This window comes from Mumia sp. zg.B53, from assembly GCF_019550935.1.
Taxonomy (GTDB): domain Bacteria; phylum Actinomycetota; class Actinomycetes; order Propionibacteriales; family Nocardioidaceae; genus Mumia.
Genome location: NZ_JAHWCK010000002.1, coordinates 110,324 through 225,666, shown reverse-complemented (window position 1 = coordinate 225,666; position 115,343 = coordinate 110,324). Strand labels below are relative to the sequence as shown.

At 70.6% G+C, this 115,343-nt stretch carries 100 protein-coding genes, 2 tRNA genes and 1 pseudogene (2 of these 103 running past the window's edge); 38 read left to right on the top strand and 65 right to left on the bottom strand.

Going from position 1 to position 115,343, the window contains the following annotated elements; translation table 11 throughout:
- Positions 1-597: the 5' portion of an FMN-dependent NADH-azoreductase gene (locus KV102_RS12155; protein ID WP_220346443.1), read on the bottom strand. The gene continues 90 nt to the left of window position 1, outside the view; only the first 597 of its 687 coding nucleotides appear in the window; it begins with the start codon at positions 595-597; its stop codon lies off the left edge, out of view.
- A gap of 159 nt (positions 598-756) precedes the next feature.
- Between KV102_RS12155 and KV102_RS12150 the strand changes: the two genes are divergently transcribed.
- Together KV102_RS12150 and KV102_RS12145 are read left to right on the top strand one after the other, a co-directional pair.
- Positions 757-2,628 (top strand): FAD-binding protein, encoded by a 1,872-nt coding sequence (locus tag KV102_RS12150; protein ID WP_308290319.1) that lies wholly within the window; start codon positions 757-759, stop codon positions 2,626-2,628.
- Positions 2,629-2,641: 13 nt separating this feature from the next.
- Positions 2,642-3,559, top strand: a complete 918-nt coding sequence (locus KV102_RS12145) for an LLM class flavin-dependent oxidoreductase (RefSeq protein WP_220346442.1) — start codon at positions 2,642-2,644, stop codon at positions 3,557-3,559.
- On the opposite strand, the gene KV102_RS12140 is transcribed toward KV102_RS12145, so the two are convergent.
- The 4 genes from KV102_RS12140 to KV102_RS12125 form a co-directional block, all read right to left on the bottom strand.
- Positions 3,546-4,910, bottom strand: a complete 1,365-nt coding sequence (locus tag KV102_RS12140; protein WP_220346441.1) for an NAD(P)/FAD-dependent oxidoreductase — start codon at positions 4,908-4,910, stop codon at positions 3,546-3,548. The genes KV102_RS12145 and KV102_RS12140 overlap by 14 nt on opposite strands.
- Entirely contained in the window at positions 4,907-5,074 is a 168-nt protein-coding gene (locus KV102_RS12135) for a hypothetical protein (RefSeq protein WP_220343977.1), read from the bottom strand. The genes KV102_RS12140 and KV102_RS12135 overlap by 4 nt, the downstream gene beginning before the upstream one ends.
- A 13-nt stretch (positions 5,075-5,087) precedes the next feature.
- A complete protein-coding gene (locus tag KV102_RS12130; protein ID WP_301022474.1) occupies positions 5,088-5,585 on the bottom strand; it encodes a VOC family protein in 498 nt (165 codons plus the stop codon).
- 146 nt (positions 5,586-5,731) lie between these two features.
- Positions 5,732-6,565 carry a nuclear transport factor 2 family protein gene (locus KV102_RS12125; RefSeq protein WP_220346440.1) on the bottom strand — a complete coding sequence of 278 codons (834 nt, stop codon included), beginning with the start codon at positions 6,563-6,565 and terminating at the stop codon, positions 5,732-5,734.
- A 198-nt stretch (positions 6,566-6,763) separates the two neighbouring features.
- Here KV102_RS12125 and KV102_RS12120 point away from each other — a divergent pair, with 198 nt between their 5' ends.
- Complete coding sequence (locus tag KV102_RS12120) at positions 6,764-9,559, top strand: LuxR family transcriptional regulator (RefSeq protein ID WP_220346439.1); 2,796 nt, start codon at positions 6,764-6,766, stop codon at positions 9,557-9,559.
- Between the two features lie 51 nt (positions 9,560-9,610).
- Here KV102_RS12120 and KV102_RS12115 read toward each other — a convergent pair whose 3' ends face one another.
- Positions 9,611-10,567, bottom strand: coding sequence for an alpha/beta fold hydrolase (locus tag KV102_RS12115; protein WP_220346438.1), 957 nt, complete (start codon positions 10,565-10,567; stop codon positions 9,611-9,613).
- A gap of 504 nt (positions 10,568-11,071) precedes the next feature.
- Here KV102_RS12115 and KV102_RS12110 point away from each other — a divergent pair.
- Entirely contained in the window at positions 11,072-11,845 is a 774-nt protein-coding gene (locus KV102_RS12110) for an SDR family oxidoreductase (protein ID WP_220346437.1), read from the top strand.
- 4 nt (positions 11,846-11,849) lie between these two features.
- Here KV102_RS12110 and KV102_RS12105 read toward each other — a convergent pair whose 3' ends face one another.
- The 4 genes from KV102_RS12105 to KV102_RS12090 all read right to left on the bottom strand — a co-directional run bounded on the left by KV102_RS12105 (position 11,850) and on the right by KV102_RS12090 (position 15,696).
- On the bottom strand, positions 11,850-12,680 hold the full coding sequence (locus KV102_RS12105) for a DMT family transporter (RefSeq protein WP_220346436.1): 831 nt from the start codon (positions 12,678-12,680) through the stop codon (positions 11,850-11,852).
- A gap of 65 nt (positions 12,681-12,745) precedes the next feature.
- Positions 12,746-14,443: an NAD(P)/FAD-dependent oxidoreductase gene (locus tag KV102_RS12100; protein WP_220346435.1), complete on the bottom strand. Its 1,698-nt coding sequence runs from the start codon at positions 14,441-14,443 to the stop codon at positions 12,746-12,748.
- Positions 14,444-14,524: 81 nt separating this feature from the next.
- Entirely contained in the window at positions 14,525-15,187 is a 663-nt protein-coding gene (locus tag KV102_RS12095; protein ID WP_220346434.1) for a TetR/AcrR family transcriptional regulator, read from the bottom strand.
- A 35-nt stretch (positions 15,188-15,222) separates the two neighbouring features.
- Positions 15,223-15,696, bottom strand: a complete 474-nt coding sequence (locus KV102_RS12090) for a MarR family winged helix-turn-helix transcriptional regulator (RefSeq protein ID WP_220346433.1) — start codon at positions 15,694-15,696, stop codon at positions 15,223-15,225.
- Between the two features lie 130 nt (positions 15,697-15,826).
- Between KV102_RS12090 and KV102_RS12085 the strand changes: the two genes are divergently transcribed.
- Positions 15,827-16,321, top strand: a complete 495-nt coding sequence (locus KV102_RS12085) for an SRPBCC family protein (protein WP_220346432.1) — start codon at positions 15,827-15,829, stop codon at positions 16,319-16,321.
- On the opposite strand, the gene KV102_RS12080 is transcribed toward KV102_RS12085, so the two are convergent.
- From KV102_RS12080 to KV102_RS19190, 6 genes are all read right to left on the bottom strand, one after another.
- The gene (locus KV102_RS12080; RefSeq protein ID WP_220346431.1) at positions 16,271-17,041 is read right to left on the bottom strand and encodes a class I SAM-dependent methyltransferase; all 771 of its coding nucleotides are present in this window, start codon (positions 17,039-17,041) and stop codon (positions 16,271-16,273) included. The genes KV102_RS12085 and KV102_RS12080 overlap by 51 nt on opposite strands.
- 322 nt (positions 17,042-17,363) lie before the next feature.
- The gene (locus KV102_RS12075) at positions 17,364-18,878 is read right to left on the bottom strand and encodes an alkaline phosphatase (RefSeq protein ID WP_220346430.1); all 1,515 of its coding nucleotides are present in this window, start codon (positions 18,876-18,878) and stop codon (positions 17,364-17,366) included.
- 355 nt (positions 18,879-19,233) lie between these two features.
- Entirely contained in the window at positions 19,234-21,756 is a 2,523-nt protein-coding gene (locus KV102_RS12070; protein ID WP_220346429.1) for a polynucleotide kinase-phosphatase, read from the bottom strand.
- Positions 21,749-23,161, bottom strand: a complete 1,413-nt coding sequence (locus tag KV102_RS12065) for a 3' terminal RNA ribose 2'-O-methyltransferase Hen1 (RefSeq protein WP_220346428.1) — start codon at positions 23,159-23,161, stop codon at positions 21,749-21,751. Before KV102_RS12065 ends, KV102_RS12070 begins: the two co-directional genes overlap by 8 nt.
- A 113-nt stretch (positions 23,162-23,274) precedes the next feature.
- A tRNA-Met gene (locus KV102_RS12060) sits at positions 23,275-23,351 on the bottom strand.
- Positions 23,352-23,402: 51 nt separating this feature from the next.
- Positions 23,403-23,552, bottom strand: a complete 150-nt coding sequence (locus KV102_RS19190) for a hypothetical protein (protein WP_255560913.1) — start codon at positions 23,550-23,552, stop codon at positions 23,403-23,405.
- Positions 23,553-23,664: 112 nt separating this feature from the next.
- On the opposite strand from KV102_RS19190, the gene KV102_RS12050 reads away from it, so the two are divergent.
- Positions 23,665-24,240, top strand: a complete 576-nt coding sequence (locus KV102_RS12050; RefSeq protein ID WP_220346628.1) for a hypothetical protein — start codon at positions 23,665-23,667, stop codon at positions 24,238-24,240.
- A gap of 121 nt (positions 24,241-24,361) precedes the next feature.
- Here the strand turns inward: KV102_RS12050 and KV102_RS12045 are convergent.
- A tRNA-Met gene (locus tag KV102_RS12045) sits at positions 24,362-24,435 on the bottom strand.
- Positions 24,436-24,459: 24 nt separating this feature from the next.
- Positions 24,460-25,767, bottom strand: a complete 1,308-nt coding sequence (locus KV102_RS12040) for a chloride channel protein (protein WP_220346426.1) — start codon at positions 25,765-25,767, stop codon at positions 24,460-24,462.
- A gap of 160 nt (positions 25,768-25,927) precedes the next feature.
- Between KV102_RS12040 and KV102_RS12035 the strand changes: the two genes are divergently transcribed.
- Positions 25,928-28,792: an FAD/NAD(P)-binding protein gene (locus KV102_RS12035; RefSeq protein ID WP_220346425.1), complete on the top strand. Its 2,865-nt coding sequence runs from the start codon at positions 25,928-25,930 to the stop codon at positions 28,790-28,792.
- Positions 28,793-28,864: 72 nt separating this feature from the next.
- On the opposite strand, the gene KV102_RS12030 is transcribed toward KV102_RS12035, so the two are convergent.
- Genes KV102_RS12030 through KV102_RS12010 form a run of 5 tightly spaced genes read right to left on the bottom strand, consistent with a single transcriptional unit; the run spans position 28,865 to position 34,184 of the window.
- Positions 28,865-31,804, bottom strand: a complete 2,940-nt coding sequence (locus tag KV102_RS12030) for a UPF0182 family protein (protein ID WP_220346424.1) — start codon at positions 31,802-31,804, stop codon at positions 28,865-28,867.
- A gap of 60 nt (positions 31,805-31,864) precedes the next feature.
- The gene (locus KV102_RS12025) at positions 31,865-32,386 is read right to left on the bottom strand and encodes a PPA1309 family protein (RefSeq protein ID WP_220343939.1); all 522 of its coding nucleotides are present in this window, start codon (positions 32,384-32,386) and stop codon (positions 31,865-31,867) included.
- Positions 32,377-33,426, bottom strand: a complete 1,050-nt coding sequence (locus tag KV102_RS12020; RefSeq protein WP_220346423.1) for a PDZ domain-containing protein — start codon at positions 33,424-33,426, stop codon at positions 32,377-32,379. The genes KV102_RS12025 and KV102_RS12020 overlap by 10 nt, the downstream gene beginning before the upstream one ends.
- Before the next feature lie 10 nt (positions 33,427-33,436).
- Complete coding sequence (locus KV102_RS12015) at positions 33,437-33,700, bottom strand: hypothetical protein (RefSeq protein ID WP_220343961.1); 264 nt, start codon at positions 33,698-33,700, stop codon at positions 33,437-33,439.
- Between the two features lie 58 nt (positions 33,701-33,758).
- Complete coding sequence (locus KV102_RS12010; RefSeq protein WP_220346422.1) at positions 33,759-34,184, bottom strand: molybdenum cofactor biosynthesis protein MoaE; 426 nt, start codon at positions 34,182-34,184, stop codon at positions 33,759-33,761.
- Positions 34,185-34,231: 47 nt separating this feature from the next.
- Between KV102_RS12010 and KV102_RS12005 the strand changes: the two genes are divergently transcribed.
- Complete coding sequence (locus KV102_RS12005; RefSeq protein ID WP_220346421.1) at positions 34,232-35,767, top strand: zinc-dependent metalloprotease; 1,536 nt, start codon at positions 34,232-34,234, stop codon at positions 35,765-35,767.
- Positions 35,764-36,336, top strand: a complete 573-nt coding sequence (locus tag KV102_RS12000; RefSeq protein ID WP_220346420.1) for an NUDIX domain-containing protein — start codon at positions 35,764-35,766, stop codon at positions 36,334-36,336. Before KV102_RS12005 ends, KV102_RS12000 begins: the two co-directional genes overlap by 4 nt.
- Here KV102_RS12000 and KV102_RS11995 read toward each other — a convergent pair.
- Together KV102_RS11995 and KV102_RS11990 are read right to left on the bottom strand one after the other, a co-directional pair.
- The gene (locus KV102_RS11995; protein WP_220346419.1) at positions 36,326-38,227 is read right to left on the bottom strand and encodes a bifunctional UDP-sugar hydrolase/5'-nucleotidase; all 1,902 of its coding nucleotides are present in this window, start codon (positions 38,225-38,227) and stop codon (positions 36,326-36,328) included. The two genes, KV102_RS12000 and KV102_RS11995, sit on opposite strands and share 11 nt — an antisense overlap.
- A gap of 88 nt (positions 38,228-38,315) precedes the next feature.
- Positions 38,316-38,873 carry a M48 family metallopeptidase gene (locus tag KV102_RS11990; protein ID WP_220346418.1) on the bottom strand — a complete coding sequence of 186 codons (558 nt, stop codon included), beginning with the start codon at positions 38,871-38,873 and terminating at the stop codon, positions 38,316-38,318.
- A gap of 432 nt (positions 38,874-39,305) precedes the next feature.
- Between KV102_RS11990 and KV102_RS11985 the strand changes: the two genes are divergently transcribed.
- Positions 39,306-40,265 carry a hypothetical protein gene (locus KV102_RS11985; RefSeq protein ID WP_220346417.1) on the top strand — a complete coding sequence of 320 codons (960 nt, stop codon included), beginning with the start codon at positions 39,306-39,308 and terminating at the stop codon, positions 40,263-40,265.
- Positions 40,262-41,614, top strand: a complete 1,353-nt coding sequence (locus tag KV102_RS11980) for an AarF/ABC1/UbiB kinase family protein (protein ID WP_220346416.1) — start codon at positions 40,262-40,264, stop codon at positions 41,612-41,614. Before KV102_RS11985 ends, KV102_RS11980 begins: the two co-directional genes overlap by 4 nt.
- A gap of 156 nt (positions 41,615-41,770) precedes the next feature.
- Here KV102_RS11980 and KV102_RS11975 read toward each other — a convergent pair whose 3' ends face one another.
- The 3 genes from KV102_RS11975 to KV102_RS11965 form a co-directional block, all read right to left on the bottom strand.
- The gene (locus KV102_RS11975; protein ID WP_220343930.1) at positions 41,771-42,040 is read right to left on the bottom strand and encodes a WhiB family transcriptional regulator; all 270 of its coding nucleotides are present in this window, start codon (positions 42,038-42,040) and stop codon (positions 41,771-41,773) included.
- 122 nt (positions 42,041-42,162) lie between these two features.
- A complete protein-coding gene (locus KV102_RS11970; RefSeq protein ID WP_220343929.1) occupies positions 42,163-42,330 on the bottom strand; it encodes a hypothetical protein in 168 nt (55 codons plus the stop codon).
- Between the two features lie 117 nt (positions 42,331-42,447).
- Positions 42,448-44,505 carry an ATP-dependent DNA helicase UvrD2 gene (locus KV102_RS11965; protein WP_220346415.1) on the bottom strand — a complete coding sequence of 686 codons (2,058 nt, stop codon included), beginning with the start codon at positions 44,503-44,505 and terminating at the stop codon, positions 42,448-42,450.
- A 126-nt stretch (positions 44,506-44,631) separates the two neighbouring features.
- Between KV102_RS11965 and KV102_RS11960 the strand changes: the two genes are divergently transcribed.
- Positions 44,632-44,883, top strand: coding sequence for a mycoredoxin (locus KV102_RS11960; RefSeq protein ID WP_220346414.1), 252 nt, complete (start codon positions 44,632-44,634; stop codon positions 44,881-44,883).
- A gap of 10 nt (positions 44,884-44,893) precedes the next feature.
- On the opposite strand, the gene nudC is transcribed toward KV102_RS11960, so the two are convergent.
- From nudC to moeZ, 6 genes are all read right to left on the bottom strand, one after another.
- Positions 44,894-45,766, bottom strand: a complete 873-nt coding sequence (gene nudC, locus KV102_RS11955; protein WP_308290317.1) for an NAD(+) diphosphatase — start codon at positions 45,764-45,766, stop codon at positions 44,894-44,896.
- A 9-nt stretch (positions 45,767-45,775) separates the two neighbouring features.
- Positions 45,776-49,057: an ATP-dependent DNA helicase gene (locus KV102_RS11950; RefSeq protein ID WP_220346413.1), complete on the bottom strand. Its 3,282-nt coding sequence runs from the start codon at positions 49,055-49,057 to the stop codon at positions 45,776-45,778.
- On the bottom strand, positions 49,054-52,404 hold the full coding sequence (locus tag KV102_RS11945; RefSeq protein WP_220346412.1) for an ATP-dependent DNA helicase: 3,351 nt from the start codon (positions 52,402-52,404) through the stop codon (positions 49,054-49,056). The genes KV102_RS11950 and KV102_RS11945 overlap by 4 nt, the downstream gene beginning before the upstream one ends.
- A gap of 12 nt (positions 52,405-52,416) precedes the next feature.
- On the bottom strand, positions 52,417-52,758 hold the full coding sequence (locus KV102_RS11940) for an MGMT family protein (protein ID WP_220346411.1): 342 nt from the start codon (positions 52,756-52,758) through the stop codon (positions 52,417-52,419).
- A 153-nt stretch (positions 52,759-52,911) separates the two neighbouring features.
- A complete protein-coding gene (locus KV102_RS11935) occupies positions 52,912-53,883 on the bottom strand; it encodes a type IV toxin-antitoxin system AbiEi family antitoxin domain-containing protein (protein WP_220346410.1) in 972 nt (323 codons plus the stop codon).
- Positions 53,884-54,072: 189 nt separating this feature from the next.
- Positions 54,073-55,248, bottom strand: a complete 1,176-nt coding sequence (gene moeZ, locus KV102_RS11930; protein ID WP_220343922.1) for an adenylyltransferase/sulfurtransferase MoeZ — start codon at positions 55,246-55,248, stop codon at positions 54,073-54,075.
- Between the two features lie 248 nt (positions 55,249-55,496).
- Here moeZ and KV102_RS11925 point away from each other — a divergent pair, with 248 nt between their 5' ends.
- Together KV102_RS11925 and KV102_RS11920 are read left to right on the top strand one after the other, a co-directional pair.
- Positions 55,497-56,135 carry a TetR/AcrR family transcriptional regulator gene (locus KV102_RS11925; RefSeq protein ID WP_220343921.1) on the top strand — a complete coding sequence of 213 codons (639 nt, stop codon included), beginning with the start codon at positions 55,497-55,499 and terminating at the stop codon, positions 56,133-56,135.
- 88 nt (positions 56,136-56,223) lie between these two features.
- Positions 56,224-56,472, top strand: coding sequence for a DUF3107 domain-containing protein (locus KV102_RS11920; protein ID WP_301022274.1), 249 nt, complete (start codon positions 56,224-56,226; stop codon positions 56,470-56,472).
- A 49-nt stretch (positions 56,473-56,521) separates the two neighbouring features.
- Here KV102_RS11920 and KV102_RS11915 read toward each other — a convergent pair whose 3' ends face one another.
- Complete coding sequence (locus KV102_RS11915; RefSeq protein WP_220343920.1) at positions 56,522-57,229, bottom strand: ferritin-like fold-containing protein; 708 nt, start codon at positions 57,227-57,229, stop codon at positions 56,522-56,524.
- A 318-nt stretch (positions 57,230-57,547) separates the two neighbouring features.
- On the opposite strand from KV102_RS11915, the gene KV102_RS11910 reads away from it, so the two are divergent.
- Entirely contained in the window at positions 57,548-59,032 is a 1,485-nt protein-coding gene (locus KV102_RS11910) for a DEAD/DEAH box helicase (RefSeq protein WP_220346409.1), read from the top strand.
- Positions 59,033-59,155: 123 nt separating this feature from the next.
- Here KV102_RS11910 and KV102_RS11905 read toward each other — a convergent pair whose 3' ends face one another.
- Positions 59,156-59,953, bottom strand: a complete 798-nt coding sequence (locus KV102_RS11905) for a L,D-transpeptidase (RefSeq protein ID WP_220346408.1) — start codon at positions 59,951-59,953, stop codon at positions 59,156-59,158.
- 127 nt (positions 59,954-60,080) lie between these two features.
- Here KV102_RS11905 and KV102_RS11900 point away from each other — a divergent pair, with 127 nt between their 5' ends.
- Complete coding sequence (locus tag KV102_RS11900) at positions 60,081-60,839, top strand: SDR family oxidoreductase (protein WP_220346407.1); 759 nt, start codon at positions 60,081-60,083, stop codon at positions 60,837-60,839.
- Positions 60,836-61,714 carry an alpha/beta fold hydrolase gene (locus KV102_RS11895; protein ID WP_220343916.1) on the top strand — a complete coding sequence of 293 codons (879 nt, stop codon included), beginning with the start codon at positions 60,836-60,838 and terminating at the stop codon, positions 61,712-61,714. The genes KV102_RS11900 and KV102_RS11895 overlap by 4 nt, the downstream gene beginning before the upstream one ends.
- A 5-nt stretch (positions 61,715-61,719) precedes the next feature.
- On the opposite strand, the gene KV102_RS11890 is transcribed toward KV102_RS11895, so the two are convergent.
- Together KV102_RS11890 and KV102_RS11885 are read right to left on the bottom strand one after the other, a co-directional pair.
- On the bottom strand, positions 61,720-62,826 hold the full coding sequence (locus KV102_RS11890) for a ring-opening amidohydrolase (protein ID WP_220343915.1): 1,107 nt from the start codon (positions 62,824-62,826) through the stop codon (positions 61,720-61,722).
- Positions 62,827-62,878: 52 nt separating this feature from the next.
- On the bottom strand, positions 62,879-63,844 hold the full coding sequence (locus KV102_RS11885; RefSeq protein WP_220346406.1) for a carbamate kinase: 966 nt from the start codon (positions 63,842-63,844) through the stop codon (positions 62,879-62,881).
- A gap of 135 nt (positions 63,845-63,979) precedes the next feature.
- On the opposite strand from KV102_RS11885, the gene KV102_RS11880 reads away from it, so the two are divergent.
- Positions 63,980-64,282 carry a DUF4333 domain-containing protein gene (locus KV102_RS11880; protein WP_220346405.1) on the top strand — a complete coding sequence of 101 codons (303 nt, stop codon included), beginning with the start codon at positions 63,980-63,982 and terminating at the stop codon, positions 64,280-64,282.
- 27 nt (positions 64,283-64,309) lie between these two features.
- Here KV102_RS11880 and KV102_RS11875 read toward each other — a convergent pair whose 3' ends face one another.
- Together KV102_RS11875 and KV102_RS11870 are read right to left on the bottom strand one after the other, a co-directional pair.
- Entirely contained in the window at positions 64,310-66,250 is a 1,941-nt protein-coding gene (locus tag KV102_RS11875; RefSeq protein WP_220346404.1) for a hydantoinase B/oxoprolinase family protein, read from the bottom strand.
- On the bottom strand, positions 66,247-68,370 hold the full coding sequence (locus KV102_RS11870) for a hydantoinase/oxoprolinase family protein (RefSeq protein ID WP_255560911.1): 2,124 nt from the start codon (positions 68,368-68,370) through the stop codon (positions 66,247-66,249). Before KV102_RS11870 ends, KV102_RS11875 begins: the two co-directional genes overlap by 4 nt.
- Before the next feature lie 140 nt (positions 68,371-68,510).
- On the opposite strand from KV102_RS11870, the gene KV102_RS11865 reads away from it, so the two are divergent.
- From KV102_RS11865 to KV102_RS11850, 4 genes are all read left to right on the top strand, one after another.
- Positions 68,511-69,518, top strand: a complete 1,008-nt coding sequence (locus tag KV102_RS11865; RefSeq protein ID WP_308290316.1) for an alpha/beta fold hydrolase — start codon at positions 68,511-68,513, stop codon at positions 69,516-69,518.
- Positions 69,519-69,597: 79 nt separating this feature from the next.
- Positions 69,598-71,142 (top strand): AMP-binding protein, encoded by a 1,545-nt coding sequence (locus KV102_RS11860; protein ID WP_220346403.1) that lies wholly within the window; start codon positions 69,598-69,600, stop codon positions 71,140-71,142.
- On the top strand, positions 71,139-71,786 hold the full coding sequence (locus KV102_RS11855) for a TetR/AcrR family transcriptional regulator (protein ID WP_220346402.1): 648 nt from the start codon (positions 71,139-71,141) through the stop codon (positions 71,784-71,786). Before KV102_RS11860 ends, KV102_RS11855 begins: the two co-directional genes overlap by 4 nt.
- Positions 71,783-72,742, top strand: coding sequence for a phosphotriesterase (locus tag KV102_RS11850; protein WP_220346401.1), 960 nt, complete (start codon positions 71,783-71,785; stop codon positions 72,740-72,742). The genes KV102_RS11855 and KV102_RS11850 overlap by 4 nt, the downstream gene beginning before the upstream one ends.
- Before the next feature lie 96 nt (positions 72,743-72,838).
- Here KV102_RS11850 and KV102_RS11845 read toward each other — a convergent pair whose 3' ends face one another.
- The 7 genes from KV102_RS11845 to KV102_RS11815 all read right to left on the bottom strand — a co-directional run bounded on the left by KV102_RS11845 (position 72,839) and on the right by KV102_RS11815 (position 81,151).
- Complete coding sequence (locus KV102_RS11845) at positions 72,839-73,744, bottom strand: hypothetical protein (RefSeq protein WP_220346400.1); 906 nt, start codon at positions 73,742-73,744, stop codon at positions 72,839-72,841.
- 107 nt (positions 73,745-73,851) lie between these two features.
- Positions 73,852-75,273, bottom strand: a complete 1,422-nt coding sequence (locus KV102_RS11840) for an amidase (protein WP_220346399.1) — start codon at positions 75,271-75,273, stop codon at positions 73,852-73,854.
- Positions 75,270-75,935, bottom strand: coding sequence for a carbon monoxide dehydrogenase subunit G (locus tag KV102_RS11835; protein ID WP_220343906.1), 666 nt, complete (start codon positions 75,933-75,935; stop codon positions 75,270-75,272). The genes KV102_RS11840 and KV102_RS11835 overlap by 4 nt, the downstream gene beginning before the upstream one ends.
- Positions 75,932-78,346: an aerobic carbon-monoxide dehydrogenase large subunit gene (gene cutA / locus KV102_RS11830; protein WP_220346398.1), complete on the bottom strand. Its 2,415-nt coding sequence runs from the start codon at positions 78,344-78,346 to the stop codon at positions 75,932-75,934. The genes KV102_RS11835 and cutA overlap by 4 nt, the downstream gene beginning before the upstream one ends.
- Complete coding sequence (locus tag KV102_RS11825; protein ID WP_220346397.1) at positions 78,343-78,888, bottom strand: (2Fe-2S)-binding protein; 546 nt, start codon at positions 78,886-78,888, stop codon at positions 78,343-78,345. Before KV102_RS11825 ends, cutA begins: the two co-directional genes overlap by 4 nt.
- Complete coding sequence (locus KV102_RS11820; protein ID WP_220346396.1) at positions 78,885-79,769, bottom strand: xanthine dehydrogenase family protein subunit M; 885 nt, start codon at positions 79,767-79,769, stop codon at positions 78,885-78,887. The genes KV102_RS11825 and KV102_RS11820 overlap by 4 nt, the downstream gene beginning before the upstream one ends.
- Positions 79,766-81,151, bottom strand: coding sequence for a uracil-xanthine permease family protein (locus KV102_RS11815; protein WP_220346395.1), 1,386 nt, complete (start codon positions 81,149-81,151; stop codon positions 79,766-79,768). The genes KV102_RS11820 and KV102_RS11815 overlap by 4 nt, the downstream gene beginning before the upstream one ends.
- 197 nt (positions 81,152-81,348) lie before the next feature.
- Here KV102_RS11815 and KV102_RS11810 point away from each other — a divergent pair, with 197 nt between their 5' ends.
- Complete coding sequence (locus tag KV102_RS11810) at positions 81,349-81,816, top strand: TrmO family methyltransferase (RefSeq protein ID WP_220343901.1); 468 nt, start codon at positions 81,349-81,351, stop codon at positions 81,814-81,816.
- 16 nt (positions 81,817-81,832) lie between these two features.
- Here the strand turns inward: KV102_RS11810 and KV102_RS11805 are convergent, their stop codons facing one another.
- On the bottom strand, positions 81,833-83,524 hold the full coding sequence (locus tag KV102_RS11805) for a PucR family transcriptional regulator ligand-binding domain-containing protein (protein WP_220343900.1): 1,692 nt from the start codon (positions 83,522-83,524) through the stop codon (positions 81,833-81,835).
- A gap of 35 nt (positions 83,525-83,559) precedes the next feature.
- On the opposite strand from KV102_RS11805, the gene KV102_RS11800 reads away from it, so the two are divergent.
- From KV102_RS11800 to KV102_RS11785, 4 genes are all read left to right on the top strand, one after another.
- A complete protein-coding gene (locus KV102_RS11800) occupies positions 83,560-84,360 on the top strand; it encodes a DUF2877 domain-containing protein (RefSeq protein ID WP_220346394.1) in 801 nt (266 codons plus the stop codon).
- A 19-nt stretch (positions 84,361-84,379) separates the two neighbouring features.
- Positions 84,380-85,906, top strand: coding sequence for an FdrA family protein (locus KV102_RS11795; protein WP_220346393.1), 1,527 nt, complete (start codon positions 84,380-84,382; stop codon positions 85,904-85,906).
- Positions 85,903-87,300 (top strand): DUF1116 domain-containing protein, encoded by a 1,398-nt coding sequence (locus tag KV102_RS11790; RefSeq protein WP_220346392.1) that lies wholly within the window; start codon positions 85,903-85,905, stop codon positions 87,298-87,300. Before KV102_RS11795 ends, KV102_RS11790 begins: the two co-directional genes overlap by 4 nt.
- A 71-nt stretch (positions 87,301-87,371) precedes the next feature.
- Positions 87,372-88,349 (top strand): sulfotransferase, encoded by a 978-nt coding sequence (locus tag KV102_RS11785; protein ID WP_220346391.1) that lies wholly within the window; start codon positions 87,372-87,374, stop codon positions 88,347-88,349.
- Here KV102_RS11785 and KV102_RS11780 read toward each other — a convergent pair.
- Complete coding sequence (locus KV102_RS11780) at positions 88,334-89,242, bottom strand: hypothetical protein (protein WP_220346390.1); 909 nt, start codon at positions 89,240-89,242, stop codon at positions 88,334-88,336. The genes KV102_RS11785 and KV102_RS11780 overlap by 16 nt on opposite strands.
- Before the next feature lie 99 nt (positions 89,243-89,341).
- The gene (locus KV102_RS11775; protein WP_220343894.1) at positions 89,342-90,184 is read right to left on the bottom strand and encodes a PHP domain-containing protein; all 843 of its coding nucleotides are present in this window, start codon (positions 90,182-90,184) and stop codon (positions 89,342-89,344) included.
- 63 nt (positions 90,185-90,247) lie between these two features.
- Here KV102_RS11775 and KV102_RS11770 point away from each other — a divergent pair, with 63 nt between their 5' ends.
- Positions 90,248-90,910, top strand: coding sequence for a zeta toxin family protein (locus tag KV102_RS11770; RefSeq protein WP_220346389.1), 663 nt, complete (start codon positions 90,248-90,250; stop codon positions 90,908-90,910).
- A gap of 40 nt (positions 90,911-90,950) precedes the next feature.
- On the opposite strand, the gene KV102_RS11765 is transcribed toward KV102_RS11770, so the two are convergent.
- The 8 genes and pseudogenes from KV102_RS11765 to KV102_RS11735 all read right to left on the bottom strand — a co-directional run.
- The gene (locus tag KV102_RS11765; protein ID WP_220346388.1) at positions 90,951-92,555 is read right to left on the bottom strand and encodes a DHA2 family efflux MFS transporter permease subunit; all 1,605 of its coding nucleotides are present in this window, start codon (positions 92,553-92,555) and stop codon (positions 90,951-90,953) included.
- Positions 92,552-93,016 carry a MarR family transcriptional regulator gene (locus KV102_RS11760; RefSeq protein WP_220346387.1) on the bottom strand — a complete coding sequence of 155 codons (465 nt, stop codon included), beginning with the start codon at positions 93,014-93,016 and terminating at the stop codon, positions 92,552-92,554. Before KV102_RS11760 ends, KV102_RS11765 begins: the two co-directional genes overlap by 4 nt.
- A 58-nt stretch (positions 93,017-93,074) precedes the next feature.
- The gene (locus KV102_RS11755) at positions 93,075-93,611 is read right to left on the bottom strand and encodes a MaoC family dehydratase (RefSeq protein WP_220346386.1); all 537 of its coding nucleotides are present in this window, start codon (positions 93,609-93,611) and stop codon (positions 93,075-93,077) included.
- Positions 93,612-93,650: 39 nt separating this feature from the next.
- Positions 93,651-93,782, bottom strand: coding sequence for a hypothetical protein (locus tag KV102_RS19180; RefSeq protein ID WP_255560910.1), 132 nt, complete (start codon positions 93,780-93,782; stop codon positions 93,651-93,653).
- Positions 93,779-94,264, bottom strand: coding sequence for a cation:proton antiporter (locus KV102_RS11750; protein ID WP_220346385.1), 486 nt, complete (start codon positions 94,262-94,264; stop codon positions 93,779-93,781). The genes KV102_RS19180 and KV102_RS11750 overlap by 4 nt, the downstream gene beginning before the upstream one ends.
- Positions 94,265-94,312: 48 nt before the next feature.
- Positions 94,313-94,882, bottom strand: coding sequence for a histidine phosphatase family protein (locus KV102_RS11745; protein ID WP_220346384.1), 570 nt, complete (start codon positions 94,880-94,882; stop codon positions 94,313-94,315).
- A gap of 53 nt (positions 94,883-94,935) precedes the next feature.
- Entirely contained in the window at positions 94,936-95,994 is a 1,059-nt protein-coding gene (locus tag KV102_RS11740) for a DUF2332 domain-containing protein (protein WP_301021478.1), read from the bottom strand.
- A gap of 227 nt (positions 95,995-96,221) precedes the next feature.
- A pseudogene (locus KV102_RS11735) lies at positions 96,222-96,689 on the bottom strand (general stress protein); the annotation flags it as partial.
- A gap of 125 nt (positions 96,690-96,814) precedes the next feature.
- On the opposite strand from KV102_RS11735, the gene KV102_RS11730 reads away from it, so the two are divergent.
- Positions 96,815-98,107, top strand: a complete 1,293-nt coding sequence (locus KV102_RS11730) for an acetate/propionate family kinase (protein WP_255560907.1) — start codon at positions 96,815-96,817, stop codon at positions 98,105-98,107.
- Positions 98,104-100,494, top strand: coding sequence for a phosphoketolase (locus KV102_RS11725; protein ID WP_220346383.1), 2,391 nt, complete (start codon positions 98,104-98,106; stop codon positions 100,492-100,494). The genes KV102_RS11730 and KV102_RS11725 overlap by 4 nt, the downstream gene beginning before the upstream one ends.
- Before the next feature lie 30 nt (positions 100,495-100,524).
- Here the strand turns inward: KV102_RS11725 and KV102_RS11720 are convergent, their stop codons facing one another.
- Positions 100,525-101,394 (bottom strand): excalibur calcium-binding domain-containing protein, encoded by an 870-nt coding sequence (locus KV102_RS11720; protein WP_220346382.1) that lies wholly within the window; start codon positions 101,392-101,394, stop codon positions 100,525-100,527.
- A gap of 340 nt (positions 101,395-101,734) precedes the next feature.
- On the opposite strand from KV102_RS11720, the gene KV102_RS11715 reads away from it, so the two are divergent.
- Complete coding sequence (locus tag KV102_RS11715) at positions 101,735-102,124, top strand: hypothetical protein (protein ID WP_220343884.1); 390 nt, start codon at positions 101,735-101,737, stop codon at positions 102,122-102,124.
- A gap of 10 nt (positions 102,125-102,134) precedes the next feature.
- Here the strand turns inward: KV102_RS11715 and KV102_RS11710 are convergent, their stop codons facing one another.
- From KV102_RS11710 to KV102_RS11695, 4 genes are all read right to left on the bottom strand, one after another.
- The gene (locus KV102_RS11710; protein WP_220346381.1) at positions 102,135-104,264 is read right to left on the bottom strand and encodes an ATP-dependent DNA helicase RecQ; all 2,130 of its coding nucleotides are present in this window, start codon (positions 104,262-104,264) and stop codon (positions 102,135-102,137) included.
- A 101-nt stretch (positions 104,265-104,365) separates the two neighbouring features.
- A complete protein-coding gene (locus tag KV102_RS11705) occupies positions 104,366-105,562 on the bottom strand; it encodes an acyl-CoA dehydrogenase family protein (protein ID WP_220343882.1) in 1,197 nt (398 codons plus the stop codon).
- A gap of 47 nt (positions 105,563-105,609) precedes the next feature.
- Positions 105,610-106,578, bottom strand: a complete 969-nt coding sequence (locus KV102_RS11700; RefSeq protein WP_220343881.1) for a CoA ester lyase — start codon at positions 106,576-106,578, stop codon at positions 105,610-105,612.
- 217 nt (positions 106,579-106,795) lie between these two features.
- Positions 106,796-107,674 (bottom strand): DMT family transporter, encoded by an 879-nt coding sequence (locus tag KV102_RS11695; RefSeq protein WP_220346380.1) that lies wholly within the window; start codon positions 107,672-107,674, stop codon positions 106,796-106,798.
- A gap of 79 nt (positions 107,675-107,753) precedes the next feature.
- On the opposite strand from KV102_RS11695, the gene KV102_RS11690 reads away from it, so the two are divergent.
- The 6 genes from KV102_RS11690 to KV102_RS11665 all read left to right on the top strand — a co-directional run bounded on the left by KV102_RS11690 (position 107,754) and on the right by KV102_RS11665 (position 112,621).
- On the top strand, positions 107,754-108,305 hold the full coding sequence (locus tag KV102_RS11690; protein ID WP_220343879.1) for a hypothetical protein: 552 nt from the start codon (positions 107,754-107,756) through the stop codon (positions 108,303-108,305).
- Positions 108,306-108,417: 112 nt separating this feature from the next.
- Positions 108,418-109,200: a hypothetical protein gene (locus KV102_RS11685; protein WP_220346379.1), complete on the top strand. Its 783-nt coding sequence runs from the start codon at positions 108,418-108,420 to the stop codon at positions 109,198-109,200.
- A gap of 95 nt (positions 109,201-109,295) precedes the next feature.
- Positions 109,296-110,546 (top strand): magnesium transporter MgtE N-terminal domain-containing protein, encoded by a 1,251-nt coding sequence (locus KV102_RS11680; protein ID WP_301021483.1) that lies wholly within the window; start codon positions 109,296-109,298, stop codon positions 110,544-110,546.
- Positions 110,543-111,085, top strand: coding sequence for a DUF1003 domain-containing protein (locus tag KV102_RS11675; RefSeq protein WP_220343877.1), 543 nt, complete (start codon positions 110,543-110,545; stop codon positions 111,083-111,085). Before KV102_RS11680 ends, KV102_RS11675 begins: the two co-directional genes overlap by 4 nt.
- 28 nt (positions 111,086-111,113) lie before the next feature.
- Positions 111,114-112,259: an Mrp/NBP35 family ATP-binding protein gene (locus KV102_RS11670; protein WP_220343876.1), complete on the top strand. Its 1,146-nt coding sequence runs from the start codon at positions 111,114-111,116 to the stop codon at positions 112,257-112,259.
- 32 nt (positions 112,260-112,291) lie between these two features.
- Entirely contained in the window at positions 112,292-112,621 is a 330-nt protein-coding gene (locus tag KV102_RS11665; protein ID WP_220343875.1) for a sec-independent translocase, read from the top strand.
- 39 nt (positions 112,622-112,660) lie between these two features.
- Here the strand turns inward: KV102_RS11665 and KV102_RS11660 are convergent, their stop codons facing one another.
- Both KV102_RS11660 and sigE read right to left on the bottom strand, forming a co-directional pair.
- Positions 112,661-113,947, bottom strand: a complete 1,287-nt coding sequence (locus tag KV102_RS11660; RefSeq protein ID WP_220343874.1) for a zf-HC2 domain-containing protein — start codon at positions 113,945-113,947, stop codon at positions 112,661-112,663.
- Positions 113,947-114,552, bottom strand: coding sequence for an RNA polymerase sigma factor SigE (sigE, locus tag KV102_RS11655; RefSeq protein WP_220343873.1), 606 nt, complete (start codon positions 114,550-114,552; stop codon positions 113,947-113,949). The genes KV102_RS11660 and sigE overlap by 1 nt, the downstream gene beginning before the upstream one ends.
- Positions 114,553-114,795: 243 nt before the next feature.
- Between sigE and KV102_RS11650 the strand changes: the two genes are divergently transcribed.
- On the top strand, positions 114,796-115,343 hold the 5' portion of the coding sequence (locus tag KV102_RS11650) for an O-methyltransferase (RefSeq protein ID WP_255559593.1). The gene runs 61 nt beyond the window's last position; the window shows 548 of its 609 coding nt (coding positions 1-548); it begins with the start codon at positions 114,796-114,798; its stop codon lies off the right edge, out of view.

Here is a 115,343-nt window from a genome sequence, read left to right as displayed (position 1 = left end):
CGACTCGGCCAGCTGGTGCTGCGCCAGCTCTCGGAGCTCTGCCATAGCCGGCGTGACCTCCGCCAGCGTGAGCTCGGTCTCGATCACGTCAAGATCCAGCCCCCACAGGTCTTCGAGCATCCGCCGCATCCAGTCGGTCGCGTGGTCCCAACCGGCGCGGGGCGTGCCGGGACCGTAGCCACCGCCACGCGCGGTCACGAGGAAGGCAGGCCGTTGCTCGAGGGTGCCTGCGCCCGGGGCGAACCTGGGGTCGGTGGACACCAGGTCGAACCACGTCTTGAAGTGCTGGGACACGCCGAAGTTGTACATGGGGACGGCGAAGATGAGCACGTCCGCCGCCACGAGCTCGTCCGCCAGCTCAGCGGCGACGGCGAGCGCCTCGCTCTGCGCCGTTGTCCGCTCGTCCTCGACCGTCCCACCGGCATAGGCGGCGGCCCCCCAGTGTGACGCGGCGATGGGCGCGGTCCCGATGTCGCGGCGTACGACCTCGACCGCAGGGATCTCCTCGACGACGGCGACCTGCAAAGTGTCGGCGACCGCCCGGGTCACCGACCCCTCGATCCGAATACTTGAATCAAGCCTGAACAGCGTGCCCATGGGCGAGCCTCTCTCGAATTCGTCTGCTTTCTAGATCATCATGACACATGATGATCTGAGACCAAGAAGCCGCGGTCGTCGGGGGGAACACGACGGCCACCGCCGGCGTTGTGGCCATCTGTGTCAGAGATGATCTATGACAGCGATGAGTGGGGACACGTGCAGCTAGGCATTCTGCTCGACACGCAGTGGGCGAGCGGAGCCCACGAGTCGGCGACAGCGCTCGCCCAGCGAGCGGAAGCAGGTCGGCTCGATCTCGTCGTCGTGGGTCCAGGCGACGCCGAGGGCATCCGGACGGACACTGCCCTCGACCCGTGGACGACGGCCGTATGGGTCGCGGCTCACACGGGTCGCATCGCCCTTGGCGTCGCCGGGGACCCGTCGGCACCCGACCCTTCGGACCACGCCGCGCGCACGGCGCCGTACCCCGAGGTCGTCGCAAAGGCTCGGCAGACCCTCGAGTCCCTGGCCGGCGTGCGCCTCGTCGCCGACGCCGGCTGGGTCGTCGCCCCCGAAGGGGCTGAGCGTGCCCAGATCCTCGCGCTGGCCGACCACCACGACCTGCCGGTCGTGGTCCCAGTCCGCACCGCGCACGACGTCGAGCGGCTCATCCCCTTTGCGGCGAGCCACGGCGGCAACCCGTCCGGGCGATCCGTGGCGGCACGGTCCAGGCGGCGTCCGGGGATCGACTACGACGGGCTGCCCGAATCGCTGCGTCGGACGGCGATCGAACCGGGTGACGACAGTTTCTCCGCCGTCCGCTCCACCTACCTGCGGTCGGGAGCGCCCGGTCTCGTGCTCCGGCCGCAGACGCCCGACGAGGTCGCCGATGCGGTCGTCTTCGCGCACCGGCACCGCCACCTGCCGCTGGGCGTACGCAGCGGAGGGCACGGCATCAGTGGCCGCTCGACCAACGATGGCGGACTGGTGATCGACGTCGGTGCACTGGACGGCATCGAGGTCGTCGACCCCCGCCGTCGGCGAGTGCGCGTCGGCCCGGGCGCCACCTGGAAGGAGGTCGCCGCAGCTTTGAACTCTCATGGTTGGGCGCTGGGCTCGGGTGACTATGGAGGCGTCGGCGTCGGCGGACTCGCCACCGCGGGTGGCATCGGCCTGTTGTCGCGCCGCCACGGTCTGACCATCGACCACCTCCGCTCGGCCGATCTCGTGCTTGCCGACGGACGTCAGGTGCGCGTCTCCGACCAGGAGCACCCCGACCTCTTCTGGGCGGTGCGAGGCGCAGGCGCCAACGTCGGTATCGCCACGTCGTTCGAGTTCGAGGTCGACGAGGTCGACGACGTGGGGTGGGCCAAGCTCGTGCTGGTCACCGACGACATCGAGCAGGCGCTCCTGACGTACGGCCGGCTCGCTTCGTCGGCTCCCCGCGACACCACGGTGTTCCTTGTCACCGGACGCCCGCGCGACGGGCAGTCGGTCGTCCAGCTGTATGCGCTGGTCGACTCCGGCGACGCCGACGTGATCGTCGAGCGCCTGACACCGTTCGTGGCTCTCGGAGACCTGCTTCGGCAGGAGGTCGTTCTGACCCGGTATGCCGGCGTCATGGCGGAGGCGGAGGACGTCGGGCCCGACGGGCATCACGGATACGGCGAACCTGTGTCGAGGTCCGCGCTCCTGCCCGAGCTGACACCCGCCTTCGCTCGCGACGCCGCACGGCTGCTCCACAGTGGCACGGTCGCGTACTTCCAGCTGCGCGCGATGGGAGGCGCCATCGCTGACGTGCCACCGGACCGCACAGCCTTCGCACACCGTCGCTCGGCGTTCCAGGTGACGGCGATGGGTCGCGCCCACGGGGCTCTGGACCCTGCCTTCGATGCGTTGGCCGTTCACTTCCACGGCCTGTATCTCAGCTTCGACACCGACCTGCGACCCCAGCGTCTCGACGATGCGTTCCCACCACCCGTCCTCGCCCGGCTCCGCGAGACCAAGGCCCTCTACGACCCCGACAATCTCTTCCGGGACAACTTCAACATCGCCCCCACCGTCGACCTGACGGTGTCACACGCGGGCTGACGAAAGGACCACCATGACCGACTACGGGCACGAGCTTCTGTTCGGCACCTTCGTCACGCCGCGCTCGCGCGATCCCCACCATGTGCTCGAGCTGGCGGTCACCGCCGACCGCGCCGGCCTCGACCTGGTGACCTTCCAGGACCACCCGTACCAGCCTGCGCTGCTCGACACCTGGACACTCCTGGCGTACGCCGCCGCCCGCACGCAGCGGGTGCACCTCAGCGGCAACGTGCTCAACCTGCCGCTCCGACCTCCCGCCGTACTCGCCCGGGCCGCCGCCTCGCTCGACATCCTCAGTGGCGGGCGCTTCGAGCTCGGTCTCGGCGCGGGCGCGTTCTGGGAGGGCGTCGCCGCCATGGGCGGGCGTCGCCTCACCGCAGGCCAGGGCGTCGCGGCTCTCCGCGAGGGCATCGAGATCGTCCGCGAGATCTGGGACACCGGGCAGCCGGGCGGCGTGCGCGTGGACGGCGACTACTACCGGAGCGTCGGCGCCAAGCGCGGACCGCAGCCGGCCCACGACATCGCGATCTGGGTCGGCGCCTACAAGCCGAAGATGCTCGCCCTGACCGGCGCGGTGGCCGACGGCTGGCTCCCGACGATCGAGTATCTCGAGAACGGCACCGCGTCGCTTCCGGAGCTCAACGGCCGGATCGACGATGCTGCTGTCGCCGCCGGACGGTCACCGAGCGACGTGAGGCGGCTCCTCAACATCATGAACGTCGGTTTCGACTCCACGGCCGGAGGCATCCTCGGCGGCCCGCCCGCACGCTGGATCGACAACCTCGTCGACCTCGCCCTGACCCACGGGATCACGGCCGTCCTGATCGGCGGGGACGACGTGGCGACGACCGAGCGGTTCGCCGCCGAGGTTGCGCCGGCCGTGCGCGAGACGGTCGCGAGCGAACGCGCTCGTCGGCTCAGCCACCCTTAGGCGCCCCCTCGCGTTCGCCTGAGCGGGCGGCGATCTCGGCCCGCAGGCTCTTCAGCGCCGGGACGTAGATCTCGGAGAAGGTCGGGAACGGTTGGATCGTGTCGGTGAGCACGTCGAGCGGGACGCGTGCTCGGATCGCGAGGGTCGCCTGCTGCAACCACTCCCCGGCGTCCGGCCCGAGGGCGTAGGCACCGGTGAGCCGCTCACCGTCGCTGAGGAGGGTGAGGAATCCGTCGCTCTCGGCGTACGCGCGCGTGTACGTCGCGGTCTTGGCGACGTCGGCGAGCATGACCGTGCTGCTGAACGCGGCCTCGTCGGCGCCGACCGCGGCGGCCTGCGGGTCGGTGTAGACCACGCGCGGGACGGCGTCGTAGCTGGCTTCACGCGACTCGCCCAGGATGTTGGCCGCGACGACCTCGCCCTGGTACTTGCCGACGTGCGTCAGGGGCCAGAGCCCGGTGACGTCACCGATCGCCCACAGGCCGTCGGTCACGCGCAGCCGCCCGTCGACGGGAACCCCGTGGGCGTCGGCCTCCACCCCGACGGTCTCGAGCCCGATCCCGGACAGGCGCGGACGGCGACCGGTCGCGACGAGCAACCGGTCGCCTCGGACCTCACGGCCGTCGTCGAGGCCGAGGACGTAGTCCTCGCCCTCCAGACGCGCGCTCGAGGCCTTCGCCGACAGCACGAGCTCGATGCCCTCGCGACCCAGAGTCCGACCGAGGGCTTCCCCGAGCGGCGCCGCCTCCCGGGCCAGGAGGTGTGGTCCCGTGTCGACGACGACGGCTTCGCCACCGAGTCGACGTACGACCTGGGCCATCTCGACCCCCACCGGGCCTCCGCCGAGGATCAGGAGACGACGGGGGACGACCTTCATCGAGGTGGCCTCGCGGCTGGTCCACACACCGTCGAGCTCGCGCAGACCCGGCACGGGCGGGACGAACGGTTCGGCGCCGTTGGCGAGGACGACGTGGTCCGCGGTGTGGCGGACGCCGTTGACCTCGACGGCACCGGGGCCGGCGAGACGTCCGCTGCCCCGGATCAGGGTGATCGAGCTGTCGGCGAGCCAGCGCTCCTGGCCGGCGTCGGAGTAGTCCGACACCATGAAGTCGCGCCAGGCGAGCGCGGCTTCGACGTCCACCTCCGCCGTCGCGGCCGCGTCACGGGCCCCCTGGACCGCCTCCCCCGGGCGCAGCAACGTCTTCGAGGGGATGCAGGCCCAGTAGGAGCACTCGCCGCCGACCAGCTCGCGCTCGACCACCGCGACCCGCAGGCCTCCTTCGGCGAGTGCACCTGCGCAGTGTTCCCCCGGCGAGCCGCCGCCGAGCACGATGACGTCGAAGTCGCTCACGTCGGCAGCTCCTCGCCCGCAGCCTCGCTGACCATGTACAGCGCGTACCACGCGGGCCAGTCGGCGTCTTCCTCACCGGTCCGCGCCTCGTGCTCGCCGTGGGCGGCGGCGGCGCGGCGTAGGGCGTCGGCCAGCTCGTCGGCCGAGGAGTAGATCGTCGCCATGTCGGGTGTCCTCTCAGCGTCCGGGAAGCCGGGTCTTGATCTCCTGCACGATCCAGCCGTTGCCGTCGGGGTCGGCGAAGGAGAGGAACGACCCGTAGTCGGCGTGCCCGTCGGCCGGGCCAGCGACGCGACCGTCCGTCCCGGCGTGGTGGAAGATCCCGGTCGTGTCGTGGAACACCTCGCTCACGTCGGCGCCGCCCTCTTTCAGCGTCGCGCGTGCGTCGTCGATGTCGTAGACCGCCAGCTGGAGGCCCTCGGCGGATCCGGGAGCCGCCCCGCTCACACCCTCACCGAAGATGATCGAGCACCCCGACCCCGGAGGTGTCAGCTGCACGACGCGATATCCGTCCTCGACCGCGAGATCGGCGTCCAGTCGCCAGCCCAGCCCTTCGTAGAACTGCTTCGCTCGGTCGACGTCCCCGACGGGGATCACGACGACCTCCAGCCTCATCTCCCCCGGTTGGACCGGCGGGCTCCCAGCAGTGGTCCCGGATGACTCGACAGTGCTCACAGCGGCCTCCTCGGCACAAGCTCGAACGGCCAGACGGTGGAACTCGATGACAGTGGCTCGAAGACCTTCCCGAGGTGGCCCCTCCCGTATCGTTCTACGCCACGTCCGATATGTCCATGCCGTGGTACAAACCCGTTCGGACGGTCTCACGAGGGGCGGCCGGCGGCGGGGCGCTCGATGTCGTCGTAGCAGCGCACGGCGGCGATCCGGCCATCGTCGGCACGCTCGAAGACGGCGAGGCCGGCCTGGGGCGGCCACTCTCCGCGCGTGCTCACGTCGTTGTACTCCACCACGCACCGCACGCCGTCATCGGTGGCCTGACAGCACTCGAGCGCCACGCCGTCGCCCGTACCGAGCAGGCGGGAGTAGAACGAGCGCAGCCCGTCCTCGCCGCGATGGACGTCCGGCTCTCCGACCGCCTCACGGAGGTATCCGTCCTCGGCGAACGTCGCCACGACCTCGTCCACGTCTCCGGCTTCCAGCCCGGCGAGGTACCGGCCGACGACACCGTCCGGGCGGACGGCGCCGGGCCCGAGAAGGGGTGCTCTCGGGTGGCGACGCCCGTCGACGACGACCTGGCTGCAGTACGTGCGCAGGTCGAGCGAGTAGCGATCGGTCGCCTCGGCGACGACGGCGACCGGCCACGCGACCGCCGTTCCGGAGATCTCCAGACGGGCGAGGAGCTCCACGGCGGCGCGTGACCCGTCGGCAGTCGACGACACGGTCTCGATGCGTGCATGACGAGCCCGCAACCACTCCTGGTTCGTGGCGACGAACCGGCGGAGCTCGCGGTGGCCAGTCACCTCTCCAGCACGCGGGTCGTGGACGACGATGCGCCCCGGCCAGGCGGCTTCGAGAGCATGCGGGGAGCCGTCGGACAACGCGGAGAGATAGCGCGTCACCGGGTCCTCAGACTCGTACGGGAGCGACTGGCGCCGCGCGAGCTCGGCAGAGCTGACGAAGTCCGGGAACCACGGCATGCCCACACCTTCCTCCAACGATCAGTGCGGCAGAGGCGTGAGCATGCCACGCGAACAGTTCCGGCGCGTCCAAGGATGCATGCCTTGCCGCCACCGGTCCATGATCCCGTTGCCCGTGAGCTCGTCGACGATCAGCGGACGAAGCGGACTCGGTCGACGGAGACTTCTGGCGGGCGGGTCGCGCGCTGGGACGGGTTTATGCTCTGGCAGACGGCGCTGCAGATGCAGGTAGCGTTTCCAGGGGGCGAGATGTCACTGCAACGGGACCCGCGGATTCGGTTGCGTGGTCGCGGGAAAGAGTGTGCGGCGCTCTGCGCCTATGTCGAGGCAGCGCGGTCTGGCGATAGCCGAGCGGTGGTACTACGCGGCGAGGCCGGCATCGGCAAGACCGCGCTGCTCGACTACGTGGCCGGCCACAGCCCTGGTTGTCAGGTCATCCGGGCGGTCGGTATCGAATCGGAGATGGAGTTGCCGTTCGCGGCGGTCCATCAGCTCTCGCAACCGCTCCTCGACGGTCTCGAGCAGCTGCCGTTACCGCAGCGCGAGGCTCTCGAGACGGCGTTCGGCCTCAGTCCTGGACAGCCGCCCGATCGCTTCTTCGTTGGGCTGGCCCTGCTGAGCCAGCTCTCCGGACACGCCGAGGCGCGGCCTGTGGTCTGCCTCGTCGATGACGCCCAGTGGCTGGATCGGTCCTCGGCCCAGGTGCTCTCGTTCATCGCGCGACGTCTTCACGTTGAGTCGGTTGTGATCGTTCTTGCCGAGCGCGACGGAGACGCCCCGAGTGAGTTCGAGGGGCTGCCCGAGCTGCGTCTCCACGGGTTGTCGAACGACGACGCGGGAGAACTGGTGACATCGGCGACACTCGGCCCGCTCGACAAGCTGGTGCGCGATCGGATCATCGCCGAGGCTCGTGGCAATCCGCTCGCTTTGCTCGAGCTACCTCATGGGCGATCGTCGGTCTCCCTGGCAGGCGGTTTCTCTGTCCCGGACAGGATGCCCTTGCCCGGTCGAATCGAAGCGAGCTACCGCCGACGTCTAGCGCTGCTTCCCAGCGCGACGCAGCTCCTGCTGCTCGTGGCGGCGGCCGATCCAGTCGGTGATCCCAACCTACTTTGGCGGGCGGCCTCCGAGCTCGGGGTCCCAGTTGAAGCGGCGGCGCCCGCAGCGGCGGAAGATCTGCTCGAGATCGCGGCGCGCGTGGAATTTCGCCATCCGCTTCTGCGCTCCGCCATCTACCGAGCTGCGTCGCCGACGGAGCGCCGTAGCGCGCATCGCGCGCTGGCTGCGGCTACCGATCCCGAGATCGACCCTGATCGTTGTGCCTGGCACCGCGCTCAGGGTTCGCTCGGTCCCGACGATGACGTGGCCGCCGAGCTCGAGCGGTCGGCCGGGCGGGCGCAGGCTCGCGGTGGTCTCGCCGCGGCGGCTGCCTTTCTGCAGCGCTCGGTCGCGCTGACACAGGAGCCGGCGCGACGGGCAGACCGCGCGTTGGCCGCAGCCCAGGCGAGCCTCGAGGCCGGCGCGTTTGACGCGGCGCTCGGACTCGTGGCCGCCGCAGAGGCAGGACCGCTTGACGACCTCGGTCGAGCCCGCGTGGACCGGCTGCACGCCGAGGTCGCGTTTGCCCAAAACCGAGGCGGCGAAGCTCCCCTGCTGCTGCTTCAGGCTGCTCGGAAGTTCGAGACGCTGGACGTCCGCCTGTCACGCGACACTTATCTTGATGCGTGGGCCGCAGCGCTCTTCGCCGGCCGGCTCGCGGGTGAGGGTGGCAGCCTCCTGGACGTCTCACGGGCCGTGGCGACTGCGCCCGATCCACTGAATCATCCACTTCCGTGCGATCTGCTTCTGGAAGGTCTGGCGTTGGTCTTCACCGACGGACGCCCTGCAGCCGTGCCCGCGCTGCGGCGCGCGGTCGCTGCGTTCGTGAGTGGCGATGTCTCCGAGGATGAGGTGCTCCGATGGGGCTGGCTGGCGTCACGGGCGGCGAACCTGATCTGGGACTACGACCGAGGTCTCGAGATCGGCATGGCGGCCGTCAGACTCGCCCGCTCCTCCGGGGCGCTCGAGGCCCTCGCCGTCGTGGACAACGCCAGTGGTCAGGCCGCCGCGGCCGGCGGAGACTTCGCGAGTGCCACGCTGTTGGCGGCGGAGGTGGAGACCATCAAGGAGGCAACCGGCACCCGCATCGCCCCGCACGCTGCGCTCGCGCTCGCGGGAATCCGAAGCCGCGAGGCCGAGGCCTCTGAGTTGATAGCAGCTGTCACCGCGGACGCCACTGTCGGTGGACAGGGGACAGCTGTCCAGTACGCGTGCTGGGCGAACTCCGTGCTCATGAACGGTCTCGCTCGCTATGAGGAGGCACTCCCGGCGGCTGTGGAGGCTAGCGAGCACACACCAGAGCTGCACGTCGCTTCGTGGGCGTTGAACGAGCTGATCGAGGCTGCCACCCGGACCGGTCGCGCCGAGCTCGCGACGGATGCTCTCAATCGACTCGGCGAGCACATCGAGACCTGCGACACCGATTGGGCGCTCGGGATTCATGCCAGGTCATTCGCGTTGCTGAGTGATGGTGACGCTGCCGAGTCGCTGTATCGCGAGGCGATCGACCGCCTGAGCCGGACGCAGCTCCGACCGGAGCTCGCCCGCGCCCACCTCCTCTTCGGCGAGTGGCTCCGCCGCCAGCGCCGGCGCGTCGACGCCCGGGAGCAGCTGCGTACCGCCCACGAGATGCTCGTCACGATCGGCATGGAAGGGTTTGCCGAACGTGCGCGCCGCGAACTTGTCGCCACCGGTGAGAGGGTGCGCCGACCCACCGTCGAGACGCGAGACCGTCTGACGGCCCAAGAAGCGCAGATCGCCCAGCTGGCGACCGAGGGTCTGACGAACCCCGAGATCGGGGGTCGGCTGTTCCTCAGTGCGCGGACGGTCGAGTGGCACCTGGGTAAGGTCTTCGCCAAGCTCGGCGTGAGCTCCCGTAGAGAGCTCAACGCCTAGCTTTGTCCGCCAGCACGCTCGTTGCGCCCGTCAGTCCCGCCGAACGGACGCCTACCCCGCAACCCTGGACTCCGCGAGGGCGCCGAACGGAGCCAGGAACTCGGTCAACGCGGCGATCAGTGCCTGGGGGGCCGCCTCGGCCACCCAGTGACCGGTGCCGGGAACGACCAGGGTCTCGACGTTCTCGGCGATGGCCGACAACGCCCCGCCGACGGCTCCTCCCCAGCTCGACTCGCCACCGATGCCGAGGACGGGCATCGTCAGCTTGCGGGCGCCGCGTTCTCCGTTCTGCGCCATGGTCTCGTCCCAGGACCGGTAGAAGCCGAAACTGCCCGTCAACGCCCCGGGGACGGAGAGGCTCTGGACGTAGTAGTCGATGGCAGCGTCGGGGACCTGGCCCCCCTGAATGGTGAACTCGTAGCCGAAGAAGATCGCCTCGCGGCCCTCCACGAGCTGTTCGGCAATCTCACCGGCCCGGTTGAAGGCGATGTGCCAGAGCTTGTTGTTGAGGTGACGGGGAGTGAAGAGGGGCGGTGAGTGGTCCGGCGTCGGAGGCCCCGGGACCTCGGCGAGGGCCACCCGCTCGACCCGGTCGGGGTAGTCCGCGGCGAGGGCGTAGCTGATCACCAGACCCGTGTCGTGTCCGACGACCGCGAACCTGTCGTGGCCGAGCTGGACCATCAACGCAGCCAGGTCGCTGGCGAGCGTCGCGGAGTCGTATCCGTCAGCGGGTTTGTCGGTCAGGCCGATGCCGCGCTGGTCGACGGCGACCACCGTGTAGTGCTGTGCGAGCGCCGACATGACGTGACGCCACGCGTACCAGTTCTCCGGCCAACCGTGTACCAGAAGGAGCGCGGGTCCGGCCCCACCGATCACTGCGTGCTGGCGGATCCCGTTCGCCTCGACCAGCTGGCTCTTGAACGTCGTGGTGAATCCGTCCGGGAGGTCGGGAGCCTGCGAGACCGAACCGAACGCCGCGGACTCCGGGTACAGCGACAATGCGTTCATGAGAGAGTTCCTTTCAACTTCTCTGACAGTCAGCACCGTGCGGTGCCAGCAGTTGAACCTTGACTTTCATGACGCCTCGCTCGCACCAGGGAGCACCCTGGTCCGGCACCGGGCCTTGCGCCCGAGTGGCTCGATGAGACACCGCCTCACGAGGTGGCGGCGAACGGCCGCGGGAGTTGAGGTCGAGGCGCGACTCGGCCATGGCTCAGGCGTTTTGGAGGGGTGAAGACGCCCGCTCCGCCGAGCCTGACCAGGTCGTCGAGGTCGTGGGCCAGGTCGCCGGCACCGATGCTCACGGTGTCGTCGAAGACCTCCGTCGGCAGTGGCCGGTGAGGGTCGTTCAGGAGCTTCAGTCGATGGGCTGCCGCGCGATGAGCGTCGCGCGCCGCGGTCGCGGGGTCGATCGACATCGCGCGTCGCGAGGGAAACCCGTACGACCTCTTGCCGCTGCATCGATTCGGGAGGACCGTGTGATCAAGAACGGCGAGCCAAGGAGTCGACCCCATGACGGCCCACACCGAGGACCCGCCGCCCCGCCGCGGGAGGCTGCTGGATCAGACCGTCGTCGTGATCGGCGGGAGCGCAGGCATCGGCCTCGAGACCGCGCGCGAAGCACGGATCGAGGGAGCCGATGTCCTCCTGGTCGGCCGTGACGCCGACCGACTGGCGGCGGCGGCAGAGGAGGTCGGTGCCCGGCGGACAGCCGCCTTCGACGCCCACGACCTCGATGCCGTACGCGGGTTCTTCGCCGACCTCGAGCAGCCGGTCGACCACGTCATGGTCACGGCCGGGAACCCGTACTACGCCTCCCTGTGGGACACCGACTTCGGCGAGGCGGGACGGGCGCTGCAGGACCACCCGCTGCTCCTGGCCGGCATCGCGCGGTACGGCGCACCCAGGGTACGCCCCGGTGGCGCGCTCCTCTTCATGGGCGGGACCGGAGGCCGTCATCCCAGCATCGGGATCGGTGTGACGTCCGCGATGACCGCAGCCCTCCCCGCGCTCGCCGCCAGCCTCGCCGTCGAGGTGGCACCCGTACGCGTGAACCTCATCGCCGCCGGCTTCGTGAACACGCCACTGTCGGCACGGCTCCTCGGGGACGGACTCGAGGAGAGGCTCGACGAGCTGCGGCGGACGGTGCCGACCGGGAGAGTCGTCGAGCCGGAGGACGTCGCCGCCCTGGCCGTCCACATCATGACCAACCCGGCGCTCACCGGAGCGACGTTCGACATCGACGGAGGCCAGCAGCTCGTCGCCGCGCCACCGTCACAGCCGTAGGAGATCAGACGATCAGGACGACGCCGGCGACCACCACGGCGGAGGCCACGACGCGCTGCCGGCCCATCGGCTCGTGCAGCAGCGCGGCGCCGATCACGGCACCGAAGACGATGCTGGTCTCCCGCAGCGCCGCGACCGTGCCGAGATCTGCCTGGGTCTGTGCCCAGAGCACCAAACCGTAGCCAGCCGTGGCGATCAGTCCCCCGCCCAGTCCCCGGATCCAGATCGTCCGGTCGAACGACAGCACGCGCCGCCCTCGGACAGCCGCTGCCACGACCAGGAATCCGAGCCCCATGATCAGCTGCAACCAGAACACGTAGCCCAGGACCGCGTCGGCCCTCCTCACCCCGAGGCCGTCGACGACCGTGTAGCTGGTGATGGCCACCCCGGTGGCAACGGCGGAGGCCACCGCCGGCCAGGCGGGCGCCGGACGACGCGAACGAGTGAACACCAGGGCGAGCAGCCCCGCGCAGACCAGCAGGATGCCGAGGAGCTGACCACGACCGGGCACCTCGTGGAGGAAGAGGAGTCCGAAGACGGTGACCAGGAGCGGACTGGTGCCCCGAGCCAGCGGATAGACCTGGTTGAAGTCACCGACGCGATAGCTCCAGGTCATCAGCAGCATGTAGACCACGTGCAGCACGCCCGAGATCGCCAGGTACGGATACGAGCTCGGGTCCGGGGAGGGCACGACGGCGACGCCCACCGCCCCGAGGACGACCGAGACGGTGGACATCGCCGCGAAGCCCGCGACGCGATCGGACGTCGACTTCGCCAGGGCGCTCCAGGTCGCGTGCAGGAGGGCTGCCACCAGGACCACGATCACGACGCTCACGCACGTCAGACGACACCATCAGCCGCGATGTGACAAGGGCCGGAGATGTCGACGTCCTCGGCGACTCAGGCGGTGGCGCGAGGACGGCGGCGCACCGGCCGCCGAATCGCCGAGCCGGGCTTCGACGCGAGGAGCGGGTCGAAGTCGTCGGTGATCTCCGTCAGGCGGGTCTCATCCACGAAGGCGGCGCCGTCGTTGACCTCCTGGACGAGGTCGCGGCCCAGCACGGCGCCGGCCGTACCCATCCCGCCGTAGATCGTGGCGTTGATGCCGAACATGTGCTCCGTGCTCCCGCCCGCGAGGAACAAGCCCGGGATGTGGGTGGTGACCCGCGGACGGAACGGGCCGAGGTTCTTGAGCAACGGCGCGATGCCGTAGCAGGAGCCGCCGGTCGTGAGGGTGAAGCGCTCTTGGGTGATGGGGGTGGACGCCTCACAGAAGACCATCCGCTCCCGGATGTCGGGGATCATGAGCTCGGCGGTGTCGAGCACGCGCTGCGTGAGCTCCTCCTTGAGCTGGAGGTAGCGCTCGTCACGGCCGTAGCTGCCACCGTCCGCCGGGCCCGTCTCGACGTTCCAGAACCCGTAGTCCTTCGGCGCCCAGCTCACGAGCTCGAGCGTCGAGTAGCCGGGAGGCGCCGAGTGGGTCCCCGCCGGGTCCTTGGCCGTCGGGCAGCTGATCCCCACCGGCATCTGCTCGGGGCAGCGACCCGCGGCGACCTCGCGGTAGTAGCCGTCGACGTCGTTGTTCGGCCACACCCAGGCGAGCGGCGGGGTGTCCCGCTCGCGCAGGTCGACGTCGAGAGCGACGTACACCGCGAACATCGGCAGCGTCATCTCCAGGCCGTCCAGCTTGCGCCGCAGCCTGCGGGTCAGGTGCTGGTCGCCGACCAGCTCAAACCACGTCTTCTTGAAGTCGGCGGCCGAGACGACGACCTCGGCGCGGATCTCCTCGCCACCCTGGAGGCGTACGCCGACGGCCCGGCCGTCCTCGAGCACGATCTGCTCGACCCTGGCCTTGGTCCGGACCCGCCCTCCGTACGACTGCACGACGTCGGTGAGGTGGGCGCCGATCACCTGACCGCCGCCGCGCGGGTAGTACGCACCGGCCTGGAGGTAGTGGTGCAGGAAGCCTGCGTGCATGGCGGTGGGCGTCCGGTGCGGGGGCCACGTGTAGTCGCCGTTCTCCGCGAGGATGACCGCCTGGGCGTCGGCGCTGAGGCCGCACGCCGCCATCAGCGTCGTGATGGGCCGTACGCCCCAGCGCAGCAGCGCCCACGGGCGCCGGCGCGGTCGCTCGCCGGCCGCGATCGTCCGCATCACCCGTACGCACCGGCGCAGGCCGGCCTCCTCGTCGGGGAACGCCGCGATCAGGCGCTCGAGGTAGGTGTCCCAGCCGGTCGGCGTCTGGAACGTCGTGCCGGGGATCATGATCTGGCAGTGCCCCTCGGGCCGCTGACGCAGCCACTTGATGCGCTCGGTCAGCGCGAGTCCTGAGAGCGCCGTCTGCATCCGACCGCCAGGGCCGCACTCGCCGACGTAATGGGTGCCGACGTCGAACTCGAACTTGTTGCCGGCGCGGCGGAAGACCTGGGTGCTGCCGCCGACCACCTGGTTGGCCTCCAGCACGAGCACCCTCTTGCCATTGGCCGCGAGGTACGCCGCGCAGGTCAATCCCCCGGGTCCGGCGCCTACCACCACCGCGTCCCAGGTCTCAGGGCCGGTCTCGGGTGTGGATGTCGGAGGCGGCGCGGTCTGCGTCATGAGAGGATCACTTTCGGACGAGTTAACTAGAGTGAGACTCTAGTTAACTCGCTCTCGGGGATCGGCGCCAGGCCGGCGAGCTCAATCGCCGGGAGACCCGTGCGTGAGGCCGTCGAGGAGTGCGGCTCCTGCCTCGATCGCCGCCTGCTCGATGCGCTCCGGCGGCAGCGTCAACGCGTCGCGTCGCAGAGCCAGCGCAGCGACGCCGTTCCAGGCACCGAAGAGCACGTACGACATGAGCTCGGGGTCGACCGGACGGATCGCGCCGGTCTCCACGGCATCACGGATGCTCCCCTCGAACTCCCGCCGAAGCTCACTGAAGCGCGAGACGACCTCGTTCTCGACCGGCGTGCGCGGACCGCGTTCACCGGTGACGGTCAGGTACCTCAGCAGGGCGGGATGGTCGAGGAGGAGCCTCAGGTACGCGATGCCGACGCCCGCGAAGCGTTCGAGCGGAGGCGCCTGCGCCGCGTACGCCGAGCGGAGGGCGTCCGTGGCCACCGCCAGCACCCGCTCGGCCACGGCCGCCAGCAAGCCGTCCTTCGTGCCGACGTGGACGTACACCGACGCGGGCGAGATCCCCGCCTGCGCGGCGACATCCTCGATCCTGATCTCCTCCGGAGCGCGCTGCGACATGAGCAGCTCGGCCGCGTCGAGGAGCAGAGCGCGCGTGCGCTCCCGACGGCGCGATCCCCGCGCGGCGGCGTCGGTGACCACGGGAGCGGGCTTCTGGTCGTCGGGCACGCACACACACTAGTTCTCGGACGCTGACGCACCGTTCACTCGGCACGAGCCCCGAACCGCCGCCTGAACGCGCGGCCGGTGTTGCTGTCGGCGAGGAACGCGACAATCCCTCTGACGAGCGCACGCTGCAGGTCGTCACCGAGCACTTCTCGAAGCCGGCGATCGATCTCCGCCTCGATGTCACCGATGAGCGGCCGGAGCTTCCGGCCCTCGGCGGTGAGCTGGAGGAGCACGTAGCGCCGATCCATCGGGTTCTCGATGCGGTCGACGAGACCTCTCTTTACCAACGTGTCCACCAGTCGGCTCGGGCTTCCGGTCTCGCACACGAGGAGATCGCCCAACCCCTTCAACGTCGTCGGCCCGTGTGAGCCGAGGACGAGGATGATCTCGGCTTGCGATGGCGTGACGTCGTGCGGAGCCAGCGCTGCCGCCAGCTGGCGGTTGCCCTCCCGCTGGGCGGCGAGCAGTGCGTAGCGCAACTCCTCGGTCACGGAGGCATGCGAAGCCATAGGGTCAGCGTCTCCTTCGGTCACGTCGCGCCGGGGGCCGGGCACCGCATCAACGTCGTCCACTGACATTACATTACATGACATGTCATGTAATGTCGTGTCTTCCAACCGCCGGAGCCGAAGGACGACCATGACGCAGTACACCGCCACCCGCGTTCTCCGGGCCGACCAGAGGACCATTCGCGACATCCTCCTCGACATCGGCCAGCTGTCCGACTGGAATCCCGCTGTCCACTCCATCGACACCGACGACCAGATCGCGGCGCTCGGCAAGCGATACCCAGCGGCCACCCGGCTCCCCGGCCGCGCCTTCGTGACCTACACCAACATCCAGGCAGACGGCGTCGTCTGGCGCCTCGAGGCGCCCGGCGCCGTGGAAGAGGGACGCTGGCGGATCACCGACCTCGGGCGCACCAGCGAAGTGACCCACACGATGGTCCATACCGGCCCCGTGTTCATGCTTCTGCGTCACACCATGCGAGCGGTCCCCGACCTGAGGCTCGACCGCCTCCGGCTCCGAGCCGAGGGAGGTCACGCGTCGGCTCTTCATGCGACGCCAGCCTCAGGAATCGTTCTAGGCGGCCGCGTGGCTCCCGCGAGCCCGGGCGATGATGTGGAGCTGTGACGCGAGGCGACGGTACGGATCACGACGCCCCGCCTCCTCCTCGACCTTGAGACACGCCGCCAAGGTGCGGTCGTCCGGACGGGTGTCAGGGTCGACGCCGTCCGTGAACACGCGGACCCCGTACCAGGCCTCGACCTCGCACCCGACGCCTCGGCACCAGGCCAGCGCCTCTTCGAGGCGGTGGGCGGCCGCTCGCACACCGAGCTCGTTGGTGTAGGTGTCGGCACCGAAGGCTCGCAGGGCCGCCTCCCAGTCGCCGCGGACACCGGGTCTGTAGGCGAGTGCCTCACCGTTGCGCACGGTGAAGGAGACCACTCCCCCAGGAGCGACGCGCTGGGCGAGCTGTCGAACCGCCTTCTCCGGGTCGGGAAGGTACATCAGCAACCCGTGCGCACAGACCAGGTCGAAGGTGCGCCCAGGGAGCAGATCGTCGAGGTCGTCGATGGTGCCGCGGAGCATCGAGACGTCGACCGCTCGGACCTCGGCAGCCTGTTCCGCCAGGGCAAGCAGGTCGACAGACGGGTCGACACCGGTGACCTCCAGTCCGCGAGCAGCGAGCTCGATGGCCTGGGTGCCCTGGCCACACCCGACGTCGAGGACTGTCTCGACGCCTTCGAGATGCTCGTGGATCTGGGTCCGCACGAGGCTCTGACGGACGACGTTGCGGAGACTGCCCAGCCGCGACGCCCAGGTTGTCTCGACGTCAGCGAAACCGCTCATCGGCCGAGTCTCTCAGCTGGTTCGTGCCGCGGGGAAGGATCCTCGGGCCGCGAGGCCCCCGCCCTGGCCCGCGCGAGCGATGACGTCGAGCTGCGACGCGAGGCGACGATAAGGATCTCGACACCCAGCCTCGTCCTCGAGCCTGAGGCAGACCTCGAGAGTGGCGTCGTCCGGCCGGACGCCGGTCGGCGGGGTCGGTGCAGACGCGGACCCCGTACCGTCCACGACCGAGGAGTTTGTCCGAGGGATCGATGAAGCCCTGGCCAACAGCAGGATGCGGGTGCGTCCGACGAAACCGGACGCACCCGCCTGCCCACTGAGATCAGCGCTTGACCCTCGCAGTTGTGGTCTTGATGGTCGTCCCACCCGGACCCCGCGCGACAACGACGACCTTCACCGTGCCGGAGATCTTTTTGCTGACCGTCAGCCGTACGGTCCGTCCGGTGCGGTTGAGGGTCTTGGACGTCAACGTCTTGCCGCTCTTGGTCAGCGACACCCTGACGGACGTCGCCCCCGCCACGTTCGTCGAGACGCGCAGTCCCGACGACCGCAGCCTCTTGGCCGTGATCGACCTGTCTGACACCAGCGCGACGACCGGCTTGCTCGGCTTCGCCGGAGTCGTGGACAGCGTGCTCGGCCTGCGACCTAGGAGCGTCTTGAACAGGTCCGTCTGATCAATGGTGCCGGTGACATTGGCCGCTTGGGGGCCCGAGGCCGCGACGCGGATCTGGCTTCCGGTGTGGTTGGAGCCTGATGCTGCCGTGGAGTAGGCGACCGTCATCGGATCACCGTCGGCGGTCTGTAGCGTCGCGGTCTGGCGCCCGCCGTTGCCGTCGCCGACGATCTGCGTGGAGTGCGCGTGGTCACCCGTCACGACGATGAGCGTGTCGGGATTCTCCTTCTGGAAGTCCAGAGCCACCTTGACTGCCTTGTCGAGCTCGACGAGGTCACCGATCGCGCCGCAGATGTCCGAGGCGTGCTCCTGCTTGTCGACCATCGCGCTCTCGGCCTGCAGGAAGAAGCCCTTCTCGTTGTCCAGCAGCTCGATCGCCTTGGCCGTCATCGTGGACAGGTCGGGCTGGTTGCCACGATCAGCGTTCGTGCACTTCTGATCAGCGCCGCCGGTGCCGGGCGGAGCGGCGGCCACGAGCGGGTTGTACATCGGCGTCATGTTCCCAGCGGAGAACAGCCCGAGCACGGGTCCGCCGTCGAGGGACGTGATGGCGTCGAGACCAGCCTTGTCGTCGACGGCACGGTAGCCCTTGGCGGCCGTCGCGTAGTCGAGGACGGTGCCACCTGCTGGGAGGGTCTGCCCGAAACGGTTCTTGCCGCCACCCAGCAGGACGTCCACCTTGTTGTCGACGAGCTGCTCGGCGATGGACCCCTTGCCACCGGCAGACTTGAGCGCCGACTGACAGTTCGCCATGTCTGCCGGACCCTGGCACGCACGCGCGTTGATGTGTGAGGCCGCTGCCGCCGGTGTCGCGTCGGTCAGCTCAGCGGTGCTGACGTTGCCGGTGAGCTTGCCCTGCTTCTTGTAGATCTCGAGGACCGTCTCGTAGTCCTTTCCCGCGATGTTCGCAGCGGTGCTGGGGCCCTGCGACAGCCGTCCATCAACCGTCTTCTTGCCGGTCGACCAACCGCTCGCCGTCGGAGCCGAGTCCGACACATACGCGATCGGGTAGTCCGGTCCCGAGCCAACCTTGAGGCCGTGAGTCGTCATAGCACCGGTGAACGGCAGGTGATCGAGCGCGAAGCGTCCGTCCGCGCCCAGCTGGTAGTTGCGCGCAGCCGTGATCATGGAGTCATCGGTGCCGTCACCAATCAGGAGGATCACGTTACGAGGCTTCGCGGGATTGATAGCGGCGGCCAGACCGGCCGAACGGTCATCAGTGAAGCCGGGCGACACGGCGTACACCGAGCCGCCAACAGCGAGTCCAGCAAGGGCCAACACGCCTGCGGCGACCAGCCCTCTACGTCTACGTCTACGAGACATGAGTCCGTCCTTGTCGTTGGTTGCTTGCTGTGAATCTGGCGCAGGCAACCAGCGCGGAGGACAACACCAAGGAGCCGGCCGGTGAACACAGGCTGGCGGATGTGCGAGTCAACCCGACCCCTCAAGCGCTCGTGCCGCGCCGCTGTGGGTTGGTCGCTCTCCGTCGCCTGGCTCCCCCGAAGCCAGTTGAGAACGCTCACAGCCGAGGGTCGACAGGCTCCGACTCGAGCGCGAGGACGGCGAAGACCGACTGGTGCACCCTCCAGAGCGGCTCGTGATCGACGAACGCGGTGAGCGCCTCGAGGCCGAGCCCGTGCTCGCGCTGGGCGAGCTGGCGCTTCTTGCCGAGGTGGCGCTCGCGGAGCACGTCGAGCGAGTCGGTGTAGTCGGGCCCGTAGATGATCCGCAGGTACTCGCGGCCGCGCACCTTGACGCCCGGCTGGATTCGGCCGGTGGTCAGGTGTGCGGGCTTGACGACGATGCCCTCTCCGCCGGCACCGGTCAGTTCCAGCCACCAGTCGATGGCCGCCTCCCGCTCGTCGGCCGAGGCGAGGTCGACGAATCGGTGGCGCGTGGGCGTGATCAGATCGCCTTCGAGCTTCGCGAGCTGTGCGAGGTGCCACTCGTGGGACTCGGTCAGCGCGAGCGCCCGGCCCTCCGCGGCGAGGATCTGGAACGGCGCGAGCGTGACACCGTCCAGTCCCTGGGTCGGGTGGACGTACGCGGCGTACGCGTCTCGGAATGCCTCGGCGTTGTCACGGCGACGGTCGACCTTCTCGACGAGGTCGACGACATCGAGTCCACGAGCAGCGGCCTGCTCGAGCACCGCCCGCGCCTCGGGAAGCACGCGGCGCGCAGCCGCGGCGACCGAGGCGTACTGGACCTTGATCAGATCCATGGCCTTGGCCGACCAGGGCAAGAGCTCGCAGTCAAGAGCGAGCCAGTCGGTGTCGAGGGACTCGAAAAGCGGTGCCGCGCAGTCGCGAAGGTGATCGACGAGCTCACTGGTGTCGGCGAAGAACGGGCGTCCGGTCCGGGTGTAGATCACGCCGGTGGAGCCATCACCGACGCCGAACCGCCGTTCTGCCGCGTCGGTGTCCTTGGCAATGACCGCGATGGCGCGCGAACCCATGTGCTTCTCCTCGCACACCACCCGGGTGACGCCCCAGCCGGCGTACTCGTCGAAGGCCTGCGCCGGGTGCTCCAGGTAGCCGCCGAGCTTCGACGTGGCCACCGGCGACATGGTGGGAGGCAGGTAGATCAGCCACCGCGGGTCGACGGCGAAGCGGCTCATGACCTCGAGCGCTGCGGCGGCGTTCTCTTCGGGGATCTTCACCTTGCCGGCGTGGGTGGTCTGCAGCCACCGGGTGCCGGCGACGTCATCGACCTTCAGCACTGACGGCTCGCGGTCGCCCACGGGCGGGAGAAGGGGGCGCACAGGTTCGTCCCACTCCTTCTCGGCGGGCACCGAGACGATCTGTCGCTCCGGGTAGCGCAGCGCCGTGAGCTCGCCGCCGAAGACGACCCCGGTGTCGAGGCAGATGGTGTTGTTGACCCACTCGGCCTTCGGGACCGGGGTGTGGCCGTAGACGACCATCGCCTGGCCGCGGTACTCCTGGGCCCAGGGATAGCGGACCGGGAGTCCGTACTCGTCGGTCTCGCCGGTGGTGTCGCCGTACAGGGCGAACGCACGGACGCGGCGAGACGAGCGACCGTGGTAGGCCTCCTTGAGCCCGGCGTGTGCGACGACCAGCTTGCCGTCGTCGAGGACGTAGTGGCTGATGAGTCCGTCCATGAAGTCCAGCGCCTGCTTGCGGAAGTCCTCTGGCTCGCTCTCGAGCTGGGCGAGCGACTCCGCGAGGCCGTGGGAGACAGTGACCTTGGATCCTCGCAGGGCGCGGACGAGCTTGGCCTCGTGGTTGCCCGACACGCAGAGCGCGGTGCCGGCGGCGACCATGCCCATGACGAGCCTCAGGACGCCGGGGGTGTCCGGACCCCGGTCGACGAGGTCACCGACGAAGAGCGCTTGACGACCCTCGGGGTGGGTCGCGCTGACGGCCGTGCCGTCGTCGTACGGCAGGGTCCAGCCGAGCTCCGTGAGCAGCGTGTGAAGCTCCGAGGCGCAGCCGTGGACGTCACCGATGATGTCGAACGGTCCGTGGATCTCCGTGCGGTCGTTCCACGGTCGCTCGCGCACGATCTCGGCACCCTCGACCTCGTCGATGCCGCGCAGGACGTGGACGCGACGGAACCCTTCCTTGGTGAGTCGCCGGAACGACCGTGTGAGGTCGCGGTGCTGACGCGAGACGACGTGGTCGCCGAAGTCACGGTCGGGCCGCTGCTTGTTGCGCTCGATCGCCACAGACTCAGGGACGTCGATGACGATGGCATCGACCAAGACGTCGTGGCTCTTGGCCAGCGTGACCAGCGCGGCGCGCGCAGACGGTTGGACGTTGGTGGCGTCCACGACGGTGAGCAGGCCCCGGCGCAGGCGGGCGCCGACGATGTAGTGGAGGACGTCGAAGGCGTCCGGGGTGGCCGACTGGTCGTTCTCGTCGTCGGCGACCAGGCCGCGGCAGAAGTCGCTGGAGATGACCTCGGTCGACCTGAAGTGCCTGCGGGCGAACGTGGACTTGCCGCTGCCGGAGACACCGACCAGGACGACCAGTCCCATGGCGGGAACGGTGATCTGCTGCGTGCCGGCTGCTGCGTCAGTCATTGGCCCCCTCCTTGGTGGTGAAGACGGCCATCTGGGTGGGTGCGCCGACGACGTCGTCGAGATCGCCGATGCCGCGACGCTCGACGGCATAGCCGTACGTCGCGGCGACGCGGTCGGACCACTCGGCGAACTGGTCCCGGGTCCACTCGAAGCGGTGGTCCGGATGCCGCATGCCGACGAGGCCTTCGTAGCGCATGTTGTACTCGGCGTTGGGAGTCGTCACGATGACGGCGCCGGGCTTGGCAGTCCCGAACACGACACGCTCCAGGGCTCCCAGCCGTGGCGGGTCGATGTGTTCGACGACCTCCATGAGCACGGCGGCGTCGTATCCGGAGTAGCGCTCGTCCTCATACGTCAGCGCTCCCTGGAACAGCTGGACGCGCTCGGCCTGTCGCTCACTCATCCGGTCGACGTGGAGACGGCGGGCGGCGTGCTGAAGTGAACGGGTGGACACGTCGGAGCCGGCGATGCGCGTGAAGGACGGCGTCGTGACCAGGCGATCGAGGAGCTGGCCCGCACCGCAGCCCAGGTCGATCACAGACCGCGCGCGCAGCTCGAGAAGGAGCTGCTGCACGGCCTCGTGACGCTGGGCGTTGAGCGGGACGCGTCTTTCGGCAGGCTGGAGCACGTCCTCGTCCTCGGCCGGCGCGATGGCGCCCTCCACGTCGTCGCCGAGCTCTGCCAGCCGCGCAAGGGCGACGCGGGTCAGGACGCCTTGACGGCCGAGATATCGGCGGGTGATCAGGTCGGCCTCGGGGTGGGTGGCGAGCCAACCCTCACCCGAACGCATCAGCTTGTCGATCTCGTCAGGTCCCTGCCAGTAGTGCTTGGACTCGTCGAGCACGGGGAGCAGCACGTAGAGCTGGTTGAGCGCGTCGGCGAGCCGGACGACGCCGGTGAGCCGAAGACGGACGTAGCGGGAGTCGCCCCACTCGGGGAACGCCTCGTCGAGCGGGATCGGCTCGGCCTCGACCGTCCAGCCCAGCGGTCCGAACAGCCGGTGGGCGACCTCCGCTCCACCCCGGCACGGCAGCACCGGGACGGCGATCTCGAGCGGTATCGCCGAGTCGGCAAGGTCCTGCCGGGAGCGGCAACGCCCGCTGCGGGCGGTGCTGAACACGTCGGCCATCGCCACGCCCAGAAGCGACGACGCTGCGTACGAGCGGTCGTTGACGTACTGAGCCAGGCTGAAGTCCGGCGTGTTCTTGCCGCGAGAGCGGGCCAGCCGGACCGGATCGACGTCGAGCATCAGCGCGGCCGTGCAGCGCTCGTCGGTGGATTCGGGGTAGAAGACCGTCACGGTGCCGAAGGACTGCGAGAACGACTGCACACGGTCGGGATGCTTGTGGAGCAGGTAGCCGAGGTCGGTCGCAGGCTGATGGGTGGTCGTGACGGTCAGAAGCACCCGGCAAGTCTGGCGTAGCGGTCCACCGGGGTCCGACGAACGGACGGATTCGAAGGCAGCCGCTTGCAGAATGCATTCAGGCCCGGGATTCGCACTGAATCCCGGGCCTGATCTGGTAGCGGGGACAGGATTTGAACCTGTGACCTCTGGGTTATGAGCCCAGCGAGCTACCGAGCTGCTCCACCCCGCGTCGGTGACACGATCCTATCGGACACCCCACCCGACCTCGCATCCGCCCCCGTCAGTCAGGTGCTGCGACTGCTTTGAGCCGGGCGACGTGAGCCCGCTGAAGCTCGGTGGTCTCAGTGAGGAAGCGGGTCACCACGGCAAGTTCGTCGCTCGTGAACCGGCGCCGGAGCAGCTCGTCGCCCTCGCGGACCAAGGGCTCCATGAGCTCATGACAGCGCGCCAATCCTCCCGGCGTGATCGAGATGACGCTTCTCCTGCGGTCGGTGGGATCGGCGGACCTGTCCAGGAACCCGCGTTGGTCGAGGCGATCAAGCATGGGTCCCGAAGCGATCGCTTCCGAACGGTCCGTCTCGAGGGCCACCCTGCGACAGGTGCTCTTCAGCGGCATCGATGCGGTGGAGTTCGGCAAAGTGTTCACGCACTACGAGTCACGCTCCGACGGGACAGTGACGGCCTTCTTCCGCGACGGAACCTCGGCAATGGCCGACCTGTTGGTGGGCGCCGACGGCACCCGCTCGGCCGTCCGGGCGCAGTTCCTGCCTGAAGCAACGATCCGCGACACCGGCATCACCGCGATCGCGACCAAGACTCCGTTGACCGACGAGACCCGAGCACTGCTCCCCCCAGAGGTCGCGAAGGGCCTCTCTCTCATCTTCGCAAACACGGGGATGCTCGGGATCCTGCACGTGATGGCATTTCCCTGGGACGCCGACGGCAACCCCAAGGACGCCAGGTTCGCCGACGTGATCGGGGCGTGGCCGGATCTCGCGTTCGACAACACCCGCGACTACATCAACCTGGCGATCTGGAGCCCACATGAGCACTTCCGGCAGACACGGCTGACCTTCGTGGCGGCGAGCTCATCACGATCGCTCTCGATTCGACGGTGACCTGGGACGAGAGCTAGAGCCGAGCCGCGAGGAGCGCTTCACATCCACCACGCCGGTGTGGCATACATCAGAGGCGGTCCCAGATCTGTCTGGAACCGCCTCTGACCTGCTCAATCTCTTGTAGCGGGGGCAGGATTTGAACCTGCGACCTCTGGGTTATGAGCCCAGCGAGCTACCGAGCTGCTCCACCCCGCGTCGGCACACAGAACATTACCGGACCTATCCCCCAGACCCAAACCCAGGCTGCCTCGCGGCTGCGTGCCGGGATGCCCGGGCCTGCACCATCGCGGCGAGCACGCCGGAGCCCGTGACCGCGATGTACGAGGTGAGCACCGCGACCGCGACCGGCACCGTCTGCAGCGCTCCCAGGTCCATCATGAGCGCCGCCAGTAACACCAGAGTGAACGGCGCGGCGACGATGGCACCGGGCAGCGCGGCGAAGACGCAGCTGAACGTGAGGGCGAGCGGGACGTCCGGCACGATCAGGTGGATCGCGTACCCGTACGTCCCTCCGAGGAACAGCATCGGGAAGAACGGGCCCCCGATGAATCCCGTCTCCATACAGACGGAGAAGGCCACCATCTTGGCCAGCACGATGACGAGGAGGAAGCCGGCTCCGAGCGCCGACCCGGACTCGGCCACCGTGTGGAGCTGGTGGCTCCCGGTGAACAGCGTCAGCGGAAGCGCGACGGCGATGAGGCCGAACGCCAGCCCGCCCGCCACCGGGCGCAGGACGGTCTTCCCTTCCAGACGGGCGGCCAGCCGACGGACGATCCCTGTGAGGACCGCCAGCACCAGGGCGCCGAGCGCAGCGGCCAGGCCGAGACCCACGGCCGCCAGGAGGTGCCAGTCCTTGTAGGCGTAGGACGGGACGTCGTAGAGGCCGAGGAACGTCGTCCCCGCGATCGGGTAGAACACCGCGAAGCACACCGTCGCCGACGCCAGCGACCCGAACACAGCATGGGTGAAGCGGCGACGGTGCGGCTTGGCGAGCTCCAGGACGAGCAGCGTCGCCACCATCGGCACCGCGAGCAGCCCGCCGTACGCGGCCGAGATGCCGGTGAGCGTCGTCGCCTTCTGCATGTCCTCGTCGGTACGCCGTCGGCCGACCCAGGTGCCCAGTCCTCCGCCCATCGACCCGAGCGCCGCCTCCGGGCCCAGGCTCGCACCGCCGACGAGGGACACCGACGACACGGCGACCGTCCCGAGAACGCCGGCAGGCTCGACGTGCTCCTTCTCCAGCTCGTCGGTCAGACCGGGCTGGTGTTCGGGCATCCGCAGGACGTGACGGAGCAGACCGACGACGAGACCGGTCCCGACGGTGACCGCGATCCACCACCAGTGACCACCCCACCAGCCCTGCGACGTCGGATCGCCCCAGAAGTCTCCAGTCTCGACCACGAAGAGGAAGGCGAGGCCGGCGAAGGCCATCACCACTCCGAACACGACCGCGTCCCGGATCAGCACCCAGAACTCCCGCGACCGCGCGAGCGGGGCGAGGTGCAGCTCACCGCTCGTGTCGGCCATCGCCCCGCCTCTCGTGCGTCGGCCGCAACGTATCGCCCGAAGGAGCGAGCGGCGACCGGAATGCGGCGACGGCGACCGGCACCAGCGGGTGGCGCACCGTCGAATCCAACTTGGTCACTACACTTACCCGAGTCAGCGCCGCACTCGACGAGGAGACACCGTGACGACCGCGCCCCGCACCCGCCCGACCGTCGCGATCATCGGTGCCGGTGCCGCCGGCACGCTCGTCGCGCTGCACCTCGTCCGTACAGCGGGACGCCGCTCGACCGGCGTGGACGTGATCCTCCTCGACCCCGCCGACCGGTGGGGTCGAGGCCCTTCCTTCGGCACGCTCGACGACCAGCACCTCCTCAACGTCCCCGCCGCCGGCATGAGCGCGCTCCCCGAGGACCCCGCGCACTTCGTCGCGTGGCGCACCCACGAGGACCCCGAGAACGGCAGCGACCCGGCGACCTTCGCACGCCGTCGCGAATACGCCCGCTATCTCGACGAGACCTTGACGGAGACCCTTCAGGGCCCGCCCGGGGAGTTCGCCGCGGTGCGGCACGTCCGCTCGCGCGCCGTCGGCCTGCGCCGTACCGGGTCCGGGGTCGTCGTCGCCACGAGCGACGGCCGAGACGTGGCTGCGGACGCCGCCGTGGTGGCGACGGGACTCCCCGCCGCTGGGCACGCGTGGGCGCCGGAGGCCCTGCGCGGCTCGGCCTTCTTCGTCCCCGACCCGTGGGCCCCCGGCGCGCTCGACCCCGTACGCCGCGACCGCTCGGGTCCCGGCGACGTCCTGCTGGTCGGGACCGGACTCACGATGGTCGACGTGACCCTGTCCCTCACCGACGCGAGCAACCGGCCGGACCGTGTCGTGCGCGCGATCTCACGCAACGCACGCCTTCCTCGTGCGCACGTCACCGGGCTCAAGCTCGCCGCGATCCCCGACGTCTCCGACTGGGGCAGCTCCCTCGCCGAGATCCGCGACCACGTCACCCAGCACCTTCAGGCGGTCGAGCGCGACGGAGGCGACTGGCGCCCCGGCGTCGACGGGCTCCGGTTCCGGATCTCCACGCTCTGGGGACGGCTGAACGACGAGGACCGCGCCGAGTTCCTGGCCTCGGACGCCGGTGCCTGGAATGTCCTGCGCCACCGGATGCCGCCCTCGAGTGCCACGCTCGTGGAGAGCATGCGCGAGGCGGGCCGCCTCGTTCTGTCGCCCGGGTCGGTCGTGGGCGCCGAGCCGCTCCCACGCGGCGGTCTGCGCGTGACGGTCGCGGATCGCTCCAGCGACGAGCGCGACGCCGTGGAGACGACGCACGACGTCGGCTGGGTCGTGAACTGTACGGGCCCGCAGGGCGACGTCCGGCTGCTCGGCGACCCCTTCCTCGACGACCTCCTCCGCCCTCGAGGTGGCGCATCGAGCGCGGTCGTGTCGACCGCGGGCATGGGATTCCGCACCGACGGGGGCCGCTTGATCGACTCCGAGGGTCGTGCCGACGCACCGGTGTGGACCCTCGGCGCACTGCGGCGGGGCGAGCTCTGGGAGTCGACGGCTGTGCCTGAGATCCGGAGCCAGGCCCTCGCTGTCGCCACCGGCGTCCTCGACGCGATCGCCCCGCTCCCCCGACGTCTTGCCGACGGTCGTGTCGTGAGCGGCCATCACCCCGCCGCTCGCCCGCGCGACCCGCTCGGACTGCCGATCTCGACGACGGCCGAGGCCGCGACGGCGTACAACGCGGGCCTCGAGCGCCTCATGCGCCTCCAGGACGACGCGGACGCCCCGCTCCGCGAAGCGGTCGCGCTCGACCCCGGCTTCGCGCTGGGGCACGCGACCCTTGCCCTGCTGGGCCATGAGGCGGGAGCCGACGCGGACGTGCAGGCGTCGCTGGACGCAGCGCGCGAGGCCGTGCGCCAGCGGGGCGACGAGCGCGAGCGCAGCCTCGTCGACGTCGTCGGACAGCGGGTCAAGGACGTCCGCAACAAGGGCGCCCGGGCGCTGATGAACCACATCGCGGCGCACCCGCGAGACATCCTCGCCGTCTCCGCCGCGGTGCCGACGATCGCGTTCTCCGGCGTCACCGACGTGCAGCAGGAAGCGTGGGACCTGGTCGAGGGACTGGCCCCTGCCTACGGCGACCACTGGTGGTACATCTCGTTGCTCGCCTTCACCCGTCAGGACCAGAGCCGGTTCGAGGAGGCGGGGCTGCTGGCCGAGAGCGCGCTCTCGTGCGAGCCTTCCTCGGGCCACGCCGTGCACGCCCAGACCCACGTCATGTACGAGACCGGGCAGCACGAGGCCGGTCGGGTCTGGCTCGACCACTGGGTCAACGAGAGCGGTCGGTCCGCCAGCCACCGTGCGCACTTCTCCTGGCACGCGGCCCTGCACGAGCTCGCGATCGGCGACACCGAGGCCGTACGCCGCCGCTACTACTCGCAGCTCGCACCACCGACCGTCAGCGGAGTTCGTGCTCTCGTGGACTCCGCGTCACTCCTGTGGCGCTGGCAGCTGACCACGTCCGGCTGGGACGCTGCGGTCGCCGACGGCGTCCCGGGGGCAACGGGGACTGCCTTCGTCGGCGAGACCGCTCCGCCGCCGGTCGCGCCGGTGCTCGACGCCGCCGGGTCGGTGCTGGTCGACGCTCCGGAGACACCGTTCGTGGCCCTCCACTCCGCCATCGCGCTCGCCACCTCCGGTGACGCCGCCCGGCTCGCGGCGCTCGCCCGGCACTGCCGCGGCTCGCGCGACGTGACCATCAGGACCGTCGTGGCGACGGTGTGCGACGCGCTCCTCCGCGCGGGCGAGGAGCGCTGGGACGATGCCGTGACACTGCTGGAGGACACGCTGCCGGTGCTCGCGCAGGTCGGCGGATCGGCGGCGCAGCGCGAGGTCGTCGAGGAGACGCTGCTGTTCTGCCTCGTCAACGCGGGTCATGCCGAGCGAGCGGGTGCCGTGCTCGACGCCCGGCTCGACCGCCGCGAGTCCCCTCTCGACGCCCGGCGTCGCGACTCGCTGGTCCTCCGCACGACCGTCGCCGGCTGACACGAAGAAGCGAGCCGAGACCACCCGTCGGTGGTCTCGGCTCGCTGCCGTGTTCGATCGACGGGCGCTGACTCAGCCGCCGTCAGGGGTGGGTGTCGGAGTCGCCGGTGTGGCACCCACCTGCGCACGCACGCGGCCCAGGATCTCCGCCATCTTCTCGACCTGGGTCTGGTACTCGCCGAGGTTGCCCTTCTCGAGCGCCTGCTGTGCGGCGTCGTAGGCCGCGTCCGCCTGCTGGAGCAGCTGCTCGACACTCTGCGGTGTCGGCGCCGTTCCTCCGTCACCTCCGTCGGCCTGGTCCGTCGGCGGCGCGGCGCCCTCGATGCCGAGGGCGACGCGCAGAGCCTCGTCGAGGTTCTGGCCGAAGCCGATCCCCTCGCCGAACGACGCGATGACGAACTGCAGGACGGGATACGAGCCCTCGGTCGCGCTGCGTCGGATGTAGACCGGTTGGACGTACAGCAGTCCCTCGCCGACCGGCAGCGTCAACAGGTTGCCGAAGAGCACCTTCGTGCCGGCCGACTTGTACGGCAGCAACGCCGACGACACCCTGCTGTCGGCCTCGAACCGGTTGGCGATCTGGTTGGGGCCGTCCACCGTGGAGGCAGAACCAAGCTGCAAGATCTGGATCTTGCCGTAGTTCTCGGTGTCGCTCGCCTCGGAGTTCACCGACACGAACGAGGCGAGGTTCTGGCGGTTGTTGGGCAGGTAGACGCTGGTCAGCGAGAACCGCGAGTCCTCCTCGCCCGGGCGCTGGATCGACAGGTAGTAGGGCGGCTGGAGCGACCCCTTGGCGGTCGGGTCCTCCGGGATCTTCCAGCGCTCGCCACCCTCGTAGAAGGTCTGCGGGTCGGTCACGTGGTACGCGCCGAGGATGTTGCGCTGCACCTTGAACATGTCGACCGGGTAGCGGACGTGCGCGAGCAGGTCGGGCGAGATCTCCGACTTCGGCTTGACCGTGTCGGGGAAGACCTTCATCCAGGTCTTGAGCACCGGGTCCTCGGTGTCCCACTGGTAGAGGTCGACCGACCCGTCGTACGCGTCCACCACGCCCTTGACGGCGTTGCGCATGTAGTTGACCTGGTCCGATGGCAGAACCGCCTGCGCACCGGTGCCGGTCAGCGTGTCCGAGGTCGCCTCGTCGAGCGAGACCTTCTCGGAGTAGGGGTAGTTGTCGCTCGTGGTGTAGCCGTCGACGATCCACACGACGCGGCCGTCCACGACCGCCGGGTACGGGTCGCCGTCGATCGTGAGCCACGGCGCCACCTTGGCGACCCGGTCACGCGGGTGCCGGTCGTACAGGATCTTGGAGTTCTCGTTGACGCGGTTCGAGAGCACGATGTTGGGCTCGCTGAACTTCACCGCGTAGAGCAGCTTGTTGAACGCGCTGCCGATGTCGACGCCACCCTTGCCGTCGTACGTGTTCTGGGTGACGTTCTCGGCCGGCGACTCGCCCGCGGCCTCCTCCTCCTCGGCGGTCGTGCCGTTGCCGCGCGGGATGTCGACCTCGATCGGCTTTGCATTCTTCTTGGGGCGTCCGACGATGGAGTACGAGGGAGAGTTCTCGCCGAAGTAGATCCGCGGCTGCTTGTCGAGCTTGAGCTCGCCGACCGGGGGGATGTCGCGCTCGACCCAGACGGGCTCGCCCTGCGAGCCGCGCTGGTTGCCCTGGGCTGCGATCACGCCGTAGCCGTGGGTGTAGACGGTGTGGTCGTTGGCCCAGTTGCGCTGGTTCGCCGGCAGACCGTCGAGGTTGAGCTCGCGCGCCGCGATCACGATGTCCTGCGGGTTGTCGGTGCCCTCGAGCTGGTAGCGGTCGACGTCCAGCGTGGGCGGCACGCTGTAGTAGCCGCGGACCTGCTGGAGCTGCTCGAACGCCGGAGACACCAGCGTCGGATCGAGCAGGCGCGTGCTCACGCGCGACTCCGCCGACTCGGTCAGCTGCTGGGGCGTCAGCTCGGTCTGCGCGTTGTAGTTCTGCTTCTCGACCCCCGCGATCCCGAATGCGTCCCGCGTGGCGGTGATGTTCTTCTCGATGTAGGGGGCTTCCTTGTCAGGCTCGGACGGCTTGACCTGGAAGGACTGCATGATCGCCGGCCAGATGCCGCCGATCAGCACCGAGGTCAGCACGAGGAGCGCCAGGCTGATGCCGGGGAGGAGCCAGTTGTGCCAGATCGCGTTGGCGAAGAAGAGCAGCGCGCACAGCAGCGACACCGCCATCAAGATGTTCTTGCTGGGGATGCGCGCGTTGGCGTCGGTGTAGGTGATGCCGGTCAGCAGGTTGCCACTGTCGACCGAGAACCCGAAGCGGTCCAGCCAGTAGGCGAACGCCTTCAGCAGCATGATCAGGCCGATGAGGATCGACAGGTGGGTCTGCGTGGCCCGGGAGATCTTGCGGTTCTTGCCCGAGAACGCGATGCCGCCGTAGATGTAGTAGACGACCGCCACCGCGATCACCGAGACGATCAGCAGGGCGAATCCGAAGCCCGTGAGGAAGCGCAGCCACGGGTAGTCGAACACGAAGAACGAGATGTCGCGGCCGAAGGTCTCGTCGTTCTTGCCGAACGGCGTCGCGTTGCGCCACATCAGGAACGTCCGCCACTGCCCCGCGGCCGAGGAGCCGGCGAAGACCAGCAGGAGGATGCCCAGGCCGATCAGCGCCACCTTGCGCAGCGGGTGGATGGCCTCGCGGTAGCGGACCACCGGGTCGTTGGGGCGCACCGGACCTGGAGTCTTGGGACGCGACCGGTAGGCGAGCCAGACGTTGAGGACCACCACGCCGGCGAACAGCGCGCCGAACACGACGAACATCAGCACCCGCGTGCTCAGCATCGTCGCGAAGACCGAGCCGTAGTCGACCGACCGGAACCAGAGGCGATCGGTCCACACACCCGTGAAGATGGCACCGAGGAACAGCAGCGCCACGAGCGTGATGATGGTGGGAATCAGGACACGTCGTCCCTGTCGTCCGACCTCGGGTCGAGGTCGGGCAGCGGCGGATCCTTCGCTCACAGCTCTCCTTCAGTAGTCGTGCTCGAGGCACAACAGTCTTCGGACTGCAAGTGTGACAGGTCAGTCCAGCAGGGTCTGTCGCAGCATCGAGACCAGGCCGGGGACCAGATCGGGCCCCTCGGCGAGCTCGTCGCTGCCGCGCACGTCCACGATGCAGTGCGCCTGGCCGTCCCTCGTCACCGCGACGGTCAGACGGACCTCCTGGCGATCGGGGTGCTCGGCGACGAAGTCGGACACGGTCGACTCGTCGTCGGGCAGAGACTCCTCGGCGTCTGGAGGCAGCATGAGGCGCTCCAGCACCACGGCGGTGCCGTCGACCTGCGGCGGCCACACGATCTCGGTGACGAAGTCCTCGAACGAGCGCTCTGCGGGCAGGTCGTCCTGCTCCACCGCGGTGAACGAGTCGTCCACGTCGTCGGGCCCGATCCCGAGCTCACGGGCCAGCGCGGGCTCGTCCGCGGCCAGCGCGGCCGTGCGCACCAGGGCGTACAGGCGTGGGGGCGCGTCCCACCCGGCCGCCTGCGCCACCTCGGCGATCTCGAGGGCGGTCTCTCTCAGGGCGTTCGTGGGTGTCAGCTGCATGTGGGAACCGTGGCCTTCGGGTCGTCGGAGAGCTTGTCGAGCGCGTCGACGGCATCGGCGAGCTTCTTGACACGCACCAGGCGCATGTCGAAGTCGTCGGACGCCGCCGCTTCGGCGCAGTTGCCGTCGGGGACGAGGAACACCTTCGCCCCCGCAGACGACGCGCCGGCGAGCTTTTGCTGGATCCCGCCGATCGGGCCGACCGCGCCGGCGGCGTCGATGGTGCCCGTGCCGGCGATCGTCGTGCCGTCGGTCAGGTCACCGGGGGTGAGCATGTCGTACAGCGCGAGGGCGAAGACGAGGCCGGCGCTCGGCCCGCCGATCGACTCGCCCAGGTTGTTGGCGATGGGGAACGGCAGCTCGACATCGGTGCCGAGGCTGACCCCGATGCGCGCCTTGCTCGGGTCGTCGGGGGCTGCCTCGGACCTCACCTTGACGGTCTGGTCCGACGCGTCGCGCCGGATGCCGAGAGTGATGACGGCGCCGGGCCGCGCGGACGACACGAGCTTGACCGCCTGGTCGGTGCCGGTCACCTTCCGGCCGTCGACGCTGACCAGCACGTCGTCGACCTTGAGGACGCCGGCCGAGGGGCCGTCCTCGGAGACCGCAGCGATCTCGACGACCGACGCGACGTCGTACCCGGCCTGGGTGAGCGCCGCAGCCTCGGAGGTCAGCTTGGAGCTGGCCATCTGCGCGGCGTTCTCCTGCCGCGACTCCTCCGCGGTCTGGTCCTTCGGATAGACGAGATCGCGCGGGACCACGGCCTCCTCGGGGTTGAAGTAGGCGATGAACGCCTGCGGGAGGCTCACGCGCGAGTCGGCACGCGTCACCGACACCGTCGTCAGGCGGATCTGACCATCGGTCGGGTAGGTCTTGGCGTCCTCGATCTCCAGGACCGGTTTGCCGTCGTAGTCGCCCAGCACGTCGACGGTCGGCCCGGGGCGCATCGTCACGTACGGGACGGGGAGCAGCAGAGCGACCGCGACCAGGGTCAGCACGAGGAGCCCGGCCGAAGCCAGGGTAGAGGTCCGGCGGCTCATCGGGGCGTGCTCACCGGCCTGACTCGGGCTTGGCACGACGGACGACGACACCGCTGGGCGGCTGGGGCGACTGCCGGGCGTGGACCGCGGCCGGCAGCGGCCGCTGGACGGCGTCGCTGAACCGCGCGTACGCGGGATCACCGGGGCCCCAGGAGCGGGCCGAACGATCGACGCCGTGCGACGCGTCCGCACCCCGACGCCCGTACCACGCCGCCCACAGCATCGCGAGCGCGGTGACGGCGAGAGGCACCGCCAACCACAGCAGGATCTTCACGCCACCAGTCTAGGCGGCTCGGCCGCACCCCGGTCGAGCGAGCGCAGCGAGTCGGGACCTAGGGACTCCCCACCCACTCGTCGCTCCCGTCCTCGAAGAGCTGGTGCTTCCAGATCGGCACCTCGGCCTTCAGCCGCTCGACCAGCGCACGGCTGACCTCGTACGCCGCCGGCCGGTGAGGTGCCGCCACCGCTGTCACGACCGCGAGGTCGCCGATGTCGAGGTCGCCGACGCGGTGAACCACCGCAACTCCCCGTACGCCGGTGTCCCCCGAGACCTCCTCGGCGATCGCGCGCAGGACCGGGAGGACCCGGGAGTGCGCCGAGTACGCAAGGCCCTCGACCCCCTTGTCGCCGTCGTGGTCGCGCACCGCCCCGACGAAGAGCACGACGGCGCCGGCGCCGGCGTCGGCCACCGCCTCGTACACCTCGGAGATGTCCAGGGGCTCGTCACGCACGTCGACCAGACGGACCACATCGCTCATGGCGAACAAGACTAGGGCGGTTCGAGCCTCACGGGTACGTTGGAACCATGCCTGATGAGCCCGAGCGCACCCCTGACGACATGCCCGACGACCCGGAGGGCACCTCCAGCGGTGGCGACCAGGGGCCCGACCACGGCATCGGCTTCGGCAAGGTGCCCGGCCCGTCCCAGGGCGGCACCGGCTCACCGTCTGGCGACAACCCGTTCGCGGGCACCCCGATGGAGGGCCTCTTCGGCCCCTTCGGGCAGATGTTCGGCGGGACCGGCGGTGGGCAGATGCCCGACATGAACCTCCTGATGCAGCAGATGCAACGCATGTTCGCCCCGCACGACGGCGCGGTCAACTGGGAGCTCGCGACCGACGTCGCCCGCCGTACGGTGGCGGCCTCTCCCGACCCGTCGCCGCTGCGCACCGAGTCATCCGCTGTGGACGATGCGATGCGACTCGCGGAGGTCTGGCTGGACACCGCGACCGACATCCCCGCCGCCGCCATGCGCTCGGCTGCATGGAGTCGGTCGGAGTGGGTGGAGTCGACGATGCCCACTTGGCGGGCGATGGTGGAGCCGATCGCCGAGCATGTGGTCGCGGCGATGTCGAACGCCCTGCCCGAGGAGGCCAAGGCGATGGCCGGCCCGCTCGTGGGCATCCTCAACCAGGCCGGCGGCGCCATGTTCGGCTCGCAGGTCGGCCAGGCGATCGGGACGCTCGCGACCGAGGTCCTCGCGACCACCGATGTCGGCCTCCCCCTCGGTCCGTCGGGTGTGTCCGCCCTTCTCCCCTCCAACGTCCGCGCGTTCGGCGAGGGTCTGGACCAGACCGACACCGACGTGTTCCTCTACGTGGCCCTGCGCGAGTGCGCGCACCAGCGGCTCTTCGCCCACGCGCCGTGGCTGCGGGGGCGCCTGCTGTCGACGATCGAGGAGTACGGCCGCGGGACGAGCATCGACGTCTCCTCGATCGAGGAGAAGATGCGCGGTCTCGACCCGACCAACCTCGCGTCCGCCCAGGAGGCGCTCGAGGGTGGACTGTTCGAGCCCGAGCGCACCCCGCAGCAGCAGGCGGTGCTCGACCGGCTCGAGGCGCTGCTCGCGTTCATCGAGGGGTGGGTCGACGAGGTCGTCACCCAGGCGACCGACGGTCGGATGCCGAGCGCACCGGCACTGCGCGAGGCCATGCGGCGACGCCGTGCCGCCGGGGGCCCGGCCGAGCAGACGTTCGCCTCGTTGGTCGGTCTCGACCTCCGTCCGCGCCGGTTGCGCGACGCCGCCGCGCTCTGGGCCGCGCTGCGCGACCATCGGGGCGCCGAGGCACGCGACGCCGTGTGGTCGCACCCCGACCTGATGCCCACGGCCGCCGACCTCGACGATCCGCTCGGCTTCGCCTACGACGAGAAGGACCCGGCCCAGGGAAGCGGTGACGCCGACTTCGACGCCGCTCTCGCCGACCTGCTCGAGGGCGGCAGCGACGGCGCTACTTCGGCTCCCGGTGCCGAGGACACGAGCAAGGGCGACACGAGCGAAGGCGACACGAGCGAAGGCGACACGAGCGAGGGCGAGGGTCCGAGCTCGGGCACCGCCCGTTGAGCCTGCACGCCGACGCGTACGAGCTTCTTGCCGGCTGGGCTGCTCCCGACGACCAGCAGGCCGCGATGCGTGCGAGCTACCTGACGCACCTGCAGTCCCATCCCGACGCCATGGAGCGCAGCTGCCTCCCGCAGCACCTGACGGCGAGCGCGATCGTCATCACCGACGACGGGACGCGGGTGCTGCTGACACTGCACCGTCGTCTGCGGCGGTGGTTGCAGACCGGGGGGCACTGCGAGGACGGTGACGCGAGCGTGCGAGCTGCTGCTCTCCGCGAGGCCACCGAGGAGTCCGGCATCGCTTCGCTGCGGGTCGATCCGGTGCCGCTGCGGCTCGACCGCCACACGCTCTCGTGCGGTGGTCGCGCCGATGCCGAGCACCTCGACGTCCAGATGCTCGCCACGGCGCCCGTCGACGCCGTGCCGGCGATCAGTGCGGAGTCGCTCGATCTCGCCTGGTTCGACGTGGACGCGCTCCCTGAGACCGACGACTCCGTACGCGCGCTGGTGATCGCGGCACGCAGACGCCTGAGGGCGGCCGACCTGGGTCCCACCCCTCCTAGGGCGTGACCGTGATCGGTGTCCCCGCGTAGACCAGGCGCCAGTCGACCGACGCGAAGACCGCGGGATCGATGGAGCCGACCTCACTCACCCAGTCGATGAGCAGCTGCCGGATCTCGACCTGGGCGTTGTAGACGACCGGTGCTGTCGTGACACCCGGGAAGTTGCCGCCTCCCGACTGCCGGTAGTTGTTGATCGCGACGACGAATCGCTGGTCGTCGCTGACGGCAGCGCCGCCGTACGCGAGTCCGACGATGCGCGACCCGACGGGTCGCGAGAGGTCGACGTCGTACGTGAGCGGGGCGTCGAGGCCGCCCATGATGTCGTAGTTGTAGTCGGGCGTGCCGTTGGGTGCCGTGTCGGTGACGGCATTGGTGACCGCGCTCGACGGCACCGGGCCGGGGGCCGTCACGGGCTTGAAGTAGCGTGCCGAGAACTCGAGATAGGCATGAACCTCAGCGCCTGTCAGGACGATGCCGAGCAGCGTGTTGTCGTAGATGTAGAGGCCGGCCACGTCGCGCACCGAGACCTCCCCCGCCGGGATCGCGGCTGCACGGTTGAACGGCGCGGCGATGCTGAGCACCGGCAGAGCTGCCTCGGGCGTGCCTGCGATCGCCTTCTTGACCGCGTCCGCCTGCACGTAGTTGATGAAGTCGATCGCCGCGGTGTCCTCCCACGGCGCCGTCGCCGCCGACATCGACGTCAGCGCCGAACCGATGACGGAGTTGACGTACGTGATGACCTTGTCGTGGTCGGCCTGGAGCAGCCTCACGATCCGAGGGTCCTCGTCGACCGTGTTGGCGTTGAGGACCTGCGACGTGACGCCGACGACCTCGTAGCCGGGGCCGCGGCGCCGACGCCTCACCGTCACGTCGATCGCCGACAGACGCATCCCCCAACGCAGCGGCTCGGTGAGGACGACCTCCCTGCCGGTCTGCGTGTTCGTCACGGTTCGTTGCGCGATCTCCACGTGAGCGTGCCCGACGAGGATCGCGTCGATGCCGGGCACCTCCTGCGCGAGGAGGGTCGAGGCGTTCTCCGGCCACGGGAGCGCGTCACCGTACGAGGACGAGGTGTCGGCTCCGGAGTGCGCGGAGACGATCACCACGTCGGCACCCGCTCGGCGCATCCTGGGAACCCAGTGCTTCGCCACCTCGACCAGCCCGGGGAAGACCAACCGTCCCTCCACGTTGGCCTTGTCCCAGATCGCGATGCCGGGGTTGGTCAGACCGAGGATGCCGACCCGGACGGTGTGGCGTCCGACGCGGATCCGCTTGATGACGAACGGCGGGAAGACCGGGAGCCCGGTCGCCGCGTCCTGCGCGTTGGCACCGAGCAGAGGGAAGTCGCACTGTCGTTCGAACGTGCGCAGGAGAGGGAGACCGTAGTTGAACTCGTGGTTGCCGAGCGCGGCGGCGTCGTAGCCGATCGCATTCATCGCGCGCGCCATCGGGTGGACCACACGCCGGCCGATCGGCTCGATCCTGGCGTAGTAGTAGGCCAGGGACGTCCCCTGGATCGTGTCGCCGGCGTCGATGAGCAGCGGGCACGGTGAGCTGTGGTGCTGTCGCATCGCGTCGACCAGCGTCGAGATCTTGGCGAGGCCGATGTCGTTCTGCGCGGAGTCGGTGTATTCGGCGTTCTTGAAGTAGTCCCAGTTGAAGACGTTGCCGTGGAGGTCGGTCGTGCCGAGCACGGTGAAGGTGGCGGTGTCACGCCCGTGTCCGGGCCGGCGGCCGTGGGCGGCAGCAGGCGGCGCGGCGTACCCGGCTGCGGCCAGGGCCGCGGCCGCGGCTGACCCGCTGAGCACCGTACGGCGGCGGAGCGCGGCCGGTGTCCGCCCTCCGGTGGTCTGAGCTGGTTGCCGGGCTGGTTGCTCGGGGGACGGCGTCGGGGTCATGGACACTCCTCGGGGCGAGCGCATCGGGACCTGCTCATCGTCGCGCGACCATCCCGCGAGCGCCTCGTCAGAACGTGACGTGATCTGGTCAGATCTCGGGCACGTCCTTCCAACCAGCTCCTGCGACGACACCCTCGAGGAACCCGCGGGCACGCTCCGTGCGGGGATAGCGGTCGACGTGCTCCCAGAACTCGGGCCCGTGGTGCGGCACCAGCAGGTGGGCCAGCTCGTGGACGAGGACGTAGTCGACGACCCACTCCGGGAAGCCGTGCAGTCGGCTAGACAACCGGATGGTGCCGTCCTCCGGTGTGCAGGAGCCCCATCGCCGCCGCTGGTTGTCGACCCACCGCACGCTCGTCGGGCAGGCGGCGCCGCCCAGGTATCGGGCACTCAGCGCGTCCGCGCGCGCATGCAGCGCGGCGTCGTCGCGGTGGACGCGCCGGTCGCGTCGCTCGACCTTGGCGACCATCGTGTCGACCCACCGCTGCTCCTCGGCGTGCGAGAGGCCGGCCGGCATGAGGATCACGATGCGGGAGCCGTCGCGATAGGCCTGCACGGACTTGCGCCGACGGGCGCTGCGGCGGATCTCGACATGGGGCCGGTCGGGGGCGCCGGGAGTGGAAGCACGGTCGAGGGCGGCGGGCATGGGATCACGGTACGCGCCGCGACGGGGAGGATGAATGCTGCGTCCACAAGGCTGTGACCGGCGTCCGGGCAGGTCAGCAGGCCTCAGCCGCCTCAGAGAGGCCCCCCTGTCCCCGGCTTGTGCACCGGTTCTCCCACACTTTCCACAGCGACACCCGGCGGTTCCCACAGACTATCCCCAGGTTTTTCCACAGGGGTGGACAACGACACGCGGCATGGAGTTGCCGGGTGCGCGGGTCGCCCGTAGCGTCGATGGGTCGGTGCTGGTCAGGCCGGGCGTCGGCTAGGGGAAGGCAGGCGGACGACTGGCCGGGACCGACTCGTGCGGCGACCTGTGGACTGCCGTCCGCGTGTGGACGACGCCCTCGCTGCGCACCGTTCCTCGGGCAAGGTGGATCGACCCCCCTCTTTCCACCTGCCCGAGGAGCCCCCGATGAAGCCCCTCCTGCGACCCGGCACGAGCGTCGTGCGCCGCAGTGCCAGAGCGCTCCAGATCGGCACCGTGGCCGGCGCCGCCCTCGTCGTCGCTGATCGCCAGGGCGTCGCGGCCGTCCTCCGGGGCGCCGACGGCACGCGCGACCTCGACACGATCGCCGCGACCTCCCAGCTGCCCCGGGCCGTCGTCGCGCAAGCAGCCGCCTCGCTGCTCGAGGCCGGGGCCCTGCTCGATGCCCGCACCTGGGACGACGTCGGCGGGGCCGCCCTGATGGGTGAGGCCAGGGCTCTCGCAGCGTTCGGGGAGTCGCGCGAGCAGGTGGCCGACAGGTTGCGCGCACGCTCGGCGGCGCCCGTCGAGATCGTCGGTGACCGCCTGACCGAGGATCTCGCTCGTCGACTGGGCCAGATCCTCGGCGAGGCCGGCGCCGACCTCGTCGGCACGATCGGCGCCCAGGGTGCTCCCGCTCTCGTCGTGGTGATGTCGGCGGGACCGAGCCCGCGTGAGGCCTTCGACGTCCTCACCGGGGAGGGCGTGGCTCATCTGCCCGTGGTCTGCGAGGCCGATCGCGTGCGCGTCGGCCCGCTCGTACGCCCGGGGTTGACGCCCTGCGTCCGGTGCGACGACGTCGACCGTGCCGGCTACGAGCCGACCTGGCCGTTCGTCCTCGAGCAGCTCGCCCGACCGATCGCCCAGGCCCCGGCGACCCACCCGCACGCGCTCGACACGCTCACCGGATATGGGGTCGCCGTGCACCTGGCGGGTCTGGTCCTGGCCTTCTGCGACGGACGACCGTCGGCTGCCGAGGGCGCGGTCCAGGTCCTCGGACCGGGAGTCCAGGCCGGCGCGGTCACCGCCGTCGCGCTGCAGCCCGACTGTCCGTGCCAGATCCTCACCTCGGGCGACGGGTTCGATCCCCGCGTGCGTGTGGCGCGGGGTGTCAGAATGACAGCATGACCGACGGTCCAGACACGCCCGACGACGACGGCCGCGGCTCGGCCGTCCCCCACGGGTCGTTCTCGCGAGCGGTCAAGCTCGCCTCGCTGCCGATCGGCTTCGCCGGCCGCACCACCGTCGGCATGGGACGCCGCCTGGTCGGCGCCCCTGCCAACGCGGTTCTCACCGAGGTGCAGCTCCGCACCGCCGAGCAGATCTTCGCCGTTCTCGGTGAGCTCAAGGGCGGCGCGATGAAGTTCGGCCAGGCGATGAGCGTGTACGAGGCGGCGGTCCCGCCGGAGCTCATGGAGCCGTACCGCGAGGCGTTCGTCCGGCTCCAGGACGACGCCCCGCCGATGCCCGTCAAGACGGTGCACAGGATCTTCGCCGGCGAGCTGGGGCCGAGGTGGCGTGAGCAGCTGATCGAGCTCGACGACACACCGGCTGCCGCGGCCTCCATCGGTCAGGTCCACCGTGGCCGTTGGTTCGACGGCCGCGAGGTCGCGGTCAAGGTGCAATACCCCGGTGCCGCGGCGGCGATGCGGTCGGACCTGCGCCAGATCGGTCGGCTGAGCCGTCTCTTCGCCGTCGCGTTCCCCTCCATCGACGTCAAACCGCTCGCGGAGGAACTGGCCGAACGGGTCCGCGAAGAGCTCGACTACGGTCTCGAGGCAGAGGCGCAACGTGCGTTCGCCGCAGCCTTCGCCGACGACCCGCAGATCGTCGTCCCCGACGTCGTGGCGCACACCGAGACCATCCTCGTCACGACCTGGATGGAGTCCAAGGCGTCGCTCGCCCAGATCATCTCCGACGGCCTGCCGAGCGAGCGCGACCACTACGGCGAGCTCTTCGCACGCTTCCTCTTCGCCGGGCCGAGAAGGGTCGGCATGCTGCACGCCGACCCGCACCCCGGCAACTACCGGATCCTCGACGACGGACGACTCGGGGTCGTGGACTACGGCGCGGTCGCTCGCGTCCCCGGCGGTCTCCCGCCGGTGATCGGACGTCTGCTGCGCGCTGCGGTCGACGACGACTACGCGACCGTGGTGGACGGACTCCGTGAGGAGGGGTTCATCAAGCCCGGGGTGCGCATCGACGAGGAGATCATCCGGTCCTACCTCGAGCCGTTCGTCGAGCCTGCACGCCACGAGGTCTTCACGTTCAGCCGTGAGTGGATGCGCGAGCAGGCCCAGCGGGTGTCGCGGCCCGCGCGAGAAGGGCTCGGGACCGCGATGAAGATCAACCTGCCGCCGTCATACCTGCTGATCCACCGGGTCTGGAGCGGCGGCCTGGCCATTCTCAGCCAACTCGATGCCACGGCGCCCTTCCGCGGGATCCTCGAGGAGAGCCTCCCCGGCTTCGCCGACTGACCTCGCCCGACACGAGGGACGGGCAGCATCCGGTGGGATGCTGCCCGTCTCCGTGGTCTGGCAGCTACAGCATCCGGGCGATCCGGCTGCGCACGCCGTACGCAACGCGTACGAGGCGTTCGATCATCGGGGCTCTCCTTCGGCATGGTGACTCCGTCAGGCGACGGCGTCCTTGCGAGGGCGTCCCCGCGGCCGCTTGCGGGGGATGACGGTGCCCTTCAAGAAGAGCTCGCCACCCCACACCCCCCACGGCTCCCCGCGCTCGAGCGCCCCTGCCAGGCACTCGCGGCGGATCGGGCACTCGAGGCAGAGTGCTTTTGCGTCCTCGACACCCATCGGTGTCTCGGCGAACCAGAGCTCGGGGTCGCGGGTACGACACGGGATCGACGTGTGCTGCACCTCGTGCTCGAGCACGGCGGTCGTCATGGTTTCTCCTGAGAATGAGAGATGGTTGCTGGTGGTGGGCAACACGGTCTCTGTCGGGAACGACAGGAAGGCCGCGGATCCCTGGTGTGGGTTCCGCGGCCTGTGTGGCGTCTGATCGACGGTTAGGTCGAGTCAGGACTCCGGCGAGCAGATCCCAAGGACTGGTGGATGTCGGCATTCGGCGACGCGGCGACGAAGGACGGCATGAGCCACCCGAGGTATCGCGTGCGCGTCGCAACGGCAGCGACGTCACAGACGTCGGCGCCGCCGAGGTTCTTGATGCTGCCCATGACGATGCACGCTCCTCTCTCAGGTCGATCGGGCTGACGAAGCAAGACTCTATGGCGCCCTTGCGACAAGGCGCAAACCAATTATTGCCAAGTTTTCGATAATCTATTCCGCGGCCGTCACGCCTCGCAGAGTGCCAGGACGTCGGCGCCGTACTTCTCGAGCTTGGCGCGACCGACTCCGGGGACCTTGAGGAGATCGGTCTCCTCCCGGGGCCTCGCCTCGGCGATCGCCGTCAGCGTCGCGTCGGTGAACACCACGTAGGCGGGGACCTTCTGAGCCGACGCCTGCTCGCTGCGCCACCCGCGGAGGCGTTCGAAGAGGTCCTCGTCGTAGGAGGACGGGCAGTCGAGACAGCGCCCGAGCTTGCGCTCGGCGCCGGTGGTGAGGACCGCGTCGCAGCTGCGGCAGCGGGCGATCGAACGCTCCTTGCGTGTGCGGCGGCTTCGTCCGGCCCCCACGACCGGCTCCGCGTCGGCCGGCCGCAGGCCGTCGAGGAACCGGCTCGGGCGTCGGTTTCCGCGTCCCCCGGGGTTGCGTGCCAGAGACCAGGAGATCTCCAGCCGGTCGCGGGCACGCGTCACCCCCACGTAGAAGAGCCGTCGCTCCTCCTCCACACCGGCGTCGTCGGTGGCATAGGCGATCGGGACGGTGCCCTCCTGCATCCCGACCAGGAACACCGCGTCCCACTCGAGGCCCTTGGCCGCATGGAGCGTCGTCAGCGTGACGCCCTCGGCGATCGGGGCGTGGGCGTGCTTCGCCCGTCGATCGAGGTCGTCGACGAGAGCGGTGAGGTCGGCGTCGGGTCGCGCCGCCTGCAGGTCGGCCGCCATCGAGACCACGGCATGCAGCGACTCCCACCTGTCGCGCTGGGCGCCGGCTGTCGTCGGGGCGGACTCGGTGTAGCCCATCGTGGCGAGCACGGTGCGCACGTCGGACACGAGGCCCTCCTCCCCCGCATCGCCGCCGCGAGCCTGCCCGCGCAGCAGGGTGACCGCCTGACGCACCTCCGCACGGTCGAAGAACCTCTCGACACCACGCACGACGTAGGCAAGGTTGCGCGCGGCGAGCGCCTCTTCGTAGGCCTCGGACTGCGCGTTGGTCCGGAAGAGGATCGCCATGTCGCGCAGCGACGTGCCGCCCTCTCGGAGCTGGAGGATCTGCGCCGCGACCGACTCGGCCTCGGCGACCTCGTCGGAGTAGGACGTGTAGGTCACGGCGGGACCGGGCTCGCGCTGCGCTCTGAGTACCACGCCGTCGCGCCGTCCACGGCTGAACACGGCGTTGGCAGCCGCGACGACCTGCGGTGTCGAGCGGTAGTTGCGCACGAGCTCGATGCGCTGGGTGCCGGGATGGTGCTTCGAGAACTCGTTGAGGTGCTTCGGGGATGCACCCGCGAAGGAGTAGATCGTCTGCAGGGGGTCGCCGACGACGCAGATGTCGTGCCGCCCGCCGAGCCACTGCTCGAGGAGCGCGGCCTGCAACGGGTTGACGTCCTGGTACTCGTCGACGACCAGCCAGCGGTACTGGCGGCGGATCTCGGCGGCCACTCTCTCGTGCTCGGCCAGCATCGAGACCGTGCAGAGAAGCACGTCCTCCATGTCCATGCGGCCGCGGTCGCGCTTGACCTCCTCATAGGCCGCCATCACGTGCGCGACCGTCGCGTCGTCGACGGCGTCGAGGCCGCGGTGCGCCAGCGGGGCGAGCCGGGGGTAGTCGTCGGGGCGGACGTTGGACACCTTGGCCCACTCGATCTCCGCGGCGAGATCGCGCAGCAGCGCCGAGTCGGTCTGCACACGGCACCGTCTGGCGGCCTCGGCGACGAGCGGGATCTTGGACGCGATCAGCTGGGGAAGCCCGTTGCCGTACAGCCGGGGCCAGAAGTAGCCGATCTGGCGCAGTGCCGCCGCGTGGAACGTCCGTGCCTGGACGCCCTCCGCGCCGAGCTGTCGCAGGCGACCGCGCATCTCCCCCGCGGCACGCGCCGTGAAGGTCACCGCCAGCACCTCGGTCGTCTTGTAGACCCCTGTCGCCGCCCCGTAGGCGATGCGGTGCGTGATCGCTCGCGTCTTGCCCGTCCCAGCGCCGGCGATCACGCACACCGGTCCGCGCAGAGCGAGAGCGACCTCGCGCTGCTCGGGGTCAAGGGCGTCGAGCAGGCTGTCGGCGGACGGCACGGATCTCCTCGGGGGTGGTCGTGCGATTGGGGCGGGCGCGTAGGCGCCATAAACTTGGTGGCGAGCGCCGGTCTCAGACCCGGCGAACGCTGCCACCCCCCAGCGTAATCGGAGAGAAGGACACACATGTCGGCCACGTTCACGATGTACTCGACGCCCTGGTGCGGCTACTGCAAGCGGCTCAAGGGCCAGCTCGAGCGGGAGGGCATCGCGTTCGAGGAGGTCGACATCGAGTCGGACGAGGACGCTGCCCTGGTGGTCGCCCAGGCCAACGGCGGCAACCAGACCGTCCCGACCCTGGTCTTCGCCGACGGGAGCGCACTGACGAACCCGTCGGTGGCCCAGGTCAAGGCCCAGCTCGCGACCATCGACGCCTGACCGGCGGCGGTCAGCCCCAGGAGCCGGTCAGGGGCGCGCCGTACCAGCGCTCGATCAGCCAACGCGAGATGGAGACTCCCCCGGGCAGGACGAGCTCTCCGGAGAGTGTCAGCCGCCGGACGTCCTCGCGGCTGAACCACCGCGCGTCCGTGGTCTCCGTGCCGTCGACGGTGACCTCGGTGGTCCGGGCACGGCCGATGAACCCGAGCATCAGGCTCGACGGGAAGGGCCACGGCTGGCTCGCCGCGTACGAGACCTCTCCCACCTCGATGTCGGTCTCCTCGAGCGTCTCGCGTCGGACCGCGTCCTCGAGCGACTCGCCGGGCTCGACGAAGCCGGCGAGCGTGGAGTAGCGACCCTCTGGCCACTCGGGGCGACGGCCGAGCAGCGCGCGGTCGGCGTCGTCGGTGATGAGCATGATGACCGCGGGGTCCGTGCGCGGGAAGTGCGTTGCACCGCACTGCGGGCACCGGCGGACGTGGCCGCCCTCGCGGACGTCCGTCGCCGCGCCGCAGCGCGAGCAGCGGGGATGGGTCCGGTGCCACTGCGCGACCCCGACCGCGTGCACCGCGAGCCGTGCCTGGGCAGTGCCGAGCTCGGTGGCCAGCGACCGAAGGGCGCGGGCGGGCGGGGGGACGCGTTCGAGCATGACGGCCGCGTGCTCCGTCCCGTCGACGGTCCCCAGATAGAGACGGTCGCCCTCGGGCACCTCGGCGGCGCTGCGCCACACCAGCGTGTTGTCGTCGGCAGAGACGTGCTCACCTCCGACCAGGAGCACCTTGGTCTTGGGGTCGGACCACAGCGTGTCCATGAACCCGTCGTCGACCCGTCTCTCCGAGTGCCGGTTGTAGGCGCCGTCGGCGAACGTCAGGTGGTCGGTCACCCCTCGAGCCTACGTGTCGCCAGGATGGACGAGATGCTCGAGCGCGACCCGGTCAGGGAGGTCTGCGTACGAGACGGTCTCGCCGAGGCGTACGTAGTGGAACGAGGCGGTCACCTGGTCGAGCGGCACACCGTGCTTCTCCGCCCACGCGAGCCGGTAGACCGCCAGCTGGAGCGGGTCGGCCGTCGCCGCCCGGTTGGTCTTCCAGTCGACGACCTCGAAGCCGTCCTCCGTCCGGTAGACCGCGTCGATCCGCCCGCTGACGATCTGCCCGCCGAGCCTCAGGGTGAACGGCTCCTCGATCGCGTAGGGGACGCGGTCCCCCATCGGCCCCGACTCGAAAGAACGGATCAGGTCCCCGAGCTCGATCTCGTCCTCGATGTCGGTCTCGTCCCGACCCGGGAGCTCGTCGTCACCGATCAGGGTCTGCTGACCGAAGTGCGCCTCGACCCACGCGTGGAACCGAGTGCCGAACCGGGCTGCCGGCGCAGGCGGACGGGGCAGCGGTCGCGCCAGGCTCCGGGCGAACGCGTCGGGATCTTTGCGCATCGCCATCAACGACGTGGTGGACATCTGCGACGGGAGCGGCACCTGGACGACGTCGCCACGGGCCTCGCGCGCCTCGGCGAGCAGCCGCTCGATCTCGCCGTCGAGCTCGGTCAGGCGGGCGAGCTCAGCCGCCTCGACGGGGTCGACGGGGTCGACGGGGTCAGGAGGGTCGACAGGCGCCGGCGGGGAGGCGACGTAGGTCCGCACCCGCGCGGCCGCCTCTCGCCGGCGTACGAGGTCGTCCTCGTCGGGCTCGACCGGCCAGGCCACCGCCTCCACCCGGCCACGGAGCGGGTTGTCGGCGCCCTGATCCGGCTCCGGGGTCCACAGCTCGGCGTCGTCACCCCGGCCGCGCAGCCAGGTCGCGACGGTCTCGAGGAACGGACTGGGCTCTGACGGCGCCTTGCGGGTCCGGCTCCAGCGACTCGCGCTCGTGATCAGGAGGCGACGCGCGCGGGTGAAGGCGACGTAGCCGAGGCGTACCTCCTCCATCTCCGCCTCGGCTCGCATCGCCGCCCGGAACTCCTTGTCGCCCGCGCGGCTCAGCTCGGCCATGACCGGGAGCTCGGCACCGTCCCCACGAAGGTCGTGCGGCAAGGCGTGCGCCACGGTCGGCCAGGCCGGCCTCGATCGGGTCGAGGGGAAGGTGTCTGCGGTGAGGAAGGGGACGAGGACGACGTCCCACTCGAGCCCTTTGGCCGTGTGAACCGTGAGCAGCTTGACCGCGTCGGAGTCCGTCGGTGAGGCAACCTCGAGGCCGTCGTTGTAGGTCTCCTCGGCGTCGAGGTAGGCGAGCACCGCCGACAGCCCGGCGGAAGGGTCGGTGGCGACCACGTCGGCGATGACGTCGAGCAGGCGGGTGACGTTGTCCTGAGCGACACGGGCGGCCGTCCCGGGCGTGGAGGCGAGCTCGACGTCGATGCCGAGAGCCGCGACCGCCAGCCGCGCAGTGTCGGCGGGCGAGCCGCTCGCACGTCGCCGGAGCCCACGCAGGAGTCGCGCCACCTCGGCGAGACGGGCGCGGGCCTCCGAGGAGTACGGGAGGCGCTGGCGTTCGTCGTCGGGACTCTCGACCGCATCGGCCAACGACACGATCTCGGTGGGATCGATGCCGCGCACGGAGCGCTCGAGCTCCTCCTCCAACGACGTGGTGGCGACCTCGCGGACGGGGCCTACGAGCTGCTTGGCGCGGCGCCCCAGCAGTGCGAGGTCGCGTGGCCCGATGCGCCACCGAGGCCCGGTGAGGAGCCGCAGCAGTGCGGCGTTGGCCGTCTGGTCGGCGAGCACCCGCAGCACGGAGAGCACGTCGGTGACCTCGGGCTGAGCCAGCAGCCCCGACAGCCCGACGACCTCGACGGGGACCCCCCGCGCACGCAGGGCGGCGACGATGGTGGGGATCTCGCTACGAGTCCGGACGAGGATCGCGATCTCCGACCACGGGGTCGGCGGCTGTCCAGCCCCCTCGTGCGCCGCGACCACCTCGTCGACCATCCAGGCGATCTCGTCGGCCACGGTCTCGTGGAGCGCGGCGCGCACGGTGCCGCCCTCGGTGCCCTCGGCGGCGACGAGGGGTCGGACGACTTCGGTGACGTGGTAGTACGGGGCGGCGACACGGTTGGCCACGTCGAGGATCTCGGCCCTGCTGCGCCGGTTGACCCGCAGGTGGAAGAGGCCGCCGCGGCCGGCATCGCGCTGCCGGCTCGCCCCGATCCGGTCGGGGTCGGCCGGGAAGTCGTCGAGGAACGCGGTCAGGTTGCTCGCGGCGGCCCCGCGCCACCCGTAGATGCCCTGGCACGGATCGCCCACCGCGGTGACGCAGTGGCCGAGCCCGTCTCCGGGCTCACCGGAGAAGAGCCCTCGAAGCATGTCGCGCTGGGCGACCGAGGTGTCCTGGTATTCGTCGAGCAGCACCACCGAGAACCGCTCGCGCTGCGACTGCGACACCTCCGGGCACTCGACCGCGAGCCGTGCGCCGCGCTCCATCTGATCGGAGAAGTCGACGACGCCGTCCTCCGCCTTGGCTGCTCGGTAGCGCTCGACGAGCGTCACGAGCTCGTCGCGGCGGCGGGTGGTGTCGGCGAGGTCGTCGTGGAGCCTGACCTTGCGCATCTCGACCGTCGCTCGCTCGACGTCGACCCGTATCTCTGCGTCACAGCGGCGGACGTCGTCGGGTGAGACCAGGTGCTCGGCCATCTGCCCGTCGAGCCCCAGGACGTGGCCGATCAGGTCGGGCATCGAGGTCGTCGCGTGGGCGAGCGAACCCGGATAGGAGGCGATGGCCCGGAACGCCCGCTGGAACCGGGACGCGTCGGTGGTGATCCGCAGGTCGGGCTCGTAGCCGAGCAGCAGCCCGTACTCGGTGATCAGCGTGCCGGCGTACGCGTGGTAGGTCGAGACGGTCGGCGTGCCGTAGCGCTCGAGCAGGTCGGGCACCCCGGCCTCGCGCGCCAGCGTCTCCAGCGCCTGCCGGACGCGGTGCGCGAGCTCGGAGGCGGCCTTGTTGGTGAAGGTGAGTCCGAGGACCGATCCCGGGAGGACGCCCTCGTGCCCCACCAGCCACACCACGCGGGCGGCCATGACCGTCGTCTTGCCCGAGCCGGCACCGGCGATGATCGCGCTCGGGCGGTCGGTCGGCGCCTGGATGGCGGCCATCTGCTCGGTGGAGAACGGGATGCCGAGGAGCGCACGGAGGTGGTCGGCGTCGTGGATCAGCTGCGGGACCTCCACGGCGGTTGCCGTCATGAGGCCTCCTCCTCGGCAGCGGGTGCTGGGGCCACGGCATCGAGGACCGACGCACCCTCCGGCTTGGCGGGGCACATCCGCGCGAACTGGCAGAACTGGCAGGCCTTGGGGCTGGGTGTCGCGACCCACTGCTCCGTCCGGATGGTGCGCACCGCATCCTTGAGGAGGGCGTAGGCGAAGAAGGCGTCCTCCTCGCGCGGCGCGTCCTGGGGCTGGACCTTGGGAGCGGTCGCACGTTTGGCCGACTCGGGCAGCCGCAGGTGGACGAGCTCCGCCCCGCCGCTGCGCGCACGGCGCCGGAGCAACGGGTCGGCGGCCCCGTGCTCGACCGCGAGCTGGTAGACGCCGAGCTGCGCGTGCTCGGTGATCTCGCTGCCGGTGGGAGCGCGCTTGCCCGTCTTGAAGTCGACCACGTGCACGAGCCCGTCGACGTCGACCTCGACGCGGTCCATCGATCCGCGGAGAACCACCTCCTCGCCGGCGACCGGCAGCCGCACCTCGAAGGCGTGCTCGGCGGCGAGCGGACGTCGTCGCGCCGCCTGCTCCTGCTCCGCGTGCCACTGCGCGAACCGACCGATCGCCGCCCGGGCCTCGTCGCGCTCACGCCGGGCCACCCAGGGTGCGGCGTAGGCGAGACGGTCCCACACCACGTCGAGGGCGGCGTCGAGGGCCGCGGGATCAGCCGCGGAGCCGCCCTGGACGACGTCTGCGGCCAAGGCGTGCACCAGGAGTCCGAAGCCCTGAGCCGTCGAGCTCACGGCCTCGCCCTTGGCCTCGTGCGTGAGGAACCACGACAGCGAGCACGAGGTGATGGCGTCGAGCGAGCTGCCAGACAGGCGCACCGGCTCGTCGAGGGTCCGGACCGGCTGCTCCGACCGGGTGACCTCGCGCAGGCCCCACCAGGTGTCGGGGTCGGCCGGCGCGGCCGCGGGCAACCGCGTCGCGGCGAGGGTAGCGAGCCGCTGTGCCGCTGCGTCGCGGACACTCTCGGTCGCGCCGTGCTGGGCCAGCTCGCGCAGCTCGGCGATCACCCCTCGGAGGGAGAGCCCACGGCGGGGGCGTCGCTCCGGGCCGCTGGAGACGTGGGTGGCGTGCCTCGCCACGTCGGCGACGAAGGGCGACGGCTGGTCTCCCTCGGGATCGGAGCTCTGGACCGTCGTGACGACCAGCCGCCGACGTGCACGCGTCACCGCGACGTAGAACAGGCGCCGCTCCTCCGCGACCAGCTCCGCTGCGGTCGGCGGGAGACGGAGCGAACCACCACCGGCCTCTTCTGCCAGGCGTTCGGCGCCCAGCAGCGTGCCGCGGTGACGGACGTCGGGCCACGTGCCCTCCTGGACGCCGGCGACGACGACCAGGTCCCACTCGAGGCCTTTGGAGCGGTGCGCGGTGAGCAGGCGTACGGCTGACCCGCGCTGGCCGCGCTCGGCCAACGTGTCGACCGGAACCTCGTGGCGCGCGATCTCGTCGAGGAAGGCAGCGACGCGCCGACGACGCTGGCTCTCCTCGGCCCGAGCCGCCAGCGCGAACAGGGCGACCACGGCATCGAGGTCACGGTGTGCGGCCGCGGACGCGTCGGCGTGGTCGGCCACGATCTCCTCGGCGAGGGGACGGCTCCTGCCCTCGATCGACGCGAGCAGGCGACCCTCCCACCCGGTCCCGCGCCACAAGGTCCACAGCACGTGCTCGGGCGACGCGTGGTCCGCGACGAGGCGAGCGGCTTCGGAGACGAGCGCGCACGCGCGGTAGGCGCGCCGCGCGACGTCACCGGCACGGCTCCCGTGCCCGCCGCCGTCGACCAGTGGGGCAAGGCTCAGCGGCTCCAGGAGCAGCTCCACGAGCAGCGTGCGCGAGCTGCGCGGGAGCTGACGCTCACCGTCCTCGGCGTACGCGTCGCGTCGCCGGAGCTCCTGGCAGAGGATGCGCAGCTCGGCCGCGTCGAGGTCGCCGAGCGGGCCAGTGAGAAACCGCTCGACGCTCTCGGGGTCGGGCTGACGTTGCTCGGCGAGCGCGACCGCGAGGTGCAACGCCGCGAGCAGGGCGGCCACGGCGGGCTCCGTGCGCAGCGGAACCTCCGCACCGGCCACCTCGACAGGGACCCCCGCGGCCTGGAGTGCCCGCTGGAGGCGAGGCATCGCGGCGCCGGAGCGGACGAGCACCGCCATGTCATCCCAGTCCAGACCCTCCTCGAGGTGCGCGCGTCGCAGCATCAGCGTGAGGTGCTCGGCCTCGGAGGCGGAGTCGGCGAACGTCCGCACCCACACCTCGTCGCCCTCGCCGACCGGGCTCGGCTCCGGGTCTCGAAATGCGCGCGCCTGCACCGCGAGGGGCCCGAGGGGGATGCGCCGGGCGACCTCACGCGAGGCGGCGAGGATGCGCGGGCCGAACCGCCGGGTGCGTCGCAGGGAACACACGGCCGCGGGGGCACCCTCACGGGTCCGGAAGGCGTCGGCGAAGCCGAGGATCGCCGAGACCTCTGCTCCGCGGAACGCGTAGATCGACTGGTCCGGATCACCGACGACGACCAGGTCGCGCCCGTCCCCCGCCAGAGCCTGCAGGAGGGCGACCTGAGCGGGGTCGGTGTCTTGGTACTCGTCGACGATGACGAAGGGGAACCGCTCACGCAGCGCCGGCTGGTGCTCGGGGTCGGCGACGACGAGGCCGGCTCGGTGGACCAGCTCGGCGTAGTCGATGAGGTTCTGGGCGTCGAGGACGTCGAGGTAGTCCTCGAAGAACCGTGCTGCGGCATCCCAGTCGGCGCGTCCGGCCACCGCACCGGCCGCGGACAGGTCGACCGGATCGAGGCCGAGGGCACGGGTGCGGGTCATCAGCCGCTCGAGCTCCACGGCGAAGCCCCGCGTCCGCAGGGCGGGGCCGAGCCGCGTCGGCCACGGGACCGTCCGGTCGTCCAGCCCGCCGAGGACCAGCTCGCGGATGCGGGTGTCGGACTCCGACGCCGACAGCAGCTGGAGCGGCTCGGAGTAGCTCTTGGGGTCCTGGAACTCCCGCACCAGGCCGTAGCAGAACGAGTGGAACGTGGTCGCGAGCGGCGTCGCGACCGTCCGGTCGAGGCGGGTGGCGATGCGGTGACGGAGCTCCTCGGCGGCCTTGCGGCTGAACGTCAGCACCAGCGCCTGCTCGGGCCGGAGCCCGCGCCGCTCGATGCGGTCGACCACCGTCTCCACGAGCGTGGTCGTCTTGCCTGTCCCCGGGCCGGCCAGCACGAGGAGAGGGCCTCCCTCGTGGTCGACGACCGCCTGCTGGTGGGGGTCGAGCACGGGCGCGGGCGCTCGTCCGGCAGGCGGGGGGACCAGCGCGTACGCCGGTCGTCGGGGGTGGTCCGTCATAGGTCCATTCGATCAGAGCGGTCCGACAGATCCGTGGACCTCGTACGCGGCGGCGCGGATGTCGACGCGCAGGTCCCGGTCCAGCCGGCTCCGCAACGGCGTGCCCTCCTCGAGGTAGTGCTCACGGGCACGTCCACGAAGCGGCTCAGGGAGCGTGCCGTCGGCGCGGACCACACGCCACCACGCCACGGCTGCCCCGTACGTCGCCATCACGCGGCCGACCTGCCGCGGGCCACCGCGGCCCACGGCCTCGGCCACCTGGCCGTACGACACCACGTGGCCAGAAGGCACCTGCTCGGCGATGCGCAGGACCGCCTCGACGTACGCGTCGGGGTCCGGGGCATCCTCGCTCACGGGCCCACGATCTCACGGCCGGCGCCGGGTGCGTTTGAGGTGCTCGCACCGCAAGTGCCGCGGTCCCACCCCGTATTGCGGGTGCGATCGTCGTCGTTCGGGTGTGAGCACCTCAAACGCGGCGGGAACGCGAGGCGAGGGAGGCGGCCAACGTCACAGGTAACGGCGGCGGCCCCACTCGAGCTCGTCACGGATCCTCGCGATGTTCCCGCGGGTCGGGCTCCAGACCTCGTCCCAGAGGAAGCGCAGCATCCCGTGGCGACGACCGCACATCGCCCTCTCGCGCGTCCGCTCGTCGGTGACGACGTCGTCCGGCGACTTGCCGGGGACGAACCCGCGACCGTACTTGATCTTGCCGTCGAACTCCCCGAGCATCCCGTGCTCGAGCCAGGCGAAGTCGGATCGTCCGAGGAACGTGCCGTCGTCATCGCGGACGACGTACTGGAGATCAGGCATCGGCAAGCGGCACGCATGGAACATCCATCGCGTGACCGACTCTCCGGGAGACTCGGCGCGGCCGTCGGCGAGCTCCAGCGCGAGACGCGGGCCTTGGGCGCCCTTCCACGAGGCGAATGCCTCGCCGGTCGCCTTGAGCTCGTCTCGTGTCACCGTGCCGTGGTGGAGGGCGTCGTCCATGAGCACGAGCGCGCTTCGTGCGGGGGCCTTGACCCCCGCCTCCCAGATGGCGCGTGCCGGTGACGTCACGGTCCGCCCCCTGACCTGGACGAGATCCGGCTCGCTCACCGGGAACACCCGGTGGTCGACGCCCGCCCGACGGCGCCCCGTGAGGTCGTCGAGGCGAACGACGTCCACCCACGTGCGGTCGATGCCGACGAGTGGAAGCCCGTGGACCGCTGCGGACGACACCCCGCACAGGACCGCGTCCGGCGCGAGCTTGTCGGCGATCGCCAGGCACCGCACGGCGTACTGCTCGTCGGCACCGAGTGCGTCGTCGTGCTCCGCGAAGACGTACGTGCCGTGGCGGATGCGGCGGATCACCCCGGACCTGCAGAGAGACCCGAGTGAGGTCGTGTCGAGCCCGATGTCGCGGACGTCAGAGCGCAGGAAGTAGCCACCGCGGGCTGCCGCGAGCATCTCGAGCGCGACCAGAGCGTCAGGGTGCATCACCCGACCGTGGCGGATCAGGTGTCCGGCGTGCGTGCCGCATCCACAGCGTGCACGGCGTCCGCTCGGTGGTCCACACCGCTTAGAGCGGACTCGTTTGAGGTGCTCACACCGGAAACGCAACGATCCCACCCCGAATTCGGGGTGGGATCGTGCGCGACGAGGTGCGAGCACCTCAAACGGGAGGGGTCAGTACGAGGGCTGCGAGGGGTCGATCTGGTTCACCCAGGCGACGACACCGCCGCCGACGTGCACGGCGTCCTCGAGGCCGGCGCCCTTGACGATCGCCAGCACCTCTGCCGAGCGAGCGCCCGACTTGCACTGGAGGACCACCTGCTTGTCCTGAGGCAGCTGTCCGAGCGCGTTGCCTGCGAGGAACTCGCCCTTCGGGACGAGGATCGAGCCGGGGATCTTGTTGATCTCGTACTCGTTGGGCTCGCGCACGTCCACCAGGACGAAGTCGCGCGAACCCTCCTCGCGCTCCTTGAGCCAGCTCGCCAGCGTCGTCACGGAGATCGTCGAGTCGGCCGCGGCCTCCGCGGCGTCGTCCGAGAGCACCCCGCAGAACGCCTCGTAGTCCTCGAGCAGCTCCGTCGGCGGCTCCGCGTTGGGGTCGCGGCGGACCTTGAGCTCGGTCCAACGCATCTCCAGCGCGTCGAACACCAGCAGCCGGCCGACCAGCGGGTCACCGATCCCGGTAATCAGCTTGATGGCCTCGTTGACCATGACCGAGCCGATCGACGCGCACAGCACGCCGAGCACGCCACCCTCGGCGCAGGACGGGACCATGCCCGGCGGCGGCGGCTCGGGGTAGAGGTCGCGGTACTGAGGACCCTCCTGGGCCCAGAACACCGAGACCTGGCCCTCGAAGCGGTAGATCGAGCCCCACACGTACGGCTTGCCCAGGATCACGGCCGCGTCGTTGACGAGGTAACGGGTCGCGAAGTTGTCGGTGCCGTCGAGGATCAGGTCGTAGCCGGAGAAGATGTCCAGCACGTTGTCGACGTCGAGGCGCTCCTCGTGGAGGATCACGTTCACGTACGGGTTGATCTCGGCGACCGACTCCTTGGCCGAGAGGGCCTTGGACTTGCCGATGTCACTCTGGCCGTGGATCACCTGACGCTGCAGGTTGGACTCGTCGACGGTGTCGAAGTCGATGATGCCGAGCGTGCCGACACCGGCCGCCGCGAGGTACAGCAGCGCGGGGCTGCCGAGACCGCCGGCACCGATCACCAGGACCTTCGCGTTCTTGAGCCTCTTCTGGCCGGCCATCCCGACGTCGGGGATGATCAGATGCCGGCTGTAGCGGCGAACCTCGTCGACGGTCAGCTCGTCGGCGGGCTCGACCAGGGGTGCTAGTGCCACGAGGTCTCCTCGGTCGGGTGCGTTGCTCTCATCGGGTCCAGGAGACCCGCTGATGTCGTCAACACCATGCGGTGGCGCGGTGTTCCCGCGGCTCTCCGGCCCTCCTCCATCATGCCCGGCACGTCCCGGAGACCGGACACCCGTCTTACGCTCCGGACACGGCCGGCGGGGTCGCGAGACCGTCCGGTACGTCCCGCTTGTCCGCGCCTCAACTCGGCAAGACGACCTAGCGGGATACGATCGGGCACGTGACCGACACCACGACCGCTCCACGCCCGCGCGGCGGACGCCTCCCTCGCAGCGCCCGGCGGGCCCAGCTCCTCGAGGCGGCTCGCGAGGTCTTCGTCGACAACGGCTACCACGCCGCCGCCATGGACGACATCGCCGAGCGTGCAGGGGTCAGCAAGCCGGTCCTGTACCAGCACTTCCCGGGCAAGCTCGAGCTCTACCTCGCCCTTCTCGACTCCGCGTGCGACACCGTCGTCGAGTCCGTGCGCGACGCGCTCGCCTCGACCGAGGACAACAAGGCCCGTGTCCAGGCGACCATCGACGTCTTCTACAGCTACGTCGCGAGCGACCAGGCCGCGTTCCGGCTCGTCTTCGAGTCCGACGTCACCAACGAGCCCGAGGTGCGCCGCCGCGTCGACCGCGTCAACACCGAGACAGCCGAGGCCGTCGCCGCGGTCATCCACGACGACACCGGGCTCCCGGCGGTTGCGTCGGAGCTGCTCGCGGTCAGCCTCGTCGGGATGGCGCACGTCGGGGCGCGCTACTGGCTCGACCAGGGCTCGGCGCTGTCCAAGGAGGAGGCCGTCGCCATGGTGAGCGCGCTGTCGTGGCGCGGCATCGGCGGGTTCCCCCGCACCGACGAGCCCGACGGTCGCTGAGCGGCGCCGTACGCGGGCAGCAGACGCCCGTGCTCTCGCTGCGCACCGCGAGATAGCGTGAACCTGCCTCCCGTCCGTGGAGGTGCCCGTGACACAGAAGAGAGGCCATGACGTGGACGTACGGATCGGCGTGCAGCACAGCCCCCGCGAGCTGTCGCTCGAGACCACGGAGACCAAGGAAGCGATCCTGCAGGCGTTCAAGGACGCAAGCTCGGGCGACGGGCTCCTCGCACTGAGCGACGACCGCGGACGCAGCGTGGTCGTCCCGGTCGAGAAGGTCAGCTATCTCGAGTTCTCCGGGGAGTCCGGCCGGCGCGTCGGCTTCGGCGAGTCCTGAGCCTGACCGGCATCACCCGCACGACACGCACGCCCCGCGGGGGCCGGGCTCAGGAGTCCAGTCCGAGCTCGGCCATCCGCGCGGCGTGGTTCTCCGTCATCCGCGCGAACATCCGCCCGATCGCGGCCAGGTCCATCCCGTTGCCACGGTCGTAGGCGCCGACCAGCACGGCCGTGAGCCCGTCGTGCTCCGCGGCCACCAGCTGCGCCTGGCTCAGCGCCTCGCCCATCAGGCGGCGTCCCCACAGCGCCAGCCGTCCCGAGATCGTCGGGTCGGCCGCGATCGCCTCTCGCACCCGTGCCACCACGAAGTCGGAGTCGCCGGTGCCGGCCAGGCTGTTGAGGACGAGCGCGCGCGTGTCCACATCCAGGTAGGCGGCGATCTCCCGATAGAAGTCGGCGGCCAGCCCGTCGCCGACGTACGCCTTCACGAGCCCTTCGAACCAGTCGGAGGGGGCGGTCTTGGCATGGAAACGGGTGAAGGTCTCCTCGAACGGCGTCATCGCCTCGTACGGGTCGACGCCCAGCGCGGCCAGCCGGTCGCGCAGCCCCAGGAAGTGACCGAGCTCGACGTTGGCCATCTGGGCAAGCTCGGCCTTGTCGCGCAGCGTCGGCGCCAGCGTGGCGTCCTCGGCCAGCCGCTCGAAGGCCGACAGCTCCCCGTACGCGATGACGCCGAGCAGCTCGACCACACCCTCGCGATAGATCGGGTCGTCGAACGCTGCGGAGGTCTCGGAGGGGGTCGTCGAGTCGGCCATGATCGAAGAGTAGCCATCGCCGGTACGTCGAGCCGCGCCCGTGCCGTCAGGCGCTGGGGATAGAGTAGTAATGCCCAGGCATGGATCACGGTCCCTCGGACCTTCTGTCGCCGGGCCGCGCGGTCGCCGCCGAGCAGCGCGTCGAACGTCGACGCTCCGCCGCCACGACCTCAGGAGACCAGGCCGCCAAAGACGCGCGGCACGATCGACAAGAAATCGAGAAGACCCCTGACTACGTTCAAAGACCTGGGCGTTCTCCCGGAGATCGCCGATGCCCTGGAGACCCAGGGCATCACCGACGCATTCCCGATCCAGGAGATGACGCTCCCCATCGCACTGCTGGGGAACGACCTGATCGGACAGGCCCGTACCGGTACGGGCAAGACCCTCGCCTTCGGCATCCCCGTCGTGCAGCGGGCCATCGCACCGCACGACCCCGAGTTCGAGATGCTCAGCGCCCCTGGCAAGCCGCAGGCGCTCATCATCGCGCCGACCCGTGAGCTCGCGCTCCAGGTCTCCGCCGACGTCTCTGCCGCCTCGGTCAAGCGCGGCACGCGCGTGCTGACCGTCTACGGCGGCGTCCCGTACGAGCCGCAGCTCGAGGCTCTCGAGCGGGGTGTCGAGATCGTCATCGGCACGCCGGGGCGTCTTCTCGACCTGGCCAAGCGTCGCTCGCTCGACCTGTCCCACGTCAAGGCGCTCGTCCTCGACGAGGCCGACGAGATGCTCGACCTCGGGTTCCTCCCCGACGTCGAGGCCCTGATCTCGCGCACGCCCGAGCTGCGCCAGACGATGCTCTTCTCGGCGACCATGCCGGGTGCGATCGTGGCGCTCGCCCGCACGCACATGCGTCACCCGGTCAACATCCGCGCGGAGTCCAGCACCGACTCCTCGATGGTGCCGGCGACGGCGCAGTTCGTTTTCCAGGCCCACGACCTCGACAAGCCCGAGATGGTGGCCCGCATCATGCAGGCCAAGGACTTCGGTCGCGCGGTCGTGTTCACCCGCACCAAGCGTGCGGCGCAGCGCCTCGCCGACGACCTGGCCGAGCGCGGCTTCAACGCCGCCCCTCTGCACGGTGATATGGCGCAGGTGGCGCGCGAGAAGGCGATGAAGAAGTTCCGTGAGGGCAAGGTCGACGCGCTGGTCGCGACCGACGTCGCCGCGCGAGGCATCGACGTCGCCGACGTCACGCACGTCATCAACTACAGCTGCCCGGAGGACTCCAACACCTACGTCCACCGGATCGGCCGGACCGGGCGCGCCGGCAAGAGCGGCAACGCGGTCACGTTCGTCGACTGGGCCGACATCGCGCGGTGGAAGACCATCAACCGCGACCTCGGGCTCCCGTTCGACGAGCCGCTGGAGACGTACTCGACGTCGGAGCACTTCTTCCACGACCTCGGCATCCCGAGCGACGTCACCGGACGCATCGTGCCGCCGTCAGCGCCGGCCCCGAAGGCCGACCGCCCTCGCTCGGGCTCGGGCTCTCGATCGGGTTCGGGAGCACGCGGCTCCGAGCGTGACGGTGGCGCAGAGGGCGGCGCCAGCGACCGTCCCCGTCGCAACCGCAACCGGCGCCGTACCCGCGGCGGCGAGCCTGTCACCGAGTCGGGCGAGAGCACGACGACGGCCGTGACGGCCACGACCGGAGCCCCGAGCGCTCCGCCAGCGGGCGACGACTCGCCGTCCGGTGAGGCCACCCCCCGACGCCGGCGCCGTCGTCGTCGCCCGTCGGGAGACGGCGGCGAGGGTCGGACCGACGGCGCCGAGAGCGCCGGTGCACCCGCCGCTGACGCCTGACGCACTCGCCGGCGACCTGACGTACCGAGCACCCACCGCACCTGTGCGGTGGGTGCTTCGTCGTTCGTGCGGCGACCCGAAGGGCGGCTCGTACGGCGTTCGCGCGGCGACCCGAAGGGCGGCTCACGCGACGACGACCACGACCGTCCCGACCGGGGCGAACTCCCACAGAGCGATCGCGTCCGGACGATGCTGCCGCACGCACCCGGACGAGAGAGGCGTCCCGAGCTGCTTGCGCGTCTGCACCGGTCTGCCGTCGCCGTCGACCGGGATGGTGTGGAACCCGATCGGCGCGTTGACGCCGCGTGTGAAGCGCACGAAGTACTCCATGGTGCTGCCCAGGTCGTACGACGTGGCGTGTCTCGACCGCGAGTAGACCTCGTACCTGCCGGGGCCGAGGTTGTCGAGCTTGCTGCCGGAGACCTCATACGTCCGTGCGGTCCGACCGTCCTTGCGGACGAGCCAGACCCGTTGCTCGCTCATCGAGAAGACGATCCGCCGTCCCTTCCCCGACCGTGCCGGGAGCGGCGCCTGCGAGGCGCGCGCCGACGTGGCGGTGGCGCCGGGGGTCGGCGTCGTCTGAGACGACGGGGACACCGACGGCGGGACCGTCGGACCCTGGACGGGACCCTGGACGGGGGCAGCCGGCGGGGCGACCTGCGCGTCACCGACCGAGGGCGCAGCGGGCGGGTAGACCGCTGGTCCTGCGGCGTCGAACCCACCGACGGGGGCCGCTCCGGCAGGCTTCACCAACGCGTCGATCCCGATCTCTGGAACGAGGTCCTCGTGAAGCGCGAACACCGTCGCCGCCATGCCGCCCGCCAGGATGGCGGCCGTCCAGCGCGGCCAGTGCCTCCGCGGCCGCCTTCGTGCGCTGTGACGCCCCGAGGATGTCACGGAACGATCACGGCGCACGGTCACGCTGGTCAGCGTACGGGCCACCGAGGTCCGCGTCGACGGAGGGGCGAGATCCTCCTCCGCGAACGGCGCACCGACCCGTAGCCCGGGTTCGCCGCCGCGCCTCGCCACGATCTGCGAAGATCTGCCCATGTCTCTCGCACTCGTGACGGGCGCCACATCAGGGATCGGGCTCGCGTTCGCCCGCGAGCTCGCGCGTCGCGGGGACGATCTCGTGCTCGTGGCGCGGGACGAGGCACGCCTCGACCGGCTGGCTGGTGAGCTCCGCGTAGCCGGCCGCACCGTCTACGTCGTGCCTGCTGACCTGGCCACCCGCGAAGGGGCGGCCCGCGTCGCCGAGGCCGTCCGCGAGCACCGCATCGACCTCCTCGTCAACAACGCGGGCTCGTCGATCGGGAAGTTCTTCGGAGACACCGACGTGGCCGACGAGGACGCCCAGCTCGACCTGATGGTGAAGGCACCGATGGACCTGATGGCCGCGGCGCTGGAGGTGATGCGTCCGCGCGGTTCCGGGCAGATCCTCAACGTCGCGAGCATCGCCGCGTTCACACCGCGTGGCACCTACTCCGCGCACAAGGCATGGATCGTCAACCTGAGCCAGTGGATGAACATCCAGTACGCCCGCGAGGGCGTCGTGACGACCGCGCTGTGCCCCGGCTTCGTCCGTACCGAGTTCCACCAGCGCATGGGCGTCGACCCGAGCGACGTCCCCCGCTGGATGTGGACCAGTGCGGAGCAGCAGGTGCAGGGGGCCCTCGCCGACCTCGCCAAGGGCAGGCCGCTCTCCATCCCGACCGTGCGCTACAAGGTGCTGGGCGCGATCGCCCGCTACGCGCCGGCCGGTCTGGTCGCCGCGGTCGCCAAACGGGGTCGGAAGCTCGCCGAATGACCGTGGCCGACGCCCAGGTCGCGGCCCAGGTCGTGAGCTCGCGGGTCATCGAGACGCCTCGAGGGGTGTTCGCCGCGCTCGACGCCCGCGTCCCGCCCGGCACGTCGAGACGGGGACACGTGCTCCTCGCGCCCGGGTTCACCGGAAGCAAAGAAGACTTCTCGGCCATCCTCCCCGCGCTCGCCGCGGCAGGCTGGCACGCGACGGCGTACGACCAGCGCGGTCAGTACGAGACGGCGGGCGACCCGGACGACGACTACTCGCTGCGGGGGTTCGCCGCCGACGCGCTCGCCGTCCAGGAGGCCCTGGCGCCGCACGGGCGCTCGCACCTCGTCGGCCACTCGTTCGGGGGTCTGGTCGCCCAGCACGCCGTGCTCGACGACGCGTCGGCCTGGCGGAGCCTGACTCTGCTCTGCTCGGGTCCGGCAGGGTTCAGGCATCCCGTCGTGAGGGAGCTCGCGAACGACCCCGAGGGGTCCACGCGGAGGCTGGAGTCCTTCCTCGTCGCCGTCCCCGCCCTCGGCCTGGAGGCGGTGTTCGAGAGCCAGGAGACCGACCCCGACGCCGCGCCCGGCGTGCGCGACTTCCAGCGGACTCGGTTCGTGGCCAGCTCCCCCGAGTCGCTCTGCGCGATCGCCGCGTGCCTGCTCGACGCTCCGGACCAGGTCGACGCACTCGCGGCGACCGAGGTGCCGGTCGCCGTCGGCCGCGGCGCCGACGACGATGCGTGGCCGCACTCGGCCCAGGACGCGATGGCCGCGCGCCTCGGCACCGACGTCGTGGTCATCCCCGGCACGGGGCACTCCCCCGCCGCGGACGCACCGGAGGCGACGGCGGCGTTCCTGCTGAAGGCGTGGGAGCGCCCCGGCCTCTGACGCCCTCAGCCCGCGTCGACGATGGCCGCGACCGGCCCGCCACCGTCCGGACCCTGGTGCGCCGCCGAGACAGAGACGAACACGGCAGGGTCACCGGTCACCGCGGCGGTGACGCCACCGACCGCGGCCTTGATCTGACGGTGCCAGTGGACGTCGGAGTCGTCGAGCATCGCGTTGCGACGACCGCGCACCATGCCGTCCTGGCTCGCCTCGCACTTGAGGAAGACGTTGACGAGCCGGTCGTCGAGATCGCTCGTCCGCGGGCGCTCCGGCAGGTCCAGCCCGGCCGAGCGGATCGCGTCCCAGATGCCGTCCGCGTCGAGCGCGTCGTCCATGACCGCGTGACCGATCCGGTAGCGGCCACCGATCCCGCGCACGTTGCCCACCACCACGACCTGGGCACGGTCGAGCTCCACTCCTGAGGAGCAGGAGGCCACCGACGAGAAGAGCCGACGGTCCTTGAGGACGTCCGCGTCGGTCGGCATCTCGATCTCACCGAGCGCGACCGCGACGCCGAGCGCCGTCGTGCCGTTCGAGAGGTCCATCGACGCGAGCGTGTCCTCGGTCCACACCGACTCTCCGCGCGACGTGGCGTCGCGGATGGTGTCGATCGTGAGCAGCGGTGTCTTGGTCTGGACGTAGTGCACGTCGGCGGCGTCGGTGATGCCTGCACGCTCGACGGCGACCGTCACCGCGGCAGCGACCTTCTCGATCATCGCGGTGCGCCCGATCTCCTCGGGCAGCAGCACGTCGCTCATCGCGAAGCCGACGCTGAGCCGGGGCTCCTCGCTCGCCTCGACCGAACCGTCGGGCAGCGTGGCGAAGATCGTCGCGTGCGGGCTGATGACCCCGTCGGTGCCGCCGGACCAGACGATGGGGATCTCCTTGACCTCCGCCGCGGAGCGCGAGCCCTGGGCGACGAGGACTTCGCGGAACGCCCGGTCGGCGATGATCCGCGTGTAGTCGTTGACGCCGCCGTTGCCCTCGGTCTTGCCGATGATCGCGATGACGCGGTCGGCCTCGATCACGTTGTCCGCGATCAGCTTCTCGAGCTCGCTGGCGTCGGCGACGGAGTGGATCGGGACCTTGCGGACTTCGATCGCTGCTGGCATGGCGTTCCTCTCGGTTGGGGTACGTCGGTGGTCGGGGCGGCGTCGCGACGGCTCAGCCGGTCGGCTGCGGGGCCTGGACGGTCAGCGGGTCGGGGCTCACGCGGGTGCCGGTGCGCCCAGCGACGGCCTCGCCGATGCGGGGCAGGGAGGTGATGACGCCGGTACGGCCCGTGTGCGACGCGAACCGCGCCACCGCCTCGACCTTCGGCCCCATCGATCCGGCCGCGAAGGCGCCGGTCGCCGCGAGCCTCCGGATCTCCGAGACGCTGATCGCTCCGATCGGCTCGGCCTGCGGTGTGCCGAAGCCGAGGACGGCCGCGTCGACGTTCGTCCCGATCACGAGGCCGTCGGCCTCGATCCGCTCGGCCAGGAGCGCCGCAGTGAGGTCCTTGTCGATGACCGCCTCCACCCCGACGTACGAGCCCGACGTGTGCACGGTCGGGATGCCACCGCCGCCGGCGCAGACGACGACGAACCCGTCGGCCAGCAGGGTGCGCACGGCGGGGATCTCGAGGACCGCCCGCGGCTCTGGCGAGGCGACGACCCGGCGCCAGCCGCGACCCGGGACCTCGACCCACCGCTGGCCGTGCGCCCGCATGGCCGCGGCCTCCGCCCCGCTGGCGTAGCGGCCGATCGGCTTGGTCGGCACGAGGAAACCGGGGTCATCGCGGTCTACCAGGGTGCGCGACACCAGAACGGCGCTGCGCGCGTGGTGGCCACGACGTCCGAGCTCCTCGTCGAGGGTGTCGAGGATCAGCCGGCCGATCGTCGCCTGGGTCTGCGCGACGCACCAGTCCAGCGGGACGGGGGGCACAACGTTGGCGGCCATCTCGTTCTTGAGCAGCAGGTTGCCCACCTGAGGGCCGTTGCCGTGGGTCAGGACGATCTCGTGCCCCGCCTCGACGAGGTCGGCGACGCTGCGCATGGACTCGAGGATCGCCGTGCGCTGGTCCTCGGGACCGACGGACCCGTCTGGCGCGGTCATGGCGTTGCCGCCGAGGGCGATGACGAGGCGCATGCGACGAATCTAGGGGCGTATGTCGGTGTCGGCACTGGCGAAGATCGCCAACGCGGCGGCGTCGGCCCGTCACACCTTGACCAGCAGGGCGGGACCCGTTCTCGTCGCCGGGACACCGCAGATTACCCTGTGCGCATGCCACGACGCCGCACTCTCGTGCTGGTGCCCCTCGCGCTGACGCTCCTCGCCGGCTGCGGGCATGCGCCCATGTCCGAGAAGTCCGTGGAGGAGAAGGCGTCGGAGGAGATGGGCAAGCAGATCGGGCTCGCGCCGGTCGTCGACTGCCCCGACGACCTGGAGTCGCGTGCCGGCGCGACGATGGACTGCACCCTGTCCGACCCCAACGGCAGCAACAAGGAGTACTCGATGACGGTCCGCGTCGTCAGCCTCGAGAACGGTGTCGCGAAGCTGAAGTTCGAGCTCGACGACGGCGACTGACCAACCGCCGCGAGGATGCGCGGGCGCTCACTGTGGCACTCGCACGACGTCGACGGCGGCGAAGGCCGCACCGTCGGCGAGCCGGGCGTAGCCGGGACCGCGGTCGAAGAACACCTCGCTCGGCCGGTCCGAACGGCGAGCGGCGCGCAGCGCCACTGTCGCCTCCTCGTCGACGCCGAGGTCGTCCCCGTCGCCGGTGAGAACCACGGCGTAGTCCTCCTCGGCGGCGCGCCGCGAGACCTTGGCCCACACGACGTCGCGGACGACGAGAGCGGGGTCGCGGTCGAGCGGGTCACCCCAGCCCCCGCCGCCGGTCGTCCGGATGCGGACGGTCTCCCCCGCGCGCACCGGCTCGGCGTCGGCGAGCGCGTCGACGAGCCGCTCGTGCGGCCCACCGGGGTCCACCACCACCTCGAACGGACGCCCGGCCAGCCCACCGTTGACCCCCCAGCACGCGAGGATCGAGCGGTCGGCGATCGACATGAAGTGGGCGTCGGCGAGCATCCGCAGGTGCTTCTCGTAGCCGAGCCCGCCGCGGAACGTCCCGGGCCCACCCGAGTCCACCGCCAGCGAGAGCGACTCGACGACGAACGGGAACCGCGACTCGGTGAACTCGGTCGGCAGGTTCCGCGAGTCGGGCACCACGTGGATCGTGTCTTCGCCGTCGGCGTAGTAGCGGCCGCCGGAGCCGCCACCGAGGACCTCGCGCATGAGGTACGGGCGACCGACGAGGTCCGTCCCGTACACGCCGGTGTAGCGGATCGTCTCCTGGTCGGCGGGCATCCGCCCGTCCACGGCCTTGGCAAGCACTCCTGCGAGGACCCCGAGCAGACGCAGGATGACGAAGGTACGAGCGTTGGTCGGCGCCGGGAACTCAGGTGTGATCAGCGTGCCCTTGGGTGGGAACCGCATCTCGATCAGGGGCACGACACCCTCGTTGACGTCCAGCTCGGCCATGCGTTCGGGGGTGTCGGCGAGGTTGCGCAGGATCGGTGCGAGCCACTTCTTGAGGAAGACGCCGTCGGAGTAGTCGCCGCAGTGGTTGATCGGTCCCTTCGCCTGCGGTGACGTGCCGGCGAAGTCGAGGACGACCCGCTCGCCACCGGGATCGTCCGCACCGGTACGGGTGAGCGTGATGCGCTGCGTGTGGAGCTGCGGCTCGTCGACCCCGTCATGCTCGGCGTAGTCCTCCCAGACCCACGTGCCCACCGGGATCTTCGCCAAGATCTCCCGCCGGTAGGTGTCGGTGGTGCGGTCGATGATCGCGTCGAAGCACGACTCGACGGCGTCCACGCCGTAGCGGTCGAACAGCTCTCCCAGGCGACGTGCGCCCATGAGGCAGGCAGCGCACTCGGCGTCGAGGTCTGCGGCGAGCGACTCCGGCATGCGGGAGTTGCGGGTCATGATGGTCAGCGCGGCACGGTTCGGGACGCCCGCGTCCCAGAGCTTGATGGGCGGGACCATCAGTCCCTCCTCGTACACGCTCGTCGCCGCGCTCGGCATCGAGCCGGGGACGGCTCCGCCGATGTCGTCATGGTGCCCGAAGGCCTGGATGAACCCGACGACCCGCTGCTCGCCCTCGACGCCGCTGAAGACGGGCACGGTGACACACAGGTCGGGAAGATGCCCGATACCGCCCTCGGACCGGTAGACGTCGTTGTGGAAGTACACGTCGCCGGGCTTCATCTGGTCGATCGGGAAGTCGCGAGCCACCGGGTGGACCAGAGCAGAGTACGAGCGACCGGTCAGCTTGCGCAGCAGCCTGTCGTGGATCCCGGCGCGGAAGTCGTGGGCGTCGCGGATCATCGGTGAGCGCGACGTCCGGGCGATCGCCGTCTCCACCTCGTGCTCGATCGACGCCAGGCTGCCCTGGACGATCTCGACGAGCACCGGGTCGGCGCTGCCGCCGGCGTCGTCGGTGAGCATGCCGAACGGGAACTGGGTGGGTGCAGGACGCGAGGTGGTCATGCGGGGCTCCCCGCTCGGGTGACGACCAGGTTGAGGTACGGATCGACGCGCGCGACGAACCCCGGATGGAGCGGGACCGTCGACCCGTACTCCTCGATGACCGCGGGGCCGTGGACCTCGTGCCCCGGCAACAGGGACGCACGATCGAGGACGGCCGCGTCGACGTACCCCGCGCGCGCGTCGAAGCACACCGGCCTGCGCACGGTCGTCGGCGCGGCCGCGGTGCGGGTGACCTCGTGCCGACGAATCGCCGGTCGCCGGATCGGCCCGATGCCCGACACCCGGAGGCTGACCCACTCGACCTGCTGGGTGTCGTCACCGGCGAAGTCGTAGCCGTAGAGCGAGCGGTGCTCGCGGTGGAAGGCCTCGGCCACGGCGGAGACGACGTCCGCGTCCACGGGACCGCCGGGCACGGGGACGCGAACCTCGAACGCCTGCCCGAAGTAGCGCACGTCGGCGGTCCGGACGAAGCGCTGGGCCTCGGGAGGGAAGCCCTCGGTCTCCAGCGCAGCCGCCGCCCGTGCGGCCAGCCCGTCGTACAACCGCTCCACCTCGGCCGGGTCGAGCTCGGAGGCCAGCCGGACCGCGGTCTGCACGTAGTCGTTCTTGACGTCGACCGTCAGCAGCCCGAAGGCCGAGACGTTGCCCGGGCTGTGGGGAACCAGCACGGTCGAGATCCCGAGGACGTCCATCAGCCGGCACAGCAGGAGCGAGCCGGAGCCACCGAACGTCGTGAGGGTGAAGTCGCGGACGTCGAGCCCGCGCCTGACCGTGATCTGGCGCAACGCGTTGGCCTGGTTCCAAGCGGAGATCTCCAGCACTCCGGTCGCGGCCTCCTCGAGGGACAGCCCGAGCGCGGCGGCGAGCGACTCGAGACCCTTGCGCGCGGCGTCGACGTCGAGCGGGATCTCGCCCCCGAGCAGGTGCGGCGGGATGCGGCCGAGGACGACGTGCGCGTCGGTGATCGTCACGTCGGAGCCCCCCTTGCTGTAGCAGAGCGGACCCGGGTCGGCGCCGGCCGACTGGGGCCCCACCTTCAAGGTGCGCTCTGGGGACAGCCACGCGATCGACCCCCCTCCAGCACCCACGGTGACGACGTCGATCATCGGGATCTTGCTCGGGTAGACCCCCACGGTCCCCTCGGTGGTGAGGGTGGGCTCCCCGTCCACGACGACCGACACGTCGGTCGAGGTGCCGCCCCCGTCACAGGTGAGGACGCGGTCGAACCCCGCGACCGACGCGATCATCGCGGCCCCGAGCGCGCCCGCGGCCGGCCCCGACAGCACGGTGGTGATCGGCTGGTGCACGACCTCCGCAGCCGAGAGCACGCCGCCGTTGGACTTCATCACGGAGAACGGAAGACCCTCGGTGAGCTCCTCGAGACGCCCGGCGATGCTGCGGACGTACGCCGACACCTTGGGCTTGACGGCGGCGTCGACCAGGGTGGTCATCGACCGCTCGTACTCCCGGTACTCACGGAGCACGTCCGACGAGATCGACACCACGGCCTCGGGGTGCTCCTCGGCGAGCACCGCCCGCATCGCCTCCTCGTGCGCCGGGTCGGCATAGCTGTGCAGGAAGCAGACGCCGAGCGTGTCGATCCCGCGCGCCCGGAACCACCGTGCGACCTCACGAGCCCCGTCGGTGTCGAACGGACGGATCTCCTCACCGGTCCACGACAGGCGACCGGCCACGCCTCTCACCCGGTCGCGCGGCACGATGCGGTCGGGCTTGACCCAGAAGTAGGAGTTGCCGTAGCCGTCCGGGACCGACTGACGAGCGATCTCGAGCACCGCCTCGTACCCCGCGTTGGTGATGAAGCCGAGTCGGCCGACCTTGCCCTCGAGGAGCTGGTTCGTGGCGACCGTGGTGCCGTGGGCGACCGCCGCCACGGTGTCCCGGCCGGCAGCGGGCCCTCCCTCGGGGTCGATCAGCGCCAGCACCTTGTCGATCCCGGCGAGGAAGCCCTCGGCCGGGTCCGTCGGCGTCGACGGAGTCTTGGTGGTGAGGAGCTCACCGGTGGACTCGTCGAAGGCCACCACGTCGGTGAACGTCCCGCCGGTGTCGATCCCGATCCGGAGAGTGGCGTTGATCCGTCCTGGACGGGAGCCTGACGTCATGGTTCTCCTCGCGTGGTGAGCCCTGCTCCTCGATTCCAACGCAACCACCTCGAGACCCCCACGGCGAAGGTCGCCTGACCCCTCCGGGGAACCTTGGCACTACCTGACAGGCCGCCGGCGCGACCCGCCATCATTGTCCCGTGCTCCGTACCCAGCTGGCTGCCCTCATGGCGGTTGTCGCCCTCCTCTCCGGGTGTGGGGTCACCCCCCACGCAGCCCTCTCTGCCGCCGGCGCCGAGGTCGCGAGCGGCCTCCCACCGCTGCCGCCCGTGCGCCACGAGAACACCCTGCCCACACTGATGCGGCAGCCCGACGGCGGTGGAGACCTCCGCCGCGAGCGGGTGCTTGCGGTCAACGACGCCTACACCACGTACGCCATGAGCTATCGGTCTGAAGAGCTGCGGATCTCCGGTCTCCTGCACGTCCCGCACCACGCGGTCGACCGGCCCGCGGCCGTGCTCGCCCACGGCTACCAGAACCCCCGTACGTACCGGAGCGGGCACGCGATGACCGACGTGCAGGACCGACTGGCGAGGGCCGGCTACGTCGTGATGTTCACCGACTACCGCAACCATGGAGGCTCCGACCACGACTCCGACCTCGACGCCACCCTGCGCACCGGCTACACCGTCGACGTCGTCAACGCGGTCGTGGCGCTGCGGCGCGCCCGGCTCGACGCCGTCGACCCCGACCGGATCGGACTGGTGGGACGGTCGATGGGCGGTGGCATCACGTACAACGTGCTTGTCAGCCGGCCAGGGCTGGTCAAGGCCGCCGTCGTGCTGTCGCCGATGAGCTCGTCAGCGCCCGACGGTGTCGAGATCATGACGCGCCCAGCAGCGACGCGTGCCTGGAGCCTCGCGGCGGCGCAGGCCTCGTACGGTCCGCCGGACAAGGACTCCGCCGCCTGGCAGGACCTCTCGCCCCGCCGGTTCTTCGAGCGGGTCACCGAGCCGGTGCAGATCCACCACGGCACCGCCGACCGGACCTGTCCGCCGGCGTGGACCGCCGCCTCGGTGGACGCGCTGCGCGCGGCGGGCAAGGAGGTCGACGCCCACTGGTACCCGGGACAGGGTCACCGCATGTCCGGCGCAGGACACGACCTGTCCTTGGCGAGGACCGTGGCCTTCCTCGATGCGCACGTCTGAGCGGTCCCGGCGCCGCTGGTAGGTGGACCCCGATTCGGGTACGTTCCCGAGAACGCACCCGCCTCCGGGAGGAGCAGCCGTGTCCAACGTCGCCGACGCCCTCTTCGAGCACGCACGCGCCCGCCCCGACCGGGTGGCGGTCCGGGCCGCAGGACGCGAGACCACGTTCGGGACCCTGCGGGACGCGGCGGCGGCCTTCGCGAAGCGGGTCGTCGACGCCGGGATCTCCCCCGGCGACCGCGTCCTCCTCGTCGCCCCGACCATCCCGGAGTTCGTCGCCGCCTACTACGGCCTCCACGCCGCGGGTGCGACCGTCATCACGATGAACGTGATGGCACCGGCTCGCGAGCTGGGCTACGTCGTCGACGACGCCGGCGTCGGTCTCGTCGTCGCCTGGCAGGACACCGCCGAGGCCGCCGAGGCCGTCGCCGGCGAGCGTGGACTCCCCTTCTGGCGGATCGGGCCGCTCGAGGACTGGGACACCTCAGACCAGCTCGACGCACCGGTCGACCTGCCCGACGATGCGACGGCGCTCATCATCTACACCTCCGGCACGACGGGGCGGCCCAAGGGCGCGGAGCTCGCCGTGTCCGGCATCGCCGCGATCGTCGACGCGGCCGAGCACGTCATCGAGTTCAGCGACGAGGACCGATCCGGCACCGCACTCCCGCTCTTCCACGTCTTCGGGCAGATCATGGTCATGCACCTGGCGCTCTCCTTCGGCACGCCGGTCTCGCTGCTGCACCCCTTCCACCCGCGCACGTTCGTCGAGATGATCCGCGACGACGAGCTGACGGTGGTGTCGGGCGTGCCGACGATGTGGATCGCGATGCTGCACGCTGCCGGTGACGCGAAGCCTGAGGACTTCGCCCGCCTCCGGCTCGCCTCGTCCGGGGGTGCCTCGCTGCCCGCCGAGGTGATCCGTGCGTTCGAGGAGAGGTTCGGCACGCGGATCCGCGAGGGCTACGGGTTGTCGGAGACGTGCGGCTGGGCGACCTTCGCCCCGCTCGACACCGAGCCGAAGGTCGGCGCGGTCGGCCGCGCGGTGCACAACGTCGAGATCGAGGTCCGTGACCTGGACGGCAACGCCGTGCCGGCCGGCGAAGTCGGGGAGGTGTGGATCCGCGGCCCGATCGTGATGAAGGGCTACTGGAACAATCCCGAGGCGACCGCCGCCGTCCTTCAGGACGGGTGGCTGCGTACCGGTGACCTCGGCATCCTCGACGAGGACGGTGACCTGCGGATCGTCGACCGGCTGAAGGACCTCGTCATCCGCGGCGGCTACAACGTCTATCCGAGCGAGGTCGAAGAGGTGCTCTACGAGCACCCCGACGTCGTCGAGGCGGCGGTCGTGGGCGTCGCCGACCCGACGTACGGCGAGGAGGTGGCTGCGGTCATCGTGCTGCGGGAGGGCGCCGTTCCCGACCCCGAGGCGCTCCGGGCGTGGGCCAAGGAGCGCCTGAGCGCGTACAAGGTGCCACGCCTCTTCCAGTTCGTCGATGTGCTCCCGAAGGGTCCGTCGGGCAAGATTCTCAAGCGCGCCATCGACCGTGCCGCGCTGTCCGACGCCGCGCCGCAGAACGCCACGCCGTCCGACGCCGGGCCGCAGGACCGCCGCCGGTGAGTCCCGCCACCGCCCGCGGCGCCCGCACGAGGGCAGCACTGCTTGCTGCCGCGCGCGAGGTCTTCGAGCGTGACGGCTTCGGCGACGCCCGCGTCGCGGAGATCACGCGGATCGCAGGCTGTGCCACCGGGTCGTTCTACACCTACTTCGCGAGCAAGGAGGAGATCCTCTCCGTCGTCCTCTACGAGGCACAGAAGGATGTCCTCCACCCGCACATCCCGCCAGAGGACGGCATCACCGACCCGGCGGAGCTCGTCGAGGCCAACCACCGGGCGTTCTTCGAGACCTACCGCGCCAACGCCCGTCTCATGCTGTTCATGGAGCAGGTCGCGAGCCACGACGCGAACTTCCGCGGGATGCGCCGGAGGCAGGGATGGGCGTACGCCGAGCGCAGCGCCGTGCTCGTCCGCCGGCTGCAGGCGCTCGGGCTCGCCGACCCCGAGCTCGATCCGGTGCTCGCCATGCGCTCTCTCGCGACCATGGTGACGCGGATGGCGTACAACACCTTCGTCGCCGGTGACGAGACCTCCCTCGACGACCTCGTGGCGATCTCCACCCGGTTGTGGCTCAACGCGATCGGGGTGACCGCGCGCACGGAGGCCGTCCCGGCGTCAGTGCCCGCGGCGTCGGAGACATCGTCGTGAGCACGGTGCAGACGGTCGCGGGGCCGGTCGACAGCGCCGACCTCGGTCGTACGCTCGTCCACGAGCACATCGTCATCGTCGGCGAGGAGCATCGCCAGAACTACGCCGGCGACTGGGACGAGGACCAGGTGGTGGCCGACGCGGTCCGCGACCTGACCGAGCTCGCGCGCCTCGGGATCGACACGATCATGGATCCGACGGTGCTCGGGCTGGGCCGCTACGTGCCGCGGGTGCAGCGCATCGCGGAGCAGGTCGACCTCAACATCGTGGTGGCGACAGGGCTGTACACCTACAACGAGCTCCCGTTCCAGTTCCACTACGCCGGTCCGGGACTGCTCTTCGACGTGCCGGAGCCGTTGACCGAGCTCTTCGTCCGCGACCTGACGGAGGGGATCGCCGACACGGGAGTCCGCGCGGCGTTCCTCAAGTGCGCGATCGAGGCCCAGGGGCTCACGCCGGGCGTCGAGCGCGTGATGCGCGCGGTGGGTCAGGCGCACGTACAGACCGGCGCACCGATCACGGTGCACACCAACCCTCACACCGGGTCGGGTCTCGTCGCCCAGCGCGTGCTGGGTGAGGAGGGTGTCGACCTGTCGAAGGTGGTCCTGGGGCACTGCGGTGACACGACGGACCTCGACTACCTGAGCAGGCTGGCCGAGGCCGGTTCGCTGCTCGGGATGGACCGTTTCGGACTCGACCTGCTGCTGCCGTTCGATGACCGGGTCGACACCGTCGTCGAGCTCGTACGCCGCGGCTTCGTCGACAACGTCGTGATCGCTCATGACGCATCGTGCGTCATCGACTGGTTCCCTGCGGGTGCCAAGGAGCAGGTCGTGCCCCGGTGGAACTACCGGCACATCAGCGAGGACGTCATCCCGGCCCTGCTCGACAAGGGGATCAGCCAGGCGGACCTGGAGACGATCCTGGTGCACAACCCGCGCCGTCACTTCGAGTAGCCGCACGCCCGCACCGCCGTACTCCCCCCTCGCGATACTCCCCCCTCGCGATTCGGTGAGGAGATCGGGATTTTTGCGCGGGAACTCCCGATCTCCTCACCGAATCGCCGACGTGAGGCGCGCGGGGGTCCATCCCCGCGAGAGCAGCGCAGCCCGTACGCGCGCGACCGCTCGAAGCGGATCCGCGATGTCGGCGGCCGCGATCACGACGACGATCCACCCAGCTGTCGCGAGGGCGGCGAGGCGCTCGTGGTCGCGCCGACGTTGCGCGGCGCTGCGCTCGTGCTGCCAGCCGTCGTACTCGACGAGCACCTTGTACGCGATGTAGGGCATGTCGCCGCGCGCGATGAAGCGGCCCGTCGACTCGTCATGGATGTTCGTGTTCGTCGCGGGCTCGGGGAGACCGGACCCGACCAGCAACAGCCTGACCCACGTCTCGCGTGGAGACTCGACACCGGTACGGACCAGGTCGACGGCTCGGCGCGCGCGTACGACGCCGTCGAGTCGTGACGCTGCCACGAACTCTCGGAGCCGCGGAGCCGTCGTCCACCCGGCGTGCACCAGCCAGTCGCCGGCGGCGATGAGGTCGCGCTCCGCGAGGCCGCTCGACGCGACGTCGACGAAGGTCCTCTCGGGGCCGAGTGCCGCGATGCCCTGCACGTCCTCGGTCAGGAGCGCACCGCGCCTGCGATGGAGCGTGATCCTGGGGTCGACGCACTCGCGCAGACGGTTCGTCGACAGATGAACGGGGCCGTCCACGTCACCGATCAGCACCCCGCGCAGGTGCAGTGCGGTGAGATGGCTGACGACCGAGTCGGGAACGGCGAGGAGCGCGGCCTGAGACCGTACGACGACGGTGGGGTCGAGCTCGTGCCACCGCCAGACGCGAGGGTGCATCAGCACGAATCGTCGACCCTCCAGGACGTGCCGAGGAAGGCCGTACGCGCGGAGCTGACCGACGGTGAACGGAGCGGACCTGAGTGACTGCGGGATCGCGTGCATGCCCTGAAGGTGGGTCCGCCACGGCGTCGCGGGCCACGCCGCGCGCGACCTGTGGACAACGATGTGCGGAGAACGGCGGGCTTCTTTTGCGGGAGTCCCCGATCTCCTCACCGAATCGCGGGCCGGGGGCCTCCCACGCCGATGCCTGCGCCCGAGAGCTCCTCGTACGCCCGCGCGATCGCCAGCAGACGGCGCTCCGAGCCCGCCGGACCCACGAGCTGCAGCCCGACGGGCAGGCCCTCGGGCGTGAATCCGGCCGGCACGCTGATCGCGGGACACCCGGTGACGGTGATGAGGTACGCCGACCGCATCCAGTCGAGATAGGTGTCCTGCGGCCGACCGTTGATCGCGGTCGGGTATTCCTGGTCGGCCGGGAAAGGCGGCACCTGGCTGACCGGCATCGCGAGCACGTCGAAGGAGGCGAAGAACCGGCGCGCCTGCTCGGCGAGGGCGCTGCGCCCCGCGTACGCCTCCGCGACGTCACGCCCGGTCAGGGGACGCCCGGCACGGATGTTGTCGGCGAGCGACTCCTTGACGTCGCCGGGACGGCGGTCGAGCACGGCACCGAGCGTGTAGTCCATGAGCCAGGCGCGCAGCGTGCGGAACGTGGCTTCGGCGTCGGGGAGCTCGGGCCACGCCTCCTCGACCTGGGCGCCGGCACCCGCGAGGTCGACCCCAGCCGCGCGGACGACGTCCGCGACCGAGCGATCGACCTCAAAGGCGCCGCCCAGATCGACCGACAATGCCACGCGCAGACCGCGCAGCCCGACCGGGGCGGGGTCGGCGAACACCGCGCCCGGCGTCGAGTCGGCGGTCGGCACACGCGGGTCCGGCCCCGCGAGCACGCCGAGCAGCATCGCGAGATCACCGACGTCGCGGGCCAACGGGCCCTGGACTGAGACCGTCTCCCACAGGTTCCAGGTCGGCCACGTCGGGACGCGACCCCAGGTCGGTCGCAGGCCGACGACGTTGCAGAACGACGCCGGGTTGCGCAGCGACCCGCCCATGTCGGACCCGTCGGCGAGCGCGACCATGCCCGACGCGAGCGCCGCCGCGGCGCCACCGCTGGAACCGCCGGCCGAGCGACCCGTGTCGTACGGGTTGGCGGTCGTCCCGAAGACGGGGTTGAAGGTGTGCGAGCCCGCCGCGAACTCCGGGGTGTTGGACTTCGCCACCACCACCGCGCCCGCAGCGCGCACCCGCTCCACCACCAGCTCGTCGTACACCGACACGTGGTCGGCCATCACCGGCGAGCCGAACGTCGTCCGCCACCCGGCGACGTGGTGCGTGTCCTTCACCGCGTACGGGAGACCGTGCAGCGCCCCGAGCTCCGCCCCGGACGAGGTCAGGTCGTCGGCCGCCGCGGCCTGCGCATGGGCGCGGTCGACGTCGATCGACACGAGCGCGTTGACCGTGCCGTTGACCCGCGCGATCCGGTCGAGATGGAGCGTGAGCAGCTCACGCGCGGAGACCTCGCGCCTGGCGACAGCCGCCGCCATCTCCCGCGCACTGCTGTAGACGTCGATCATCGTGACCGGCGACCGAACAACCCTCCGGCGACCACGCCGGCCAGGACCAGGACGCCGCCGACGACCACACCCCGAACGAAGTCGTCGTTCGATCCGGCGCGGCCGCGGCCGCGCGTCGTCGACGCCGCCGGCGCCGTGAACCGCTGACCGGGCAGCGAGGTGTCGTCGGTCCGTGCCGAGGACGTTGCCTCGGGCTTCGCCGTCCCGTCGGGCTCGGCACCAGCGCCGGAGAGCGCGTCGTCCACCGCCCCGAAGAACTCACCCGCCATCCGCTTGCTCACAGCCGTGAGCATCCGCTGCCCGACACCACCGATCATCCCGCCCACGACGGCGTCCGCGGCGTACGAGACACCCGTGGTGCCGTCCCCTCGGTCGGCGAACCGGACGGCCACGTCGGCCGCCACCGTGCCCGGCGCCCCGGCGCCCTGCGCCCGCATGACCAGGGACTCGTGCGGGACGAGGTCGCTGAGCGCGCAGGTGCCCGTGTAGCTCCCGCGGATCGACGCGACCCCCGCGCTCACGGTCATCGCGTACGCGTTGTCACCGGTCTCCTCGAGCACCTCGCACCCGGGGATCGTGCGTACGAGGACCTGCGGGTCGAGCAGGGCCTCCCACACCGCGGCGACAGGTGCGTTGAGCACCGCCTCTCCGGCCACCTTCATGAGTCTCCCTCCAGAGCGGCCACCACCGCGTCGTCGCTGCCTGCGTGCGCACGCCGCAGGTCGAACAGCTCGCTCGGCGAGATCGGCATCCTGGTGATCGTGATGCCCTCCGCATCCTCGATCGCCGACGCGAAGACCGCCGCGCTGGGGATCACCCCCGCCTCTCCGGCACCCTTGATCCCGAGCGGGTTCAACGGTGACGGCGTCTCGAGGTGGTCGATGTCGATCGTCTCCGGCACCTCCGTGGCGTACGGCATGAGGAAGTCCATGAACGAGGCGTTCTGGAGCTGTCCGTGCTCGTCGTAGATCATCCGCTCGTAGAGCGCGCCGCCGACGCCCTGCGCGACACCGCCGTGGATCTGTCCCTCGACGATCATCGGGTTGATCAGACGTCCGCAGTCGTGGACGACGGCGTACGTGAGGATCTTGATCTCGGCCGTGTCGGGGTCGGTCTCCACGATCACGGCGTGCATGCCGGAGGCGAACGTCGACCGCGGCGGCGAGTAGAAGTCGCGGCTCTCGAGCCCGGGCGACGTCCCCTCGGGCACCGGGACCTTGTCGGGGTCACCGACGGAGAACTGGGTCGCCGCCTTGCTCGCCTCGTCGAACGCGTATCTCAACGGGTTGCTCAGCACCGCCAGCGTGCCCAGACTGATCTGCGCACCGGGCGCCCCCCTGACCTCGACCACACCGTCGCGCAGCTCGAGGTCGTCGACGTTCGCCTCCAGGGCGTCTGCGGCCAGCTCGAGCGCCTTCTGCCTGACCGAGCGGGCCGTCAGGGCGATCGCGGACCCGCTCATCACCGCAGCACGGGAGGCGTAGGTGCCCACCGCGTACGGCATGCGCCGCGTGTCACCGGTGACGACCTCGACGTCCTCGAAGCGAACACCCAGCTCGTCGGCCACGATCTGCGCGAAGGCGGTCTCGTGGCCCTGCCCCTGGGTCGTCAGTCCGGTGGAGACCTTGACCTTGCCCGTGGTCTCGACCTGGATGTGGCCGCCCTCGTACGGGCCCACGCCGGTGCCCTCGACGTAGCAGGCCAGGCCGATCCCCACCCGCCGTCCCTGCGCTCGCATCTCGTCGCGCATCGCCGTGAACTCGTCCCACCCCACGAGCGCCTTGATCTTGTCGAGCATCTGGGGGAAGTCACCGGAGTCGTAGACCAGCGCCTTGCCGTCCTGGAAGATCAGCCCCTGGTCGTACGGGAACTCGTCGGGCTGGATGAAGTTGGCGGCGCGCACGTCGGCCCGGTCCTTGCCGAGGGCGGCGGAGATCGCGTCCATGGTGCGCTCCATCGCGAACACGCCCTGGGGACGGCCGGCGCCACGGTACGGGGTGACGATGACGGTGTTGGTGTAGAGGCTGTGGAACGTCACCGAGTAGACCGGCGGCTTGTAGGGCCCGAGCAGCTGCGTCGAGGTGATGATCGGGATGATCAGGCCGTACGGGATGTAGGCGCCGTGGTCGTGCCAGATCTCGACGTAGAGACCGAGGATGCGGCCGTCGTCGTCGAAGCCGACCTCGACGTGGTGCTGCTGGGCGCGCTCGTGCGCGGCGGAGACGAAGTGCTCGCGACGGTCCTCGGTGAACGTGACCGGGCGTCCCAGCGCCATCGCCGCCATCGGGACGAGCACCTCCTCGGGCCACGGGTGCACGATCTTGACACCGAACCCTCCCCCGACGTCGGGGGTGATCACGTCGACGGTCGCGAGGTCGAGACCGAGCTTGGCGGCGATCGCGGCGCGGACCCCGGTCGAGGTCTGGGTCGAGGACCACACCTGGAGACGACCGCTGTCGGTGTCCCACTTCGCGAGCGTGCCGCGGCCCTCCAGCGGGGTGGACGCGCTGCGCTCGACGTCGAGGTCGAGCGAGAGGCGGTGCGGGGCGCGTCCGATCGCCGCCAGGGCGTCGCCGGTCGCCTGGGTCGACGACGCGGCGAGGTTGCCGGGGACGTCGTCGTGCACGAGGCGGTCGGCCGCGCGCGCCGCGTCGAGCCCGACGACCGGCGGAAGCACCTCGTACGACACCACGATCCGGTCGACCGCGTCCTCGGCCACGTAGCGGTCCTCCGCCACCACCATCGCGATCGCCTCACCGACATGGTTGACCTCGTCCTTGGCGAGGGCGTACTGCGTGCGTCCGTGCGTGAGGTCGGGGTGCGGGATGAGCAGCGGGAGCGGCTCGGCCATCGCTCCTGTGAGGTCGTCGTAGGTGTAGACCGCGACGACCCCGTCGAGGTCGAGCAGGGGGTCGACCTCGATGTCGACGATGCGGGCGTGGGCGTGCGGCGACCTGAGGACGGCGACGTGGAGCGCGTCGGGCGCGAGGTCGTCGAGGTAGCGGCCGCGTCCCCGCAGGAACCGCTCGTCCTCCACCCTGGCGACCCGAGCGCCGAACGCCTTGGTCGTCATGGCTGGTCCTCGCGGCTGGCGGGCCCCTGCGCGTCGCGGGCCTTGCGGATCTCGGCCGCCCGCAGGACGGAGCTCACGATGTTCTGGTAGCCCGTGCAGCGGCACAGGTTGCCCGCGATCATCTCGCGAGCCTCGTCGCGGGTGGGGTCTGGATTGTCCTCCAGGCCCGCCGTGATCGTGGTGAGGAAACCCGGCGTGCAGAACCCGCACTGGAGACCGTGGCAGTCCTTGAACGCCTGCTGCACGGGTGCCAGGTGGTCTCCCTCCTCGGCCAGGCCCTCCACGGTCGTCAGCGAGGCCCCGTCCATCGAGACCGTCAGCAGCAGGCACGAGCGCATCGGCCGTCCGTCGACGAGGATCGTGCACGCCCCGCACACCCCGTGCTCACAGCCGACGTGAGTGCCGGTGAGGCCGAGGTCGTGGCGCAGGGCGTCGGAGAGCAGCCGTCGCGCGGGCACGTCGAGGTCGTACGCCGCGCCGTTGACGGTGAGCGAGACGTGGTGGAGCGCGTCGGGAGCGAGGATCTCCGGAGGGCTGGTCATCGGGCACCTTGCGCGTCGCTCGCCGTCGCGCGGGCGTGCGCCGCGCGCACCACCCGGCGCGTCAGCACACCCGCGAGGTGTCGCCGGTAGTCGGCGCTGCCGTGGATGTCGGTCTCCGGATCGACCGCGCCGGTCGCGATCTCCGCGGCGGCGTCGACGTTGGCGTCGCTCGCCGAACCGTCCACGAACGCCTCCGACAGGTCGAGCACGAGCGGTGTCGGCGAGACCGAGAGATAGGAGGCCCGCACTCTCTCGATGGCACCCGCTGCTCCCACGGAGACGACCGCGGCGACCCCGCACAGCGCGTAGTCCCCGTGCCGCCGCGTCACCTCGTCGATCGCGGCACCGGAGCCCGGCCGCAGCGCCGGCACCTGCAGCTCGAGCGCCAGCTCGGCGGGGCGGACGGTGCACTCCAGCGGGCCGACGAAGAGGTCGGCCGCCTCGATCGTGCGAGCCCCCCGGGTCGACGCGACCGTCACGGCGGCGTCAAGCAGCGCGGCGACCGCAGGCATCTCGGCCGCGGCGTCGGCGTGGACCACCGATCCGAGCGTGGTGCCGCGGTTGCGGATGGTCGGGTGGGCGACCAGCCGGAGGGCGTGGCGCAGCAGTGGCTGGACCCGCCATGCGTCGACGTCGGTCTCGACGTCGACGTGGCGGGCCAGCGCCCCGATGCGGACACCGTCCTCGTCTGTCCGCACGTAGGCGAGCTCGGCCAGCCCGTTGATGTCGACGAGCGTGGTCGGCGAGGCGATCCGCATCGACAGCATCGGGACCAGGCTCTGGCCGCCCGCGAGCACCTTGGCGTGCGGGTCGGACCCGAGGACGTCGAGCGCCTCGTCGAGCGTGGCCGGGCGGACGTAGGAGAACGGTGCGGGCTTCACAGTGCTCGCGTCACCTCTTCCGCGCCGTCGTCGGTGTCCTCGCCGTGCCGCCTCCAGGCGACCAGGTGGTAGAAGGCGATGACGAGGATCGTGCCGAGGGCGATGCCCCCCAGCTGGAAGTCGTCGGTGAAGACGAGCGTCACGTTGCCGACACCGACGATGATGCCCGCGGCCAGCCCGACGATGTTGACCGGATCACCGAAGTCGACGCGGTTCTCGACCCAGATCTTGGCGCCGACCAGGCCGATCATGCCGTAGAGCACCACCGTGATGCCGCCGAGCACACCGCCTGGGATGGCGTTGACGATCGCGCCGAACTTCGGGCACAGGCCGAGGACGATCGCCACCAGCGCGGCGAAGTAGTAGGCCGCCGTCGAGTAGATGCGGGTGGCGGACATGACGCCGATGTTCTCGGCGTACGTGGTCGTCGGCGAGCCGCCGAACGCGCTGGCGAGCGAGGTGGCGAGACCGTCGGCGCCGATCGCGCGGCCCATGTAGGGGTCGAGGTTGTCGCCGGTCATCTCGGCGACGGCCTTGACGTGACCGGTGTTCTCGGCGATGAGCGCGATGACGCCCGGGAGGACGAGCAGGATGAAGGTGAAGCTGAAGCTCGGGGCGTGCACGGCCGAGACGCCGTCGGCGAGCGTGCCGGACGGGAGGTCGAACCACGAGGCGTCACCGACGGCCGACCAGTCGACCCGCTGGTGCGCGACCTCCTCGCCGGCGCGGGGCACGAAGGAGGTGATGTCGCCGAAGAGCACGTCGGCCGCCCACGAGATCAGGTAGCCGAAGATCAACGCGAGGAAGACGGCGATCCGGCCCCAGAAGCCGGGGAGGAGCACGGCCGCGCCGACCATGAACGCCGCCGTCGCGAGGGCGATCCATTGGTCCTGCGGCCAGTAGGTCGCGGCGACCACCGGTGCGAGGTTGAAGCCGATCAGCATGACGACCGCGCCGGTCACCGCAGGCGGGAGCAGCGTGTGCAGGAAGCGCGTGCCGGCGAAATGGACCGCGACGCCGACGGCAGCCAGGACGAGACCGGCCACGAGGATGGCTCCGGTGACGTCGGCGGAGTCACCGCCCTGTCCTCGGATCGCGGCGACCGCGGCGACGAACGAGGCGCTGGTGCCGAGATAGCTCGGGACCATGTTGTTGGTGATGAGCAGGAACATGATCGTGCAGATGCCGGAGAAGAGGATCGCCAGGTTGGGATCCAGGCCCATCACCACGGGGAAGACGAAGGTGGCGCCGAACATCGCCACGACGTGCTGCGCGCCGAGCCCGGCCGTGCGGCCCCAGCTCAGCCGCTCGCGTGGTCCCACCGCCTCACCGGGAGGCGGTGTCTTGCCGTCGTGCACCACGTCCCACTTGAACATCGACATCCCGGTCTCCTCAGAGCGTGTGCGAGCCGCCGCCGGGGGATCTCGGTCGGCGCACCCGGCCAATGACGAGACCCTAGTAGTGACGAGCGACATGCGACATGGTGCGAACCTGCCAACGGACCCCTGACCGGCCTGTCAGGCCTTGCTCTGCGTGTTCATCTGCCCGAAAAGAACCTGGACGGCGATAGCCTCGAGCGATGCCGAGCTTCGAGGTCACGCCGATAGGCACCGTCCGGAACGACCGGACCGACGTCCAGGAGACGGACCACTGGGGTGCCGTACGCAGCACGATCGTCCTCGATGAGCGCTTCGGCGAGGCGAGCCTCCAGGGCCTCGATGAGTTCTCCCACGTCGATGTGGTCTTCGTCTTCGATCAGTTCCCCGAGGACGACGACTACGGCGAGCCCCGTCCGTACCGCGGCCGCTCCGACCTACCGCCGGTCGGGATCTTCGCCGGCCGCGGCCCGCGCAGGCCGAACCGCATCGGGGTCACGAGCTGTGCGATCGAGTCCGTGCACGGCCGCGAGCTGACCGTGGTGGGCCTCGACGCGGTCTCGGGCAGCCCTGTCATCGACCTCAAGCCCACGATTGCGGAGTTCCTCCCGGTCGGCACCACGCAGCCCTCGTGGGTCAGCGCCATGATGTCGGACTACTTCCAGACGTAGCCTTCGTACGCCGCGTTCACTCCCGCATCTGCAGGATCTGCAGCGCCACCGCGACGTCGAGGCGCACCTGGGGGTCGGTGCTGAACGGACCGAGGATGCTCTCGAGCTTGGTGACCCGGTAGCGCATCGTGTTGTAGTGGAAGTGCTGCGTGCGTGCGGCCTCGGCCACGTTGAGGTTGACGTCGAGCAGCACCTGCAGCGTGGCTCGGAGGTCAGCGGCCGCCGCGGTGGCCTGCGCGAGCGGCCCGAGCACCTCCACGACGAAGGCGTCGAGCTCGCCCTGGTCCTCGACCTGGGACAGGAGGCGACGGACCCCGAGCCGGTCGAAGTACGTCGTCGAGCCGTCACCCTTCATCCGACGGCCGACGTCGACCGCCTTGCGGGCGCGGGCGTACGCGTCCGGGAACGCCTCCACCTCGGTCACCACGCGGCTGATGCCCGCGGAGAACGAGCGTCGCCCGCCGCCCGAGTCGCCGCGCACTGCCGCCAGCGCCTCCTCGACGACCTCGCTCACGTCCGACCCGTCCTCGGCCACCGGCAGGAGCGCGACGACCTGCGATGAGAAGTCCGCGACGGCGATGCTCCGACCTCGTCGCTCGACCACCTGACGCCAGGCCGCGGCGAATCGGTCCTGGAACCCGCGGCGCGAGCGACCTGACACCGGCGCGTCCCCGGGTCCGGGCGGGTCGAGCTGGGCGACCACGACCACCAGCGGGCGGTCGAGCTCCCAGCCGAGTCCGCGGGCGTGCTCGAGGACGTACTGCGGGCTCTCGGCCCGGTCGGTGAGCACGTCGCGGAGGAAGTCGCCGCGATACTTCCCCTCCACCGCGACGACCGCCTGCATCCGCGTGATGAGGAGCGCGGCGACGGTCGCGGCCCGCTCGAGGGCGTACACGTCGGACGCCCGCAGCGACCGTCGTTCGCTCAGCACGACCAGCCGGGCGAGCTCGGTCCCGGAAGCGGCCACGTGCAGGGATCGGATCTCGCCGACCCCGAAGGGTCGGGGGGTGCGCATGCGCTCGACCCGGACGCGGCCGGACACGTCGAGGAACTCGCTGACCTCGAGGCTGGCGCGCACGTCGTCGCTCAACGCCCCGGCCCACTCGCGTCCGTCGGTCGAGGTGACGAGGACACCGACGTCGAGCACCTGGGACACCTCCGCGGCGATCTGGTCGAGATCACCACCCTCGAGGACGATCTGGGTGAGGGCCGAGTGGAGGGCGTCGATCTGCGCGAGGACGTGCGACTGGAACGCGTTCAGTGCGGCGTAGGCGTCCCTCAGCACGTCGTCGAAGGCCACCTCGTCAGGGATCTGGACGATCGGGAATCCGAGGTCGTCGGCGAGCGCGAGCACCGACTCGGGCACCTGGTCGACGTAGCGGCCGAGCTTGATCGCGAATCCCGCGAGCCCGGCGTCGTGGAGTCCTCGCACCAGTGCCAGCATCCGGTTCACGTCGAGCCGGCGCGAGGTGTCGAGCAGCGGGAAGCCTGTCGTGACGAGCAGCTCGTGCGGCTTGACCCACCCGAGGACGTCGGGGACCTCCATCACGTTGAGGCCCGTGACGGTGCGCTCGGACCCGGCGGACCCGGCGAGCGTCTTCGCCCCGGTGAGCGCGTCGATCGCGATCACCGCGGACAGCGGGAGCCCGTACGTCGTGCCTGGCAGGTTGTGGCTTGGATCTGGCCGATCATTGGCAAGTCTCGCCATCGGCTCACCGTAGCGAACGCTCCTACGCTGACGCCATGGTCGAGCCGTTCGGATTCCGGTCCCAGGCCGCCGGGCGCCCCGACCGCCACCGGGGCGCGCACCCGTCCGCCGCCACCCCCGAGATCGCTGCCCGGCTGCACGGGCCGCGGCGGGCAGCCCCGATCGTGCACCGTGGCCCGCACGCCGTCTACGTCGACGACCGCGGGACCCGTCTGGCTGTCCTCGGCCGCGACGCGGTCGCGGTCCCCTGCGGTGTCCAGACGCCCTGGCCCGACGTCGCCGGGGTCCGGTCGGTCATCCTCGGAGGCGGGCGTTGCAGCGTCGACGACCGCGACCTCCGTGTCCAGCGGTATCTCGACGCCCGTGTCCGTCCGCTGAGCATCCGGTGGCAGGAGCACGCTCTCCCCACCGCCTCGCTCGCGACAGAGGTCGACGCCCTGCTCCGCGCCGCCGTCCCGTACGCCGCGCTCCAGGAGGACGATCCCGCCGCCGTCGACGCGCTCCTGGGTCGTGGACCGGGCCTGACGCCGCTCGGCGACGACGTCCTCGCAGGGTGGCTCGTCACCCGCCACGCCGCTGGATACCGGGGCGGCCGCCTGGCCCAGGCGGTCCTCGCGGTGGCCTCCGTACGCACGACCACCGTGTCGTCCACGTTGTTGCTGCACGCCGCTCGGGGAGAAGGCGTTCCCCAGCTGTGTGCGCTCGTGGAGAGCCTGGGCCGGCCCGGGGACGCCGACCGGCTGGCCGACCTACGCCTCGTCGGCCACACCTCCGGCGCCGGGCTCGCGCTCGGCGCAGCCCTCGCCCTGCCGTCCCCTTCGGCCGCCGCCGCCTGACCCCATCCCGAGGAGAGCGATGACCGACCACGTACGCATCCGATCGGGCGCCTACGCCGACTCGGTGACCCTGCTCCAGGTGAGCAAGCGGGTGGCCGCCTTCGCCGGGGTGGTCGACGCGCAGGTGGCGATGGCCACGGGCCTCAACCTCGAGACGCTGGCCGCGATGGGGTTCGACGTGCCCCCGGAGGCGACCCCGAACGACATGGTCGTCGCCGTGCGGCTCGACGGGGCCGTGCTCGACGACGTGCTCGTCGAGGTGGATGCCGCGCTCGACGAGGTGAGCCGCCCGGCCGTGGACGGTGATGCCACCGTCGCACCGCCACGTACGACGGCGAGTGCGCTTCGCGGGGCACCCGCCGATGCGGTCGTGCTCGTCTCGGTGCCAGGTGCCTCAGCCTTCGTCGAGGCGATGGACGCGGTCGAGGCCGGGCACGACGTGATGGTCTTCAGCGACAACGTCCCGGTCGCGCAGGAGGTCGCCCTCAAGAGCGCGGCCGCCGGGCGCGACGTGCTGGTGATGGGCCCTGACTGCGGCACCGCCGTCGTCGGCGGGGTGGGGCTCGGCTTCGCCAACGTCGTCCGTCCCGGGCCGGTCGGCATCGTCGCCGCGTCCGGCACGGGGACGCAGCAGGTCCTGGCCCTCCTCGACCAGGCCGGCGTCGGCGTGAGCGCCGCGCTCGGTGTCGGTGGACGTGACCTCTCGGCGGCGGTCGGCGGACTCTCCACCCGTACGGCGCTGGCCCGGTTGGACGACGACCCGGCGACCTCGCACGTGCTGGTGGTCTCCAAACCGCCCGCGCCGCAGGTCGCGGCGTCGATCGAGGCGTACGCGGAGTCCCTGACGGTCCCGGTCGAGCTCGCCCTGCTGGCGCCGGGCACCGACCTGACCCTGCGCACCGAGGCGCTGCTCGACTCGCTCGGTGTGCGCCCCGAGCCGTGGCGTCGTTGGGGCCAGCCCGAGGAGGCCGGACCTGGCCGTCTGTGCGGGCTGTTCGTCGGCGGGACCCTCTGCGACGAGGCCATGCTGATCGCCTCCGAGCACCTGGACGAGATCCGCAGCAACATCCCGCTGGACGGTGGTCTCGGGCTCGATCCGGCGGCCGTCCTCGCCGGTGACCTCGGCGACGCGGACGTGATGATCGACTTCGGCGACGACGCGCTGACGGTCGGCCGAGCGCACCCGATGATCGACCCGACGCTGCGGCTCGGCGCCCTCCGCCGCGCCGGGACGGATCCCTCGACCGCCGCCGTCCTGCTCGACGTCGTGCTGGGCCACGGCGCGGAGCCCGATCCCGGCGCGGTGCTGGCTCCGGCCATCGAGGCCGCCCGCCAGGCCGCCGCCGACGCGGGCCGGATCCTGGCCGTCGTGGTGACGCTGGTCGGGACCTCCTCCGACCCCCAAGGGCTCGAACGCCAGGGCGAGGCGCTCGCCGCGGCAGGGGCGTACGTCTTCTCCTCGAACGCCGAGGCCACCCGCCACGCGGTAGGGCTCGTCGCACCTGCGGCCGCCCGTACCGCCACGACCGCAGGAGAGGCACCATGACCACCCCCACCGTGGTGACTGCCGGGACCGGCCTGCTCACCGACGCCGTCGAGGACCAGGCGGTGACCGTCCGACGCGTCGACTGGCAGCCCCCGATGCCCGGGACCGAGGACGACCTCGCGACCGTCGCCGCGGACCCGCTGCGTGCAGCGGCCAACACCAAGGCGGTCGAGGCCTGTCTCGGTGTGACCGCGCAGCTCGTCGACGTCCAGCCGGCGAGCGAGGTGCTCGGGCTCGCGCCCGGCGACTTCCTGCACGCGGGGCCCCCGATCACCTGGGAGCGCGCGTCCGGTCCGATGCGGGGTGCGCTGAGGGGAGCGGCGGCCCTCGAAGGTCTCGTCTCCGACCCCGACGAGGCCGTCGCGTTCTTCGAGTCCGGCACCGGCTACACCCTGAGCCCGGCGCACCACCACGACGCCGTCGGTCCGATGGCCGGGGTGGTCTCGCCGTCGATGTGGGTCTTCGTCCTCGAGGACGCCTCGACCGGGGCGCGGACGTACTGCTCCCTCAACGAGGGGCTCGGCAAGGTGCTGCGCTACGGCGCGTACGGTCCCGAGGTCCTCGACCGGCTCCGCTGGATGTCGGGAGTCCTCGGGCCGGTCCTCCAGAGCGCCGTGCGATCGACCGGCCCCATCGACGTGACCGCGCTGCTCGCGCAGATGCTGCAGATGGGCGACGAGGCGCACAACCGCAACCGCGCGGGCACGCTGATGCTGCTCCGCGACCTCGCGCCGGCGATGATCCGGTCGGGGTCGCGGGCGGGCGACGTCGCCGACGCCGTGTCGTTCATCGGAGGCAACGACCACTTCTTCCTCAACCTCGCGATGCCCGCCTGCAAGCTGGCTCTCGACGCCGCCCGCGGGATCGACGGCTCGACCATGGTCGTCGCGATGGCCCGCAACGGGACCGACTTCGGCATCCAGGTCTCCGGCACCGGCGACCGGTGGTTCACCGGTCCCGCGCAGGTCGCCGACGGTCTCTACCTCGGGTCGTACGGTCCCGACGACGCCAACCCCGACATCGGTGACTCCGCGATCACGGAGACCGCCGGCATCGGCGGGTTCGCGATGGCGACGGCGCCGGCGATCGTACGACTGGTCGGCGGATCGGTGCCGGACGCGCTCGCCACGACACGTCGCATGAGCGAGATCACACTGGCCGCCAACCCGCGCTGGACCATCCCGGTCCTCGAGTTCGCCGGGACCCCTACCGGCATCGACGTGACCCGCGTGTGCCGGACCGGCATCCTCCCCCAGATCAACACCGGGATGGCCGGGCGTGCGGCGGGTACGGGGCAGGTCGGAGCCGGCCTCGTCACGCCGCCTGCCGAGATCTTCCCGGCGGCCCTCGCCGCCCTCGCCGAGGGTGCACGAGAGCGTGCCGCGGCCTGCTGAGCCGACCCCACACCCGGACACACCTGACCGAAACTCTCGACTCTCCCGGGAACGGTTCCTACGATTTGGCCATGGGGAGCTTCCGTACACCTCGCCCTGACGCCCTGCTCGTGGGCGCGCCGAAGGCGGGGACGAGCGCGCTGCACGCCGCGCTCGCACTGCACCCGCAGGTGTTCTCGAGCCGGCCCAAGGAGCCGAAGTACTTCATGTGCGCCGACGCTCCTCCGCCGTCGTACCGCGGCCCCGGTGACGCGCACAGCCAGCAGGAGTGGGTGTGGCGACGAGAGGACTACGAGGCGTTGTTCGCCGCGGCACCCGGGGACGCCGTACGGCTGGAGAGCACGCCGTTCTACCTCTATCTGCGCAACGCCCGCCGGCGCATCGCCGAGGAGCTGCCCGACGCCCGTCTGGTCGCCGTCGTGCGGGACCCCGTGGACCGCGCCTACTCGAACTGGATGCACCTGTGGTCCGACGGGCTGGAGCCCGTCGGTGACTTCGTCGAGGCGTTCGCGAGGGAGGACGAGCGGGTCGCGGACGGATGGGCTCCGTTCTGGCACTACCGCCGGCTCGGCCTCTACGGCAGGCAGCTGGAGGACCTCTACCGCCACGTCGACGCCGACCGCATCCTCGTCCTGCGCTATCGCGACCTCGTCCAGGAGCCTGCCGCGACGCTCGATCGTGTCTGTGTCTTCCTGGGTCTGGAGCCGGGCCTCGTCACCCACATCCCTCGCGACAACTCACGGCCGTACGCCGCCCCCGGGGCCGTCCACGACCTGACAGCGCGTGCGATGCGCGCCGGCGCTCGTGCCGGGGCGCTCGTCCCACCGAAGGTCTGGCGCCGCGCGAGCAAGCCGCTGGTCGCCGCGATGCACTGGCGCGGGGACACCACCCGCCCGGCGCTCGCGAAGGACGCGCGGGCCGCGCTGGTCGAGACCTACCTCGACGACATCGAGCTGCTGGAGAAGGTCACCGGACAGTCCTTCGACGACTGGCGTGGCACCGAGAGCCTGGGATCGTTCGCCGCGCGGGTCGCTCAGACGCCGGGCTGAGCGATCGACGTCATGAGGTCGTGCGCGCCGTCGGGCCGGGCGGCCTCGAAGTAGAAGCGGGTGCGTCCGTCGGGCAGGCGCACGGCGCTGGCGTAGCGCAGCGCACCGTCGGACTCCGGCGAGGCCGCCACCGGCGCGTCACCGACAGGCTCGAGCACGCCGGGGACAGCCCGCTCCTGAGCCAGCCCGGTCCGCTCGAACCAGTTGGACGCGGCGTCGGCGCGCCCGTCGTACAGCACGGTGAGGGGGGCGCGATCGAGAACGGCGGTGACGCGCGCGCCTCGCTCGTCCCACCCGCCCGGAGTGGGTGTGAGCACGGCCCCGCGGTCGACCCACGACAGTCCGTCGTCGCTCGTCGCGTAGCGGGTCGTCATGCGGTCCTCGGCCCCAGGGACGTCGAGCGGGTGGCAGCACACCCACATGTGCCATCCGTCCTCGTCGAGGAGCACGACAGGGTCCTTGACGCCCACCCTCTCGTCACCGGGGAGGACGACCGTACGGTGTCCGGCCTCCAGTCCCTCGGGCGTCGCCGCGTCCACCGCCTCGATCCACCAGTGCTTGGAGCCCGGGGTCGCGCAGCTCAGGTAGATCCGCCATCCGGCCTCTCCCCGGTGCACCAGCGCCGGCCGCTCGAACGACTCGGCGGCGAAGTCGTCGCGGTAGATCTCGGCCACCGGCTCGAACCGCACGCCGTCGTCCGAGCGGGCGACCACCACGCTGACGCCGCGGCCGGCGTGGATCGGGCGGCGGACGCGGTAGGCCAGCCAGAACGCGCCGTCGGCGTAGATCGCGGCCGGCGCACCGGCCCAGTTGCCGGGGCCTGGTGCGGGGGCCTCGACGACGACCTCGGCGCCGTCGAAGCGAGGAAGGGTCCGTTCGACGATGGTAGTCACGATTTTAAGTCTACCGATCCACTGCAGTTGGGTCGCGGGTTTCGCTCGCCGAGGTGTGCCGCTCCGCGGCTCGCCTGCGACGGCGGGCGACGGATTCTCTCACCGGTTCAACGTGATGCGATCCTCGAGAAGGCGGACGGCCTGGTCGGGCACGGTCGTGTTGACGCCCAGGTCATAGCCGACCTTGCCCGTCCCGTGGTAGTCGCTCGAGCCCGTCACCACGAGGTCGAGCTCTCGTGCGATCTCGCGCAGGCGAGTCCGGGTGCCGGCGTCGTGGTCGTTGTGGTCGACCTCGAGCCCGACCAGTCCCAGCTCGGCCAGGTCGGCGATGACCTCCTCGGTCAGCACCGACCGGCTCTGCCGCGTCCACGGGTGCGCGATCACGGGCCTGCCTCCTGCGTCGATCAGCAGCCGGATCATCTCCTCGAGGTGCGCCGCGTACCGGTCGACGTACGCCGGTCGGCCCGGCATCAGGTAGCGCTCGAACGCCTCGTCACGGTTGGCGACGACACCCATCGCGATGAGAGCGTCGGCCACGTGCGGTCGGCCCGTCGCTGCGGCGTCACCCGAGACCGCGAGGACGTCGGCCTCGGTGATCGGGATGTCGAGATCCTGCAGCTTGGCGATCGTCTTCGGAAGGCGGTCCTGCCGTCCGCGCAGCACCCGCTCGAGCTCGGCGAGGAGGCTGGGGTCGGTGGGGTCGGGCTCGTACCCGAGGAGGTGCACCCCCTTGTAGCGATAACGGCACGAGATCTCGAGCCCTTTGACGAGGGTGATGCCCACCCGGTCGGCTGCGGTCTGCGCCTCCCCCCAGCCCGTCATCGCGTCGTGGTCGGTCAACGCCACCACGTCGAGGCCCGCCCGCGCCGCGTTCTCCACGAGCTCGGTCGGGCTGTCGGTGCCGTCGGACCGACGAGAGTGGGTGTGGAGGTCGATGAGCACGCGGTCAGGTTACCGGCGACCGTGCACCCCGGCGGAACGCAACGGTGTCGATACGGTCGGAAGGTGGATCTCTTCGCCTGGCTCGTCGAGCAGACCCCTTCGCGCGACCGCCCGGCGCTCCTGGCTGTCGACGGCGTGGACGGCAGCGGCAAGACGACGTTCGCGACGGCGCTCGCCGCCTCCGTCACCAAGGAAGGCCGCGCGGCCGTCGTCGTCCACGAGGACGACTTCTTGAATCCGCGCCGGGTCCGGCACCACCGAGGTCGCCACTCCCCGGCAGGGTTCCTGCACGACTCCTACGACCTGGCCGCGCTGAGGGAGAAGGTGCTCGACCCACTCCTTCCGGGCGGCACGCGGCGCATCGTCACCCGTCACTTCGACCACCGCTCGGACACCGCCGTCGTTGCCGACCCGCTCGAGGTCCCGACCGACGCCGTCGTGATCGTCGAAGGCCTGTTCCTCCACCGCGACGAGCTCGTCCGACGCTGGGACCTCTCGGTGTTCCTCGACGTCCCGGTCGACGAATCGGTACGCCGGATGGCGGAGCGCGACGGCACGCCCGACGATCCCGCGCACCCGCTGGTCCGACGTTACGTCGGGGGCCAACGCCTCTATCTCTCGATGTACGCCCCTCACGAACGAGCGACGCACGTCATCGACAACGCGGGCCCGGTCTCCGAATGCACGACGGTGGCGGGTCCGTGGTCACCGACCCTCGTTCGGTGAGCACGCACCCACCACCGTGGCGTGCGGGTCAGCGGCCAGGTCAGTGCACGACCACCGGGGTCCGGGAGTCCTCGCCCACGCGCTCGATCCGCCTGCGCGGGAGGAAGAACGCCGGGACGAGCGTGAGCCCGATGAGCACCGTGGCCAGGACGAACGACGTGCCGAAGGCGTCCGCCGCCTCGCCGAACCCCTGACGGATCAGCGCGGCGGGGATGGTCTCCAGGAGGGACGGGTCGTCCCAGGACTCGATCGCGAGGCCGGACAGAGGCACGTCGGTCTCCTTGGTCACCGGCGCGCCGGTGGCCTCGGCGACGGTCGTGCCGCCCGTGAGCTGGTTGGTCAGGACCACCGAGAACACCGCGGTCCCGATGGACGCCGCGACCTGCTGAATGATGTTCATCAAGGTCGAGCCCCGGGCGATCGTGTGCTCGGTCAGGGTGGCGAGCGCCGCGGTCATCGTCGGCATCATCGTCAGACCCATGCCGAGACCCATCACGAACAGGGCGCTGAGAAGGAACGGGTAGGAGGTGTCGGCGCCGACCTGCGTGAAGCCGGCCATGCCCGCGGTGGTGAGCGCGAGACCGGTGAGCACCACCTTGCCCGGACCGATCCGGTCGACGAGTGCGCCGCCGACCGGCATCGTGAGCATCGCGCCGAGGCCCTGGGGCGCCAGGAGCAGGCCGGCGACCAGCGTGGACTCGCCGCGGACCTGCAGGAAGTAGGCGGCGAACAGGATGCTGGCACCGAAGAACGCGATCGCGAAGCACGCCATCGTGATCACGGCGACCGTGAGGTTGCGGTGCTTGAGGAGACGCAGGTCGACCAGCGGGTGCTCAGGCCGGAAAGCGTGGAACACGAACGCCACGATCAAGACGACCCCGACCGCAGCGGTCACGAGGACCTTGCTGGCCCAGACGGTGCCCTCCTCGGGGATCGAGGAGACGCCGAAGAGGAACAGTGCGAGACCCGGCGACAGCAGGATCATGCCGGTCCAGTCGAAGGACTGAGACGGCTGCGGGTTGTCCTTGGGCAGCACGCGCCAGGCGTAGAAGAGAGCGACGATGCCGATCGGGAGGTTGATCAGGAAGATCCAGTGCCAGGTGAGGCTCTCGATCAGCCATCCACCGAGGATGGGGCCACCGATCGGGCCGAGCAGCATCGGGATGCCGAGGACGGCCATCACTCGACCGATCCGGTGCGGGCCCGCCGCCCTCGTCATGATCGTCATGCCGAGCGGCATCAGCATGCCGCCGCCGAGGCCCTGGATCACGCGGAAGACCACGAGCTCGGTGATGCCTCCAGCGAGGCTGCAGAGGACGGAGCCGGCGGTGAACAGGACCAGCGCCATCATGTAGAGGCGCTTGGTGCCGAACCGGTCGGCGGCCCAGCCGGTGAGCGGGATCACGGTCGCGAGCGCGAGCGTGTAGGCCGTCATGGTCCACGCGACCTGTGCGTAGGTGGCGTCGAACTCGTTCTGGAAGGTGGGCAGCGCGACGCTCACCACGGTGATGTCGAGGATCGACATGATCGCGCCGAGCACGACCACGCCGGCGATCTTGAGGACAGCCGCGTCGAGCCTGTCACCATCTCCGGGTGCGTTGCCGGGGCCAGGTCCGCCGGTCGGCGTCTGGGTGTCTTGACTCATGGGTGAGGGTCCTTAGCCGGGGTGGTGGGTTGGCGTTCGGAGAGCGCGGCGCGTAGCGCGCGATCAAGAAGGCTACGTGTGGGCTCCGACAGCTCGCGAGCGATTTCTTGGAGCGCGGCGCGCTTGGTCTGCAGCTGGCGGCCGACGAGCTCGCGCCCCCGGTCGGTCAGCGTCACCAGACGGACGCGACGATCATCGGCACACTCGTTCCGGCAGACCAGGCCAGCGCCGACCAGCTGGTCGACGGCGCGTCCCGCCGCGGCCACCGAGACGCCGACCGCGCGGGCGACGTCACTGATCTGGGTGGTCCCTGGCCGGCTCGAGATCATGAGGAGCGTCCGCGACTGGGTCGCGGACAGGTCGAGAGCGGCGAACGCGTCGACCGCATCGCCTTCGCAGCGCGCGGCCGCCTGGAGGAAGAACTCCTCCAGGCGGCCGGCGAGGGACTCGGGTGTCGTCACCGGACGATATTAACGTCAGCGCAACAGTTTCACCTACGCGAGAGATGCGTGAGGTAGATCACTGTGCGGCTGCCGGGCCTGCCCAGTTCTTGTCGGGCTGCGGCACGGGCCGCGCCGGCTGCTCGCCGCCGCGGGACTCCAGGTAGTTGTCCTTCGGGACCATGACCTTCCGGCGGAAGACGCAGACGACCTTGCCGTCCTGGTTGTAGCCGATCGTCTCGACGTAGACGACGCCACGGTCGTCTTTGCTCTTGCTCTCCCACTTGTCCAGCACGGTCGTCTCGCCGTAGATGGTGTCGCCGTGGAAGGTCGGCGCGACGTGACGCAGCGACTCGACCTCGAGGTTGGCGATGGCCTTGCCCGAGATGTCCGGGACGCTCATGCCGAGGAGCAACGAGTAGACGTAGTTGCCGACCACCACGTTCTTGCCGAACTGCGTCGTCTTCTCGGCGTAGTTCACGTCCATGTGCAGCGGGTGGTGGTTCATGGTCAGCAGGCAGAAGAGGTGGTCGTCGTACTCGGTGACCGTCTTCCCTGGCCAGTGCTTGTAGGTGGCGCCGACCTCGAACTCCTCGTAGCTGCGGCCGAACTGCATGGGGACTCCTCGCGTCGTTGAACCCTGGGGGCGCTGACATCATGACCGATCCGCCTCCGGCTTCTCGGGTCGGGTGGCTTCCTGCCGGGCGAGCAGGGTCGCCGTCGTCGGCAGCAGAAGAACCGTGATCGTGCCTCCCGCGACGAGGATCGACGCCGTCGTCTGGGTCATCTCGCCCGCGTCCACCGCGACCGTGCTGACCGCGAACCATGAGCGGCAGGCCGGTCGAGGCCGACAGAGACACCCGTACGGAGTCGCACGGCGCCGGGGTCGATCGCCATTCCGGAGGTCACGAAGAAGACCGGGATGAGGAGGCCGAACGCGAGCCCGTTGATATTGGTCTCGAGCCGCTCGTCCCCTCCGGGCAGTGCCCGTCGAAGGATGAACCCAGCCGCGAAGGCGGCCAGGATGGTGTCCAGCTGGACGACCACGGCGAGCGCGCTCAGGGACACCAGGAGCAGCACGGTGAAGCGTACGGTCGTCTGTGCCGTCGTCTCGGCGCCGGCGCGGACGAGGCCCGGGATCACCGACGCCGGCGGGAGCAGCCTCGTCGGTACGACCGCGACCAGCACAGCCGCTACGCCGAAGAGCACGAGCGACAGAACTGCTCGCTCCGGTCCGTCGCCGCCACGACGGGGGCGATCGCGGCGCACAGGACGATCCAGAACAGCGATTCCACGCGGGCCCCCTCTCCCGGGAGGTCAGCAGTTCCAGCGCTCGATCACCGCATCGCTCCCGTGCTCGTAGCCCAGCACCGACAGCGTCGCCGTTCCGAGGGCGAGGCGCGCGCCGAACCGCAGCGGCTCGTCGAGGAAACGGGCGGCCAGCCCGCGCAGTGCGTGACCGTGCCCGAACACCAGCACGACCCCGTCCGTGGCGCGTACCCGCGCCACGACCCGGTCGAGCCGGGCCGTGACCTGCTCCGGCGTCTCGCCGCCCACCGTCCCGGCGCCGTGGGACCAGACGGTCCAACCCGGGGTCTTCTCACGGATCTGCGGCGTGGTCAGGCCCTCGTGCTCTCCGTAGTCCCACTCGACGAGGTCGGGCTCGACCTCGGCGTCGGGGAAGCCTGCCAGCGCCGCCGTCCGGCGGGCACGCAGACGAGGGCTGGTGAGGACGAGCGAGAAGGACGCCGTGGCGAGACGCGGCACCAGCTCGCTCGCCCGTTCCTCGCCCTCCGGCAGGAGCGGGAGATCCGTACGACTGGTGTGGCGGCCGTCGCGGGCCCACTCCGTCGGTCCGTGGCGGACCATCCAGAGTGCCGCGCTCATGCCGTCTCCCTCATGCCGTCTCCTCCATGTCTGTCCCGTCCGTGTCTGTCTCGTCAGCCTGTCCAGGTCGTCGGCAAGCCATGGGGCGGGGCAGCACCGATCACGGTGGCCTCGCCGAACGGCCAGGTCGTGAGGACCACCGAATACGTCCCGTCGACCTCCCCACTGTCCTCGAGCGTCACGCGGGCGAGCACGCGGTCCGGATCCGCCTGCTCCGCCAGCGCTGCGATCCGGGCGTCGACCCGCGCGCGCTCGGCCTTGCCCACGTACTGCCACATCACCGAGTGCCACACCACGGTCGCCACCCCTCGCTCCAGCTCGACCGCGTCGAGGGCGTCCCCGGCGCTCGAGCGCTCGACCACGGCCGGGACGTCGGCCGCAACCTCGCATGCCGCGCGCAGGCGGACCAGCCGCTCGGTCATGTCCGGCCATGTGTAGGCCTCCAGCGTGCGTCGGTCCTCGGCGCGCGCGACGTCCAGCGGCGCGAGGTCGAAGCCGCGTCGCTCGACCACCTCGAGCGGAGCGTCCACCGGCGGCAGCGGCCCGGCCCAGGCGTCGGCCATCACGACAGGCGAGTCCGCAGGGCCCCACCAGCCCGAGGGCGACCCGAACCGGAAGTGGTCCGCGCGAAGGTTCAGCCCCGCGCTCGCCCCGATCTCGAGCAGTCGCACGGGCAGCGCGAACCGATCGGCGGTCCGGAGCAGGCCGCCGACGAGCGCGGCCGAGCGTCCGACCTCGTTGGTCTGCGGCGTGAGGTCGAGGGCGCGACGCAGCGTGGCGCCGTGCTGATCGATCACGGCCAGCACGTGCTGCCAGGCACCCCCGAGATCCCACCGGCCACCGACGCTCGGATAGAACTCCTCGAGACCCGGCGCCTCACCCTCGAGAACCAGCCGGTGGAGCCCACCCGCGAGGCGCAGGCCGGGCACCGAGGGGAGCTCGGCCCCGTCGCTCACCAGGTCACCGAAAGCGGCGCGGGCCGGTCCCCCTGCCACGACGTCGTCGGCGAGCGCCGTGAGCATCCCCTCGTACATCGGCGAGCCGAGCCGTCCGCAGGCCCGGGCCTGCCAGGCCAGCGCGTGCGCAGCGTGTTCGACGCCAGGCGTGGTCACGCCCCTGGCGGGGCCGACGGGGGCTGGGTCGACGGGGGCTGGGTCGGCGAGGGCTGGCTCGGCGGCTGGCCCTGGCTCGGGTCCTGGCCCTGGCTCGGGTCCTGGCCCTGGCTCGGGTCCTGGCCCTGGCTCGGGTCCTGGCCCTGGCTCAGGTCTTGGCGGCCCTGACCTCCCGGCCGTGCCACGTCCGCCGCGTGCTGAGGCTGCTGCTGGGTCGCCGGGTGGATGAGCCCGGAGAGGACCCGCTGCCCGTCGGCGAGGAACTTGTGCTCGACGAGGAGCTCGTACCGGGATGCCACCACCTGGGAGACGGAGGTGAAGTCACGGCGTCCGTGCGTGAACGCGTAGCCGATGAGGCCCCAGATCACGCCGAAGACGAGACCGATGAGGATGGCTGACAGCACCACGGCGAGCCAACGACCCGGCTCGGCGAAGATGCCCACGATCAGACCCAGGAGGAGACCCAGCCAGGCGCCCGTCGCCGCACCGTAACCTGCGACCCTGCCCCAGGTGAGGCGACCCGTGACGCGCTCGACCTGCTTGAGGTCGCTGCCCACGATCATCGTGTTCTCGACCGGGAACCGCTGATCCGACAAGTAGTCCACCGCGCGCTGCGCATCGACGTACTTGTCGAAGTACGCCAGGTGCTGCGGGTACTCGAGCGTGAAGCCTTCTCTGCCTTGCTGCTGCGCCATCGCTGCCCCTTTTTCTCGACTGTCCCTCACCCTAGTGACATCAGTTGCGGCGTGCGCTGCATGTAGTGTCCAGGTGGCGTGTCTCTCGGCGTGCGCGCGGCTGCGGGCGACGACAGACTGACACGATGAGGGTGCCGCCGGCGCCACGGATGATGCCCAAGGAGGGCCGGATGCCGGACGAGACGGTGCTCGTCGTCAATGCGGGCTCGTCATCGCTGAAGTACGAGCTGCGCGATGCGAGCTCAGGGGTGCGGCTGGGGCGGGGCATCGTCTCCCGCATCGGCCACGACGGCACCTCGCTGCGCTATCAGGTGACCGGGTCGGACCCCGTCGAGAGACCGTTGCCCGGCGCTTCGTACGCCGACGCGATCGCTGCGATGTTTCAGCGGTTCGACGAGGCCGGCGCGCGCCTCGACGGGCTGATCGGAGCAGGTCACCGCGTCGTCCACGGCGGCACGGAGTTCAGCACGCCGGTCGTGGTCGACGACGACATCCTGGCGCGCATCGACGCGCTCTCCTCGCTCGCGCCCCTGCACAACCCTGTCGCGGTCGAGTGCATCCGGCTGATGAAGGAGCGCGACCCCGACCTCCCGCAGGTCGCGGTGTTCGACACCGCCTTCCACGCGACGCTCCCGTGGGAGGCCTACACGTTCGCGATCCCGCAGGAGCTCGCCGCCGAGCACCAGCTGCGCCGGTACGGCTTCCACGGGACGTCGGTCGAGTACGTCACCGGGCGGACGGCGGCGTTGCTGGGCGTCCCGCCGGCAGAGGTCAACCTCATCGTCTGCCACCTCGGCAACGGAGCGTCGATCACCGCCGTGCGCGACGGACGCAGCGTCGACACGTCGATGGGCTTCACGCCGTTGTCCGGCCTCGTCATGGGGACACGGGCCGGCGACATCGACGCGTCCGCCGTGCTGTTCCTGCTGGACACGGTCGGCATGTCCACAGCGGAGGTCGCCACCCTCCTCGAGCGACGCAGCGGTCTGCTCGGGCTCAGCGGCGAGTCCGACATGGCCAAGGTTCAGTCCCTCGCCGAGGCCGGCGACGAGGACGCGCGGGCAGCGCTCGCGCTCGCCGCGTACCGCATCCGCCACTACATCGGCGCCTACCTCGCGACCGTCCCCGGCGTGCACGCCGTCGTGTTCACCGCGGGGATCGGTGAGAACGACCCGAGCTTCCGGGCCGAGGTGTGCACACCGCTCGCGCACCTCGGCATCGAGATCGATCTCTCGCGCAACGCGCTCTCCGTGCCCGACGACGGGCTCGTCGTCGGAGGGGGGCCGATCCGGGTCGCGGTCGTGCCCACCGACGAGGAGGCCGAGATCGCGCACCACACCGTCGCCCTGGTGCGGACGGGCTCGCCCGCGCGACCGGCCGCTGCAGCGGACCACTCCGAAGCCAAGGAGAACGCATGACCGAGACGACCATCGACATGACCGCGTTCGCGAACCCCACCGACGAGGAGGTCGCCACCCTCGACGCGTGGTGGCGAGCGGCCAACTACCTCACGGTCGCCCAGATCTACCTGAAGAGCAACGTCCTGCTCGAGCGTCCGCTGTCGGCCGACGACATCAAGCCGCGCCTGCTCGGGCACTGGGGAACGAGCCCGGGGCAGTCCTTCGTCTACGCCCACATGAACCGGCTGATCCGCCAGACCGGGCAGTCCTCGATCTATCTGTCGGGGCCTGGGCACGGCGGCCCGGCAGTGGTCGCGGCCGGCTACCTGGAGGGCACCTACTCCGAGGTCTATCCCGAGGTCTCTCTCGACACCGAGGGCCTGACTCGGCTCTGCCGCCAGTTCTCCACACCGGGCGGCATCCCCAGCCACGTCTCGGTGACGACGCCCGGATCGATCCACGAGGGCGGCGAGCTCGGTTACGTCCTCATCCACGCCTTCGGCGCGGTCTTCGACAACCCGGACCTGCTCGCGGTCGCCGTGGTCGGAGACGGTGAGGCCGAGACCGGTCCGCTCGAGGGCTCCTGGAAGGGGATCTCGTTCCTCAACCCCGCCCGCGACGGCGCCGTGCTCCCGATCCTCCACCTCAACGACGGCAAGATCGCCAGTCCGACCGTGCTTGGCCGCAAGCCCCCCGAGGAGGTGCGGGAGCTCTTCACCGGCCACGGCTACGACGTGCTCGAGATCGAGGGGTCCGACCTGCCGGGTATGGACCAGCGCTTCGCCGCGGTGCTCGCCGAGGCGTACGGCAAGATCCGGGCGATCCAGGAAGCCGCCCGTGGCGGTGACTGGGACGGCGAGATGCCGAGATGGCCGATGATCGTGATGCGTACGCCCAAGGGCTGGACGGGCCCGCACGAGGTCGACGGCGTGACGATCGAGGGCACCTGGCGCGCGCACCAGGTGCCGATGTCTGATGTCCGTCAGAACGCGGAGCACCTCGCGATCCTGGAGTCGTGGATGCGGTCGTACGGGCCGGACGAGCTGTTCCCCGACGGACACCCGAGTGCTCAGGTCGAGGCGAACAACCCCGAGGGTGACCTCCGGATGAGCGCGAACCCGGTCGCCAACGGCGGGGTGCTCACGAAAGACCTCGCCCTGCGGCCGTTCACCGACTACGCGATCGAGGTCCTCAACCCCGCCGCCGAACGCTTCGAGAACACCCGCGTCCTCGGCGCGATGATGGCCGACATCTATCGCGACAACCCGGACAACTTCCGGCTCTACTGCCCGGACGAGACCAACTCCAACCGGCTCGGAGCGGTGTTCGAGGTCAGTGACCGCGCCTTCATGGAGCGGGTCACGCCGGACGACGTGAAGCTCTCCCGCGACGGACGGGTGATGGAGGTCCTGAGCGAGCACAACTGCCAGGGTTGGCTCGAGGGCTACACCCTGACCGGGCGTCACGGTCTGTTCGCGACGTACGAGTCGTTCGCCATGGTGAGCGCCTCGATGACCGTGCAGCACGCGAAGTGGCTCGAGGAGGCGAGCCACCTGCCGTGGCGCGCGAAGATCCCCAGCCTCAACATCCTGCTGACGTCGACGACGTGGCGCAACGACCACAACGGCTTCTCGCACCAGGGGCCGGGGCTGATCAACGTGGTGCTCAACATGCGCGGCATCGTCTCGAGGGTCTACCTGCCGCCGGACGCCAACTGCCTGCTGTCGGTCGCCGACCACTGCTTCCGGTCCCGGTCGTACGTCAACCTCATCGCGATCGACAAGCAGCCTCACCTCCAGTACCTCTCGATCGACGAGGCCGCCGAGCACTGCGAGAAGGGCGCCGGCATCTGGGAGTGGGCCGGCAACGACGACGGCTCCAAGAAGCCCGACATCGTGATGGCGTGCGCCGGCGACGTGCCCACGGCGGAGACGGTCGCGGCGGCGCAGCTGCTCAAGGAGTGGGTGCCGGACCTCACCGTCCGCGTGGTCAACGTCGTCGACCTCATGACGTTGCCGCGGCAGAAGGACCACCCGCACGGGATGTCGGAGTCGGAGTTCGCCGCGCTCTTCACCGAGGACGTGGACGTGCTCTTCGCCTTCCACGGCTACCACGGCGCGATCCACAAGCTGGTGCACGGCCGGCCGGACGCCGACCGCTTCCACGTCCGTGGCTTCATCGAGCAGGGCACCACGACGACGCCTTTCGACATGACGGTGCTCAACCACATGTCGCGCTACCAGCTCGTCGAAGACGTCCTCAACAACGCCCACGCGACGCCGGAGAACGCGCAGGAGCTGCGGGAGCACTGCCAGCAGATGCTCGAGAGGCACCGCACCTATGTGCGGGAGCACCTCGAGGACATGCCCGAGGTGAAGGACTGGGTTCTCAACCCGGCCACCTGATCCCCGCGTGCCCCTCGCCGTCCGACGCGCTTACCGCTCGCAGACGATGCCGTCCCTGTCGCGGTCGATGTACCAGGAGTACTCCGGGTCCCTCCCCCGGTAATAGGGGCCGTAGCCATGGGCGATGGCTACGCCGCACGTGCCGAAGCGCGGATCGTTGCTCGAGGGCGGCGGCGCGGGTGCGCTGTTTCCGCCGGTCTTGACGCTCGCCCGCCCGGGCTTGGCAACCTTCAGGCCGCGCCTACCGCAGCGGGAGAACACGCGGGTGATGGCCCGCTTCTCACGCTTGTCGACGGCGAGCCGCCACCGGTACTTCACGGCCACGTAGCGGGCGGTGTAGGAGCACCTGGACTTGCTGGGCAGCCACTGGGCGATGTCGCCGTCACCCTTGGCCCGGTTGGAGCGCGCGGTCACCGCGACGAGGGACTCGGCATATCCGAGGTCGTTCGCGTAGGCGATCCGGGTCTTTTTGGTCCACTTCTTGGCGCCGCTGTCCCAGGCTTCGGCCAGCGGCACACGGTGGTCGATGTCGAGCTTGGAGGCACGTCGCACGACCCGGCCGTCGTACTGGCTGCGCCATTTGCCGCGCTTGATCGTGCAGTTTCGGGTCTGTGTGGTGCGGGACCTCGACTCGCTTCTGAGCACGACGGCCCTCGTGTCACAGCCCTTCCCCTGTGCCTTCCAGCCGCGGCCGAACTTGGCGCGCGCGTAGCCGGCGCGCGTCTCGCTGCGCACCGTCAGCCTCTTCAGCAGGGTCTTGGCCGAGATCGTGCTGGCCCTCTTCGCGTCGGCCACGCTGGGAGTGGCGGTCGGCACTGGTGTCGCGCTGGCGGACGAGAGCCCGGCGCCGATCAGCGCCAGACACCCCACGAGCGCGAGCGCGCGGACAGCGTTCTTCACGATGGTCTCCTTCGAGCAGCGGCGGCACGCCCCTCGTGCAGCGCGGCACGGGCATGGCGCATCAGCTCACGCCGGACCTCGACCACGCGGCCCCCCGGGGGCAGGGGGCGCAGCCGACGCACGTCAGCGATCGGACTCACCCCGAGAAAGGGCCAAAACCAGACTAATCGCCCACACAAGGGCTCCCGTACGTTCTCACCGTCGTGGTGTCGCGAGGCCAGCCCACTGTCAGAGCCTCCCGATCGGCGGACCGAACCTTCGAGCGTGACAGTCAGCACACGGCGTGTGCTGCCGACCATGCTGTGACGCGGATGTAACACGGCGCCCGTAGCCTCCCGGCATGGAGAGCCAGGCACGAGAGAACGTCCAGGCGTTCATCAGCGCCTGCGAGCACCGCCGTATCCCCACCGAGGACGTGTACAACCGGGTCGCGAGCACGCAGGGCCGTCTGATGACGTACACGACGTCGCGCAAGCCGGTGACGGCCGGCTGGATCCTGCCGGCCAGGCCGCCGGTCGAGGACGCGACCCACGCACTCGTGCTGCCGGTAGGACTGATCTACGGCGCGACGACCGTCCGCCGCAGGCTCGGCCGCAGCCAGAAGGGCACCGGCGCGCTGGCGTGGGTGATGCTGGACGTCTGGTGGCGCCCATCCTCGCCCCACGACCACGGGCTGACGGAGGCGATGTACGACTTCGTCACCGGGTGGGACCGGGTGGGCGTGCGATGAGGCGCCGGGGTCACACGCGACGGTGGACCAGGAGCGGGAGCACGGCCGACGCCCCGGCCGCCCGCAGAGCTCCGCCGACCACCGTGATCGGCCACTGTGACGCCGAGGCGTCCACGACCAGCAACACCGTACGGCCGGCGACCGCTGCCGCGGTCTCGCTCGGCACCGTCACCGCGTCGCGCCACAGCGCCGCCTCGTCGGACGAGGTCAGCTCGCGGATCTCCTGCGCGGACGGGTGCGCCTCGACCGCGAGGTGAGCCCGGTCGAGCCGTCCCACCGCGGCGAGGTGGTCGGCGATGCTGCCGGAGAGCTCGGCGAACCCGGCCGCCGGCAGAGCCACGGCGACCTCAGGGCGAGACCTCCACTGCGAGCGCCAGCGAGCGAGGACCTGGACGCACGCGTCGAGCACCTCCTGAGGCGCCGGCGCGTCTCGAGCGAACATCTCCCGGACCGCCTCGCGCCACTCGGGGGCGTCGGCGTGCACGAGCGCACGGCCCGGCTCGACCGCACGGTCGGGGGCGATCCGCCCGCGTACGCCGAAGGAGCCGCCCGGCCACATCTTGCGGGGCTCGAGCAGGTGGTCCTCACCACGCAGCACCCCCGCCACCGTGCGGACCGTCTCGGCCCGTGGGGCTGCCGCCAACCCCTCGGGGAGCGTCTCGCGGCACACCGAGCAGCGGCCGCACGGGGCGGCCTCCGGATCGTCCAGCGACTCCTGGAGCAGCTGCATCAGGCAACGCTCACCACGGGTGTAGGCGCGCATGATGTCGGCCTCGCGACGGCGTACCGCCACGACACCGTCGTAGTGCTCACGGTCGTACGACCACGGCGTGGTGGTCCGCACCCAGCCGCGCTCGACCCGCTCGGTGACGCCGTCGACGGCCAGCTGCTTGAGCATGAGCTCGACACGCCCGCGCCGCAGGCCGGTCTCGGCCTCGAGGCTCACCACGGTGGCCGGCGCGTCGACCGTGGCGTCGGCCATCGCCTCGAGCAGCCGCTCGACCTGCTCGGCGACGGGGATGGTGGCGGTCGCGAAGTAGTCCCACACTCCGTCGTCGGCCCCCGAGGGCAGCAGCACCGCGTGGGCGTGCTCGATCGCACGCCCTGCACGGCCGACCTGCTGGTAGTACGACACCGGCGACGGCGGCGCACCGACGTGCACGACGAACCCGAGATCGGGCTTGTCGTAGCCCATCCCGAGCGCCGAGGTCGCCACCAGCGCCTTCACTCGGTTGTCGCGCAGGGCGTCCTCGAGCTGCTCGCGCTCGGCGGCCTCGAGCTGGCCCGTGTAGGCGGCGACCGGCACCGCGTCACCGTGGACCGCGCGGACCGCGGCAGTCAGCCGATGCGCATCCGCGACGGTGAGCGCGTAGACAATCCCGGACCCGGGCAGCGTCGGAAGGTGGTCGACCACCCAGGCGTATCGCTCCAGCGGCGACAACCGGTCGACGACCGACAGCTCGAGGCTCGAGCGCGCGAGCGGTCCGCGGAGCACGAGCGTCTCGTCACCGAGCTGCGTCGCCACGTCGTCGGTGACCCGGGCGTTGGCGGTCGCGGTGGTGGCGAGCACCGGGGTGTCGGGATTGAGCCGCTGGAGGACGTCGGAGACGCGACGGTAGTCGGGGCGGAAGTCGTGACCCCAGTCGGAGACCGCGTGCGCCTCGTCGACGACCAGCAGCCCGATGTGGCCCGCGAGAGCGTCGAGCACCCGGCGCCCGAAGCCCGGGTTGGCCAGGCGCTCGGGCGAGACGAGCAGGACGTCGACGTCATCGGCCCGCAGCGCCTGCTCGATCCGGGACCACTCCTCGACGTTGGAGGAGTTGAGCGTCTCGGCCCGCAGACCGGCCCGGGCTGCGGCCGCGACCTGGTCTCGCATCAGCGAGAGCAGCGGGGACACGACGAGCGTCGTGCCAGCGCCCTCGTCGCGGCGGATCGCCGTCGCCGCCCAGTAGACCGCGGACTTGCCCCATCCGGTCGCCTGGACGACCAGCACGCGGGCGCGCGGCTCGCACAGGGCGGTGACCGCGGCGACCTGGTCGCCGCGCAGGCTCGCACCAGGCCCCGCGAGAGCACCGATGACACGGTCGGCGACAGCGGCGCGAGAGGGTGACAGCGCGGACGGAGCGGCGGTGGGGGGCATGGTGTCCACCGTACGCACGCGCAGCGACACCCGGCGTACGGAGTCCCCAGGTCGTCCGTCCGTCCGCGTCCCGGGCGCTCGCACCCGGGACGCGGCGGCGGTCAGCGGAGCTTGTAGTCCTTCAGCAGGCTGCGCCCGATGATCATCTTCTGGATGTCGCTCGTGCCCTCGCCGATGAGCATGAACGCCGCCTCGCGGTAGAGCCGCTCGATCTCGTACTCCTTGGAGTAGCCGTAGCCGCCGTGGATGCGGAACGACGCCTCGACGACCTCGTTGCAGTACTCCGAAGCGACCATCTTGGCCATGCCGGCCTCGACGTCGTTGCGCTCGCCGGCGTCCTTCTTGCGCGCCGCGCGCACGACCATCGCGTGCGCCGTCTCGACCTTGGTGCCCATCTCGGCGAGCCGGAACAGGATCGCCTGGTGCTGGGCGATCGGCTTGCCGAACGTCTCGCGCTGCTGCGCGTAGGCGATGCCGAGCTCGAACGCGCGGTTGGCGATGCCGACAGCGCGGGCGCCGACGTTGACGCGACCGACCTCGACACCGTCCATCATCTGGTAGAAGCCCTTGCCGGGCTCGCCGCCGAGGATCTGGTCGGCCGAGATCTGGTGCTTCTCCAGGATCATCTCGGTCGTGTCGATGCCCTTGTAGCCCATCTTGTCGATCTTGCCGGGGACGGTGATCCCCTGGGCCGTCTCGCCGAAGCCGGGCTCCTTCTCGATCAGGAACGTCGTCATGTTCTTGTAGACCGAGTCCGCACCCTCGTCGGTCTTGGTCAGCACCGCGACGAGGTTGGACGAGCCACCGTTGGTCAGCCACATCTTCTGGCCGGTGATGCTGTACGACCCGTCGTCCTGCTTGGTCGCCTTGGTCGCGACCGCCGAGACGTCCGAGCCGAGCGACGGCTCCGACATCGAGAACGCACCGCGCACCTCGCCCGTCGCCATCCGCGGGAGGTACTTCTGCTTCTGCTCCTCCGTGCCGTGGTGCATGAGCATGTAGGCGACGATGAAGTGCGTGTTGATGACGCCGGAGACACTCATCCACCCGCGCGCGATCTCCTCGACCACCAGCGCGTACGTCAGCAGCGACTCACCGAGGCCGCCGTACTCCTCGGGGATCGTGAGCCCGAACAGGCCGAGCTCCTTCAGGCCGTCGACGATGGCCTGAGGGTACTCGTCCTTGTGCTCCAGCTCGGTCGCGACCGGGAGGATCTCCTTGTCCACGAAGTCGCGGACGGTCTTGAGGATCTCCTGCTGGATGTCGGTCAGTCCGTCGGTGGTGACCAGGCGGCCCATGGTGTTCTCTCTTCTTCCGTACGGCGGGGCTGGCGGGTGCGACGACCTCAGTCGGTCGGCGGCTGCCAGGTCGTGGTGCGCTGCATGCCGGCCGCGCGTCCCTTGGCCGAGATCACGAGCGCCATCTTGCGGGAGGCCTCGTCGATCATCTCGTCGCCGAGCATGGCCGAGCCCTTCTTGCCACCGGCCTCGGAGGTGAACCAGTCGTACGCGTCGAGGATGTTCTCGGCGTGGTCGTAGTCCTCCTGGCGAGGGCTGTAGACCTCGTTGGCGACGTCGACCTGGCCGGGGTGCAGGACCCACTTGCCGTCGAAACCGAGCGCGGCCGACCGCGAGGCGACGCGGCGGTAGCCCTCGGTGTCGCGGATCTGGAGGTAGGGGCCGTCGATGGCCTGCTTGTCGTACGCCCGCGCCGCCATGAGGATGCTCATGAGGATGTGGTGGTAGGCGTCACCGACGTCGTAGCCCGGGGGCTGCTCGCCCACGACGAGCGACTTCATGTTGATGCTGGCCATGAAGTCGGCGGGGCCGAAGATGATCGTCTCGACGCGCGGCGAGGCCGCGGCGATCGCGTTGACGTTGGTGAGGCCCAGGGCGTTCTCGATCTGCGCCTCGATGCCGATGCGGCCGACCTCGAAGCCCATCGTGGTCTCGATCTGCGTCAGCAGGATGTCGAGCGCGACCACCTGCTCGGCGGTCTGGACCTTCGGCAGCATGATGCAGTCGAGGTTGGCGCCGGCGCCCTCGACGACCTCGATCACGTCACGGTAGGTCCACTGCGTCGTCCAGTCGTTGACGCGGACCACCCGGACCTTGTCACCCCAGCCGCCCTCGTTGAGCGCGGCCACGATGTTCTTGCGTGCGTCGGGCTTGGCGAGCGGGGCCACCGCGTCCTCGATGTCGAGGAAGACCTGGTCGGCGGGCAGACCCTTGGCCTTCTCCAGGAAGCGCGGGTTGGAGCCGGGGACGGCGAGACAGGAGCGCCGCGAACGCAAGGCCTTGTTTTCGACAGACACGGGTCACCTCGGTGCTGCGGGGACGGGATCAGGGCTGACTGTACCGACGAGCACTGTTAACGACTTGAACCCGCCGCGCCCGTGTGCCCCCCTTCCCCCCCCCCCCCCCCCCGCGATTCGGTGAGGAGATCGACTCCGCTCGGGCCAGAACCCCCGATCTCCTCACCGAATCGCGCGGATGGGTGGGGGCGATGGGCGCGGGGTGCGGGGGTGCGGGTCAGTCGGCGTCGGGCACCTCGGTACGGCGCGGTGGGCGCCGCGTCACGACGACGGCGAGCCCGACGATGATCAGGGCCAGACCGACGTAGACCCCCAGGCCCGGCGCCTGCCCGAGCATCGCGGTGGCGAGCAGCGCCGCCCCCGGGACCTCGAGCAGGAGCACCAGCGAGACGACCATCGGGCTCATCACCGCGAGCAGGTGGTTGATCACCGAGTGCCCGAGCAGCTGGGCGGTCACCGTCACCGCGAGGATGCCCAGCCAGGCGGTGGTCTCGAACCCGACCAACGGCACCCGCCAGACCAGACAGGCCACCAGCAGGATCAGAGCGCACGCGCCGTAGCAGAGCACCGTGTACGACGTCGTCGACAGCGTCTCCCGCGCCCGGGCCCCCGCGACGGTGTAGATCGCCGCGCTCAGGCCCCCGAGCAGCGCCAGCCCGTCCCCCAGCACGGCCTCGCGCGACAGGCTGAGGTCGACACCGGTGATGACGAGCACGCCGGAGAACGACACGGCCAACCCGGCGGCGACACCGAGCCGGACGTGTCTGCCCCGGAGCCGGTCGATCAGCGCGATCCAACCGACCTGCATCGAGACCAGCGCCGTCGCGGCCGCGACGGAGGTGAGCTTGAGCGCGCTGATCCACGTCGCGAAGTGCGCGGCGAGCGCGGCTCCGGCGAACAGGCAGGTACGGACGTCGACCGCTGTCAGCGCCCTCAGCTCGCGTCGGTTGCGGGTTGCGGCGACCGGGATCAGGACCGCCTCGGCGAGGGCGTTGCGCCAGAACGCGATGGCGAGCGCGGGCGCCTGCGTCCCCGCCATCAGGGGTCCGGACAGCGAGACGCCGAGCACGGCGACGGCGGCGAGGATGACGGTCACCTGCGCAGTATGCGTGGCGCGGCCGCCGTACCGCCGACGCGGCCGCCGCGCAGACGATCCCCGTCCTATGCTGTCGGGCATGGACCCCAGCGAGCCGGCAGGCGACTTCGACGCGCTGTTCCGCCGGGCCTTCGTGGCCGAGGTGGCGAAGAAGTCGGGCCTGCTCTGGATCGTGTACGCCGACGCCTGGCACCCGGTCTGGCACGTCTGGCACGAGGACGCCGTCTGCGTCGTCGCCGGCGGGGACGAGCAGCCGCTGCCAGGGATCCGGGACGAGCGCGAGGTCGTCCTCGACCTGCGCGCGAAGTCGACCCGGGCGCAGGTCGCGAGGGTCAGCGCGTCCGTCGAGGAGATCAGTCCCGACCACCCCGAGTGGGAGGAGGTCACGGCGGTGCTCGCTGCGGACCGCCTCAACCTGTTCGAGGCTGACGAGGCCGTGGCCCGGTGGGCGCGCGAGTGCGTCGTCGTACGCCTCCGCCCGATGGAGCTGTTGTCCTCCCCCGGGCACCTCGACGACAGGGCGCAGCGCGAGCAGCCGCTGGAGTCGCCGGCGCGTACGGTCCGCAGCCGCCCCTTCGCCCTGCACCGCCAGCGTCGCGCCCCTCGCCTCTCGGGGTCTTCCGAGGCCTGAGTCGGGGCCGCAAAATAGTTGAAGCCACCACCATGGCCGAAGCCCCGACGGGTGGACCGCCCATGAGTTATGTTCCTGTCGCACCCTTCGTCTGCCCAGGAAGGCTACCTCAGTGAACTCGCCTCTCAAGCGGGCCGCCGCCGTCGTGGCCGGTGGCGCGCTCGCGTTCTCCGGCCTCGCGTTCGCGTCCGCTGCCCCCTCCGCCGCAGCCGCGCCGAAGCCCACCAGCTTTGGTTCGGCCAGTGTGAGCGCGGCCGCCGCGCCGACGCCGGAGCGTCCGGTCGACATCGTCTCGATCGCCGCGCAGAGCGCCTACATCAACTACAAGACCAAGGGGCTTGACGTCGGCGTGACCGGCCAGGTCGGCCCGAACGTCTCCTACTTCTCGATGACGGCGAACGTCTACCGCGGTTCGACCCGCGTGGGCACCGTCTCCCTGAGCTCCTCCACGGGCAGCGGCTACCTCACCTTCCGGTCCGGATGGGGTCGCGGCACCTTCCGTGTCGCGAACGTCGCCATCACCGGTGGCCGCACGGACGGCAGCACGTTCGCCTACACCGACGCGACCGCCGGAGGCTACTTCACCGTCAAGTCGGCGATCGAGGGCAACCTCAAGTACCGCAACGTCATCTCCATCAAGAGCACCGGCTCGAAGAAGAAGGTGAAGGTCGGGGTCCGCTACTACAGCCCGACCGGCTGGAAGCCGTACCGCGGCAAGAAGGTCGTCGTCCAGGTCAAGAAGGGCAAGTGGAAGAAGAAGAAGGCGCTGCGCCTCAACCGCAAGGGCAAGGCCGGCTTCACCTTCTACTCGTCCAAGCGCGCCAAGTACCGCCTCAAGATCCCCGCGACCAAGACCGTCCAGGGTGGTTACAGCCGCGGCACCATCAAGCTCTGACCTGACACTCAGGCCTCCGACGCCCCGTCACCGCGCCGCGGTGGCGGGGCGTCGTACGTCCGGCCTCCTGCCCGGACGCCGCTAGGCTGACCCCCGTGACCTCGACGAGCCGGATCTTTCTCGCCAGGCTGGCCGGGCACTCTGTCTTCGACCCCGCTGGGGACCAGGTGGGCAAGCTGCGCGACGTCGTCGTCACGCAGCGCAGCGCAGGCCGCCTCCCCCGGGTGCTGGGGTTGGTGATCGAGGTGCTCGGTCGTCGGCGCGTCTTCCTCCCGATGACACGGGTGACGTCGCTCGAGGGCGGCCAGATCATCACCACGGGCGTCCTCAACCTGCGCCGCTTCGAGCAGCGCCAGACCGAGACGCTCGTGTTCGGTGAGCTCTTCGACCGCAAGGTGCGGGTGCCGTCTCAGAACCTCGACGGGGTCGTGGTCTACGACGTCGCGATGGAGCAGGACCGCACCAAGGACTGGTATCTCTCCGACGTCGCCGTGCGCAGCCGCAGCGCCCGCTTCGGACGGCGTGGCCACGGCGTCGTCGTCGACTGGGGCGACGTCGCCGATCTCGCCGGCGAGCAGCCCTCGCAGGGCGCCACCCACCTCCTCGCGACCATGGACGAGATGCGCCCGGCCGACCTCGCCAACGCGCTGCGGGAGCTGCCGGTCCTGCGGCGGACGCAGATCGCGGCCGAGCTCGACGACGAGCGGCTCGCCGACGTGCTCGAGGAGATGCCCGAGATCGCCCAGGTCGAGATCCTCGGCCGCCTCCACCCCGAGCGCGCGGCCGACGTCTTGGAGGAGATGTCTCCCGACGACGCGGCCGACGTCATCGCCACGCTGCCGATGGACACCGCGGAGGCGCTGCTCGCGCTGATGGAGCCCGAGGACGCCGAGGACGTCCGCCGGCTGATGGACTACGAGGAGGGCACGGCGGGTGGCCTGATGACCTCCGACGCGGTCATCCTCCCGCCGGACGCCACCCTGGCCGAGGCCCTCGCCCGCATCCGGGAGCCCGAGATGTCGCCCTCGCTGGCCGCGCTGGTCTACGTGGCGCGGCCGCCGCTCGAGACGCCGACGGGACGTTTCTTCGGGGTGGTGCACTTCCAGCACCTGCTGCGCGAGCCGCCCTCGTCGCTGGTCGGTGCGATCGCGGTGAACGACATCGACTGGCCGCGGCCCGACACGTCGCTGCACGAGGTGGCTCGTATCCTCGCGGCGTACAACCTCGTCGCCTGCCCCGTCGTCGACGACTCCCACCACCTGGTGGGGGCCATCACGGTCGACGACGTCCTCGACGAGCTGCTGCCGGAGGGCTGGCGCGACCAGGAGCCGGAGGGAGCGCTATGAGCGACCGCGACGACCGCCGGGTGCGGCTCGACCAGCCCCGCGATCCCAACCGCTGGAGCCGCAGCCGGCGCCGCCGGGTGGACGCGGAGACCTTCGGCCGGTTCGCCGAGGGGTTCGCGCGGTTCATGGGGACGGCGACCTTCATCGCGTGGATGACGGTGTTCGTGGCGGCCTGGCTGCTCTGGAACAGCCTGAGCCCGGACTCCTTGCGCTTCGACCCGTTCCCCTTCATCTTCTTGACCCTGATCCTGTCGCTGCAGGCCTCGTACGCCGCTCCCCTGATCCTGCTCGCGCAGAACCGTCAGGAGGCCCGTGACAGGGTCACCCAGGAGCAGGACCGGGAGCAGTCGGCCCGGTCGCACGAGGACACGCAGTTCCTCGCCCGGGAGGTCGCGAGCCTCCGTCTGGCCCTCGGCGAGGTGGCCACCCGAGACTTCCTGCGCTCGGAGCTGCGAGGGCTGGTCGACGACATCGAGGACCGGGTCAGGTCGTCGCCGGACGAGGCGGCAGACGGTCAGCCCGACCCGACGCCCTTGTGATTGCCAGGGCGCACGTAGCATCGATGACATGCCCGCTGAGACCCTGGTGAACCCCGACGCCGTCAACCAGGCGCTGTCGACCGTCAACGATCCCGAGATCCGTCGTCCGATCACCGAGATCGGCATGGTGGAGGGCGTCGACATCGACGGAGGCTCCGTCACCGTCAGGCTCCTCCTCACCGTCGCCGGCTGCCCACTCAAGGACACGCTGAACCGCGACATCACCGCCGCGGTGACGAAGGTGCCCGGCGTCACCGACGTCCGCGTCGACATGGGTGTCATGAACGAGGACCAGCGCAAGAACCTCCAAGAGGTGCTGCGCGGTGGGCAGACGCAGCGGGAGATCCCGTTCGCCGCCGCCGGGTCCCTCACGAAGGTGTACGCGATCGCGTCCGGCAAGGGCGGTGTGGGCAAGTCGTCGGTCACCGTCAACCTCGCCGCAGCCCTCGCCGCTCAGGGTCTCAAGGTCGGCATCGTCGACGCCGACATCTACGGCCACTCGATCCCGGACATGCTCGGTGTCGGCGACGCCCGCCCGACCCAGGTCGAGGACATGATCATGCCGGTGCCGGTCCGCGGCATGCAGGTCATGAGCATCGGCATGCTCAAGCCGCGCAAGGACCAGGTCGTCGCCTGGCGCGGCCCCATGCTCGACCGTGCGCTCGTGCAGATGCTCTCCGACGTCTACTGGGGCGACCTCGACGCGCTGCTGCTCGACCTCCCGCCGGGCACCGGCGACATGGCGATCAGCCTCGGCCAGCATCTCCCCAACGCGGAGGTCGTGGTGGTCACCACGCCGCAGGACGCCGCTGCCTCGGTCGCCGAGCGTGCGGGGACCATGGCGTCGATGATGCACCAGCGCGTGGTCGGCGTGATCGAGAACATGTCGTGGCTCGAGCTGCCCAACGGCGACCGGATGGAGATCTTCGGCTCGGGTGGAGGCGAGACCGTCGCCGCGACGCTGAGCGCCCGGTTCGGCTACGACGTCCCGCTCCTCGGACAGATCCCGCTCGACCAGCAGATGCGCATCAGCGGAGACACCGGCGTGGCCATCGTGGAGGAGGCACCCGACAGCCCTGCAGCCAAGGTGCTCAAGCAGGTCGCCTCGACGCTGTCCGGCCGCTCCCGCGGACTCGCCGGGATGCAGCTCGGGCTCTCCCCGACCGGCCGCTGACGTCTCCGCCGGCCTGCGGCTAGGCTTCGCGCATGTTCGACGTCGGCGTGGCGGAGATGGCGGTGATCGTGATCGTCGCGGTCCTCGTCTTCGGACCTGAGCGCCTGCCGGAGTTCGCACGGCAGCTCGGCCGCCTCGTCCGCACGGTCCGGCAGATGGCCGACAACGCCAAGGCCGACCTCCAGCGAGAGATGGGCGACGACTTCACCTCGCTGCGAGACGACATACGGGGCCTCGACCCGCGCGAGATGATGAAGGGCACGCTGGACGACGACGATCCGACGTCCAACCCCTCCTCCCGAGCGACGTCCCGCCCCCTCGAGCCCGGCGAGCCGGCTCCGTTCGACGTCGACGCGACCTAGGGCCTGCGGGCTGTGCGCCGCTGGCGGGGCCTGAGTCTCTCAGGCGTCGCGGGAGCCGGGCGTCGTCCAGGCAGTCAGTCGCTCCAACCCCGTACGGACCCGGTCCAGCATCCCGTTGCGGTGCGGCTGCTGGGGGAGGTCGGCGATCACGTCGCGCAGGCGCGAGGCGGGCGCGTCGGTGACGACGGTGAACACGATGCCGTCGTAGTCCCAGGTGGCGACCGACGGTGTCCCCTCCCGCACCCAGACCTCCGCGTCGCCCACGTCGTGGCGCGCGAAGCCCGACACCGCGTCGCGGTCGAGGGCGCCGTTCTGCTCGTAGACGGTCACCGTGGACCGGCCGTCGGTGTAGGTCAGGGCGATGCCCTTGTCCCCGGAGAGGTCGACCCACCGGGCGCCGACCCGCTCGAGGGACCGTCCGAGGCGGTCGTGACACGGCCAGCCGGTCATGGCAAGGCGGTCGATCGTGGCGGTGTCGATCTGCACCCCGTGCTCGGTGGCGAGGTCGTCTGCGGCGACGCGTCCGGTCTCCTGGAGCGGAGCGGATGCCTCGTGCACCGGGATGCCCTCGGTCCGCGGCACCGGCCGGACAGCGCGGAAGACGGGATCGGCGATCTCCTGCTGGGCGTATCGCACGACCTGGCGCAGACGTCCGTCGGCGTCCTCGATCACGTATGCGGCGACACGGCGGCCGTCGTCGGCGGCGATGACCTCCGACCTGCCTGGCCTCGAACGGATGACGGAGAGATCGTAGCGGTTGGCGAGCAGCCGCACGCTCACCGACGAGCCGAGGGCCTCCTCGAGGAGCGACACGGCCTCCGTCGAGTCGCTCCGGGTGGGCACGACGGCGTGGCCGGGCGCGACCACCAGCGCCACGTCGCTCGGAGAGCCGCCCACGGCGCCGACGCTCTGCTGGATCGGGTCGGCCTCGCCGCGGAACTGGGCTACGAACTGCTCGACGGGCGGAGCCACGGTGTCGGCCGGGGTGGCGGGTGCGCCCACCGCGTAGGCGATGCCGGCGAGCACCGCCGAGGCCCCGGTGGCCGCGATGCCGACACGGACCACGACGTGGTCGAAGATCAGGTGCAGCCGCGACGGCGGAGCGGCGGCAGCGAGCCGCGCTGGGTCGGAGAGGGCCGAGAGGAACGTCGAGGAGGGGGACGGAGGCGTGCACAGGCCGGTCATGCGCCGCTTGAGGGCACGCTGGGCCAGGACGGCCTCGAAGCACTCGTCACAGGCCGCCAGATGAGCGTCCGCGCGCGCGGCCTCGTCGACGGGCAGCTGTCCGTCGACGTACGCCGCGACGCGATCTCCCAGGTGTGCCATCAGCGGGGTGCCACCGCCGGGTCGAGAGGGCCTGCGAACCGTGTACGCGCTCCGGACGGGGCACGGTGCTCCAGCGCCGTACGGAGCTGCTTGCGCCCGCGGTGGATCCGCGAGCGGACCGTCCCGAGCTTGACGCCGAGGACGTCGGCGATCTCTTCGTAGGACAGACCCTCGATGTCGCACAGGACCACGGCGACGCGGAACTCCTCCGGCAGCGAGGCGAGCGCGGTCTCGACGTCCGCGTCGAGGCTCGCGTCGGACCAGGCCCTCTCCGGCGACGGGTCGGTGGCGGTCAGCCTCTCCTCGGCGCCCTCGCCGAACCGGTCGAACCGAAACTTCGACTTCCGGCGGACGCGGTCGAGAAAGAGGTTGGTGGTGATCCGGTGGATCCATCCTTCGAACGAGCCGGGCTTGAAGGAGTCGAGCGAGCGGAACACACGGATGAAGACCTCCTGGGTGAGGTCCTCGGCGTCGTGCTGGTTGCCCGTCAGCCGGTAGGCGAGCCGGAAGACGCGCGCGGAGTGCTGCTCCACGATCTCCTCCCAGGTACCGACCCCGTTCTGGTCGTGGGTCTGCGTGCCGGCGTCCTGCGTGGTCGTGCCCATCTGTCTGACGACCTCCTGTGTTGGTCGGACAACTATCGTCTACCAACAAACTGAGACAACGATGAGACGGACCTGGACGTTCCCCATGATGCCGAGTCGCACGAGCTTTCACGGCACCGGCGAGGCGCGTGCTGACGTCCGCGGCGACCCCTCTCCCATGCCTTAGGCTGTGGCCCAGGTGCCGGGATTCCCGGCCTGTGAGAGGAGTTCGTCATCGCCACCGCGATCACGCCGCAGAGCTGGTTGTACGCCGAGGAGTTCGTCGTCGAGGACGAGCCGCTGCAGAACGGCCGTGCCCGGGCGGACGAGGTCGGCGTGGTGCCCATCGGCCCGGGTGGCGGCGCGGCACTGCGTCTGCTGGCGGGGGTCGCGAACGCTGGCGCGGTCGTCGAGGTCGGGACGGGTACGGGTGTCTCCAGCCTGTGGCTGCTGCGCGGCATGCGCCCGGACGGCGTCCTGACCTCCGTGGACCGGGAGGCCGAGCACCAGCGGCTCGCGCGCACGACCCTGACCGAAGCCGGGATCGCCTCCAACCGGTTCCGTCTCATCTCCGGCTCCGCGCTGGAGGTGCTTCCCCGCCTGGCCGACGGCGGGTACGACCTGGTGTTCGTCGATGCCGACAAGCGCGACTACCCCCTCTTCGTCGAGGAGGCGGTGCGCCTGTTGCGTCCCGGCGGCGTCCTCGCGTTCGACAACGCGCTGTGGCACGACCGGGTGGCCGACCCGGCGCGACGCGACGAGGACACCGTCGCGGTCCGCGAGATCGGCCGTTCGCTGCTCGACGACGACCG

Bases quoted from the DNA above. Each gene is read 5' to 3' on its own strand.
- KV102_RS12115 (WP_220346438.1), bottom strand. From the start codon at position 10,567: ATGAACGCATTGTCGCTGTACCCGGAGTCCGCGGCGTTCGGTTCGGTC.
- sigE (WP_220343873.1), bottom strand. From the start codon at position 114,552: ATGGGCACGACCACGCAGGACGCCGGCACGCAGACCCACGACCAGAAC.
- KV102_RS12120 (WP_220346439.1), top strand. From the start codon at position 6,764: ATGCTCTGGCAGACGGCGCTGCAGATGCAGGTAGCGTTTCCAGGGGGC.
- KV102_RS11870 (WP_255560911.1), bottom strand. From the start codon at position 68,370: ATGACGTCAGGCTCCCGTCCAGGACGGATCAACGCCACTCTCCGGATC.
- KV102_RS11880 (WP_220346405.1), top strand. From the start codon at position 63,980: ATGCCACGACGCCGCACTCTCGTGCTGGTGCCCCTCGCGCTGACGCTC.
- KV102_RS12125 (WP_220346440.1), bottom strand. From the start codon at position 6,565: ATGCCGTGGTTCCCGGACTTCGTCAGCTCTGCCGAGCTCGCGCGGCGC.
- KV102_RS11970 (WP_220343929.1), bottom strand. From the start codon at position 42,330: ATGGGCAGCATCAAGAACCTCGGCGGCGCCGACGTCTGTGACGTCGCT.
- KV102_RS12040 (WP_220346426.1), bottom strand. From the start codon at position 25,767: ATGGCCGACACGAGCGGTGAGCTGCACCTCGCCCCGCTCGCGCGGTCG.
- KV102_RS11900 (WP_220346407.1), top strand. From the start codon at position 60,081: ATGTCTCTCGCACTCGTGACGGGCGCCACATCAGGGATCGGGCTCGCG.
- KV102_RS11845 (WP_220346400.1), bottom strand. From the start codon at position 73,744: ATGCACGCGATCCCGCAGTCACTCAGGTCCGCTCCGTTCACCGTCGGT.
- KV102_RS11950 (WP_220346413.1), bottom strand. From the start codon at position 49,057: ATGACGGCAACCGCCGTGGAGGTCCCGCAGCTGATCCACGACGCCGAC.
- KV102_RS11915 (WP_220343920.1), bottom strand. From the start codon at position 57,229: ATGGCCGACTCGACGACCCCCTCCGAGACCTCCGCAGCGTTCGACGAC.
- KV102_RS11705 (WP_220343882.1), bottom strand. From the start codon at position 105,562: ATGGGCCGCCTGGTCACCACCGACGGACTGACCGACATCCAGCAGGAG.
- KV102_RS11960 (WP_220346414.1), top strand. From the start codon at position 44,632: ATGTCGGCCACGTTCACGATGTACTCGACGCCCTGGTGCGGCTACTGC.
- KV102_RS11975 (WP_220343930.1), bottom strand. From the start codon at position 42,040: ATGACGACCGCCGTGCTCGAGCACGAGGTGCAGCACACGTCGATCCCG.
- KV102_RS11675 (WP_220343877.1), top strand. From the start codon at position 110,543: ATGAGCGACCGCGACGACCGCCGGGTGCGGCTCGACCAGCCCCGCGAT.
- KV102_RS11840 (WP_220346399.1), bottom strand. From the start codon at position 75,273: ATGATCGACGTCTACAGCAGTGCGCGGGAGATGGCGGCGGCTGTCGCC.
- KV102_RS12080 (WP_220346431.1), bottom strand. From the start codon at position 17,041: ATGAGCGGTTTCGCTGACGTCGAGACAACCTGGGCGTCGCGGCTGGGC.
- KV102_RS11810 (WP_220343901.1), top strand. From the start codon at position 81,349: ATGCCGAGCTTCGAGGTCACGCCGATAGGCACCGTCCGGAACGACCGG.
- KV102_RS11895 (WP_220343916.1), top strand. From the start codon at position 60,836: ATGACCGTGGCCGACGCCCAGGTCGCGGCCCAGGTCGTGAGCTCGCGG.
- KV102_RS11875 (WP_220346404.1), bottom strand. From the start codon at position 66,250: ATGACCACCTCGCGTCCTGCACCCACCCAGTTCCCGTTCGGCATGCTC.
- KV102_RS11800 (WP_220346394.1), top strand. From the start codon at position 83,560: ATGGTCGAGCCGTTCGGATTCCGGTCCCAGGCCGCCGGGCGCCCCGAC.
- KV102_RS11990 (WP_220346418.1), bottom strand. From the start codon at position 38,873: ATGCCCGCCGCCCTCGACCGTGCTTCCACTCCCGGCGCCCCCGACCGG.
- KV102_RS11995 (WP_220346419.1), bottom strand. From the start codon at position 38,227: ATGACCCCGACGCCGTCCCCCGAGCAACCAGCCCGGCAACCAGCTCAG.
- KV102_RS11890 (WP_220343915.1), bottom strand. From the start codon at position 62,826: ATGCCAGCAGCGATCGAAGTCCGCAAGGTCCCGATCCACTCCGTCGCC.
- KV102_RS11790 (WP_220346392.1), top strand. From the start codon at position 85,903: ATGACCACCCCCACCGTGGTGACTGCCGGGACCGGCCTGCTCACCGAC.
- KV102_RS11985 (WP_220346417.1), top strand. From the start codon at position 39,306: ATGAAGCCCCTCCTGCGACCCGGCACGAGCGTCGTGCGCCGCAGTGCC.
- KV102_RS12005 (WP_220346421.1), top strand. From the start codon at position 34,232: ATGCCTGATGAGCCCGAGCGCACCCCTGACGACATGCCCGACGACCCG.
- KV102_RS11910 (WP_220346409.1), top strand. From the start codon at position 57,548: ATGACGCTCCCCATCGCACTGCTGGGGAACGACCTGATCGGACAGGCC.
- KV102_RS11825 (WP_220346397.1), bottom strand. From the start codon at position 78,888: ATGACCAGCCCTCCGGAGATCCTCGCTCCCGACGCGCTCCACCACGTC.
- KV102_RS12110 (WP_220346437.1), top strand. From the start codon at position 11,072: ATGACGGCCCACACCGAGGACCCGCCGCCCCGCCGCGGGAGGCTGCTG.
- KV102_RS11730 (WP_255560907.1), top strand. From the start codon at position 96,815: ATGAGGGTGCCGCCGGCGCCACGGATGATGCCCAAGGAGGGCCGGATG.
- KV102_RS12085 (WP_220346432.1), top strand. From the start codon at position 15,827: ATGACGCAGTACACCGCCACCCGCGTTCTCCGGGCCGACCAGAGGACC.
- KV102_RS11785 (WP_220346391.1), top strand. From the start codon at position 87,372: ATGGGGAGCTTCCGTACACCTCGCCCTGACGCCCTGCTCGTGGGCGCG.
- KV102_RS12025 (WP_220343939.1), bottom strand. From the start codon at position 32,386: ATGCAGCTGACACCCACGAACGCCCTGAGAGAGACCGCCCTCGAGATC.
- KV102_RS19180 (WP_255560910.1), bottom strand. From the start codon at position 93,782: ATGACCCAGACGACGGCGTCGATCCTCGTCGCGGGAGGCACGATCACG.
- KV102_RS11725 (WP_220346383.1), top strand. From the start codon at position 98,104: ATGACCGAGACGACCATCGACATGACCGCGTTCGCGAACCCCACCGAC.
- cutA (WP_220346398.1), bottom strand. From the start codon at position 78,346: ATGACGACCAAGGCGTTCGGCGCTCGGGTCGCCAGGGTGGAGGACGAG.
- KV102_RS11690 (WP_220343879.1), top strand. From the start codon at position 107,754: ATGGACCCCAGCGAGCCGGCAGGCGACTTCGACGCGCTGTTCCGCCGG.
- KV102_RS12070 (WP_220346429.1), bottom strand. From the start codon at position 21,756: ATGACTGACGCAGCAGCCGGCACGCAGCAGATCACCGTTCCCGCCATG.
- KV102_RS11945 (WP_220346412.1), bottom strand. From the start codon at position 52,404: ATGACGGACCACCCCCGACGACCGGCGTACGCGCTGGTCCCCCCGCCT.
- KV102_RS11710 (WP_220346381.1), bottom strand. From the start codon at position 104,264: ATGCCCCCCACCGCCGCTCCGTCCGCGCTGTCACCCTCTCGCGCCGCT.
- KV102_RS12020 (WP_220346423.1), bottom strand. From the start codon at position 33,426: ATGAGCCGCCGGACCTCTACCCTGGCTTCGGCCGGGCTCCTCGTGCTG.
- KV102_RS12050 (WP_220346628.1), top strand. From the start codon at position 23,665: ATGGGTCCCGAAGCGATCGCTTCCGAACGGTCCGTCTCGAGGGCCACC.
- KV102_RS12145 (WP_220346442.1), top strand. From the start codon at position 2,642: ATGACCGACTACGGGCACGAGCTTCTGTTCGGCACCTTCGTCACGCCG.
- KV102_RS11755 (WP_220346386.1), bottom strand. From the start codon at position 93,611: ATGCAGTTCGGCCGCAGCTACGAGGAGTTCGAGGTCGGCGCCACCTAC.
- KV102_RS12135 (WP_220343977.1), bottom strand. From the start codon at position 5,074: ATGGCGACGATCTACTCCTCGGCCGACGAGCTGGCCGACGCCCTACGC.
- KV102_RS11670 (WP_220343876.1), top strand. From the start codon at position 111,114: ATGCCCGCTGAGACCCTGGTGAACCCCGACGCCGTCAACCAGGCGCTG.
- KV102_RS12090 (WP_220346433.1), bottom strand. From the start codon at position 15,696: ATGGCTTCGCATGCCTCCGTGACCGAGGAGTTGCGCTACGCACTGCTC.
- KV102_RS11805 (WP_220343900.1), bottom strand. From the start codon at position 83,524: ATGGCGAGACTTGCCAATGATCGGCCAGATCCAAGCCACAACCTGCCA.
- KV102_RS11935 (WP_220346410.1), bottom strand. From the start codon at position 53,883: ATGCACCCTGACGCTCTGGTCGCGCTCGAGATGCTCGCGGCAGCCCGC.
- KV102_RS11745 (WP_220346384.1), bottom strand. From the start codon at position 94,882: ATGAGCGCGGCACTCTGGATGGTCCGCCACGGACCGACGGAGTGGGCC.
- KV102_RS11980 (WP_220346416.1), top strand. From the start codon at position 40,262: ATGACCGACGGTCCAGACACGCCCGACGACGACGGCCGCGGCTCGGCC.
- KV102_RS11795 (WP_220346393.1), top strand. From the start codon at position 84,380: ATGACCGACCACGTACGCATCCGATCGGGCGCCTACGCCGACTCGGTG.
- KV102_RS11835 (WP_220343906.1), bottom strand. From the start codon at position 75,935: ATGAAGGTGGCCGGAGAGGCGGTGCTCAACGCACCTGTCGCCGCGGTG.
- KV102_RS11715 (WP_220343884.1), top strand. From the start codon at position 101,735: ATGGAGAGCCAGGCACGAGAGAACGTCCAGGCGTTCATCAGCGCCTGC.
- KV102_RS11815 (WP_220346395.1), bottom strand. From the start codon at position 81,151: ATGTCGATGTTCAAGTGGGACGTGGTGCACGACGGCAAGACACCGCCT.
- KV102_RS12100 (WP_220346435.1), bottom strand. From the start codon at position 14,443: ATGACGCAGACCGCGCCGCCTCCGACATCCACACCCGAGACCGGCCCT.
- KV102_RS11665 (WP_220343875.1), top strand. From the start codon at position 112,292: ATGTTCGACGTCGGCGTGGCGGAGATGGCGGTGATCGTGATCGTCGCG.
- KV102_RS19190 (WP_255560913.1), bottom strand. From the start codon at position 23,552: ATGGAGCCCTTGGTCCGCGAGGGCGACGAGCTGCTCCGGCGCCGGTTC.
- KV102_RS11885 (WP_220346406.1), bottom strand. From the start codon at position 63,844: ATGCGCCTCGTCATCGCCCTCGGCGGCAACGCCATGACCGCGCCAGAC.
- KV102_RS11660 (WP_220343874.1), bottom strand. From the start codon at position 113,947: ATGGCACACCTGGGAGATCGCGTCGCGGCGTACGTCGACGGACAGCTG.
- KV102_RS11765 (WP_220346388.1), bottom strand. From the start codon at position 92,555: ATGAGTCAAGACACCCAGACGCCGACCGGCGGACCTGGCCCCGGCAAC.
- KV102_RS12010 (WP_220346422.1), bottom strand. From the start codon at position 34,184: ATGAGCGATGTGGTCCGTCTGGTCGACGTGCGTGACGAGCCCCTGGAC.